General features: G+C 71.5%; 105 protein-coding genes and 1 riboswitch (1 of these 106 running past the window's edge). Of the genes, 54 read left to right on the top strand and 51 right to left on the bottom strand.

Annotated elements, in window-relative coordinates; translation table 11 throughout:
• Positions 1 to 1,341 carry the 3' portion of a DNA helicase PcrA gene (gene pcrA, locus ACFU95_RS00765; RefSeq protein ID WP_383819799.1) on the top strand. Its footprint begins 1,143 nt before the window's first position, so only the last 1,341 of its 2,484 coding nucleotides appear in the window; its start codon lies beyond the left edge, outside the window; the stop codon is at positions 1,339 to 1,341.
• A gap of 103 nt (positions 1,342 to 1,444) precedes the next feature.
• On the opposite strand, the gene ACFU95_RS00760 is transcribed toward pcrA, so the two are convergent.
• Positions 1,445 to 3,064: a M23 family metallopeptidase gene (locus tag ACFU95_RS00760; RefSeq protein WP_383819797.1), complete on the bottom strand. Its 1,620-nt coding sequence runs from the start codon at positions 3,062 to 3,064 to the stop codon at positions 1,445 to 1,447.
• A gap of 186 nt (positions 3,065 to 3,250) precedes the next feature.
• Positions 3,251 to 4,111: an esterase/lipase family protein gene (locus tag ACFU95_RS00755; RefSeq protein WP_383819794.1), complete on the bottom strand. Its 861-nt coding sequence runs from the start codon at positions 4,109 to 4,111 to the stop codon at positions 3,251 to 3,253.
• Between the two features lie 648 nt (positions 4,112 to 4,759).
• Between ACFU95_RS00755 and ACFU95_RS00750 the strand changes: the two genes are divergently transcribed.
• Complete coding sequence (locus tag ACFU95_RS00750; RefSeq protein ID WP_383819791.1) at positions 4,760 to 5,176, top strand: cobalamin B12-binding domain-containing protein; 417 nt, start codon at positions 4,760 to 4,762, stop codon at positions 5,174 to 5,176.
• A 195-nt stretch (positions 5,177 to 5,371) separates the two neighbouring features.
• Here the strand turns inward: ACFU95_RS00750 and ACFU95_RS00745 are convergent, their stop codons facing one another.
• Positions 5,372 to 7,006, bottom strand: coding sequence for a DUF5691 domain-containing protein (locus tag ACFU95_RS00745; RefSeq protein ID WP_383819788.1), 1,635 nt, complete (start codon positions 7,004 to 7,006; stop codon positions 5,372 to 5,374).
• A 105-nt stretch (positions 7,007 to 7,111) separates the two neighbouring features.
• Positions 7,112 to 8,467 (bottom strand): SWIM zinc finger family protein, encoded by a 1,356-nt coding sequence (locus ACFU95_RS00740; RefSeq protein ID WP_383819786.1) that lies wholly within the window; start codon positions 8,465 to 8,467, stop codon positions 7,112 to 7,114.
• 157 nt (positions 8,468 to 8,624) lie between these two features.
• Between ACFU95_RS00740 and ACFU95_RS00735 the strand changes: the two genes are divergently transcribed.
• From ACFU95_RS00735 to sucD, 8 genes are all read left to right on the top strand, one after another.
• Positions 8,625 to 9,755 (top strand): AAA family ATPase, encoded by a 1,131-nt coding sequence (locus ACFU95_RS00735; protein WP_383819784.1) that lies wholly within the window; start codon positions 8,625 to 8,627, stop codon positions 9,753 to 9,755.
• A gap of 266 nt (positions 9,756 to 10,021) precedes the next feature.
• A complete protein-coding gene (locus ACFU95_RS00730) occupies positions 10,022 to 12,718 on the top strand; it encodes a DUF5682 family protein (RefSeq protein WP_383820433.1) in 2,697 nt (898 codons plus the stop codon).
• Positions 12,715 to 12,870, top strand: a complete 156-nt coding sequence (locus tag ACFU95_RS00725) for a hypothetical protein (protein WP_383819782.1) — start codon at positions 12,715 to 12,717, stop codon at positions 12,868 to 12,870. The genes ACFU95_RS00730 and ACFU95_RS00725 overlap by 4 nt, the downstream gene beginning before the upstream one ends.
• A gap of 50 nt (positions 12,871 to 12,920) precedes the next feature.
• Positions 12,921 to 14,069: a VWA domain-containing protein gene (locus tag ACFU95_RS00720; RefSeq protein ID WP_383820431.1), complete on the top strand. Its 1,149-nt coding sequence runs from the start codon at positions 12,921 to 12,923 to the stop codon at positions 14,067 to 14,069.
• Between the two features lie 245 nt (positions 14,070 to 14,314).
• Positions 14,315 to 15,292, top strand: coding sequence for a hypothetical protein (locus tag ACFU95_RS00715; protein ID WP_383819779.1), 978 nt, complete (start codon positions 14,315 to 14,317; stop codon positions 15,290 to 15,292).
• Positions 15,293 to 15,497: 205 nt separating this feature from the next.
• On the top strand, positions 15,498 to 17,585 hold the full coding sequence (locus tag ACFU95_RS00710; RefSeq protein WP_383819776.1) for a hypothetical protein: 2,088 nt from the start codon (positions 15,498 to 15,500) through the stop codon (positions 17,583 to 17,585).
• 588 nt (positions 17,586 to 18,173) lie between these two features.
• Positions 18,174 to 19,352 (top strand): ADP-forming succinate--CoA ligase subunit beta, encoded by a 1,179-nt coding sequence (sucC, locus tag ACFU95_RS00705; RefSeq protein ID WP_370263431.1) that lies wholly within the window; start codon positions 18,174 to 18,176, stop codon positions 19,350 to 19,352.
• A 27-nt stretch (positions 19,353 to 19,379) separates the two neighbouring features.
• The gene (gene sucD, locus ACFU95_RS00700) at positions 19,380 to 20,264 is read left to right on the top strand and encodes a succinate--CoA ligase subunit alpha (protein WP_383819772.1); all 885 of its coding nucleotides are present in this window, start codon (positions 19,380 to 19,382) and stop codon (positions 20,262 to 20,264) included.
• Positions 20,265 to 20,358: 94 nt separating this feature from the next.
• Here sucD and ACFU95_RS00695 read toward each other — a convergent pair whose 3' ends face one another.
• Positions 20,359 to 21,549 (bottom strand): helix-turn-helix domain-containing protein, encoded by a 1,191-nt coding sequence (locus tag ACFU95_RS00695; protein ID WP_383819770.1) that lies wholly within the window; start codon positions 21,547 to 21,549, stop codon positions 20,359 to 20,361.
• A gap of 96 nt (positions 21,550 to 21,645) precedes the next feature.
• Here ACFU95_RS00695 and ACFU95_RS00690 point away from each other — a divergent pair, with 96 nt between their 5' ends.
• Positions 21,646 to 23,562 carry a DUF6350 family protein gene (locus tag ACFU95_RS00690; RefSeq protein WP_383819767.1) on the top strand — a complete coding sequence of 639 codons (1,917 nt, stop codon included), beginning with the start codon at positions 21,646 to 21,648 and terminating at the stop codon, positions 23,560 to 23,562.
• Between the two features lie 39 nt (positions 23,563 to 23,601).
• On the opposite strand, the gene ACFU95_RS00685 is transcribed toward ACFU95_RS00690, so the two are convergent.
• Positions 23,602 to 24,387, bottom strand: coding sequence for a hypothetical protein (locus ACFU95_RS00685; protein WP_383819765.1), 786 nt, complete (start codon positions 24,385 to 24,387; stop codon positions 23,602 to 23,604).
• A gap of 272 nt (positions 24,388 to 24,659) precedes the next feature.
• On the opposite strand from ACFU95_RS00685, the gene purN reads away from it, so the two are divergent.
• Entirely contained in the window at positions 24,660 to 25,298 is a 639-nt protein-coding gene (purN, locus tag ACFU95_RS00680; protein ID WP_383820428.1) for a phosphoribosylglycinamide formyltransferase, read from the top strand.
• Entirely contained in the window at positions 25,295 to 26,878 is a 1,584-nt protein-coding gene (purH, locus tag ACFU95_RS00675) for a bifunctional phosphoribosylaminoimidazolecarboxamide formyltransferase/IMP cyclohydrolase (protein ID WP_383819764.1), read from the top strand. The genes purN and purH overlap by 4 nt, the downstream gene beginning before the upstream one ends.
• Before the next feature lie 84 nt (positions 26,879 to 26,962).
• Here the strand turns inward: purH and ACFU95_RS00670 are convergent, their stop codons facing one another.
• The 5 genes from ACFU95_RS00670 to ACFU95_RS00650 all read right to left on the bottom strand — a co-directional run bounded on the left by ACFU95_RS00670 (position 26,963) and on the right by ACFU95_RS00650 (position 30,869).
• Positions 26,963 to 27,532, bottom strand: coding sequence for a L,D-transpeptidase family protein (locus tag ACFU95_RS00670; RefSeq protein ID WP_383819761.1), 570 nt, complete (start codon positions 27,530 to 27,532; stop codon positions 26,963 to 26,965).
• A gap of 118 nt (positions 27,533 to 27,650) precedes the next feature.
• The gene (locus tag ACFU95_RS00665; protein ID WP_383819758.1) at positions 27,651 to 29,480 is read right to left on the bottom strand and encodes a protein kinase; all 1,830 of its coding nucleotides are present in this window, start codon (positions 29,478 to 29,480) and stop codon (positions 27,651 to 27,653) included.
• Positions 29,481 to 29,614: 134 nt separating this feature from the next.
• Positions 29,615 to 30,010 (bottom strand): peptidase inhibitor family I36 protein, encoded by a 396-nt coding sequence (locus ACFU95_RS00660; protein ID WP_383819755.1) that lies wholly within the window; start codon positions 30,008 to 30,010, stop codon positions 29,615 to 29,617.
• Between the two features lie 272 nt (positions 30,011 to 30,282).
• A complete protein-coding gene (locus ACFU95_RS00655; protein WP_383819752.1) occupies positions 30,283 to 30,654 on the bottom strand; it encodes an ATP-binding protein in 372 nt (123 codons plus the stop codon).
• A complete protein-coding gene (locus ACFU95_RS00650; RefSeq protein WP_383819749.1) occupies positions 30,651 to 30,869 on the bottom strand; it encodes a hypothetical protein in 219 nt (72 codons plus the stop codon). Before ACFU95_RS00650 ends, ACFU95_RS00655 begins: the two co-directional genes overlap by 4 nt.
• 115 nt (positions 30,870 to 30,984) lie before the next feature.
• Between ACFU95_RS00650 and ACFU95_RS00645 the strand changes: the two genes are divergently transcribed.
• Both ACFU95_RS00645 and ACFU95_RS00640 read left to right on the top strand, forming a co-directional pair.
• A complete protein-coding gene (locus ACFU95_RS00645) occupies positions 30,985 to 31,839 on the top strand; it encodes a helix-turn-helix domain-containing protein (RefSeq protein ID WP_383819746.1) in 855 nt (284 codons plus the stop codon).
• Positions 31,817 to 32,014, top strand: a complete 198-nt coding sequence (locus ACFU95_RS00640) for a DUF397 domain-containing protein (RefSeq protein ID WP_383819744.1) — start codon at positions 31,817 to 31,819, stop codon at positions 32,012 to 32,014. The genes ACFU95_RS00645 and ACFU95_RS00640 overlap by 23 nt, the downstream gene beginning before the upstream one ends.
• Before the next feature lie 17 nt (positions 32,015 to 32,031).
• Here ACFU95_RS00640 and ACFU95_RS00635 read toward each other — a convergent pair whose 3' ends face one another.
• Both ACFU95_RS00635 and ACFU95_RS00630 read right to left on the bottom strand, forming a co-directional pair.
• A complete protein-coding gene (locus ACFU95_RS00635; RefSeq protein WP_383819742.1) occupies positions 32,032 to 33,519 on the bottom strand; it encodes a protein kinase in 1,488 nt (495 codons plus the stop codon).
• Positions 33,520 to 33,599: 80 nt separating this feature from the next.
• A complete protein-coding gene (locus ACFU95_RS00630) occupies positions 33,600 to 34,214 on the bottom strand; it encodes an ALF repeat-containing protein (RefSeq protein WP_383819739.1) in 615 nt (204 codons plus the stop codon).
• Positions 34,215 to 34,414: 200 nt separating this feature from the next.
• Here ACFU95_RS00630 and ACFU95_RS00625 point away from each other — a divergent pair, with 200 nt between their 5' ends.
• Positions 34,415 to 34,978 (top strand): peptidoglycan-binding protein, encoded by a 564-nt coding sequence (locus ACFU95_RS00625; protein WP_383819736.1) that lies wholly within the window; start codon positions 34,415 to 34,417, stop codon positions 34,976 to 34,978.
• A 22-nt stretch (positions 34,979 to 35,000) separates the two neighbouring features.
• On the opposite strand, the gene ACFU95_RS00620 is transcribed toward ACFU95_RS00625, so the two are convergent.
• The 6 genes from ACFU95_RS00620 to ACFU95_RS00595 all read right to left on the bottom strand — a co-directional run bounded on the left by ACFU95_RS00620 (position 35,001) and on the right by ACFU95_RS00595 (position 40,901).
• Entirely contained in the window at positions 35,001 to 36,356 is a 1,356-nt protein-coding gene (locus ACFU95_RS00620; protein WP_383819733.1) for a protein kinase, read from the bottom strand.
• Positions 36,353 to 37,093 carry an FHA domain-containing protein gene (locus ACFU95_RS00615; RefSeq protein ID WP_383819731.1) on the bottom strand — a complete coding sequence of 247 codons (741 nt, stop codon included), beginning with the start codon at positions 37,091 to 37,093 and terminating at the stop codon, positions 36,353 to 36,355. The genes ACFU95_RS00620 and ACFU95_RS00615 overlap by 4 nt, the downstream gene beginning before the upstream one ends.
• A gap of 156 nt (positions 37,094 to 37,249) precedes the next feature.
• A complete protein-coding gene (locus tag ACFU95_RS00610; RefSeq protein WP_383819728.1) occupies positions 37,250 to 37,636 on the bottom strand; it encodes a hypothetical protein in 387 nt (128 codons plus the stop codon).
• 91 nt (positions 37,637 to 37,727) lie between these two features.
• Positions 37,728 to 39,338 carry a protein kinase gene (locus ACFU95_RS00605; protein ID WP_383819726.1) on the bottom strand — a complete coding sequence of 537 codons (1,611 nt, stop codon included), beginning with the start codon at positions 39,336 to 39,338 and terminating at the stop codon, positions 37,728 to 37,730.
• Complete coding sequence (locus ACFU95_RS00600; RefSeq protein WP_383819724.1) at positions 39,335 to 40,096, bottom strand: FHA domain-containing protein; 762 nt, start codon at positions 40,094 to 40,096, stop codon at positions 39,335 to 39,337. The genes ACFU95_RS00605 and ACFU95_RS00600 overlap by 4 nt, the downstream gene beginning before the upstream one ends.
• Positions 40,097 to 40,265: 169 nt before the next feature.
• A complete protein-coding gene (locus ACFU95_RS00595) occupies positions 40,266 to 40,901 on the bottom strand; it encodes a hypothetical protein (RefSeq protein ID WP_383819722.1) in 636 nt (211 codons plus the stop codon).
• 277 nt (positions 40,902 to 41,178) lie between these two features.
• On the opposite strand from ACFU95_RS00595, the gene ACFU95_RS00590 reads away from it, so the two are divergent.
• From ACFU95_RS00590 to ACFU95_RS00565, 6 genes are all read left to right on the top strand, one after another.
• On the top strand, positions 41,179 to 42,033 hold the full coding sequence (locus tag ACFU95_RS00590; RefSeq protein WP_383819720.1) for a bifunctional methylenetetrahydrofolate dehydrogenase/methenyltetrahydrofolate cyclohydrolase: 855 nt from the start codon (positions 41,179 to 41,181) through the stop codon (positions 42,031 to 42,033).
• Complete coding sequence (locus ACFU95_RS00585; RefSeq protein ID WP_383819717.1) at positions 42,023 to 42,523, top strand: DUF3017 domain-containing protein; 501 nt, start codon at positions 42,023 to 42,025, stop codon at positions 42,521 to 42,523. Before ACFU95_RS00590 ends, ACFU95_RS00585 begins: the two co-directional genes overlap by 11 nt.
• Positions 42,524 to 42,763: 240 nt before the next feature.
• Complete coding sequence (locus ACFU95_RS00580) at positions 42,764 to 43,264, top strand: helix-turn-helix domain-containing protein (RefSeq protein ID WP_383819714.1); 501 nt, start codon at positions 42,764 to 42,766, stop codon at positions 43,262 to 43,264.
• A gap of 413 nt (positions 43,265 to 43,677) precedes the next feature.
• On the top strand, positions 43,678 to 44,934 hold the full coding sequence (locus tag ACFU95_RS00575) for a DUF2690 domain-containing protein (protein ID WP_383819712.1): 1,257 nt from the start codon (positions 43,678 to 43,680) through the stop codon (positions 44,932 to 44,934).
• A 353-nt stretch (positions 44,935 to 45,287) separates the two neighbouring features.
• Complete coding sequence (locus ACFU95_RS00570; protein ID WP_383819710.1) at positions 45,288 to 46,277, top strand: malate dehydrogenase; 990 nt, start codon at positions 45,288 to 45,290, stop codon at positions 46,275 to 46,277.
• 131 nt (positions 46,278 to 46,408) lie between these two features.
• Complete coding sequence (locus tag ACFU95_RS00565; protein ID WP_383819708.1) at positions 46,409 to 47,269, top strand: hypothetical protein; 861 nt, start codon at positions 46,409 to 46,411, stop codon at positions 47,267 to 47,269.
• 3 nt (positions 47,270 to 47,272) lie between these two features.
• Here the strand turns inward: ACFU95_RS00565 and ACFU95_RS00560 are convergent, their stop codons facing one another.
• Positions 47,273 to 48,160: a GNAT family N-acetyltransferase gene (locus ACFU95_RS00560; protein WP_383819705.1), complete on the bottom strand. Its 888-nt coding sequence runs from the start codon at positions 48,158 to 48,160 to the stop codon at positions 47,273 to 47,275.
• Between the two features lie 11 nt (positions 48,161 to 48,171).
• Positions 48,172 to 49,152 carry a helix-turn-helix transcriptional regulator gene (locus ACFU95_RS00555; RefSeq protein WP_383819703.1) on the bottom strand — a complete coding sequence of 327 codons (981 nt, stop codon included), beginning with the start codon at positions 49,150 to 49,152 and terminating at the stop codon, positions 48,172 to 48,174.
• Positions 49,153 to 49,217: 65 nt separating this feature from the next.
• Between ACFU95_RS00555 and ACFU95_RS00550 the strand changes: the two genes are divergently transcribed.
• The 6 genes from ACFU95_RS00550 to ACFU95_RS00525 all read left to right on the top strand — a co-directional run bounded on the left by ACFU95_RS00550 (position 49,218) and on the right by ACFU95_RS00525 (position 57,060).
• Positions 49,218 to 49,778, top strand: a complete 561-nt coding sequence (locus tag ACFU95_RS00550; protein ID WP_383819701.1) for a DinB family protein — start codon at positions 49,218 to 49,220, stop codon at positions 49,776 to 49,778.
• Between the two features lie 184 nt (positions 49,779 to 49,962).
• Positions 49,963 to 51,480, top strand: coding sequence for an aldehyde dehydrogenase family protein (locus ACFU95_RS00545; protein WP_383819698.1), 1,518 nt, complete (start codon positions 49,963 to 49,965; stop codon positions 51,478 to 51,480).
• A 55-nt stretch (positions 51,481 to 51,535) separates the two neighbouring features.
• Positions 51,536 to 53,065: a GMC family oxidoreductase gene (locus ACFU95_RS00540; RefSeq protein WP_383819696.1), complete on the top strand. Its 1,530-nt coding sequence runs from the start codon at positions 51,536 to 51,538 to the stop codon at positions 53,063 to 53,065.
• Positions 53,065 to 54,153, top strand: a complete 1,089-nt coding sequence (locus ACFU95_RS00535) for a glycine betaine/L-proline ABC transporter ATP-binding protein (protein WP_383819694.1) — start codon at positions 53,065 to 53,067, stop codon at positions 54,151 to 54,153. Before ACFU95_RS00540 ends, ACFU95_RS00535 begins: the two co-directional genes overlap by 1 nt.
• Positions 54,153 to 56,102 (top strand): ABC transporter permease, encoded by a 1,950-nt coding sequence (locus tag ACFU95_RS00530; protein ID WP_383819692.1) that lies wholly within the window; start codon positions 54,153 to 54,155, stop codon positions 56,100 to 56,102. The genes ACFU95_RS00535 and ACFU95_RS00530 overlap by 1 nt, the downstream gene beginning before the upstream one ends.
• 1 nt (position 56,103) lies before the next feature.
• Positions 56,104 to 57,060: an ABC transporter substrate-binding protein gene (locus ACFU95_RS00525; RefSeq protein ID WP_383819689.1), complete on the top strand. Its 957-nt coding sequence runs from the start codon at positions 56,104 to 56,106 to the stop codon at positions 57,058 to 57,060.
• A gap of 6 nt (positions 57,061 to 57,066) precedes the next feature.
• On the opposite strand, the gene ACFU95_RS00520 is transcribed toward ACFU95_RS00525, so the two are convergent.
• From ACFU95_RS00520 to ACFU95_RS00510, 3 genes are read right to left on the bottom strand one after another with little or no spacing between them, the layout of a single operon-like run.
• Positions 57,067 to 57,789, bottom strand: coding sequence for an isocitrate lyase/phosphoenolpyruvate mutase family protein (locus tag ACFU95_RS00520; RefSeq protein ID WP_383820425.1), 723 nt, complete (start codon positions 57,787 to 57,789; stop codon positions 57,067 to 57,069).
• Positions 57,790 to 57,797: 8 nt separating this feature from the next.
• Positions 57,798 to 58,244 carry a carboxymuconolactone decarboxylase family protein gene (locus ACFU95_RS00515; RefSeq protein ID WP_383819686.1) on the bottom strand — a complete coding sequence of 149 codons (447 nt, stop codon included), beginning with the start codon at positions 58,242 to 58,244 and terminating at the stop codon, positions 57,798 to 57,800.
• On the bottom strand, positions 58,241 to 58,762 hold the full coding sequence (locus ACFU95_RS00510) for a carboxymuconolactone decarboxylase family protein (RefSeq protein ID WP_383819684.1): 522 nt from the start codon (positions 58,760 to 58,762) through the stop codon (positions 58,241 to 58,243). Before ACFU95_RS00510 ends, ACFU95_RS00515 begins: the two co-directional genes overlap by 4 nt.
• A 47-nt stretch (positions 58,763 to 58,809) precedes the next feature.
• On the opposite strand from ACFU95_RS00510, the gene ACFU95_RS00505 reads away from it, so the two are divergent.
• Complete coding sequence (locus ACFU95_RS00505) at positions 58,810 to 60,201, top strand: PLP-dependent aminotransferase family protein (protein ID WP_383819681.1); 1,392 nt, start codon at positions 58,810 to 58,812, stop codon at positions 60,199 to 60,201.
• A 226-nt stretch (positions 60,202 to 60,427) separates the two neighbouring features.
• Here ACFU95_RS00505 and ACFU95_RS00500 read toward each other — a convergent pair whose 3' ends face one another.
• Complete coding sequence (locus tag ACFU95_RS00500) at positions 60,428 to 61,273, bottom strand: hypothetical protein (RefSeq protein WP_383820422.1); 846 nt, start codon at positions 61,271 to 61,273, stop codon at positions 60,428 to 60,430.
• Between the two features lie 121 nt (positions 61,274 to 61,394).
• Between ACFU95_RS00500 and ACFU95_RS00495 the strand changes: the two genes are divergently transcribed.
• The 3 genes from ACFU95_RS00495 to ACFU95_RS00485 all read left to right on the top strand — a co-directional run bounded on the left by ACFU95_RS00495 (position 61,395) and on the right by ACFU95_RS00485 (position 64,264).
• Entirely contained in the window at positions 61,395 to 61,748 is a 354-nt protein-coding gene (locus tag ACFU95_RS00495; protein WP_383819678.1) for a hypothetical protein, read from the top strand.
• A gap of 61 nt (positions 61,749 to 61,809) precedes the next feature.
• Positions 61,810 to 62,994, top strand: a complete 1,185-nt coding sequence (locus ACFU95_RS00490; protein WP_383819675.1) for a glutathionylspermidine synthase family protein — start codon at positions 61,810 to 61,812, stop codon at positions 62,992 to 62,994.
• Positions 62,995 to 63,391: 397 nt separating this feature from the next.
• Positions 63,392 to 64,264, top strand: coding sequence for an alpha/beta fold hydrolase (locus ACFU95_RS00485; RefSeq protein WP_383819673.1), 873 nt, complete (start codon positions 63,392 to 63,394; stop codon positions 64,262 to 64,264).
• 24 nt (positions 64,265 to 64,288) lie between these two features.
• Here ACFU95_RS00485 and rocD read toward each other — a convergent pair whose 3' ends face one another.
• Complete coding sequence (gene rocD, locus ACFU95_RS00480) at positions 64,289 to 65,503, bottom strand: ornithine--oxo-acid transaminase (RefSeq protein ID WP_383819670.1); 1,215 nt, start codon at positions 65,501 to 65,503, stop codon at positions 64,289 to 64,291.
• Between the two features lie 162 nt (positions 65,504 to 65,665).
• A riboswitch (ZMP/ZTP riboswitch) is annotated at positions 65,666 to 65,762 on the top strand.
• 31 nt (positions 65,763 to 65,793) lie between these two features.
• On the opposite strand from rocD, the gene ACFU95_RS00475 reads away from it, so the two are divergent.
• The 3 genes from ACFU95_RS00475 to ACFU95_RS00465 all read left to right on the top strand — a co-directional run bounded on the left by ACFU95_RS00475 (position 65,794) and on the right by ACFU95_RS00465 (position 69,288).
• The gene (locus ACFU95_RS00475) at positions 65,794 to 67,242 is read left to right on the top strand and encodes a glycine hydroxymethyltransferase (protein WP_383819667.1); all 1,449 of its coding nucleotides are present in this window, start codon (positions 65,794 to 65,796) and stop codon (positions 67,240 to 67,242) included.
• 239 nt (positions 67,243 to 67,481) lie between these two features.
• A complete protein-coding gene (gene trpS / locus ACFU95_RS00470; RefSeq protein WP_383819665.1) occupies positions 67,482 to 68,495 on the top strand; it encodes a tryptophan--tRNA ligase in 1,014 nt (337 codons plus the stop codon).
• Positions 68,496 to 68,709: 214 nt separating this feature from the next.
• Positions 68,710 to 69,288 (top strand): 2'-5' RNA ligase family protein, encoded by a 579-nt coding sequence (locus tag ACFU95_RS00465; protein ID WP_383819662.1) that lies wholly within the window; start codon positions 68,710 to 68,712, stop codon positions 69,286 to 69,288.
• A 162-nt stretch (positions 69,289 to 69,450) separates the two neighbouring features.
• On the opposite strand, the gene ACFU95_RS00460 is transcribed toward ACFU95_RS00465, so the two are convergent.
• On the bottom strand, positions 69,451 to 70,206 hold the full coding sequence (locus tag ACFU95_RS00460; protein ID WP_383819659.1) for a decaprenylphospho-beta-D-erythro-pentofuranosid-2-ulose 2-reductase: 756 nt from the start codon (positions 70,204 to 70,206) through the stop codon (positions 69,451 to 69,453).
• 28 nt (positions 70,207 to 70,234) lie between these two features.
• Entirely contained in the window at positions 70,235 to 71,590 is a 1,356-nt protein-coding gene (locus tag ACFU95_RS00455) for an FAD-binding protein (RefSeq protein ID WP_383819656.1), read from the bottom strand.
• Between the two features lie 133 nt (positions 71,591 to 71,723).
• On the opposite strand from ACFU95_RS00455, the gene ACFU95_RS00450 reads away from it, so the two are divergent.
• Genes ACFU95_RS00450 through ACFU95_RS00435 form a run of 4 tightly spaced genes read left to right on the top strand, consistent with a single transcriptional unit; the run spans position 71,724 to position 74,692 of the window.
• On the top strand, positions 71,724 to 72,260 hold the full coding sequence (locus ACFU95_RS00450; protein ID WP_383819653.1) for a phosphatase PAP2 family protein: 537 nt from the start codon (positions 71,724 to 71,726) through the stop codon (positions 72,258 to 72,260).
• Positions 72,253 to 73,245, top strand: coding sequence for a decaprenyl-phosphate phosphoribosyltransferase (locus ACFU95_RS00445; protein WP_383819651.1), 993 nt, complete (start codon positions 72,253 to 72,255; stop codon positions 73,243 to 73,245). The genes ACFU95_RS00450 and ACFU95_RS00445 overlap by 8 nt, the downstream gene beginning before the upstream one ends.
• A gap of 44 nt (positions 73,246 to 73,289) precedes the next feature.
• Positions 73,290 to 73,715: a GtrA family protein gene (locus tag ACFU95_RS00440; RefSeq protein ID WP_383820420.1), complete on the top strand. Its 426-nt coding sequence runs from the start codon at positions 73,290 to 73,292 to the stop codon at positions 73,713 to 73,715.
• Positions 73,703 to 74,692 (top strand): YihY/virulence factor BrkB family protein, encoded by a 990-nt coding sequence (locus tag ACFU95_RS00435; RefSeq protein WP_383819648.1) that lies wholly within the window; start codon positions 73,703 to 73,705, stop codon positions 74,690 to 74,692. Before ACFU95_RS00440 ends, ACFU95_RS00435 begins: the two co-directional genes overlap by 13 nt.
• Here ACFU95_RS00435 and ACFU95_RS00430 read toward each other — a convergent pair.
• Positions 74,640 to 75,926 (bottom strand): D-alanyl-D-alanine carboxypeptidase family protein, encoded by a 1,287-nt coding sequence (locus ACFU95_RS00430; RefSeq protein WP_383819645.1) that lies wholly within the window; start codon positions 75,924 to 75,926, stop codon positions 74,640 to 74,642. The two genes, ACFU95_RS00435 and ACFU95_RS00430, sit on opposite strands and share 53 nt — an antisense overlap.
• Before the next feature lie 172 nt (positions 75,927 to 76,098).
• Here ACFU95_RS00430 and ACFU95_RS00425 point away from each other — a divergent pair, with 172 nt between their 5' ends.
• The 4 genes from ACFU95_RS00425 to ACFU95_RS00410 all read left to right on the top strand — a co-directional run bounded on the left by ACFU95_RS00425 (position 76,099) and on the right by ACFU95_RS00410 (position 80,078).
• A complete protein-coding gene (locus tag ACFU95_RS00425) occupies positions 76,099 to 76,338 on the top strand; it encodes an SCO4848 family membrane protein (RefSeq protein ID WP_383819643.1) in 240 nt (79 codons plus the stop codon).
• A 57-nt stretch (positions 76,339 to 76,395) separates the two neighbouring features.
• The gene (locus ACFU95_RS00420; RefSeq protein WP_383819640.1) at positions 76,396 to 77,829 is read left to right on the top strand and encodes a metallophosphoesterase; all 1,434 of its coding nucleotides are present in this window, start codon (positions 76,396 to 76,398) and stop codon (positions 77,827 to 77,829) included.
• A 188-nt stretch (positions 77,830 to 78,017) separates the two neighbouring features.
• On the top strand, positions 78,018 to 79,574 hold the full coding sequence (locus ACFU95_RS00415; protein ID WP_383819637.1) for an ABC transporter substrate-binding protein: 1,557 nt from the start codon (positions 78,018 to 78,020) through the stop codon (positions 79,572 to 79,574).
• A 96-nt stretch (positions 79,575 to 79,670) separates the two neighbouring features.
• Positions 79,671 to 80,078, top strand: a complete 408-nt coding sequence (locus ACFU95_RS00410) for an ATP-binding protein (protein ID WP_383819634.1) — start codon at positions 79,671 to 79,673, stop codon at positions 80,076 to 80,078.
• 105 nt (positions 80,079 to 80,183) lie between these two features.
• On the opposite strand, the gene ACFU95_RS00405 is transcribed toward ACFU95_RS00410, so the two are convergent.
• From ACFU95_RS00405 to ACFU95_RS00350, 12 genes are all read right to left on the bottom strand, one after another.
• Complete coding sequence (locus tag ACFU95_RS00405; protein WP_383819631.1) at positions 80,184 to 81,017, bottom strand: TetR/AcrR family transcriptional regulator; 834 nt, start codon at positions 81,015 to 81,017, stop codon at positions 80,184 to 80,186.
• A gap of 37 nt (positions 81,018 to 81,054) precedes the next feature.
• Positions 81,055 to 82,080, bottom strand: a complete 1,026-nt coding sequence (locus ACFU95_RS00400; RefSeq protein ID WP_383819628.1) for a trypsin-like serine peptidase — start codon at positions 82,078 to 82,080, stop codon at positions 81,055 to 81,057.
• A 160-nt stretch (positions 82,081 to 82,240) separates the two neighbouring features.
• Entirely contained in the window at positions 82,241 to 82,783 is a 543-nt protein-coding gene (locus tag ACFU95_RS00395) for a thiol-disulfide oxidoreductase DCC family protein (protein WP_383819625.1), read from the bottom strand.
• Between the two features lie 2 nt (positions 82,784 to 82,785).
• The gene (locus ACFU95_RS00390; protein WP_383819622.1) at positions 82,786 to 83,193 is read right to left on the bottom strand and encodes a hypothetical protein; all 408 of its coding nucleotides are present in this window, start codon (positions 83,191 to 83,193) and stop codon (positions 82,786 to 82,788) included.
• Positions 83,194 to 83,321: 128 nt separating this feature from the next.
• The gene (locus ACFU95_RS00385) at positions 83,322 to 83,732 is read right to left on the bottom strand and encodes a VOC family protein (protein WP_383819619.1); all 411 of its coding nucleotides are present in this window, start codon (positions 83,730 to 83,732) and stop codon (positions 83,322 to 83,324) included.
• A 41-nt stretch (positions 83,733 to 83,773) separates the two neighbouring features.
• Entirely contained in the window at positions 83,774 to 84,052 is a 279-nt protein-coding gene (locus ACFU95_RS00380) for a hypothetical protein (RefSeq protein WP_383819616.1), read from the bottom strand.
• A 95-nt stretch (positions 84,053 to 84,147) separates the two neighbouring features.
• On the bottom strand, positions 84,148 to 84,930 hold the full coding sequence (locus ACFU95_RS00375) for a hypothetical protein (RefSeq protein ID WP_383819613.1): 783 nt from the start codon (positions 84,928 to 84,930) through the stop codon (positions 84,148 to 84,150).
• 155 nt (positions 84,931 to 85,085) lie between these two features.
• On the bottom strand, positions 85,086 to 85,847 hold the full coding sequence (locus ACFU95_RS00370; protein ID WP_383819610.1) for a succinate dehydrogenase iron-sulfur subunit: 762 nt from the start codon (positions 85,845 to 85,847) through the stop codon (positions 85,086 to 85,088).
• Positions 85,847 to 87,601 (bottom strand): succinate dehydrogenase flavoprotein subunit, encoded by a 1,755-nt coding sequence (gene sdhA / locus ACFU95_RS00365; RefSeq protein ID WP_383819608.1) that lies wholly within the window; start codon positions 87,599 to 87,601, stop codon positions 85,847 to 85,849. The genes ACFU95_RS00370 and sdhA overlap by 1 nt, the downstream gene beginning before the upstream one ends.
• Positions 87,602 to 87,623: 22 nt before the next feature.
• Complete coding sequence (locus ACFU95_RS00360; RefSeq protein WP_383819605.1) at positions 87,624 to 88,118, bottom strand: succinate dehydrogenase hydrophobic membrane anchor subunit; 495 nt, start codon at positions 88,116 to 88,118, stop codon at positions 87,624 to 87,626.
• 9 nt (positions 88,119 to 88,127) lie between these two features.
• A complete protein-coding gene (sdhC, locus tag ACFU95_RS00355) occupies positions 88,128 to 88,508 on the bottom strand; it encodes a succinate dehydrogenase, cytochrome b556 subunit (protein WP_079056196.1) in 381 nt (126 codons plus the stop codon).
• A gap of 187 nt (positions 88,509 to 88,695) precedes the next feature.
• Positions 88,696 to 89,271 (bottom strand): 2-oxo-4-hydroxy-4-carboxy-5-ureidoimidazoline decarboxylase, encoded by a 576-nt coding sequence (locus ACFU95_RS00350; protein WP_383819602.1) that lies wholly within the window; start codon positions 89,269 to 89,271, stop codon positions 88,696 to 88,698.
• A gap of 215 nt (positions 89,272 to 89,486) precedes the next feature.
• Between ACFU95_RS00350 and ACFU95_RS00345 the strand changes: the two genes are divergently transcribed.
• The 3 genes from ACFU95_RS00345 (at position 89,487) to ACFU95_RS00335 (ending at position 92,485) form a co-directional block, all read left to right on the top strand.
• Positions 89,487 to 91,094 (top strand): glycoside hydrolase family 20 protein, encoded by a 1,608-nt coding sequence (locus tag ACFU95_RS00345; protein WP_383820417.1) that lies wholly within the window; start codon positions 89,487 to 89,489, stop codon positions 91,092 to 91,094.
• Between the two features lie 155 nt (positions 91,095 to 91,249).
• On the top strand, positions 91,250 to 91,753 hold the full coding sequence (locus ACFU95_RS00340; RefSeq protein ID WP_383819600.1) for a hypothetical protein: 504 nt from the start codon (positions 91,250 to 91,252) through the stop codon (positions 91,751 to 91,753).
• 117 nt (positions 91,754 to 91,870) lie between these two features.
• The gene (locus ACFU95_RS00335; protein ID WP_383819597.1) at positions 91,871 to 92,485 is read left to right on the top strand and encodes a hypothetical protein; all 615 of its coding nucleotides are present in this window, start codon (positions 91,871 to 91,873) and stop codon (positions 92,483 to 92,485) included.
• 40 nt (positions 92,486 to 92,525) lie between these two features.
• Here the strand turns inward: ACFU95_RS00335 and ACFU95_RS00330 are convergent, their stop codons facing one another.
• Entirely contained in the window at positions 92,526 to 93,014 is a 489-nt protein-coding gene (locus ACFU95_RS00330; protein ID WP_383819595.1) for a DUF1877 family protein, read from the bottom strand.
• A gap of 172 nt (positions 93,015 to 93,186) precedes the next feature.
• Here ACFU95_RS00330 and ACFU95_RS00325 point away from each other — a divergent pair, with 172 nt between their 5' ends.
• Entirely contained in the window at positions 93,187 to 93,582 is a 396-nt protein-coding gene (locus ACFU95_RS00325) for a hypothetical protein (protein WP_383819592.1), read from the top strand.
• Positions 93,583 to 93,801: 219 nt separating this feature from the next.
• Here the strand turns inward: ACFU95_RS00325 and ACFU95_RS00320 are convergent, their stop codons facing one another.
• A complete protein-coding gene (locus ACFU95_RS00320; RefSeq protein WP_383819590.1) occupies positions 93,802 to 94,692 on the bottom strand; it encodes a septum formation family protein in 891 nt (296 codons plus the stop codon).
• 301 nt (positions 94,693 to 94,993) lie between these two features.
• Here ACFU95_RS00320 and ACFU95_RS00315 point away from each other — a divergent pair, with 301 nt between their 5' ends.
• The 4 genes from ACFU95_RS00315 (at position 94,994) to ACFU95_RS00300 (ending at position 99,134) form a co-directional block, all read left to right on the top strand.
• Positions 94,994 to 95,611 (top strand): RNA polymerase sigma factor, encoded by a 618-nt coding sequence (locus ACFU95_RS00315; protein ID WP_383819587.1) that lies wholly within the window; start codon positions 94,994 to 94,996, stop codon positions 95,609 to 95,611.
• A gap of 211 nt (positions 95,612 to 95,822) precedes the next feature.
• Complete coding sequence (locus tag ACFU95_RS00310; RefSeq protein ID WP_383819584.1) at positions 95,823 to 96,617, top strand: hypothetical protein; 795 nt, start codon at positions 95,823 to 95,825, stop codon at positions 96,615 to 96,617.
• A 202-nt stretch (positions 96,618 to 96,819) separates the two neighbouring features.
• On the top strand, positions 96,820 to 98,325 hold the full coding sequence (locus ACFU95_RS00305) for an ATP-binding protein (protein WP_383819582.1): 1,506 nt from the start codon (positions 96,820 to 96,822) through the stop codon (positions 98,323 to 98,325).
• Positions 98,326 to 98,699: 374 nt separating this feature from the next.
• Positions 98,700 to 99,134: an S-4TM family putative pore-forming effector gene (locus tag ACFU95_RS00300; protein ID WP_383819579.1), complete on the top strand. Its 435-nt coding sequence runs from the start codon at positions 98,700 to 98,702 to the stop codon at positions 99,132 to 99,134.
• On the opposite strand, the gene ACFU95_RS00295 is transcribed toward ACFU95_RS00300, so the two are convergent.
• The 8 genes from ACFU95_RS00295 to ACFU95_RS00260 all read right to left on the bottom strand — a co-directional run bounded on the left by ACFU95_RS00295 (position 99,031) and on the right by ACFU95_RS00260 (position 108,042).
• Positions 99,031 to 99,300, bottom strand: coding sequence for a hypothetical protein (locus tag ACFU95_RS00295; protein ID WP_383819576.1), 270 nt, complete (start codon positions 99,298 to 99,300; stop codon positions 99,031 to 99,033). The genes ACFU95_RS00300 and ACFU95_RS00295 overlap by 104 nt on opposite strands.
• A 272-nt stretch (positions 99,301 to 99,572) precedes the next feature.
• The gene (locus ACFU95_RS00290) at positions 99,573 to 100,658 is read right to left on the bottom strand and encodes a hypothetical protein (RefSeq protein ID WP_383819574.1); all 1,086 of its coding nucleotides are present in this window, start codon (positions 100,656 to 100,658) and stop codon (positions 99,573 to 99,575) included.
• 190 nt (positions 100,659 to 100,848) lie between these two features.
• Positions 100,849 to 102,405, bottom strand: coding sequence for a prenyltransferase/squalene oxidase repeat-containing protein (locus tag ACFU95_RS00285; RefSeq protein ID WP_383819572.1), 1,557 nt, complete (start codon positions 102,403 to 102,405; stop codon positions 100,849 to 100,851).
• 192 nt (positions 102,406 to 102,597) lie between these two features.
• Positions 102,598 to 103,734 carry a flavodoxin-dependent (E)-4-hydroxy-3-methylbut-2-enyl-diphosphate synthase gene (ispG, locus tag ACFU95_RS00280; protein ID WP_383819569.1) on the bottom strand — a complete coding sequence of 379 codons (1,137 nt, stop codon included), beginning with the start codon at positions 103,732 to 103,734 and terminating at the stop codon, positions 102,598 to 102,600.
• A complete protein-coding gene (locus ACFU95_RS00275) occupies positions 103,731 to 105,620 on the bottom strand; it encodes a 1-deoxy-D-xylulose-5-phosphate synthase (RefSeq protein ID WP_383819566.1) in 1,890 nt (629 codons plus the stop codon). Before ACFU95_RS00275 ends, ispG begins: the two co-directional genes overlap by 4 nt.
• Positions 105,617 to 106,852, bottom strand: a complete 1,236-nt coding sequence (gene ispH, locus ACFU95_RS00270; RefSeq protein ID WP_383819564.1) for a 4-hydroxy-3-methylbut-2-enyl diphosphate reductase — start codon at positions 106,850 to 106,852, stop codon at positions 105,617 to 105,619. Before ispH ends, ACFU95_RS00275 begins: the two co-directional genes overlap by 4 nt.
• Positions 106,853 to 106,990: 138 nt before the next feature.
• Positions 106,991 to 107,782: a polyprenyl synthetase family protein gene (locus tag ACFU95_RS00265; protein WP_383819561.1), complete on the bottom strand. Its 792-nt coding sequence runs from the start codon at positions 107,780 to 107,782 to the stop codon at positions 106,991 to 106,993.
• Positions 107,779 to 108,042, bottom strand: a complete 264-nt coding sequence (locus tag ACFU95_RS00260) for a hypothetical protein (protein ID WP_383819559.1) — start codon at positions 108,040 to 108,042, stop codon at positions 107,779 to 107,781. The genes ACFU95_RS00265 and ACFU95_RS00260 overlap by 4 nt, the downstream gene beginning before the upstream one ends.
• A gap of 377 nt (positions 108,043 to 108,419) precedes the next feature.
• Between ACFU95_RS00260 and ACFU95_RS00255 the strand changes: the two genes are divergently transcribed.
• From ACFU95_RS00255 to ACFU95_RS00245, 3 genes are all read left to right on the top strand, one after another.
• Positions 108,420 to 109,775, top strand: a complete 1,356-nt coding sequence (locus ACFU95_RS00255; RefSeq protein ID WP_383819556.1) for a hypothetical protein — start codon at positions 108,420 to 108,422, stop codon at positions 109,773 to 109,775.
• A 754-nt stretch (positions 109,776 to 110,529) separates the two neighbouring features.
• On the top strand, positions 110,530 to 111,192 hold the full coding sequence (locus ACFU95_RS00250; RefSeq protein WP_383819554.1) for an RNA polymerase sigma factor: 663 nt from the start codon (positions 110,530 to 110,532) through the stop codon (positions 111,190 to 111,192).
• Entirely contained in the window at positions 111,192 to 112,223 is a 1,032-nt protein-coding gene (locus ACFU95_RS00245) for a hypothetical protein (RefSeq protein ID WP_383819551.1), read from the top strand. Before ACFU95_RS00250 ends, ACFU95_RS00245 begins: the two co-directional genes overlap by 1 nt.
• Positions 112,224 to 112,478 lie beyond the last annotated feature (255 nt).

Below are 112,478 nucleotides of genomic sequence, written 5' to 3'. Positions count from 1 at the left end.
CGCCCCAAGAACCTGTGGACCAACGCGGGCGCGGGCGCGCGCATCACCGGGTATGTCGCGGACACCGAGCACGACGAGGCGCAGTTCGTCTCCGACGAGATAGACCGACTGACGGACGCGGGGGACGCGAAGGCCGGCGACGTCGCCGTCTTCTACCGGACGAACGCCCAGTCCCGTGTCTTCGAAGAGGTCTTCATCCGGGTCGGCCTGCCCTACAAGGTCGTCGGCGGGGTTCGGTTCTACGAGCGCAAGGAGGTCCGGGATGTGCTGGCCTACCTGCGGGTGCTGGCCAATCCCGAGGACTCCGTGCCGCTGCGACGGATCCTGAACGTGCCCAAGCGGGGCATCGGTGACCGCGCCGAGGCGATGATCGACGCCCTTTCGCAGAGGGAGAAGATCAGTTTTCCGCAGGCCCTGCGCCGGGTGGACGAGGCGTACGGCATGGCCGCGCGGTCGACCAACGCCGTCAAGCGGTTCAACACGCTGATGGAGGAGCTCCGTACGGTCGTCGAGTCCGGGGCGGGGCCGGCCACCATCCTGGAGGCCGTGCTGGAACGGACCGGCTACCTCGCCGAGTTGCAGGCTTCCACGGACCCTCAGGACGAGACCCGTATCGAGAACCTTCAGGAACTCGCGGCCGTTGCCCTGGAGTTCGAGCAGGAGTCGGGTGAGGGTGAGTCCTCCGGCGGGCTCGCGGCGTTCCTGGAGCGGGTCGCGCTCGTCGCCGACTCCGACCAGATCCCCGACGAGGACGAGGACGGCTCCGGTGTCATCACCCTGATGACCCTGCACACCGCCAAGGGCCTGGAGTTCCCGGTCGTCTTCCTCACCGGCATGGAGGACGGCGTCTTCCCGCACATGCGCGCCCTCGGCCAGGCCAAGGAGCTGGAGGAGGAGCGGCGGCTGGCCTACGTCGGCATCACACGTGCGCGTGAGCGGCTGTATCTGACGCGCTCGTCGATGCGCAGCGCGTGGGGGCAGCCGTCGTACAACCCGCCCTCCCGCTTCCTGGAGGAGATCCCGGCACAGCACGTGGACTGGAAGCGCACGGGGGCGACCTCGCCGGTGTCCTCCGGTCCCGCGTCCGGAGTCGCCGCCTCGCTGTCCTCGTCCCGCTCGCGTTCCTCGGCGTCGGGCGCGTCCGGGTTCGCCACGCGCCGCACCTCCGAGAAGCCGGTCGTGCAGCTCGCCGTCGGGGACCGGGTCACTCACGACCAGTTCGGGCTCGGCACCGTCATGGCCGTGAAGGGCACGGGCGGGAACGCAGAGGCGACGATCGACTTCGGGGACGTCAAGCCGAAGCGGTTGCTGCTGCGGTACGCGCCGGTGGAGAAGCTGTAGGGCTGACAAGGGTGGGCCCCCGCTGAAGGGCGGGGGCGCCACGAAGTCGTCCGGTCGTCCAGCGGCCGGCGTCGCCGGCTCAGGGCGGTCAACCGAGGGTCGGCTACGACGGGTCGAGGCCGTGACTGCGCAGCCACGGCAGCGGGTCTATGGCCGAACCGCCGCCCGGCCGGACCTCGAAGTGCAGGTGCGGGCCGGTCGAGTTGCCGGAGTTGCCGGAGTACGCGATCGGGTCGCCGGCCTTCACCGCCGTACCGGAGGCGACGCGGTAGCTGGAGAGGTGGCAGTACCACGTCTCCGTGCCGTCCTTCGCGGTCACGATCATCATGTTGCCGTAGGCGCTGTTCCACTGCGTCCGGACGGTGCCGTCGGTCGCCGCCATCACCGTCGTGCCGTACGACACGGGGAAGTCGATGCCGGTGTGCACGGACATCCAGTTGATGCCGGACTGGCCGTAGTAGGCGCTGAGGCCGTGCTGTGCGACCGGGACCGCGAACTTCGGGCGCAGCCGCTCCTTGCGGGCGGCCTCCTCGGCGGCCTTGCGCTTCTCGGCCGCCTGCTGGGCCTTGAGGTCGATGCGCTCCTGCGTACGGCTGGCCCGGTCGGCGAAGTCGTCGGCGCCGGCGGAGAGGCTGTCGAGCTGGGTGTCCAGCTTGTTGTTCGCGGTGGACGGCTGCACGGCCTCGCCGCCCGACGCCAGCGTGGTCGCGTCCTTGTCGTCGGTCAGGCTGCCGACGGAGGCGGCGGCGATCCCGGCGACGCCCATCACACACGCGGACGGTACGGCGATCGTCAGCAGCGCGGAGCGCTTGGGGGGCGTACGGCGGCGGGAGCGCGACCCGCTGCGGGAGGCGGCGCGCGGGGAGGGGGCCGGAGCGGACTCCTCCTGGTCGTCGAGGAGAGGGGCCGCGGCGGGGAGTCCGCCGGGGCCGGTCAGCTCGGCGTCGGGCTGGGCGGGATCGTCGTAGGCCGTGGGGTCGACGTGCTCGATCTGCTCGAAGTGGGCGGTCGCCTGCTGATCGAAGGATTCTGCTGACTGCTGGTACTCGTCGGCCGCCTGCGTGGTCGTGCCGTCGATTCCGCCGTCGGAGTTCCACTGCGTGGCGTCGTAGGTCCCGGTGTCGAAGGTCTGCGTGCCCCATTCCCACTGCTGGGTCTGGTCGGCCGGGGCGCCGGACTGGTCGGGCTGGGCCCAGGCGGTCGCGTCCCACTGACCGGAGGTGTCGTGGCCGTTGGCCTGCTGCGGGACGAAGTTCAGCCGCTCGTGCTCGGCGGTCCACGCGGTGGTGTCGTACGCGCCGGTGTCGTAGGCGGCGTGGTGCTGGGCCGCATAGGCGTCATAGTTCACGGTCTGGTGGCTGCCCGTGGACCACTGGGTGGTGTCGTACGCGCCCGTGTTCTCACCGGGAAGGCTGCCGAACAGGGGGTCCGCGTCGAAGGAGGTGGTGGCGTGAGCGGCGGCGCCGAATCCGGTGGCGTCGTAGGTGCCGTACGTGGTGGAGTCACCGTACTGGGCTTCCTGGGCGCCGTACGACACGTAGTGCGCCGAGGTGGCATCGGAAGCCGTGGTCGGGGAGGACATGGTCCCCGACGGGTGACGATCGTTCACCAACTTCTCTCTCGCCTCGACAACAGGGGCTGCCAGAGCAGTGCGGCGACTGTACCCGGCGGTATGCGGGCACGACAATCTTCGGCAGGTTTCGCGTGCGAAGGAAACGGGCATTCGGCCGTGTTTTGGCGGACTGTGGGCGCGAGTTTGGCCTTGCGTTCGAAGATTGTTCGATGTCGGCGGACTGTTCCGCGGCTGTGTGCCGGGTGCGATCCGGGTGTGATCCCGGTGTGATCCGCGTATGGGGCGGCTTGCGGAGAGGCCGGCGGGGGCGGTTGCCGGAGGTGGTCGCCGGATGCTTTACGCCACGGTCAGGCCGCCGGACTGCGGGGCGGCTTCTTCTCCTGTCCGTGCGGTGTCGAGGGCCTGCCGTATCCCGGTCGCCACGGCGGGGTGCACCGGCAGGGCGAGGTGGCCGATGCCGGTCACGCGGACGTTCTGCGCCATCAGGTCCGGGTGGTCGATGCAGGCCGTCTCCAGCGGGTCCATCAGATGGTCCAGATCGCTCCAGAAGCTCACGAAGTAGGTGCGGCAGCCGGGCGCGGGCCGGGCCAGTTCATCGAGGACCGGTGAGCCGGGGCGCATCTGACGCACGATCGGATGCGCGTTCGCCAGCGGGACGACGTGGGTGCCGGAGTGTGGCGTGCCGAGTGTGACCAGCGTGCGGACCCTGAGGTCGCCACCGAGGCGCTGCACGTAGTAGCGCGCTATCAGCCCGCCGAGGCTGTGTCCGACTATGTCCACCTGCCTGCTGCCGGTGCGCTCGCAGATCCCCTCTATGTGCCGGCCGAGCAGTTCGGCAGCGGCGCGGATGTCGCAGGTCAGCGGGGAGTAGTTGAGCGACTCGATCTGGTGCCTGCCGTGCTGGGCGAGGCTGCGGCGCAGCAGGACGAAGACCGAGCGGTTGTCGATGAAGCCGTGCAGCAGGACGACGGGTGGCTGGGTCCCCGTCGGCAGCGGGGCGGTGTCCCGGGCGGGAAGCGCGGGGGCGGTGCGGCGTTCCTGGGTGATGCCCGACGGATACAGGAGCACATGTCCGGCGAGGATCGCGATCTCCAGGGCGGTCGCCTTCAGCAGGGCAAGGGAGAGGCCGGCGAGTCTGCTCGGGAGCAGGCGTCGGCAGAGCGGAAGAAAGGGGAGTGCTGCCCCGGTGACCTTCATGGCCGACCTCCTTGCGGCACGCAGGAGGACGACTCCGGCCCCCGTGTGCCCTCGTGGGAAACCGCGGTGGAGGTGGCCGGCGAGGGCATGAAGAGGGCGCGTGGGGTGAGCGAGGCGCGTGATGTGCGTAGGTCGGATCGGCGATCGCGCACCGATGACCTGACGGGGCTCCCTGCCGGTGTGGCGACGAGGCTCCCCGCTGTCGTGCCTTACCTGCCCTACGTGCCCTTCGTGCCACCGTCGATGCGCCGTACCGCCACGGCGCGCGGTCCGCGGCGCGGTGGTGCGGCGACCTCGTTGCGGCTCCCGTTGCGCGTGGTTCCGCTGCGACGCGTGCACCGCAGACTGCTGCGGCCCGTGTGCCGCAGAGATATGGAACGGTGCGCGGCGAACGTGTCCCACCGTGTGATTTCCCCCTCGGTCCGCACCGCGAAACTGCCGGTTGCGGGATGCTGGCGATAACGTTCGTTCACTTCCTCGGGTGATGTGGCCTGAGGCGTCCGTGCCGTGAGGGCACGTCCGGCGAGCTGGGCGACGGAGAAGTGCGATAGGCGCACCATGTATGACATGTGCGGCGAGTGCGGCATAACTCAGACATGAGCGGTGCCTGTCGGTACGGATGGATGTAGTCGCTTCATGGAGGCAGTGATGGGTGTGGCAGCCGGTCCGATCCGCGTGGTGGTGGCCAAGCCTGGGCTCGACGGCCATGATCGGGGGGCCAAGGTGATCGCGCGGGCGCTGCGCGACGCCGGTATGGAGGTCATCTACACCGGGCTTCACCAGACGCCCGAGCAGATCGTCGGCACCGCGATCCAGGAGGACGCCGACGCGATCGGCCTGTCCATCCTCTCCGGTGCCCACAACACCCTCTTCGCCGCCGTGATCGAGCTGCTCAAGGAGCGGGATGCGCAGGACATCCTGGTCTTCGGCGGCGGGATCATCCCCGAGGCGGACATTCCCCCGCTGAAGGAGAAGGGCGTCGCGGAGATCTTCACGCCCGGGGCGACGACTCAGTCGATCGTGGACTGGGTGCGGGCGAATGTGCATCAGCCGGCGGGAGCTTAGGTCTCTGCTTGGGCCGGGTCCGGGTCCGGGTCCGGGTCCGGGTTTTGGGTCCGGGGCCGGGTTTGGGTGCGGGGTCGTACGGGTCGGTGTGCGGGTGCGGGTGCGGGTGCGGGTGCGGTGCGGGTGGGGCGGGGTGGCCATCCCCGGGGGCTGCCGCCCGCAGAACCCCGCTTCGGCTCTGAGCGGGCTTCGTCCTCAAACGCCGGACGGGCTGGGTATCTCCAGTTCATCGAGCATGGTCGCCCGCAGGCGCAACGTCGTGACGAGTCGCTGGAACGCCTCCGCCCAGTAGCCCCCGGCCCCCGGCGACGCGTCCTCCGGCTCGTCAGGGACCGCCAGCAGGCCGTTGAGGCGGCTTGCCTCGGCCGGGTCGAGACAGCGCTCGGCCAAGCCCATCACACCACTGAAACTCCATGGATAACTCCCCGCGTCCCGCGCGATGTTGAGCGCGTCGACCACCGCCCGCCCCAGGGGCCCGCTCCACGGCACCGCACACACCCCGAGTAGCTGAAACGCCTCGGAGAGACCGTGCGTCGCGATGAATCCGGCGACCCACTCGGCCCGTTCGGCGGAGCCCAGTGTGCCGAGGAGCTTGGCGCGCTCGGCCAGGGACACCGCCCCCGGACCGCCGGCCTCCGGAGCGGCGGGCGACCCGAGCAGCGCCCTCGCCCACTCACCGTCCCGCTGCCGTACCGCCGCCCGGCACCACGCCGCGTGCAGCTCGCCCTGCCAGCCGTCCGTCACCGGCAGCGCCACGAGCTCCCCAGGCGTACGCCCCCCGAGCCGCCCCGGCCAGGTGCCGAGCGGCGCCGCCTCCACCAACTGGCCGAACCACCAGGACCGTTCACCGCGCCCCGTCGGAGCCTTGGCCACGACCCCGTCGCGTTCCATGCCGGCGTCGCACTCATGTGGCGCTTCGACGGTGATCGTCGGAGTGTCCCGGGTGTGATCCAACGCCACGCTTGCGCTCGCCCGCACCGCCATCCGTGCCGCGAGAGCCGAACCCGGCAGCGCCGACAGCAGCTCCGCGGCCGTCGCCCGGACATTGCGGCTCCGGTCGGCCAGCGCCTGCTCCAGAAACGCCTCGTCCGGCGGCGCCAGCCCGGTCCGCAGCGAGTCCAGGAACATCAACCGGTCCTCGGCCCGCTCCGTCGCCCAGGTCGTGCTCAGCAGGTCGCGTGCCGCAGCGGGCTCCCGCGAGTGGATCGCGGAGAGCAGGGCGACCCGCTCGGCGAACAGCCCCTCCTGCCACAGCTGCCGGACTTCGGCCGAGTCATCGAGGTGCGGAAGCGACGCGCCCCCGCCCGGGGTCGAACGCAGGGCGAAACGCCAGTCCGGGTTCAGCCGGGCCAGCCACACCGCCCGCGGGCCGGCGAAGGCCAGCGCCGCCGGCCGCAGATCCGTACGGCCCCGCGCCGCGTCCAGCAGCGCGGGCAGCGTTTCCGGGGGCGGCGCGAAACCGTGGTCGTTCACTGTCGCGAGCCACTGGGGGAGCAGCTCCATGAGGTCCGGTGCCGTGCCTCTGCGGCCGCCGCTCCCGCCGGGACGGTCGGCCAACAGCATCGCCAGCCTGCGGGCCGCCGCCGGAGGCAGCGCCGGGCGGGCGTCCTCGGGCGCAGGTAGCGGCGGCCGTGCCGCCCGCGCCGGCTTCAGCCCGGCCCGCCGCCGTACGGTCTCCACGGCCGCCGTGTCCAGCAACGCCGCCGGAGCCTCCCGACCCGGCGCGCAGCCCGGAGGCGTGCGCCGGTCCGTTCCGAGGAGGGCCGCCGTGACGAGTTCCTCCCAGGCGCCCGGCGTCGGCGAATCCGCCGGAGCGGAGGGAGTGTTCATGAGGTTCATTCCCCTGTGCCTTCCTTTCTGCCGTCGTCTCTGCTGCCATGTCCGCTGTCGTGCCGGCTGTCCTGACTGCCGCGCGGGCGCCGGGCGAGGCGCCGCTCAGCACAGCCGCACCGCCTCCCCCTCGCCCTCCGGCCAGGCCGTCAGCGGAGTGAAGCCACGGTGGCCGCACTCGCCGAACACCTTGACCGGCCTGCCGCCCGACAACGCGACCAAGCGCCATAGGCCCGGCCGGGCGCGGGCGGCGGGTGTCAGCGGCAGGGCCGTGTCCGAGTCGGCGTCCGCCAGCTGCCACGAATCGCCGTCCGGCGTCGGTAGGACCCGGTCCAGGGTGACCGGGACGGAGTCCAGCCACGGATCGTCACGGAGCGCCTCTCCGTAACGAGCGGTCGCCTCGGCCGTCGTCACGCCGGGCGGCTGTATCGCCGCGGGCGCGGGCGGCGCGAACTGTTCGCCCAGGGCCGCCCGCAGCTGCCCGGTGCCCGGGTACGCCGCCACCTCCGCCTCCAGGGCCAGTCCGACCGGCAGCGCCAGCTCGGGCGCGCGGCCGGCGGCACCGTAGGAGAGGAGCAGTGCGGTACGGCCCGAGTCGGCGCCGTACAGCCATATCCGGCGCGTCGTCAGCTTCACGTCCGCCGTGTCGTACTGGGCGAGGACCAGCCAGCGGTCGCGCACCGGCGGGCCGTCCGCGGAGACGGGCAGGCCGACGCGGGAGCGCACCGTGTCCGACAGGGCGCCGGGCAGCCGCTCGCGGCGCAGCCAGCCCTGGTCGAGGAGGTGGAGGAGGGCGCACTCCTCCAGCAGACGCACCGGCCAGCCGGGACCGGACGCCGGGATCGCCCCCAGCTCCCGTACTCGCGCGGCCAGTCCGGGGGCCTGGGCGTCGACCATGCGGGCCGCGGTCTCCTCCCACATGCCGTACCCCGCCTGTTCCGCACCGGCCAGGCCGCCGCGCAGCAGGTCCGTCAGACGCTGCTCCAGCTCCGTCGCCCCCGCGGTGACCCGTACCGCGCGGCGCTCCGCCCGACGCCGCGCCGCCTCCGGATCACCGGACGCCGTCGAGGAAGCGGACGCTCCCGCCGCCCGTTTCTCCTCCGAGCGCTGCCTTCTCCCCCTTGCCCACTGCTCCGCCCAGTCCGGCGGCTGCGCCGGCGGCACCGCACCGTCCCCGCCCGCCCAGAGCAGCAGCAGCCCGAGGGCGTGCTTGCACGGGAACTTCCGGCTCGGGCAACTGCACTTGTACGCGGGCCCGGCGGCGTCCGCGATGTCGATGACCGTCTGATACGGCTTGCTGCCACTGCCTTTGCACAGCCCCCACACCGTCCCCTCGTCCGTACTTCCCGCCTCGGACCACGGCCCTGCCGCGCCGAGTTTGCTTCCCGCTTTGCGTGACGCGGCGTCAGGCGCCAGTGCCAGCACCTGGTCCGCGGTCCAGCGCACCCCCTGCTGAGTCATGCCACCGAAGGTAGATCCCACCACTGACAATCGGCCGGGGCGAAAGTGCCGCGAGCGGCCTCGCGGACGCGTTTGCGCAGGTCGGAACGCGTTGTCAGTGGCGTGGTGCAACGTTGGTGCCAGATCCGAACCGGCCGAGCTGGAGGGGGACTTTGCCATGACTGTGTCCGTTGAGCCGATGTCCGTCGAAGCGGGGGAGACGGAGTCGAGCCAGGCGTTGCGACCGCACGCCGAGAACGCCTTCGCCCATGAACTCGCCGCGTTGGCCGCGCAGGACGACCGCCCGCGCCCGGACCGCTGGAAGCTGTCGCCGTGGGCGGTGGCCACGTATCTGCTCGGCGGCACGCTGCCGGACGGCACGGTGATCACACCGAAATACGTGGGCCCGCGCCGCCTCGTCGAGGTCGCCGTCACCACGCTCGCCACCGATCGCGCCCTGCTCCTGCTCGGTGTGCCCGGCACCGCGAAGACCTGGGTCTCCGAGCACCTGGCGGCGGCGGTCAGCGGTGACTCGACGTTGCTGGTACAGGGCACGGCGGGCACACCGGAGGAGGCGATCCGGTACGGCTGGAACTACGCACAGCTGCTCGCGCACGGGCCGAGCCGTGACGCCCTCGTGCCGAGCCCCGTCATGCGGGCCATGGCGGAGGGGATGACCGCGCGCGTCGAGGAGCTGACCCGGATCCCGGCCGACGTGCAGGACACGCTGATCACGATCCTGTCGGAGAAGACGCTGCCGATACCGGAGTTGGGGCAGGAGGTGCAGGCGGTCCGCGGCTTCAACCTGATCGCCACGGCCAACGACCGCGACCGCGGGGTCAACGACCTCTCCAGCGCTCTGCGCCGCCGCTTCAACACGGTCGTGCTGCCGCTGCCGGAGAGCGTCGAGGCCGAGGTGGACATCGTCTCGCGCCGCGTCGACCAGATCGGCCGCTCCCTCGATCTCCCGGCCGCGCCCGACGGCGTCGACGAGATCCGCCGCGTCGTCACCGTCTTCCGGGAGCTGCGCGACGGGGTCACCTCCGACGGCCGCACGAAGGTGAAGTCGCCGAGCGGGACGCTGTCGACGGCGGAGGCCATCTCCGTCGTCACCAACGGCCTCGCCCTGGCCGCCCACTTCGGCGACGGAGTGCTGCGACCCGGCGACGTCGCCGCGGGGATTCTCGGCGCAGTCGTCCGCGATCCGGCGGCCGACCGGGTCGTCTGGCAGGAGTACCTGGAGGCGGTCGTGCGCGAGCGGGACGGCTGGACGGACTTCTACCGGGCATGCCGGGAGGTGAGCGCGTGAACGACGACCTGGGGTGGGGGCGCCCGAGCGGTGGGTCGACGAAGGGCGGATCTGTGACGGCGAGGGCGCGCTGGGCGTGGTCGTCCGGTGGCTGCGGAGGGGGAGGGCGCTGTGAGGAGTGACGAGGCGCGCGGGCCGCGGCCGGGAGCGCGGCGGTGTGCGGGGCGGAGGCGGGGGCGGGTCCGCCCGGCAGCCGGGGAGCGAGGCTGGGCGGTGGGGGAGCGAGGCCGGGCGGTCGGGGATCGAGGGGGGACGGCGTGACTGGTGTGGACAGGCTCGGGAGCGGGGGTCAGGGCGGCGGCGGGCCGCTGCTGCTCGGCGTACGGCACCACGGTCCCGGGTCGGCGCGGGCTGTGCGGGCGGCGTTGGAAGCGGCCCGGCCCCGCACCGTGCTGATCGAGGGGCCGCCCGAGGCCGATGAACTGATCCCGCTCGCCGCCGACGAGGCCATGCGGCCGCCGGTCGCCCTCCTTGCGCATGCCGTGGACGAGCCCGGCCGCTCGGCCTTCTGGCCGCTGGCCGAGTTCTCCCCGGAGTGGGTGGCGATCCGCTGGGCCCTGGAGCACCAGGTCCCGGCCCGCTTCATCGACCTGCCGGCCACGCATACGCTGGCGTGGGGCAAGGACACGGAGCCGGTGCCCGCCGAGACGGAAGCCGGCCAGCCCGAGGGCGAGCGGGGCGACGGGAACGGCCAGGACGCCACCTCGGCCGCCGATGTCAGGATCGACCCCCTCGCCGTTCTCGCCGAGGCCGGTGGTTACGACGACCCCGAGCGGTGGTGGGAGGACGTCGTCGAGCACCGGGGGATGGGGGACGGGGACGCGTTCGCGCCGTTTCTCGGGCTCGAGGAGGCCATGGAGGCGTTGCGCGAGACGTACGGGAGCGGCGGACATGAGCGGGATCTCGTGCGGGAGGCGTATATGCGGCTCCAAGTACGGGCGGCGCAGCGCGAGTTCGGGGGCGAGGTGGCGGTGGTGTGCGGGGCGTGGCATGTGCCCGCGCTGCGAGAGAAGACCACCGTGGCCGCCGACAAGGCCCTGCTGAAGGGGCTGCCCAAGGTCAAGGCCGACATGACCTGGGTGCCGTGGACCTATCGACGGCTCGCCCGGGCCGGCGGGTACGGGGCGGGGATCGACTCGCCGGGGTGGTACGGGCACCTCTTCGGCGCGCGGGACCGGCCGGTCGAGCGCTGGATGACCAAGGTGGCCGGGCTGCTGCGGGACGAGGACCGGATCGTGTCCTCGGCGCATGTCATCGAGGCGGTGCGGCTGGCTGAGACACTCGCGGCGATGCGCGGGCGTCCGTTGCCGGGGCTGAGCGAGACCACGGACGCGGTACGGGCGGTGATGTGCGAGGGCTCGGACGTGCCGTTGGCCCTGGTGCGGGATCGGCTGGTCGTGGGCGACATGCTGGGGGAAGTGCCGCGGTCGGCGCCGGCGGTGCCGTTGCAGCGGGATCTCGACCGGATTCAGCGTCGTCTGCGGATCAGACCGGAGGCGCTGGAGCGGGAGTTGGAACTCGACCTGCGCAAGGAGAACGACGCCGAGCGCAGCAGGCTGCTGCACCGGCTGCGACTGCTGGGCGTCGAGTGGGGCGAGCCGGTCGCGTCGCGGGGCAGTACGGGGACGTTCCGGGAGACATGGCGGCTGCGGTGGGAGCCGGAGCTGTCCGTGCGGGTCGCCGAGGCCGGGGTGTGGGGGACCACCGTGTTCGGCGCGGCGACCGCCAAGGCGGAGGCGGACGCCGTCGCCGCGCAGGGCCTCGCCGACGTCACCGCGCTCGCCGAGCGCTGCCTGCTGGCCGAACTGCCGGACGCGTTGCCCACGGTGATGCGGATCCTCGCCGACCGGGCCGCCCTCGACGCCGATGTCGGTCATCTGGCCCAGGCCCTGCCCGCGCTGGTCCGCTCCTTGCGGTACGGCGATGTGCGCGGCACGGACACCGGAGCGCTCACCGAGGTCGCCGCGGGGCTCGCCGAGCGCATCTTCGTGGGCCTTCCCCCGGCCTGCGTCGCCCTGGACGCGGACGCGGCCGACGAGATGCGGCGCCATGTGGACGCGGTGCACGGAGCGGTGGGGCTGCTGGGCGATGCGGTGGCCTCGGCGCAGGGCGCGCGGGTCGAGGTGTCTGTGTCGGCGCAGGGTGCGCGGGGCGTGGTGCCCGCGTCTGGGCAGGGCGCGCCGGGCCAGGTATCGGCTTCGGAGGAAGGCACCGAGGGCTGCGCTTCGGGGCAGAAAGTGGAGGGGCCCCCTTCGGCCCATGGCGCTGAGGGGTCTGCATCGGACCAGGGCGCCCACGGCCGGGCCGCCGCCGCGGGGCACGGCAGTCGGGGCGGGGGCACCCCGGGGCGCGGTGCACCGAGCAGGCGGCCCGCCCTCGGGCAGGGCGACCTCCGCGCCCGCTGGCACAGGGTGCTTCGGGTGCTGGCCGGGCGGGACACCGTGCCCGGCATCATCGGGGGGCGTGCCGTACGACTGCTGTTGGACGACGGGGAGTTGGGGCAGGACGAGGCGGCACGGCTGATGGGCCTCGCTCTGTCGCCGGGGACGCCGCCCGCGGACGCGGCCGCGTGGATCGAGGGGTTCGTCGGCGGTGGCTCCGGCGGCGGGATGCTGCTCGTGCACGACGAGCGGCTGCTCGGGCTGGTCGACGCGTGGCTGACGGGGGTGTCGGCGGAGGCGTTCACCGACGTGTTGCCCCTGCTGAGGCGGACCTTCTCGGCGTATGAACCCGGGGTGCGGCGGACCTTGGGCGAGTTGGTCCGGCGCGGGCCCGGGGTGCGGAGCAGTACCGGGGGTGCCGGATCCGGCATACCCGGATTCGCCGCCGAGCTCGACCTCCGGCGGGCGGATGCGGTGCTGCCGGTGGTGCGGTCGCTGCTGGGGCTGGACCAGGTGGACGAGGACTTCGAGAACGGCCGGAGAGGCATCGGCGAGAGCGACCTTGTGGGGGCGGCGGGATGACGACTGACGGAGTGATGGAACCGGGGGAGCGGGCCGGGATGGCCGACGCGGCCGGGCAACCGCACGGGCTCACGGCGCAGAGCCGGCCCACGACGACGACCGTGCCGGTGATCCCGCTGTGGGAGCGGACTCGCGAGGGAGTACGCCGATGACGACCGCCGACCGGCGCGCGCAGACGCCCGCCGACCACCGCGCACAGACGATGGATCTGGCCCAGGAGCGGCTACGGCGGTGGCGGATGGTGCTGGGCGGGGACAGCGCCGACGGCACCGGATGCGCGTTGTCCGGGCGGGACGCCGCGATGGACGGGGCGCTCTCCGCTCTCTACGGCAAGGGGGACAAGGCGCAGTCGGGCAGGGACCGTTCGGCGGGGCTCGGAGCGTCGGCGCCCTCCGTGGCGCGGTGGCTCGGAGACATCCGGACGTACTTCCCGTCGTCCGTCGTCCAGGTCATGCAGCGGGACGCCATCGACCGGCTCGGGCTGTCCACGCTGCTGCTGGAGCCGGAGATGCTGGAGGCCGTGGAGGCGGACGTGCATCTCGTCGGCACGCTGCTCTCGCTCAACAGGGCGATGCCGGAGACCACGAAGGAGACGGCACGCGCCGTCGTCCGCAAGGTCGTCGAGGACATCGAGAAGCGGCTCGCCACCCGTACCCGGGCCACCCTCACCGGTGCCCTCGACCGCAGCGCCCGTATCAACCGGCCACGCCACCACGACATCGACTGGAACCGTACGATCGCGGCCAACCTCAAGCACTACCTCCCGGAGTACCGGACGATCGTGCCGGAGCGGCTCATCGGGTACGGGCGGGCGTCGCGGTCCGTGAAGAAGGAAGTGGTCCTCTGCATCGACCAGTCGGGGTCGATGGCGGCGTCCGTGGTGTACGCGTCGGTGTTCGGAGCGGTGCTGGCGTCCATGCGGTCCATCAGTACGCGGCTCGTCGTCTTCGACACCTCCGTCGTCGACCTCACCGACCAGCTCGACGACCCGGTCGACGTCCTCTTCGGCACCCAGCTCGGCGGCGGCACGGACATCAACCGGGCGCTCGCGTACTGCCAGTCGCAGATCACCCGCCCCGCGGAGACGGTCGTCGTGCTGATCAGCGACCTCTACGAGGGAGGCATACGCAACGAGATGCTCAAGCGGGTCGCCGCGATGAAGGCGTCCGGGGTGCAGTTCGTGGCGTTGCTGGCGCTGTCGGACGAGGGGGCGCCCGCGTACGACCGGGACCACGCGGCCGCGCTCGCCGCGCTGGGCGCACCGGCCTTCGCGTGCACACCCGACCTGTTCCCGGAGGTGATGGCGGCGGCCATCGAGAAGCGGCCGATTCCGGTCCCGGACGCGGTGTGAGGAGGTGGACGGGGAGGAATTACCGGTGATTTGTCGACCTGGTGACTACCGACTTCGGCCAGCAAAACGGACATGAGTGCCCATCGGTAGCGGGGGGCTTGCGCGACCGCCGGAGGGGCGTGCGAGGATCGACGCCTCGTCAGCGGCGCGCCGCGCGCCGCACGTCCGTACCGTGTCCGGCTGACTCGTCGCCCGGCATGTGTACCTCTTACTCTGTTCCGCCGCACGGGAGGACCTGCCCCGTCTTGACCTGGCCAGCCACCTCGCCCGGTGCCGCTCTGCGCGTTCTGCGCATCGCGGCCGGGCGGCGTGCGCTGCAACTGGGCCTGTTGCTGGGTGGTCTGTTCGCCATCGGGTTCCTCTGCGGGGGGCAGGCGTGCGCGGCGGACGGGGTGTCGGCAGCCGGGGTCTCGGTGAACACGCCGTCCGCGTCGTCCGCCGGTCTGCGGTCGTCGACGGAAGACGCGGCGCGTCGGCTGGTCGGCGTTCCGGCCGAGCCCGACGCGCACGAGGAGTCGATGGCGCCCACCAAGCCTGCAGCTTCCCGGGACAGCCAAGGCCAGGTGCTCCGCCCCGAGACCGAGCACGTCACCGAGCACGTCACCCGGGCCGTCGGCACGCAGGTGGTTCAGCCGGTCGTTGACGTGGTCGAGTCGGTGACCGAGGGACTGGCCGAGGCACAGCCGGAGGCGCCGCCCACGTGGCCGAGCTGGCCGGGGCTGGAACTCCCCGAGTTCCCGGGCGTTCCCGGCAATGGCTTTCCGGCCTTTCCCGATCTGCCTGCCGTGCCTGCCATGCCTGCCGTGCCCGGGGAGACGTTGCCCGCGCCCGTCACCTCGACTCCGCAGCCGGGGTCCGAGGTGCCCGAAGCCGGTGCCGGACGGGACGACGAGGGGCGTACCGGCAAGGAAACGGCCGTCGCGTACGGCCCACGGTTCGTCGTCGGTACCGATGGCACCGCGTCCCGCGTCCCGGCAGCCCGGGGCGCGCACGGCAGTGAGCCGTCCGGTTACGCCCCCGTCCAGCAGGCGCCGGTCGAGCATCCGGGCGGTGTGCAGGGCAACCGTTCGGCGGGCGACAGCAGCACGCCGAGGCACGGGGACGCGCATGCCGTCTCGCTGAACCCGAGGGCGCCGCTGCGGCTGGTGCCTGGCGCCGCCGCCCGCGTCGAGGCGGACGAGATCCAGGACAGGCACCGGGACATTCCGGTTTCCCCCGCCTAGGCCAGAGGCCGGCCTTCCCCGCCGTGGACCTGCCGCGCGGGGGCGGAAACAGGTCTGCCCGTCCGTCCGGACACCCGCAGTTCCCGGATGTCCCCCGACATCCCCCGGACGGAAGCCTCCCCAACCGTCCGAAGTCCCGGAGCTCATCGCCGCTGCGATCCTCCGGGGACCTTCGGAGCCCAAGATCTAGGGATCCGACGCACGCATGAACAAGAACATCCGCCGTTCGATCGTCATAGCCGCCGGCGTCACCGGCGCCTGGGCGCTCGGTTCGGCCGCCGCCAGCGCGGACGAGCTGCCCGCCTCCACCCTCTCCGTACCGGACACGACCACCGACGCGGCTGACGCCGCCGACAGCGCCGACGCGCCCGGCCTGCTCGGCGGGGTCACCGGCACCGTTAACGGCGTCGTCTCCGACGTGACCGACACCGTCTCCGGAGCCACCGACGGCACCGGCGACACGGTCATCGGCACGGTCACCAACACGGCCACCGACACCGCCGACCAGACCCGCCGCTACGTCGACGCCAAGGTCAAGGTCCCGTCCGCCGCCCAGCCCACCACCTCCGCCTCCACCTCCACCAAGGCGAAGGGCGCCGCCCAGGCCATCCAGGGCGCCAAGGCCGCCCGCGCCGACAAGGCGGTGGCGCAGGCCGCGGACCAGGCCGGGGCCGACGTCCACGCGGGCGTCGCCGCCGCCGGCACCGACGCCAGGAGCGCCCCCGGCAACGACGCCCCACAGCTCCCCGGCACCGTCGACTACCTCTTCGGCCCCCTGGCCGCCTTCGCCCCCGAGCTGGAGCAGGCGCTCGCCGCCGCGCAGACGAAGGTGCAGGGCACGCAGGCGGCGGCCCGTTCACAGGCGCAGGGTGTCGAGGGCGTCGTACGGACGAAGGGGCAGTACGCCGTCGCGGGCGCGGGCCGTACCGCGGCGGGCGTGCGGTCCGCCGGGCAGGCCGCCGTCGCTTACGCCGACGCCAGGACCGCGGGCGCGGTGACGGCCGCCGGGTCCACCGCCACCGACCGGGCCACGGCCGTCACGGCGGCCGCCGAGGGCTCCGTCTCCGCCGTCCCGGGCCATGTCACCGGCACGGTCGGCGGCGTCGAGCAGCGTGTCGTCGGGACGGTCAGCGCGGTTCCCGGCACGGTCACCCCGGTCGTCGAGCAGACCGCCGACGCGGTCGTCCCGCCGATCGCGACCCAGGCCGTGAACGGTGTCCTGCCGGTCGCGGGGCACGCCGTCGAGGGTGTCGTACCGGCGGCCGGGCACGCCGTGGCCGGGGTCGTTCCCACCGCGGGCCACGCGCTCGCAGGGGCGACCCCGGTCGCCGTGAGCGCGGTCGACAGCGTCCAGTCGGTCGCCGGCGGCGCGGTGACCGGCGTGCGGCCGGTCGTCGGCCAGGCGGTGGACGGCGTCGTTCCGGTCGCCGGCGGTGCGGTGGCCGGGGTCGCCCGGACCGCCGGTCACACGGTCGATGCCGCGACCGCGCTGGCGTACGGCGTGGTCGCCGACGTCCAGCCGGTCGTCGGCGGGGTCGCCCAGGGCGTGCGGCCGGTGGCTCACGGTGCGGTCGGCGACGTCCAGTACCTCGTCCACGGCACCGTCTCCGAGGTCCGGCCCGTCGCTTCCGGCGCCGTCGCCGACGTGCGGCCCATCGCCTCCGGCGCCGTCGCCGACGTGCGGCCGGTCGTGAACGGCGTCGCCACCGACATACCCCCGTACGCCACCGGCCTGGTCGGCCACGTCGCCGGAGACGTCACCGGTACCGTCCTGCCGCCCGTCGCCGACACCGCGGTGCACGGCGTCGTGCCGGTCGCGGGGCAGGCCGTCGCCGACTCCGGTCCGCTGGCGTACGGCGTGGTCGGTGACGTCCAGCCGTTCGCGGGCGGGGTCGTCGGCGAGGTGGACCCGCTCGTGTACGGGGTGGCCGGGCAGGCAGTGCCGTTCGCGGAAGGCGTCACCGGCGCCGTGCGGCCCGTCGTCGACACCGTCGTGGACACGGTCCGCCCGGTCGTGCGGGGCGTCGGCGGCAGTGCCACGACGCTGGCGTACGGCGTGGTCGGCGAGGTCGACCCCTTCGTGTACGGGGTGGCCGGCCAGGCCGTGCCGTTCGCCGAGGACCTGACCCGGACCGTCGAGGGCTCGGCCGGCCCGCTGGCCGGCAACGCCGTCGGCGGCGTGCAGCGGGTCGCCCGCTCCGTCACGCCGGGTTACGCGCAGGACCTCCACCGGAACCTCCACCAGCACCTCCGGCAGGACCTCCACGGCGACAGCGGCGCGTACGGCATCTGACGCACCGCCCCCAGGTGTCGTACGACGGCCCGCCCCGGCGGAGCCCGTACGACGCACCCGCCGCCCCGGCGAGCGTGACCACCGCGTTCCCGGGGCGACCGACCGACTCCGCGGGGCGGACGGACCTGGACGGCCGAAAACCGTCGGCTGATCCGACCGGAGCACCGCGGACGGGTCGGGGTGCTCCCCATTGGGGTGGGGAGCACCCTGGCCGGAGCCCACAGGGGCGGCCCATTCGTGCCCCTTCGGGCTGTTCAAGGGACCCCACCGGGTCAACCCCAACCCGGTGGGGTCCTGCCTCCGCCGGCTGCCCTTGTGTGCCCGGCAGGTTCCCGTTCGCTCACAGTCGGCACGCCGTGCCAGAGATCTTTGCTGATCGCGGCATCATGTGACAGGTATCACCGCTCAGGTGTGACCCTCGATTTAGGGGCCCTCCGCAACCAGCGATAACCTGCGAGACGGACATGCCGCGCGCTCGGACACCGTGTGCGCCTCCCTTGTGACAGACAGCGGTCGGACGTCACGTTGCCCTCGCGGCACGCCCACGCAGACAACGAACCGCGAGATCACTGATAGGGACGGAAGCGCGTGGACCTGTTCGAGTACCAGGCGAGGGACCTCTTCGCCAAGCACGATGTACCGGTGCTGGCCGGTGAAGTCATCGACACGCCTGAGGCGGCCCGCGCAGCCACTGAGCGTCTCGGTGGCAAGTCCGTCGTCAAGGCCCAGGTGAAGGTCGGCGGCCGTGGCAAGGCCGGTGGCGTCAAGCTCGCCGCGAACGCGGACGAGGCCGTCGCCCGCGCGACGGACATCCTCGGCATGGACATCAAGGGCCACACGGTCCACAAGGTGATGATCGCCGAGACGGCCCCGGAGATCCTGGAGGAGTACTACGTCTCCTTCCTCCTCGACCGTGCCAACCGCACCTTCCTCTCCATCGCGTCCGTCGAGGGCGGCATGGAGATCGAGGAGGTGGCGGCCACCCGCCCGGAGGCCGTCGCCAAGATCGCGATCGACGCCATCGACGGCGTGGACGAGGCCAAGGCCCGCGAGATCGTCGAGGCCGCCAAGTTCCCGGCCGAGGTCGCGGACAAGGTCGTGAACGTCCTCGTCACGCTGTGGGACACCTTCATCAAGTCGGACGCCCTCCTCGTCGAGGTCAACCCGCTCGCGAAGGTCGCCTCCGGTGACGTCATCGCCCTGGACGGCAAGGTGTCGCTCGACGACAACGCCGAGTTCCGTCACGACTGGGACGAGCTGCACGACAAGGCCGCGGCCAACCCGCTCGAGGCCGCCGCCAAGGAGAAGAACCTCAACTACGTCAAGCTCGACGGTGAGGTCGGCATCATCGGCAACGGCGCGGGTCTCGTCATGAGCACCCTGGACGTCGTCGCGTACGCCGGTGAGAACCACGGCAACGTCAAGCCGGCCAACTTCCTGGACATCGGCGGTGGCGCCTCCGCCCAGGTCATGGCCAACGGCCTGGAGATCATCCTCGGCGACCCGGACGTCAAGTCCGTGTTCGTCAACGTCTTCGGTGGCATCACCGCCTGTGACGAGGTCGCCAACGGCATCGTCCAGGCTCTGAAGCTCCTGGAGGACCGCGGCGAGAACGTCAGCAAGCCGCTCGTCGTCCGCCTCGACGGCAACAACGCCGAGCTCGGCCGGCAGATCCTCACCGACGCCAACCACCCGCTGGTCCAGCGCGTCGACACCATGGACGGCGCGGCCGACAAGGCCGCCGAACTGGCTCACGCCGCCAAGTAAGCACTCAGGACGAGGACACAACACACCATGGCTATCTGGCTCAACAAGGACAGCAAGGTCATCGTCCAGGGCATGACCGGCGCCACGGGCATGAAGCACACCAAGCTCATGCTCGCTGACGGCACCGAGGTCGTGGGCGGCGTGAACCCGCGCAAGGCGGGTCAGACCGTGGACTTCGACGGCACCGAGGTACCCGTCTTCGGGACCGTCAAGGAGGCCATCGAGAAGACCGGCGCCAACGTCTCCGTCATCTTCGTGCCGGAGAAGTTCACCAAGGACGCGGTCATCGAGGCCATCGACGCCGAGATCGCGCTCGCCGTCGTGATCACCGAGGGCATCGCGGTGCACGACTCCGCGAACTTCTGGGCGTACGCGGGCAAGAAGGGCAACAAGACCCGGATCATCGGCCCGAACTGCCCCGGCATCATCACCCCGGGTCAGTCGAACGTCGGCATCATCCCGGGCGACATCACCAAGCCGGGCCGTATCGGCCTGGTCTCGAAGTCCGGCACGCTGACGTACCAGATGATGTACGAGCTGCGTGACATCGGCTTCTCGACCGCCGTCGGCATCGGTGGCGACCCGATCATCGGCACCACGCACATCGACGCGCTCGCCGCGTTCGAGGCCGACCCCGACACCGACCTGATCGTCATGATCGGCGAGATCGGTGGCGACGCCGAGGAGCGGGCCGCGGACTTCATCGCGAAGAACGTGACCAAGCCGGTCGTCGGCTACGTCGCGGGCTTCACCGCGCCCGAGGGCAAGACCATGGGCCACGCCGGCGCCATCGTCTCCGGTTCGTCCGGCACCGCCCAGGCGAAGAAGGAGGCCCTGGAGGCCGCGGGCGTCAAGGTCGGCAAGACGCCGACGGAGACCGCGAAGCTCGCGCGCGAGATCCTGGGCGGCTGAGCTCAGTAACGGCAGTCACCTGAACGCCGGTGGGCCCGTTCCCCGAGTGGGGGGCGGGCCCACCGGCGTTCACGCGCGCTCGCGACAAGCCGGCTCACCACCCCTGCGGCAGCACCCGTTCCGGGCCGCCCGGCATCTCCTCGCGCAGCTTCGTCCGCAGCTCCCGCTCCCTCTCCGACAACGGCCCCGGCGCCACCCTCGGGGGCACGCCGAGCACCGTCTCCCCCGGCGGAACCGGTGGTTCGTACTGGGTCGGAGCCGTCCGCAGGGTGAGGGCCGTCGTGCCGATGAGGGCCACCGTGAACGCGATCGCCGCCCGGGTCCAGAACCGTGCCCGGCGCTCGCTGCCGTCGCGCACCGTCGCCGGCCTGGCCGCGCGCAGGCGCTCCGTGGCGGCCAGTTCGGCCAGGCGGTGGTGGAGTTCGGTGGGGTCGGACAGGCCCGGCAGACGGGCGGCCACCGCGGCGCGGGCGTGCAGGAGGCGTTTCGCCGTCGCCGGTGTGGTCGCCTCCGCCTCCGCCGCCGTCTCAGGCAGGTCGAGGCCCACCCCGTCGTAGAGGAGCAGCGTGCGGCGCTGGGGCGGCGGGAGTTTGAGCAGCACCTCCAGCAGGGCACGGTCGGACGCGTCGGAGGGCGGGGGCTCGGGGTGCCGGTAGCGGGGGCGGAACCGGTGCCAGGGGGAGAGGACGAAGTCGTACGCCGTCGCCCGCACCCAGCCCGCCGGGTCCCGGTCGCAGGCCACCTCGGGCCAACGCTGCCAGGCGAGTTGGAAGGCCCGCTCGACCGATTCGCGGGCGAGTTCGCGGCGCCCGCTGAGCAGATAGGTCTGCCGCACGAGGGCGGGGGCGCAGAAGGCGTAGAGCGCGTCGAAGGCCTGAGCGGGGGTGAGGGGGCGTTCGGGCCGGGGCTCGGGGGCGGGGGCCGGTGCGTCGGCACGTGCCGCGTCCTCGGTGGCGACGGTTGCGGGGCCGTCCATGGTGGCGATCGCCGTTACGACGGGCTGGGCGCCCTCAGCCGCACCCTGAGGCCCCGTCATCTCAAGCTCCAGCGCGGCTTCCTGAGCCTCCGTCCTCTCCCGCGCCCGCTCCGCGAGCAACGTGAGCAGTCGTGCGTACGCCTCCCTCCTGCCGCCGCGCGGAGTCGTGCGACCGCTCTCCCACGCGCGTACCGTCTCGCGGCTGACGCCCACCCGTGCCGCGACCTGAGCCTGCGTCAATGAACAGACCTCGCGCAGGCGTCGGCGTTCCTTGGGCGGGGGAAGCGGGCTTCCAGGGCTCTGCGTCACCGTACGCCCCTTCGGTGGAAAAGGTACATAAACATATATTGGGCGACACATCGGAGGTTCGCCTGTTACGACGGGAAAGCGCGTGTCGTTGGGACCATGGCGTGCGTGATCGAGATGACCGCCCGCCGAATGCCCCTGTCGTCCCTGCTCACTCGGATCCGCTATCGGACGCCCGGGCTGGGCGCCAGCCTGCTGAGCGGCGCGGTGGCGGCGGGGTTGGGGCTCGGCGCGCTCGCCGTGCTGGTGATCGTGCTGTGGATCAGTTCGCCCTATCCGGACAGCGGGCCGGGCGGCGCGCTCCAGGTCGCCGCCGTGCTGTGGCTGTTGGCGCACGGCGCGGAACTGGTCCGCGCCGACACCCTCTCCGGTGTCCCCGTGCCGGTCGGGGTCACACCGCTGCTGCTGCTCATGCTGCCGGTGTGGCTCGTGCACCGGGCGGCGCGGGACGCGGCGGCGGACGGCGGTGACGGGGCGCCCGTGGTGTCGGGCCGTACGGCGTGGGCGGGCGTCGTGCTCGGGTACCTCGCGGTCGGGGTGGGTGCCGCGGTGTACGCGGCCGGCGGTGAGCTGCGGCCGGAGTGGTTCTGGACCGCGCTGTGTGTCCCCCTGGTCGTGATGGGGGCGGCGGGCGTCGGCGTGTGGACGGCGTGCGAGCTGCGGCCGGAAGCGGCGGACGGTCTGCTGGGCGCGCTGCCGAAGCCGGGGCGGCGACTGGTGTCCGAGGCCGAGGCGCCCGCCCGTCTCGCGGCTGCCGCTCGGGCGGCGGGAGCGGGAGCGGCCGCGCTCGTCGGGGGCGGTGCGGTGCTGGTGGGCGGGTCGCTGGTGTGGCACGGCGGGGCGGCGCGGGCGTCCTTTCTGGAACTGACGGACGGCTGGTCGGGGCGGTTCGCGGTGCTGCTGCTGTGCGCGGCGCTCGTGCCGAACGCGGCGGTGTGGGCGGCGTCGTACGCCCTCGGGCCGGGGTTCGTGCTCGGCGTGGGGCATGTGGTGGGGCCGCTGTCCTCGACACCGGCGCCCCTGCTGCCGCCGCTTCCGTTGCTGGAGGCGGTGCCCGGGGCGGGGGTCGGCGGGCCGTTGCAGTGGGGGGTCGGGGCGGTGCCGGTGGTGGCGGGCTTGGTGGTGGGTTGGTTCGCTGCGGCGTGGGGCCGGGGGGCCGAGGCTCCGGGTGGGCCGGCGACCGAGGGCGGCGGAATGTGGAGCGGGCGGAACTCCGCGACGGCGCGGTCACAGGCCGGGCAGGTGTCCGCCGTGGCCTGGGCACCCGGCCGGACCGCCGGGGTCGCCCTGCTGGCGTCCCTGCTCTGCGCGGTCGCGGTCGCTCTGCTGGCCGCGCTGTCGGGCGGGCCGCTGGGCCGTGGGGTGCTGGCGGAGTTCGGGCCGGTGTGGTGGCAGGTGGGGGCGGCGACGCTGGCGTGGGTCGCGGTGCTGGCCGTTCCCGTGGCGGTGGTGGTGCGGGGGTGGCGGTGCCGGACGGGGTGGGTGCCGCGGGAAGCTCGGGTGGGCGGGACGCAGGACGCCCGGATCGGCAAGCCCCGGGGTGAGGCGGCGGAGCCGGGGGCGGGCGACGCGGCGCCGACGGACTCGAAGACGCGGCACTCGGCCTACGGTGAGGAAGGTCCCTTCACGGCGTTGGCCCAGGACCAGGCCGCTCCACGGCAGGGCAAGGACCAGGAAGCCGGGCCCGCGGCATACGCCGAGGACGGGCCCTACGAGGCCGCCGGCCAGGGCGTGCCGTACGGGGCGTACGACCACGACACGACTTTCGAGCCGGACGACTTCCCGCCCGCCGAACCGACCGAGCCGGACGACTCCCGGTCCGCCGAGCCGTCACCGGAATCGCCGTCCTCGTCCTCGCCCTCGCTCTTGCCCTCGCCCTGGTACGACGATGCCTCGCGCGCTGCGCGCTGGGCGGCGATGAAGGAGGCGTCGGCTCCGGTGGCACCGTCGGATCCACCGGCGGCCCCTGAGCCTGCTGAGCCCGCTGACGTCCCTGAGCCGCCGTCATCGCAGTGAACCACCGGGTGCGGCGTTGCGGCGTTGCGGCGCAACCCCTCAGGTCTCCGCGCCCAGGACTCCCCGCAACTTCTCCGGCAGAAGCTCGTTGCACGACTGCTTCGCCTCGTTGGTCAGCGCGTCGTTCGTGCACGTGTAGTAGTCGCTGTAGACCACCTGCGCCGTGAACCCGGCGGCGACCACCGCGATGGCGAGGGACGCCGTGACCAGCCCGCTGATCGCCGCTGTCGTCTGCGGCCGGCCGGGGGGCCGGGGGGCGGCCGGGGTGTTCGGGTCGGGGGTGCGGGGCTTGGCGCGCAGGCTGCCGATGCCCCAGTAGAGGGCCAGCGCGCCCAGCAGCAGGGCCACGTACGGCCAGCTGAACAGGGCGAAGAAGAAGGCCCACATGCCGGAGAGCAGGGCGTAGCGAGCGCGGCGCTGGGCGGGGTCGGTGGGGTCCCAGCGCATGCCGGTGCCGGGGGTGCCGTTCCCGGGGCCGTCCTGGCCGCCGCGGGGGTGGTCGCCGAAGCTGCCGGGGGAGCGGCCCGGCTGGCGGTCGCTCCACTGGTTGCCCCACGGTGACTGGCCGTCGCCCTGGTCGGACCCCTGCGAACCGTCCTCGCCCGCCGGGCGCCGCGGCTGCCACGGGCGGTCCGGCGTGCCCTCCGGCGGCGGGGCGAAGGGGTTGTCGTCCTGGGCGCCACCGCTCTGTTCGTCGCCGGACTTCTTGTCCGAGGGCGCGTCGGGAGGCGAGGCGGGCCGCTCTCTCAGCAGGACGGCGCCACGCTTCCCTCCCTGCGCGGACTGCGGAGGGAGTGTGAGGAGTCGCAGGCTGCGGTCCGACATCAAGTGAGCGTCTTCCCCTTGGTGAACGACTGATCCGACATGAGCTGTCGCTTCGTGAACGCACCGCACCACAAGCGCGTTCCCGGTCCAGCTTCCCCAGACGCTACCTTCCGGCCACGCCCCCGTCCCGTGGGGGCTGTCCGGAGTGCCGGTATCGTTGCTGACGGTCGGCTGCTTCGTAGACTTCCCCGTATCCCGGGGCGCGATGCATTCGTACGAATATACAAAGCGTCGGCCGCATGAAGAACGCACCCCCGAGAAAGGGCCCCACCGTGGCCGCCAAGCCCGTGGCCGAGCGTGCCAAGCGCCTTGTCGTGCTGGTCTCCGGATCCGGCACCAACCTTCAGGCGCTGCTCGACGAGATCGCCGCAGTCGGCCCCGAGGCGTACGGCGCACAGATCGTGGCCGTCGGCGCGGACCGCGAGAACATCGAGGGGCTCGCCCGGGCCGAGCGCGCCGGCCTGCCCACCTTCGTGCGGAAGGTCAAGGACCACGGCAGCCGCGAGGAGTGGGACAGGGCGCTCGCCGACGCGGTGTCCGACCACGAGCCCGACCTCGTGATCTCCGCCGGGTTCATGAAGATCGTGGGGAAGGAGTTCCTCGCGCGCTTCGGCGGCCGGTTCGTCAACACGCACCCGGCCCTTCTCCCCAGTTTTCCCGGCGCCCACGGCGTCCGCGACGCCCTCGCGTACGGCGCCAGGGTCACCGGCTGCACCGTCCACTTCGTCGACGACGGCGTCGACACCGGACCGATCATCGCCCAGGGCGTGGTGGAGATCCGGGACGAGGACGACGAGAGCGCTCTGCACGAGCGCATCAAGGAAGTCGAGCGAAGGCTGCTCGTCGAGGTCGTGGGGCGGCTCGCCCGCAACGGCTATCGCATTGAGGGACGAAAGGTAGTTATCCAGTGACCGCCGACAGCACTGTCACGGCAGAGAGCACCAAGCGGGTCATCCGTCGCGCGCTCGTCAGCGTCTACGACAAGACGGGCCTCGAAGACCTCGCGCGCGGTCTGCACGAGGCGGGCGTCGAACTCGTCTCCACCGGGTCCACCGCCGGGCGCATCGCCGCCGCCGGTGTCCCGGTCACCAAGGTCGAGGAGCTCACCGGCTTCCCCGAGTGCCTGGACGGCCGCGTCAAGACGCTGCACCCGCGCGTGCACGCCGGCATCCTCGCCGACCTGCGCCTGGAGGACCACCAGCGGCAGCTGGCCGAGCTGGGCGTCGAGCCGTTCGACCTGGTCGTCGTCAACCTCTACCCGTTCCGCGAGACCGTCGCGTCCGGGGCCTCCCCCGACGAGTGCGTCGAGCAGATCGACATCGGCGGTCCGTCGATGGTGCGCGCCGCCGCCAAGAACCACCCGTCCGTCGCGGTCGTCACCAGCCCTGCCCGCTACGCCGACGTACTGTCCGCCGTGCAGAACGGCGGCTTCGACCTCACCACCCGCAAGCGGCTCGCGGCGGAGGCGTTCCAGCACACGGCGGCGTACGACGTGGCGGTGGCCTCCTGGTTCGCCTCCTCCTACGCCCCCGTCGACGACTCGCAGTTCCCCGACTTCCTCGGCGCCACCTGGGAGCGCGAGAACACGCTCCGGTACGGCGAGAACCCGCACCAGCCGGCCGCCCTCTACGTCGACGGCAATGGCGGCGGCCTGGCCAAGGCCGAGCAGCTGCACGGCAAGGAGATGTCGTACAACAACTACACGGACACGGACGCCGCCCGCCGTGCCGCGTACGACCACGCCGAGCCCTGTGTCGCGATCATCAAGCACGCCAACCCCTGCGGCATCGCGATCGGCGCGGACGTCGCCGAGGCGCACCGCAAGGCGCACGCCTGTGACCCGCTGTCGGCGTTCGGCGGCGTGATCGCCGTCAACCGGCCGGTCAGCAAGGAGATGGCCGAGCAGGTCGCCGAGATCTTCACCGAGGTCATCGTCGCGCCCGACTACGAGGACGGCGCGCTGGAGGCCCTCACCAAGAAGAAGAACATCCGGGTGCTGCGCTCCGCCGACGGCCCCGGCAACCCCGTCGAGGTCAAGCCCATCGACGGCGGCGTCCTCCTCCAGGTCACCGACCGCCTCCAGGCCGACGGCGACGACCCCGCCAACTGGACCCTGGCCACGGGCGATGCGCTGTCCGCCGGGGAGCTGGCGGAACTCTCCTTCGCCTGGAAGGCCTGTCGCGCCGTCAAGTCCAACGCCATCCTGCTCGCCAAGGACGGCGCGTCGGTCGGCGTGGGCATGGGCCAGGTCAACCGCGTCGACTCCTGCAAGCTGGCCGTCGAGCGGGCCGGGACCGAGCGGGCCCGGGGTTCGTACGTCGCCTCGGACGCGTTCTTCCCGTTCCCGGACAACATCGACGTCCTGAGCGCGGCCGGGGTCAAGGCCATCGTCCAGCCCGGCGGTTCGGTCCGTGACGAGCTGGTGGTCGAGGCCGCGCAGAAGGCCGGCATCACGATGTACTTCACGGGGACGCGGCACTTCTTCCACTGATCGCCGGGTCAGCACGCTTCGGCAACGCCGCCGTTCCAGGCTTCTCCCGTGGGTCTGGAGCGGCGGCGTTCCCGCGCGTGTGCGTCAGCTGACCTTGAGCGTCTTCGGGAAGCCGACCTTCTTGGCCTGCTTGTAGAGGTCCTTGATGTCGGCGGGCTTCAGCTTGATGCAGCCTTCGGACTTGTAGTTGTTGTCACCGGTCCACTGGGACGTGCCGTCCTTCTTCATCTTGCTGTGGATGAACAGCTCGGTCCGCTTGGTCACGCCGTTCTTGCATGTCTTGTCGTTCAGCGAGAAGGCGTAGCCCTTGATCACGGATCCGTCGTACTGGGTGTGGTACTTCCCGATCGTGTAGGTGCCGTTGGGCAGCCAGCCCTTGTTCTTCTCGCACTCGTTCGTCGTGTGGCCCGACCCGGCCCGGTACTGGGCGAGCGTCACGCGGCTGGTCCCCTGCTCGGTCACCCTCTGCTTGATCAGGCGGAGGGTCGAGTTGGTGTTCGTGTTCTTCTTGAACGTGAGGTAGTAGGACGTCGTGCCGTCGGACGCCCTGACCTCGGCCGGCTCGCCCGCCGCCTGAGCCGGCGTCAGCCCGGCGACGAATCCGCCGAGGGCGAGAACACTTCCGGCGATGGCCGCGCGCCTGTTCACTCGCATGGTGGTACACCCTTTCGTCGTCTTGATCGGACACGCTCACTGTGGCGGGCGTGGACGCAAGGGGGTACCTGCATAGTTTCAGGGGGCGCACCGGCTGGTTGCGTCAGGACGACGGGAGCTACGACGAACGACGCAGCGCGGCCCAGGTGTTGGGTCCGACCTCGCCGTCGACAACGAGCCCCTTGTCGCTCTGGAACAGCCGGACCGCGGACTCCGTGTCCGCGCCGAACTGTCCGTCCACGCCCGAGCCGCCGACGCTGTAGCCGCGCTTGGTGAGCATGCACTGCACCTGGACGACGCGTTGGCCTTCGTCGCCCCGGACGGTGAGTTCGGTGCCGGAGTAGGAGGTGCAGTCGGAGAGCCAGGGCGGGGTGGCGGGTGTGGTGGCCGTCTTGGTGGGGGTGGCGGTCGGGGCGGTGCCGCCAGTACCGCTGCCGCCTTCGCCGCCGTCGGACGGGGCGGAGGTCTCGTCGTCGGCGGGGGTGGCCTGCGTACCGCCGCTCGTGCCGCCCACGGACGCCTCCGGGGTCGCGGACTCGCCGGTCTCCGAGCCGGTGCCCTTCTCGTCCCCCTTCTCCTTCGTCCTGTCGTCGGAGGGCGAGGCGGAGGAGGTGGGGCGAGGGGAGGCCGGTGCGTCGCCGGGGGCGGTGCTTTCGACTGCCGTCGCGGCCGCGGCTGCGGCCGTGTCGGGGGAGGCCGGGCGGGTGAGGAAGAAGGCGCTCGCGGCGACGGCGCACACGGCGAGACCGGCGGCGACGGCGAGGAGGGCCTTCCGCTTCCCGCGCCTGCCGCCGCCCTCGGGGGCCGGGGCCTGCGCGGAGGTGGTGGGCTCGGTGGCGTACGGCTCGGGTGGCGTGGGCGTTCCGACCACGGGGCCGCGGGCGGGGAACGTCATGCCCTGCGAGGGCGTACGCAACTGGACGGTCTCGTGCGCGGACTGCCCGTCGGCTTCCTCGACGGCGACACGTTCCAGCACGTCGCAGGCCTGCCGTCGGGCCAGCAGCCGGCCGTTCAACGGCTCATGCCAGGAGGCGAGGCGGTCGTGACCGTGGCCGGCGGCCGTGGCGGCGTCGATGAGCTGCCGCGGGGTGGGCCGCCCGGCGGGGTCCTTCGCGAGGCAGGCGGCCAGAAGGCCGGCCAACGCGGGGTCCACGGCCGCGAGTTGCCCCATGACCTCCGACTTGGGCTCCTCGAACGCGACCCGGTGCATCACGTCGACGCCCGTGCCGTCCCCGAACGGGGCGTGCCCGGTGGCGGCGTAGATCAGGCTCCCGGCGAGCGAGAAGATGTCGGAGGCGGTGTCGCAGCGGCCCTCGCGCAGATACTCGGGCGCCATGAAGGCGGGCGTGCCGACCCTGCTCCCGGTCGAGGTGATCGCGCTGCTGTCGGCGGCCTGGGCGATGCCGAAGTCGATGACGTGCGCGCCCTGTGGGGACAGGATCACGTTGGACGGCTTGAGGTCCCGGTGGACGACATCGGCGGCGGCCATCGCCGACAGCGCCTGTCCGAGGTCCGCCACCAGCCGCCACATGCCGGCCGGCACCAGCGTGCCGCAGTCACGGACGGCGTCGGCGAGGTTGAAGCCGGGCACGTACTGCGTGGCCATCCACAGCAGCGTGTCGTCGAACCCGGTGCCGAGCAGCTGGGGCGCACGCGGGCTGTGGACCCGGGAGTGCACGGCGGCCTCCCGCTCGAAACGCCGACGGAAGCGGGGGTCCTCGGCGTACTCGGGACGGATCACCTTGACGGCGGCGAGGCCGGGGGTGTTGTCGACGGGCCGGGCCAGATACACCCTGCCCATGCCGCCACTGCCGAGGCGCCCGAGGGGGACGTAGGGGCCGATACGCCCGGGATCGGCGGGCTGAAGCGGGGTGGTGCCCGCCTGCTTCAGGGTGCCGTGGTCGAACGCCGGAGCGTCGGACGGCCCGGGTTGCCGATGGTCTGTCATGGATCCCCCGACTGGTTCCTTCCTCAACGCGCCTTCACATCGCGTGAGTTGCTGCGAGGCTATCGCGGTCGGGGCGGGCGCGTGGGGCGGGACGCTCACCGTGGCCGCGCCCGTGGCCACGGTGAGCGGCTACCTCAACTGCCGCACGATCCCTTGATCCACTGGTGCGAGCGCACCTTGTACGTGCCGGCGAGGTTTCCGCCCTTGCCCTGCTTGGTGCAGCCGACGCGATCCTCGTAGTCGTCCTCAAGGTAGTAGGCGACACCGGACCAGTTGCTGCTCGTGCCGTTGTTGTAGATCGACTTCACGACCGAGTCCTTGGCCCAGGAGCACTTGATCGCGCCTTCTTGCCAGTCCGGGTCGGCAGCGCTCCACATGCACACCTTGCCGGAGTAGTCCTTGCCCGTGTAGAAGCAGACGTGCTTCTCCGAACAGCCTGAGGGTGCCGCCGCGCTTGCGGTGCCCGGCAGGGCGAGCGTGGCGGCAACCGCCGCACCGGCGGCGAGGAGGGCGAGCGTCGAGCGTCCCATGTGTATGAGTTCCCTTCGGTGGGTTGTCCTGATGGTTGCGATGGCGTTTACGGCGATGCCGCTGGTCAGCGGCATTTGACCCACTTGTGGTCCGTGCCCGCCCAGACGCGGAGCCAGCCCGGTGGGCAGTCCGAGGCGGCCTTGGGGGAGTTGATGGTCATGTGTGCCGGCTCCCCCGTGTTGCGGCGCTTGGCCGAGGCCGTTGTCCGCCGGCGTCAGTCTGGGGACGCCGCAAGCCGGGGGGGAACCTGAAACATTTCAGGCATGCCGCTTCACGGCGTGCCGAGAACCTCGCACCACACGGTCTTGCCGGCAGGCGTCAGCCACACGCCCCAGCGCCGTGCGATCGCGTCGAGCAGCAGGAGACCGCGGCCCGTCTCGTCGTCCTCGGCAGGGCAGCGTGCGATGAGCCAGGCATGCGGGTCGGGGTCGGTGACCTCCACCCGCGTACGGCCGTCCTGGCCGGGCACCAGCCGGACGGTCACCGGGGTGCCCTCGCCGACGTGGTTGATCACGTTGGTCAGCAACTCGCTGACACAGAGCTGGACTTCGGGGCAGGGGAAGGCCATGTGCTCGCGTACGGCATGCCGGACCTCGGGTACGGCCTTGGGGAGCGCCAGCAGGTTGAGTACGAGGGGTTTCACCTGGCCGCCGCCTTGCGCAGGGCACTGATCAGCGCGCGGGCGGTGGCCTGGTTGCAGTTGCCGAGTGCGATGAGGGGGCGGGTGGGGAGCGTCCCGGCGAAGGTCGGCAGGTCGACGCCGAGGGAGGGCAGCGTGATGCCGTTCTCCGCGAGGGCGGCGCGGAGGTCTTCGACGCAGGTGTCGGTCTCGTGCCGGGTGTGGGGGTGGGGGTGCATGGGGACGCCTCCATGTGCGTTCTGTGATGAATCGCTCACAGACTGGCGCCGAGTTGCGTACCGTGAAAGGGGTTTCAGCTGTGCACGAGCAAGTGAGAAACGGCGGTGGTGGGTTGTGCCCGCGAAGAAGGACCCTGATGCTTCGGTGAGCGTTCCCTGCTTCTACGGCGCCGAGTTGCGCTATCGGAGGGAGCAAGCGGGCCTGACGCTGGAGCAGTTGGTGGAGGGGAGCTTCCGGGGGATCTCGTTCCTCAGCCAGATCGAGCGCGGCGAGCGGGGGATGCCGATGGACTTCGCCCGGCACGTGGATGAGCGGCTGGGAACCGACGGCTTTTTCCAGCGACGGTGTGAAGATGCGGCCAAGGCTCGGCGGGCGGGGCACCAGTCGTACTCCGCGGATATCCCGGACCTGGAGAAGCAAGCGCTGACGCTGGAGGAGTGGGCGCCGAACGTCGTCCCAGGGCTGCTCCAGACCGGAGGATACTTTCGGGGGCGAGCTAAGTATGCGGACCCAGAGGCGCCACCGGAGGTGGTCGAGGAACGTGTCCATGCACGGTTGGCTCGTGCGGAGTTGTGGAAACGCCAGTACCGGCCCACCTACTGGGGGATCCTGCGCGAGTCGGTAGTCCGAAGCTCACCGCTTCCCCCAGCAGTGATGGCGGAGCAGGTGGAGCACATCATCGACGTGATCCGATCCACCCAGAGCGTTCTTCAGATTGTTCCGGAAACGACCCCTTGGCACCCGCTGGAACACGGCATGGCCAAGATCATGACCTTCGCCGACGCACCACCGCTGGTGTACACGGAGGGGGATTTCAACGGACACATCGTCGACTATCCGGCCCGTGTGAAGGAGTACCGTCGTAGATACGATCTGCTCCGGGCCGCCGCACTGCCACCCGAGGCGTCCCTGGCCTTGATGGAAGAAGCAGTGAGGACCTATAGAAATGAAGCGCAGCAACGGGATTGACACGAGCTCCGTAGCTTGGCGCAAGAGCAGCTACAGCAACGACGAGGGCGGCGAGTGCCTCGAAGTAGCCGACAACCTCCCCGGCATCATCCCCGTCCGCGACTCCAAGAACCCAGAGGGCCCCGCCCTCGTGTTCCCCGCCCCCGCCTGGGACGCCTTCATCCAGTCCCTGTAGGCGGCGGCGTACGGGCGTCAGCCGAACAGGGAAAGGATCGTCCACAGCACCGACTTGGTCGAGCAGCTGTCCACCAGCCGGTGTGACCGCGGGGCGGCTCTGCCCGCCACGTTGCCCATGGAGTTCACGGTCGAGCAGCCGCTGCGTTGGGCCATGCGGCGGCGGTCGGCGCCGGCGGGCTCGAAGTCCGTCCCGCGGAAGTAGGTCAGATCGTGCTTCTTCCGCTCGTCCGCGATGTTGTTGAAGATCGAGCGGACCGGAGCACTCGCCGCCCAGGTGCAGGTCTCGTCGCCCGATGACCAGTCGGCGTCGTCGCCGCGCCAACTGCACATACGGCCGTTGCCGTTGTACTCGCTGAAGAAGCAGGCGCTGTCCTCGGGGCAGCGGTGGTAGCCGTAGACCAGCTCGCCGTCGGGCCCCCTGGACGCCGACTCCGTGGGCAGGGCCCTGTACACCGGCACTCCGTCGTCCTGGTTCACGTACAGGTAAGCCGCCCCCATCGTCCCCGTCGTCGCCAGGAGCACTGTCGCCAGGGCCGCCGTCAGTACGGGGTGCCGCCGCCAGAAGCCAGGGCGCAGGCGTGGCAGGCGGGCCGAGCGGGCGACGCCGGCCGCCGCCTCCACGCGGCGCAGGAGCGTGGCCGTGTCGTGTACGGCGCGGTCCCGGTGTCTGGGGGCCAGACAGTCCCGTACGATCTCCCGCCACGCGTCGGGCAGTTCGGGGGACAGCCGCAGCTCCTCCGCGCCCCGCGCGTACCGCATCGCCGAGTCGGTGCGCGCCTCCGTGCTGCCGCCCGGCAAGGGGAAGGAGCCGGTGAGTACCACGTGCGCGAGGACGCCGAAGGCCCAGACGTCGCCGGAGGGACGGATACGTGCGCCCCGTTCGTCGATCTCGGCCCAGAACAGTTCCGGTGGGGTGTAGTCGGGCGTGGCGAAGACGGGAGCGTACGCGTGTGTGCCGTCCAGTTCGGAAGCCATGTTGAAGTCGCCCAGTCGCGCCGAACCGTCCTTCATCAGCAGGACGTTGGCGGGCTTCAGATCGCCGTGCACCCAGCCCGCGTGGTGCAGTTGGTGCAGGCCTTCGCAGATCTGGGCCAGCAGCGCCGGGCCGGACTCGGGCTCAGGGCCGTGTTCCAGTACGGAGTCCAGGGAGCCCTCTGCGCGTTCCAGAACGATGACCGTGGCGCCGTCGAGTTCGGGATGGCCCGGGTCGTCCACGGTCAGCGTCTCGTACATGCGGATCAGGCGCGGTGCGCGGAGCCGCTGCAGCAACTCCACCTCACGCTTGGCCAGTTCGCGCAGATGGCGCAGTTGGCGCGGAGTACGGGTGCCGGTCGGCAGGAACTTCAGGGCCGCCCGGCGGGGCAGAGCGGGATCCGCGTCGCTGGTCGGCCGGCCCGCGTACACGGTCGCGAAGGCACCCGACGCGAGCGGCTCCCGTACCTCCCAGTGGCCCACGCGGTAGCCCTGCGGTACGGGGACCGCGTGCGTCTGCTGTCCGGTCATCCGGTCACCCTCCCCCTGCCCGTGAGGACAACCCTCGCCCTGCCGACGAGAGGCAGAGCAAGGGCGTATCCAGTCGGGCCCTAGCCGTCCACCTCGTACTGCCCCACCTCGATGAAGTACCGCAACTCCTCCGGCGTCCCGTCGATGGCCTCCTCCGCCGCGGCCCGCAGCGCGTCGCTGATCGTCGGGTCGGCGAGGATGCGGGCCACGCGGACGCGGTCGTCCTCGGCGACGGCCAGGCGGTGGCCGGTCTCCAGGAAGGCACGCAGCGCTTCCGGGGTGTTGGCGTCGAGGGCCTCGTTGGCCTCCCTGATGACCGCCCTGTCGGTCTTCGGGTCGGCGGAGGCGAGGATGCGCGCGATGGCGACGCGGTCGTCCTCGGCCTGGGCGATCCAGCGGCCCGTCTCCAGGAAGTACCGCTGGTCCTCGATGGTGCCGTCCAGGGCCTTCTGCGCGGCGGCGTGGACGGCCCTGCCCGTGGAGGGGTCGGCGATGATGCGCGCGATCGCGACCCGGACGTCGTCGTCGGACAGGTCGTCGACGCTCGTCGAGCCGGCCGCGTCGGAGGTGGCCACCACGGTGGTGGCGGAGGACGGCGGGGCCGACTCGGCGGCGAGGGCCGGGCCTGCCAGCAGGAGCGCCGGGGCCAGAGCGGCGGCTATCGCGAGGGTCAGGGCGGTACGGGTCCGTCTCACGTGTGAACCTTCCTCGGTGGGTCAATCGGCGCAGGTGAAGCGCCGACGTGTTCATCATCCTTGCAAGCGCGCCCGAACTCACGGCAATAACTCCCCCTGGCGGCCTGCTCTTTCGGCACCCACCCTGAAACCTTCGAGGGTGACCCGGTGCCCCCTCCGTGTGACTCTGCACCTGGCAAACACGACCCGAGGGGGAGCACATGAGTTTTCTCAAGAAGCGTTCACGGGTGGTAGCGGCGGTCCTGGGTGCCGCCATGGTGACCACACTGGGGCTGGCGGCATCACCGGCCTCGGCGAAGGTGTCCGACGGCTGGATACGGGGATACGGCAAGTTCTCCGACGACTGGGACGACGAGGGCGAGCTGTCCCGCACGTCGCCCTGGCGAAGCTCCAACGCGACGTGCCTGTGGCAGCGCATCCTGTGGGCTGAGGGGGCCTACGCCACGAACTACGACAACAAGATCTTCGAAGAGGGCCACATCGACGGGGACTTCGGGTGGCGCACCCTCTATTCGACCATTGACCTGCAGAAGAAGCTGGGGGAATCCGCGGACGGCATCGTGGGCGAGAAGACCCTCAGCCGGGTCAACAAGCACATGTACAAGATCGGGGGGTCGACCGACAGCGAGAGGACCCTGTACCTGCGGTACGAGGGCAAGAAGCACACCTTCGATCTGCGCCGCAACACCGAGGGGAAGTACGTCTTCCCCGACCGCAAGGGCGACGCGCGCCAGGCGGGGTACAAGTACCACTCCTGCGGCTGACGGACCGCCCCGCGGCTGCGGGTCAGACCTCTCCGGCCTTGCGCAGCGCGCTCCATGTCCGCGCCTCCACCACCCCGTCCGCGTCCAGCCCCGCCCGCTTCTGGAAGGTCACCACCGCCGCGTGCGTCAGGGGGCCGAAATCGCTGTCGGTCTCACCGACTTCGGCGATGCCGTGCAGGTAGCGGAGCAGGCACTGGGCCTCGCGGACCTGGCTGCCGCCGTCGCCCTGTTTGATCGTGAAGTCCCAGGAGTCGCTCTGGCCGGCGGTGTAGCCGCGGCCGTACTTCTCGTCCTCGTACACCACGGGCTTCTGGCACCCGGCCGGCGCCGCCGTGGCGGCCGGGGGCTCGTCGCGGAGTGCGTACGTCACCGCCGTCCCGCCCAGCATCGCCACCGTCACGAGTGCCGCGATCAGTACCGGACGCCGCCACCGCCGGGGTCGTAGCCTCGGAAGGCGGGCCGAGGGAGAGGCGCCCGCTGCCTCTTCCACCCGGCGCAGGAGGGCCCCCGCGTCAGGCACCCGGGCGACGCGCTCCGGGTGCGTGGGGGCCAGACAGTCCCGGACGATCTCCCGCCACGCCTCGGGGAGTCCGGGGGAGAGGCGCAGCTCCTCGGTGCCGCGCGCGTAGCGCGTCGCCGCGTCGGTGCGGGCTTCCGTGCTGCCGCCCGGCAGTGGGAAGGAGCCGGTGAGGACGACATGGGCGAGGACGCCGAAGGCCCAGATGTCGGCGGTGGGCCGGACGCGGGTGCCGCGTTCGTCGATCTCGGGCCACAGGAGTTCCGGCGGGGTGTAGTCGGGTGTGGCGAAGGCGGGGGCGTAGGCGTGGGTGCCCTGCAACTCGGCGGCCATGTTGAAGTCGGCCAGCCGTACCGAGCCGTCCTTCATCAGTAGTACGTTGGCCGGCTTCAGGTCGCCGTGGACCCAGCCGGCGTGGTGCAGTTGGTGCAGGCCCTCGCAGATCTGGGCGAGCAGGGCGGGGCCCGATTCCGGCTTGGGGTCGTGGTCCAGTACGGCGTCCAGGGAGCCCTCGGCCCGCTCCAGGACGATGACGGTGGCGCCGTCCAGCTCGGGGTGGTCCGGGTCGTCGACCGTCAGGGTGTCGTACATGCGGATCAGGCGGGGTGCGCGGAGCCTTGCCAGTAACTCCACCTCGCGCTCGGCCAGTTCACGCAGGTGCCGTAGCTGGCGCGGGGTGCGGGTGCCGGTGGGCAGGAACTTCAGGGCCGCCCGGCGGGGCGGCTCCGGGTCGTGCTCCTCCGCGAGCCGGGCCGCGTACACCGTGGCGAACGCGCCGGAGCCGAGGGGCTCGCGCACCTCCCAGGGACCGAGCCGGTAGCCCTTGGGGACGGGGACGGCGTAGGACGACCGTCCGGTCACCGGACGGCCTCGCGCGCCGGGGCGGCCAGCACCGCCAGGTCGTCCTCGCGGACCAGGTCGAAGCGGAGTGCGAGGGAGACCAGCGACTCCTTCTTGCCGTTGACGCGCTGTCCGGGCTCGGCGGTGTCGGGACCGGGGCGCAGCCGGAGTTTGAGGGCCAGGTAGTCGATGTTCCAGTACACGGCGGACCGACTGGCCGTCGGCCAGACGCCCCGCAGCCGCTCCACCAACTGCTCCACCGCCGGCAGCGATGCGTGCGGCTCCCCGCGCAGCCGGGGCTCGCACAGGGCGGCCAGCACCGCGAAGTACCGGCTGGTGCGGTCCAGGGCGAACGCCGGGGCCGTGACGGGGCCGGGGAGTCCCTGGCGGTCGGCACTGCGGAAGGCGTGGCGCGGAGCCCAGACGTCGAAGGTGAGCAGGTCTCCCGCGGCGGGCAGCACCACCCGCGCGAACTCGAACGGTACGGGGGCTTCGAGACGGCCCGGCGCGATCTTGAGGTGCTCTCCCGCGCCCTCCGGGTTCTCCACCACGTAGGTCTGGTGCTCGCTGAGATTGCTGAGCAGCCAGAAGGAGCGGTGGGCCGTGATCTCCCCGGCGACCCGGGGCACCCCTTCGTGCGCGATGGTCAGGCCGCCGTCCGGCGCGGCCCTGCCGAACGAGAGCCGCTCACCGGCGGCGATCCGCAACTGGTCGTCCACCCTGCCGCAGGTCGGCGGCACGACGATGACGCTGTACATGGACCCGTCCCCCTCAAGATCCCCAGTTCAACGTTCAACATGGGAAAGGGTAAGGGATACCTAATTGCGGAAGCGAAGCTTTGGCACGGCATGGCGCGTCGCGGCCTCCGACCCTCCCCCGAGGGAGCCGGAAGCCACGACGCGGGCCGTCATCGCTCAGCAGTTGCGCAGGCCCGGGACCGCCCCGTAGTTCACGCCCCCGGACACCTTGTTGGCCGGGAACCAGCCCCAGCCGCCGTTGCTGACGTTGGTGTCGGCCTGGGTCCACAGCCACCAGTCGTTACGGGCGTCGCCGACCGGCGGGTTCTCCTGGCCCGGGAACTTCTTCTGGCAGACGAACCAGTTGTCGCCCGCGTTCAGCCAGCCCGCGACGGCGCCGTTGAACATGACGTTGCCGCCCTGGTAGTTGTGGCAGTAGCGGGAGTCGTTCGGTCCGCTTCCCCAGCACCCGTTCGGTGCGGCGGACGCACCCGTCGGCGTCAGGGCGACGGCGCCCGTGGCGAGTACGGCCGCCGCACCCAGCGAGGCGAGCATGCGCTTCATGGTCGAGGTCCCTCCGGTCCTGCCACCCCCGTGGTGGACAGGACCACGATGGAACCCGCCGCTCGCGCGCGGTACCTCAGAACTCTCAGGGTCACGCCTTACGGGGCGGGGTGTACTCCTCTATGTACTGAGCGACACGGGCGGTGTAGTCGCGGTCCTCAGGCGTGTACTCCTTGAGGAAGTGGGCGACACGGGTGGTGTAGGCGCTGGTGTTCGGGGGAGCACCGCCCGCGTCGTTCACCTTCTTGTACGACGTCCGGTAGGCGGCGGCGAGCAGCACCCGTCGGTCGCCGGACAGGTCGTCCCGGAGCCGGGGCTCGATGAAGCAGAGATAGCGGCCCACGGCCGGAATGGACTCGGAGGGGGTGATGGGCGGACTCGGGGTCTCCTTCGCGGGGACGCCGTCGTCACGGATCCACCAGCGCAGCACGGCCGGAGTCCAGCGGGCGATGCCGTACTCGTTCTTGGCGGGGTCGGAGAGATCCGGGTCGAAGTCGCTCTCGGCCTTCAGCAGCGCGGCGATCAGGGCGGGGGTGACCTCCCGCTGGACACAGTCGTGGGCGGAGTCGACGATCAGACGGCGGTACGCCGCCGGGATGCCCTTGTCGGTACGGAGCTCGTCGGCGCCGTACGTCGCGGGCGTCACCTTCTCGCTCCCGCCGCCCGGACCGCCGCCGTCGGCCCAGTCGCTGACGCCGTACCCGAGGACCGTGGCGGCGACGACGGCGACCGCCGTGGCCACGACCTTCGTACGGCGCGAACGGCGGCGCGGGAGCAGCCTGCGGGGCAGCCGGGGGGAGCGGCCGGTGCCCGCCGCCGCCTCGACCCGTCGCAGCAGGTCGTCGGTGGGGATGCGGTCGGCATGGGTGCGGGACAGGCAGTCCCGCACGATCTCCCGCCAGGCGTCCGGGAGTTCGGGCGACAGGCGCAGTTCGTCGGTGCCGCGGGCGTAGGCGGCGCCGGCGTCGCGGCGGGCCGTCGGGGTGGCGCCGGGCAGCGGGAAGGAGTCGGTGAGGACCAGATGGGCCAGCACGCCGAACGCCCACACGTCGGCCGACGGACGGATACGGCGGCCGCGCTCGCCGATCTCCGACCACAGCAGCTCCGGCGGCGTGTAGTCGGGGGTCGAGAAGGCGGGCGTGTACGCGTGCGTGCCCTCCAGCTCGGCCGCCATGTTGAAGTCGGCGAGCCGGGCCGAACCGTCCGGCATCAGCAGCACGTTGGCCGGTTTCAGATCCCCGTGCACCCAGCCCGCGTGGTGCAGCTGCGCCAGCCCCTCACAGATCTGCGCGAGCAGGACGGGACCGGCGGCGGGGCGGGGCTCCGCCGCGACCAGGGCCGACAGGGAGCCCTCCGCCCGCTCCAGCACGAGGACGGTGGCGCCGTCCAGGACTGGCCTGGCCGGGTCGTCGACGACGAGGGTGTCGTACATCCGGATCAGGCGCGGCTGCTTCAGCCGGCGGTACAACTCGACCTCACGCTCGATGAGTTCGCGCAGGTGGGTGAGTTGGCGCGGGGTGCCGGTGCCGGTGGGCAGGAACTTCAGGGCCGCCGTCTTCGGGAGGCCGGGCAGGTCCTCGCCGGACGCGACGCGCCTGCCCTCGTACACGCTCCCGAACGCCCCCGTGGCGATCGGCTCCCGCACCTCCCACGCCCCCAACCGGTACCCCTTCGGCACCGGCACGGCGTACGGCTCGGTCACCGGGCCGCCCGGCCGGACAACGGGGCGGACGAGGGCTCCCGCAGGACGACGAGGTCGTCCTCCCGCACCAGGTCGAACCGGAGCGCCAGGGAGACCAGCGACTCCTTCTTGCCGTTGAGCCGCGGACCCGTGTCCGCCGTCTCCGGACCGGGCTTGAGGCGCAGCTTCACGGCGAGGTAGTCGATGTTCCACTGCACGGAAGTGCGGGACGCGGCCGGCCAGTTGGGGCGCAGTCGGTCCACCACCTGGTCGACCGTGGGCGGCGGGGCGTGCGGTTCGCCGCGCAGGCGGGATTCGCACAGCGCGGCCAGGACCGCGAAGTAGCGCTTGGTGCGGTCCACCGAGAAGGCGGGAGCGGTGGTCGCACCGTCCAGGCCGCCCTCGGAGCTGAGGTAGTCATGGCGTGGCGCCCACACCTCGATCGGCAGCAGATCGCCGGCCGCCGGCAGCACGATCCGTGAGAACTCGAAGGGGACCGGCGCGTCCAGGCGCCCCGGCCCCACCTTGATGTGCTCGCCGGCCCCCTCCGGGTTCTCGACGACGTACGTCTGCTCCCGGCTCAGGTTGCTCAGTATCCAGAAGGCGCCCTGCGCGGTGATCTCACCGGCTCTGCGGGAGACCCCTTCGTGCGCGATGGTGAGGTCGTTGCCGTCGGCGGAACGGCCGAAGCCGAGGCGCTCGCCGGGTGCCAGCCGGAGCTGGGTGCGGTCGGTCTCGTCCTCCGTGGTCGGCGGAGGTACCACGATGATGCTGTACAAGGTGCGTCTCCCCGTGCCTGACGGCTACCCACGTCAGAGTAGAGGGGACGCAGCGGGGCCGTGCCCCCCTCGTAAGGGTGAGACACGGCCCCGGCTGGGAAATGGCGCGAACTCTTCAGTCACGCGTGAATGTTCGGTGCGTGAAGTGAAGCGTTCAGTGGTGCGGCGCTCAGTAGCGCGGGCGGTTGAACCAGGCCGACGCGGCGCTGTTCACCATCGAGGCGAGGATGATGCCGGCGATGGCGAGGGAGATGAGCCCGCCGAAGGTGGCGGAGCCGTTCGCCCCGTTCACGATGTTCACGATGCCGCCGAGGATCATCAGCGACGCGTACACGATCGTCGTGATGCGGATGCCGCTGCCACCGTTCTTGAACTTGACGCCCAGGAAGATGGAGAGGGCGCCCAGGCCCACCATGAGGGCCGCGATCAGGAAGCCGAGACCGGCCAGGGTGTCCGTGGAGTCACCGGAGCCGACACCGTTGGACAGGTCCTGGGCGGCACCCACGGCGATACCGGCGATGATGCCGAAGAGGATCTGGAAGCCGGAGAGGATGAAGAGGAAGACGCGCGCGGTCTTCATCAGACCGGGCATCTCCATCGGCATCCCGTTCCCGCCGGGGTAACCCGGGTATCCGGGGTAGCCCGGCTGGGCCGGCTGCCCCTGCGGGTAGCCGTAGGCGGGCGGCTGCTGGGGGGCGCCCTGCGGGTAGCCGTAACCGGGCTGGGCCGGGGGCTGCTGCGGCGGGTAGCCGGGCTGCTGGCCCTGGGGCGGGCCGTAAGGGTTGTTCGGGTCGCCGAAGCTCATCGAGCGGGTCCTTCCTCCGTTTTTGTTCCAGTGCGGGGACGACGCGTGGCACGGCTCGGAGGAAGTTCTACGGATGCGGTTCGTCCCCCCGGTACTGCCCGCGGCACTAGCGTCTCATCGTTCTTTAGACGCCTCTTACTTGTCCAGCCGCATTCCCTATGTGTTGTGCAAGTGCAACATCACCGATCATGAGCGGATACGTGAGGAGATGCCGCGGCGCGGGTGCGGGGAGACCCGGATTGGTACCGGGAGGGCGTCATCCGCGAGGATGGGAGGCATGACCGCCCAGATTCTCGATGGCAAGGCCACCGCAGCCGCGATCAAGTCCGATCTGACCGCCCGCGTGGCGGCGCTGAAGGAGAAGGGCGTCACGCCCGGCCTCGGCACGATCCTCGTCGGGAACGACCCCGGCAGCCAGAAGTACGTCGCCGGCAAGCACCGCGACTGCGCGCAGGTCGGCATCGCCTCCATCCAGCGCGAACTGCCCGACACCGCGACGCAGGAGGAGATCGAGCGGGCCGTCCGCGAGCTGAACGAGGACCCGGCCTGCACCGGTTACATCGTCCAGCTGCCGCTGCCCAAGGGCATCGACGAGAACCGCATCCTCGAGCTGATGGACCCGGACAAGGACGCCGACGGTCTGCACCCGATGAACCTCGGCCGCCTGGTCCTGAACGAGCCGGCCCCGCTGCCCTGCACCCCCAACGGCGTGCTCACCCTGCTGCGCCAGTACGGCGTGGAGATCAAGGGCGCCGAGGTCGTGGTCGTCGGCCGCGGTGTCACCATCGGCCGGCCGATGCCGCTGCTGCTGACCCGGCGCAGCGAGAACGCCACGGTGACCCAGTGCCACACCGGGACGCGTGACCTGTCCGCGCATCTGAAGCGCGCGGACATCATCGTCGCCGCCGCGGGCTCCGCCCACCTGATCCGCCCCGAGGACGTCAAGCCGGGCGCGGCCGTCCTCGACGTCGGTGTCTCGCGCAGCGCCGAGGGCAAGATCGTGGGCGATGTCCACCCCGGTGTCGCCGAGGTGGCCGGCTGGATCTCCCCGAACCCCGGTGGCGTGGGCCCGATGACGCGGGCGCAGCTGCTGGTCAACGTGGTCGAGGCGGCGGAGCGCAGTGTCGGCTGAGGGCCGCGCCGACAGCGCGGAGGAGAGCGTGGCGGAGACCGCGGAGGAGATCGAGGTCCGGGACCCGGTGAGCGCCCCGGACGCGGACGGTGTGCCGCGGCGGACCACCCGTCGCTTCCCGCTGTTCACCAGGGACACGGCCCGCCCCGAGGGCGGTGGCCGTGCCGCGGGCGGTGACGCCCCGGCGCCCGCCCGGCAGTGGCCGGTGCTGCTGGTGCTCGGACTGGTCGGGGTGGGCCTGCTGATCACCGCGCTCGACGTGTTCCGGGCCGGGACGCTGGTGATCGGCAGTGCCCTGCTGGCCGGTGCGGTGCTGCGCTGGCTCCTGCCGAGCGTCGGCATGCTCGCCGTGCGCTCCCGCTTCACGGACATGGTGACGTACGGCGTGCTGGGCCTCGTGATCGTGCTGCTGGCGTTGATGGCGCAGCCGGATCCGTTGCTGAGGGTCCCGTTCCTGAAGGACGCGCTGCATTTCACGGTGGACAGCTGAGGCGCTCGCGCCCGCCCGTCTTCCGCTCCACCGCTCTTCCGTATGACGGCGGCCCGTCCTCTCCCCCGAGGAAGGACGGCCCGCCGTCTGCGTCCACCCTCGGGCACGGCGCCGAGGCTGTTCAACGACTGTCAGTGCGCTGTGGCACGGAAGTGACCGTTCCGCCACGTCGGGGTCGGTCCGGGAACCAAGGCGCGCTCCCGCGTCGTCACCCGATCGGATCTGGTTCGGAGGTGAGCGATGGGTGCCTGGCAGCCGCTGCCCGACGATCTGCCGCCGGAGGTGCGGCACTTCGTGGAGCAGTTGCGGCAGCTCAAGGACCGTACGGGCCTGAGCCTGGTCGCGCTGGGCGCGCGTACCGCGTACAGCAAGTCCTCCTGGCAGCGTTACCTCAACGCCACGCAGCCCCCGCCGCGGCAGGCGGTCGTCGCGCTGTGCCGGGTGGCGGGCGTCGGGAAGGACGAGGCGGAGCGCTTCGGGGTGCGGTGGGAACTGGCGGTGCAGGTCTGGCCGAAGCCCGTGACGGTCCCGGCGAAGCCCGACGGCACGGGGGGTGCCGGGGACGGCGAGGAGCGCGGGGACGAGGACTGCGAGGCGTACGAGGACGACCCCACCCTTCCCTGGTGGGACGCGCCGCGGAAGGAGCCGGAGCCGCCGTCACGTCGGCTGCTGGTCGTGGCCGGGGTGCTGGTCGCGGCCCTGATGCTGCTGATGGTGGTCGGGATGATCGCGTCGGGATGACGCTCAGGGGTCGGACTTGTCCGGATGCGGTGCATGTGACGTGAGTGATCGTTTATGTGCTTTCTGTGTGTCGATGTGTTGACAAGTTCGCGGATTTGCAAGGAAGTCGTCCGTCGGGCGGGCTAGCGTGGTCGATCGGGACCGTCCGGGGTGTCCCATGTGTTGGCAAGGGCTTACTGCCAGGGTTGCGTCGGCGGGGGAGGGAAGCCGGTGGAACACTGGACGGGGTCCGACGGGCGTGCAACGGTGCATGCCCACGGTCCCAATGCTCCCGTGCGCCCCCTCCCCGGGAACTGAGATCCTTACTGGGCGCATCCCTGTGGGTAGCCAGAACGGGGACTCGGCAGAGGGCACCACGCGCGGGGGAAACGCGAGAAACACCAGCACGAACCGGGGGGAAGAGGGGGGAAGCAATGCCTCGTTGGAGGGCCTTGCCGGATGAACTCGATCCGCAGGTCAGGGAGTTCGCGAGCCAGCTGCGCCGGCTTGTGGACCGCAGCGGTCTGAGCATCGCGGCGTTGGCCGACCGCACGGGATACAGCAAGACGTCCTGGGAGCGGTATCTGAACGGGCGGCTGCTCGCGCCCAAGGGCGCGATCGTGGCGCTCGCCGAGGTCACGGGCACCAATCCCGTTCACCTGACGACGATGTGGGAGCTCGCCGAACGGGCGTGGAGCCGTTCGGAGATGCGCCACGACATGACCATGGAGGCGATCCGGATCTCTCAGGCCCGCGCGGCGCTGAGCGAGTTCGGGGCGCCCCCGGCGAACGCCAAGGGGGGCGCGAAGGCGGCCAAGACCGCCCGCAAGGGCGGGAGCGCGACGGCGACGCCCGGAGTGGCGGGGCCCGCGGGTGTCGCACCGACCATCCCCCCGGTGCCGGCGCAGCCCACGGCGCCGGAGGTACGCGACTCGGCGGTGCGGGACTCACCGGTCCGGGATGCTCCGGTACCGGGTTCCACTGGGGGTGACGTCCGGGAGGGCGGCTCCTCCGGGGGCAACTCGTGGGGAATGGCGGGATATCGGGGGCCGGCGCCGACGGGCGGTGGTCGTGCGTCGGGTGCGGCGCCGGCCGGAGTGTCCGGCATGTCCGGTGCCTCCGGTTCGGGGACGCCCAGTCCGTACGGCGAGCCCCCGCAGGGGCCTCGTCCGGGACACGGCGCCTCCTCCGGCGGGGGCGGTGGGAAGCGGCGGCTGACGATGTTCCTCGCGGGGGTCGTCGGTGTCCTGGTCGTGATCGCCGCGGTGTTCTTCCTGACCGACGGCGGCGGGAAGAAGAACGAGGACGCGGTGCGGTCGCCCTCGCCGTCCGTGTCGACCGACCCCGACCTGCCGGCCGGCGTGCAGTGCAGCGGTGATTCCTGCACCGGCAAGGACGCGGAGACCATGGGGTGCAGCGGTGACCTCGTGACGACCGCCAAGACCGCGACCGTCGGTACGGCCGTGGTCGAGGTCCGCTACAGCGAGACGTGCGGTGCGGCGTGGGGGCGTGTCACGCAGGCCGCGCAGGGGGACGAGGTGGTGGTGACGGTCGGCAAGACGAAGGAGACCGGCACGATCACCGCCGTCGGCGACACCATCGCGTACACGCCGATGGTGGCCGTGAAGGACGCGGGCGACGCAACGGCCTGCGTGACGCTGGCCGCTGGGCAGGAGGGGTGCACGCAGTAGCGGTGAGGGGGCGGGGGCGAAAACAATTCGGGCCGGGCAGGAATGGCCGTCGGCAAAGTGGGCACGCGCACCGTACCCCCACGGGAGTCCGGCAACCGGTACCCCCACCCGGCGGCCGCCCACGTCCCCCTCTCCCGGACAGGGCGGCCGCCTCTTTTTGCCGCACCGACTCGCCCTTTTTGCCGCGGTCATGGTCATTCTGTGGGGCGGGCCACACGGACCCGGCCGTGCGAGATCCCGGATGCGCGATAGCCTGACCGGTGGATCTCTCGACGCCAAGAGATCGATCATCTCTACACCCCGCACCCCGGGGCAGGGATGCCCTCACCGCCAGCTGTCATACGGAGAACGCCATGACCCGCACTCCCGTGAACGTCACCGTCACCGGCGCGGCCGGCCAGATCGGTTACGCCCTGCTCTTCCGCATCGCCTCCGGCCAGCTGCTCGGCGCGGACGTGCCGGTCAAGCTGCGCCTCCTGGAGATCACGCCCGCGCTCAAGGCCGCCGAGGGCACCGCCATGGAGCTCGACGACTGCGCGTTCCCGCTCCTCCAGGGCATCGACATCAGCGACGACCCGAACGTCGCCTTCGACGGCGCCAACGTCGCGCTGCTCGTCGGTGCCCGGCCCCGTACCAAGGGCATGGAGCGCGGTGACCTCCTGGAGGCCAACGGCGGCATCTTCAAGCCGCAGGGCCAGGCCATCAACGCCCACGCCGCGGACGACATCAAGGTCCTGGTCGTCGGCAACCCGGCCAACACCAACGCGCTCATCGCGCAGGCCGCCGCGCCCGACGTACCGGCCGAGCGCTTCACCGCGATGACCCGCCTCGACCACAACCGCGCGCTGACGCAGCTCGCGAAGAAGACGGGCTCGACGGTCGCCGACATCAAGCGCCTGACGATCTGGGGCAACCACTCCGCCACCCAGTACCCGGACATCTTCCACGCCTCCATCGCGGGCAAGAACGCCGCCGAGGTCGTGAACGACGAGAAGTGGCTGGCCGAGGACTTCATCCCGACCGTCGCCAAGCGCGGTGCGGCGATCATCGAGGCCCGCGGCGCCTCCTCCGCGGCCTCCGCCGCCAACGCCGCCATCGACCACGTCCACACGTGGGTCAACGGCACCGCCGACGGCGACTGGGTCTCCATGGGTATCCCGTCCGACGGTTCGTACGGCGTGCCGGAGGGCCTCATCTCCTCCTTCCCCGTCACCACCAAGGACGGCCAGTACGAGATCGTCCAGGGCCTGGAGATCAACGAGTTCTCCCGCGCCCGGATCGACGCCTCCGTCCAGGAGCTCGCCGAGGAGCGCGAGGCGGTCCGCTCCCTCGGTCTGATCTGAGCCCGTCTCCGCGGCAGTTCTGTCACGAACCTGCGCAGGCCCCGTTCCGGTTCCTTCCGGAACGGGGCCTGCGGCCGTTTTCGCCGCTAACGTCGAAAGCGGTACGCAAGGGGTGATTCGGGGGACCTGCCATGAGCGGATGGGACGGCAACGGCAGCGGCCACAGCTCCGGTTCCTTCTCGGAGCACGAGCCGAGCGAGGAGAGAGGCCAGGCGGCCTGGGCGGCGCAGGAGCCGGTCGTTCCGCCACCGTGGGCGTCGGCCCGGACGCAGACCTCCTCGTCCCTGCCGCCGCGCCTCCCGGCCCCGCCTCCTCCCACGCCCGTGCCGCCGCCCGTCCCACCCCCATCTCCCCGTGCCCGCCGCCTCCTTCTCGTCCTCGTCGCCGCGGCCGTCCTCGGCGCGGGCGTCGGCGCCGGAGTCTGGTTCCTCCTCCGCGAGGGCTCGCCCCTCACCGGAGCCGGGTCGACCCCGTTGCCCGGCGTCGTCGCCACCACCCCGCCCACCCCCAACTCCCCGTCCCCGCCCGCCTCGTCGCTCCCCGGCTACCGCCGCGCCCAGGACCCCGTCGGCTACAGCCTGCACATCCCGCAGGGCTGGATCCGCAGCCAACGGCAGGGCGAGAAGGCCCCGGTCGTCTTCTACGACGCCCCGGACGACGGCCGCAGCCTGCAGATCTTCGCGCTCGCGGAGGGCACCCCGGCCGAGTCCCTCGACCTCGCCGAGAACGACCCCGGCTACGGCTACGCGAACCAGCCCGGCTACCGGGCCCTGGACCGCGCCGCAGCCGCCGGCTGGTCCGAGCTCACGTACCGCTACGACGACGAGGACAAGGGCCCGCGCCAGGTCATCGACCACCGCTTCGAGGCCACCGACGGCACGCTCTACGCGATCCGCGCCGCCGGCCCGGCGGAACTGGCCCCCGGTCTGGTCCGCGAACCGCTCACCACCGCGCTGGAGTCCTTCTGCCCCGCGGGCGGGCAGTGCCGTTGAGGGTCAGCCGTCCAGGCGCTTCTCGAACCAGTGGCTGGCGTAGACGTTGTCCTCGTACGCCGGGATGTCCTTGTACCCGCACGCCCGGTACATCGCCTGCGCCTCGGTGAGCGCGGCGTGCGTGTCGAGGCGTACGACGGTCAGGTGCCGTGCGGCGGCCTCCTGTTCGAGGGCGTCGAGCAGCCGGCGGGCGAGGCCGAGGCGGCGGGCGTCGGGGTGCACCCAGACATGGCGGATCTCGCCGACGCCGGGCTCCAGGCGCCGTAGCGCCCCGCAGCCCACGGGGCGGCGCTCCTCGTAGGCGACGAAGAACGCGCCGGCGTCGCCGGACACCTCCCGCGGCCGTACGAGGTCGTCCTTGTCGAACCCCTCGGGGAACCGCTCGTCGATCTCGGCCGCGTAGGCGTCCAGACAGGCCAGGGCGTCCGGTGCGGCGCCGTCGACGAGGCCGACCGTGATGCCCGCGAGGCGCAGCAGCCGCCGGGTGGTGGCCATCGCCCGGGTCAGTTCGGCGCGCTGGGTCTCGTCGAGGCCGTCCAGGAGCGCGGCCGTGGCCCTGCCCGCCCGCCGGTCCTGCTCGGCCACCTCCACCCGCCCGGCCGGGGTCAGCTCGATCATGCGCAGCCGGTTGTCCTGCGGGTGCGCGCTGAGCCGGACCATGCCCTGCGCCTGAAGCGCCTTGGCCATCCGGCTCAGATACCCGGCGTCCAGGCCGAGCCGGCTTCTGAGTTCCCGCAGGGACGCTCCGTCCCCGATCTCGAAGAGCAGCCGGGCCTCGCCCAGCGGGCGGTCCTGGCCGAGGTAGTGGTCGTCCAGGACGCCGATGCGGCGGGTGAAGTAACGGTTGAAGCGCCGGAAGGCCGTCACGTGGTCCGTCGGTACTGGCTCCATATTCTTTGACTTTAGTCAAAGACCTGGTCCGGGTCGACCCCTTCCGCCGCCTGTGTGAGGCGCCGTCCGAGCGCCAGTGCGGCCTCCCGCAGCTCACGCGGTCCGACGATCCGGAACGGTGCCCGCAGCGCCGTGAGCTGCTCGGCGTACCAGTCCGGTTCGTCGGTGGTGGCGAGGAGGCGTGTGGTGTGGTCGTCGATCGGTTCGGGGCGGCCGAGGCTGCGGGGGAGCCACTCGGCGACGTGTGCGGCGGGGGCCTCGACCACGATCTCCACCTCGTGGGTCCAGCCCTCGGAGAGGTGCTCCTCGACGGTCTCGACGGGGTCCAGGCCGGCGGGCGGTTCGAACGTGCCGGGCAGGACCGTCAGGCTCGTCACCCGGTCCACGCGCAGGACGCGTCGCGCGTCACGGGTGTGCGACCAGCACAGCAGATACCAGCGGCCGTGGTGCACGACGACCGCCCACGGGTCGACCTCCATGGTGCGCTCGCCGCGCGGCCCCAGCCGGTAGCCGAGGCGCAGCCGCCGGTGTGCGGCGGCGGCCTCGACGAGCGCGGCGGTGGTGCCGGGGTCGGGGCGCGCGGGCGGGCCGGGGGTGCCCCGGGCGCTGACCCTGCGGACCGCCTCGGCCGGGTGCGCGACCGGTTCGGGCAGGGCCCGCAGCAGCTTGCCCAGCGCGCTGCCCACCGGGCCGGACGGGTCGGCCGCGTCGTGATGGCCCTCCAGGACGGCCATGACCAGGCCGAGCGCCTCGGTCGCGGTGAACATCAGCGGCGGCAGCCGCATGCCCCGGCCGAGGCGGTAGCCGCCGTACGGACCCCGGGTGGACTCGACGGGGATGCCGGCCTCGCGCAGGATGCCGACATAGCGGCGGGCGGCGCGCTCGGAGACGCCGAGGCGGGCGGCCAGGCGGTCGGCGGTGATGCCGGGGTTGTTCTGCAGGAGTTCGAGCAGCAGGAGGGCGCGGGCGGTGGGGCTTTCGTCGTGGCTCATCCTCGCCCCAGGGGAGTTTCCGTTCCGGAAGTGGATCGACCGGAATGGACCCTAGCCTGCCGGTCATGACCTACGACACCGAACAGCCGGTCCTCGTCGAGCCGCCCGTCGCCGGTTCCGAGGCCGACACCCTGATCGGCTCCCTGGAGCGGCAGCGCCGGACCTTCGCCTGGAAATGCGAAGGGCTGGACGCCGCGGGCCTGAACCGTCGGCTCGCGCCCTCCGCCCTCACGCTGGGCGGGCTGCTCAAGCACCTGGCCCTGGTCGAGGACGAGTACCTCACCAGGCGCCTGCTCGGAGTGGAGCTGCCCCCGCCGTGGGACGCGGTGGACTGGGACGCGGACCCCGACTGGGAGTGGCGCTCGGCGGCGGAGGACGAGCCGGAGCAGGTGTACGCGCTGTGGGGGCAGGCGGTGGCGCGCTCCCGGGTGAACCTGCGGCGGGTGCTGTCCGAGGGGGGTGTGGATCAGTTGGTCCGCCACTCCTGGCCCGACGGCCGGGCCCCCAGCGTCCGGCGCACCCTGATCGACCTCGTCGAGGAGTACGCCCGCCACCTCGGCCAGGCCGACCTGATCCGTGAGTCGATCGACGGCCGGGTGGGGGAGGATCCGCCGGCCGGCTTCTGAGCCACCCGTACCAGCCTTTGCTGCCCCCTTTCGTTCCTGTTTGTCCGGATGTTCAGTGATGCACCGCACTTTCGGCCACCGATTGCGCATGCAACCCGAGGGCCGGGGCAGGCGGTCACGGTCCTCGTGGGTGACACCTGTGTGACTCAGGGGCACTGAACAGGAACGGAAGGCAACACCGATCATGACCGGACAGCAGGCGCAGCAGACGATTCACGCGGGCGGCGAGTGGCGCGAGGCCGTCTCCGGCGCGACCCGCGAAATCCTCGACCCCGCGGACGCGACGCCGTTCGCCGTGGTCGCCGAGGGCGACGAGAAGGACACCGACCTGGCGGTGGCGGCCGCCCACCGCGCCTTCGACGGCGGTCAGGGGCCGTGGCCGCGCACACCCGTCGCCGAACGCGCCGCCCTGCTGCGCCGCGTCGCCGACCTCCTGGTGCGCGACCGCGAGACGCTCGGCCTGCTGGAGAGCCGCGACGCCGGCAAGACCCTCGAAGAGGGCCGGGTCGACATCGACTGCGTCGCCGACGCCTTCCGTTACTTCGCCGACCTCGTCGCCGCCGAGGCCCCGGGCCGGGTCGTCGACGCGGGCTCGCCCGACCTGCACAGCGTCGTCGTCCACGAACCGGTGGGCGTGTGCGCGCTGATCACTCCCTGGAACTACCCCCTCCTCCAGGCCAGTTGGAAGATCGCGCCCGCGCTCGCCGCCGGGAACACCTTCGTCGTCAAGCCCAGCGAGATCACCCCGCTGACGACCGTCGCCCTGGTCGAGCTGCTGGTCGAGGCGGGCCTCCCGGCCGGCGTCGCCAACATCGTCACCGGGCCCGGCCATTCGGTCGGCGCCCGCCTCGCCGAGCACCCCGACGTCGACCTCGTCTCCTTCACCGGCGGCCTGGTCAGCGGCACCAAGGTGGCCCAGGCCGCGGCGCCCTCCGTGAAGAAGGTCGCCCTCGAACTCGGCGGCAAGAACCCCAACGTCGTCTTCGCCGACGCCTGCGCCACCGACGAGGGCTTCGACACCGCCGTCGACCAGGCCCTCAACGCCGCCTTCATCCACAGCGGCCAGGTCTGCTCGGCGGGCGGCCGCCTCATCGTCGAGGAGTCCGTCCGGGACCGCTTCGTCACCGAACTCGCCCGCAGGGCGGGCAGGATCCGGCTCGGCCGCGGCACCGCCGACGGCGTCGAGTGCGGACCGCTCGTCTCCGAGCAGCAGCGCGCGAAGGTCGAGGCGTACGTCGACTCCGCGCTCAAGGAGGGCGCGGTGCTGCGCTCCGGCGGCAGGCGGCCCGAGCCGTCCCCGGAGCGGCCGGAGAACGGCTACTTCTACGAGCCGACCGTCCTCGACCACTGCCACCGCGAGATGAAGGTCGTACGCGAAGAGGTCTTCGGCCCGGTCCTCACCGTCGAGACCTTCCGCACCGAGGACGAGGCGATCGCGCTGGCCAACGACACCGAGTACGGCCTCGCGGGCGCCGTCTGGACCGCCGACGCGGGGCGGGCGCGCCGGGTCGCGGGCCGGCTGCGGCACGGCACCGTCTGGATCAACGACTTCCACCCCTACCTTCCGCAGGCGGAGTGGGGCGGGTTCGGCAAGAGCGGAGTGGGGCGCGAACTCGGCCCCGCCGGGCTCGCCGAGTACCGCGAGAGCAAGCACGTGTACCAGAACCTGGCGCCCAAGCCGGTCCGCTGGTTCGCGGGCTGACTCCGGCCCCCTCCGACCCCGTAAGACTTCGCAAGTCCCCTGGAGCTGCCCCCACATGTCCCAGAACACCCCTGTGTACGACTACGTCGTGATCGGCGGCGGCACGGCCGGATCGGTCATCGCCTCCCGGCTCACCGAGAACCCCGACGTCACCGTCGCCGTCATCGAGGGCGGCCCCAGTGACGTCGACCGCGACGACGTCCTCACCCTGCGCCGCTGGATGGGCCTCCTCGGCGGCGAGCTGGACTACGACTACCCGACCACCGAGCAGCCCCGCGGCAACTCGCACATCCGGCACAGCCGGGCCCGCGTGCTGGGCGGATGTTCCTCGCACAACACGCTCATCGCCTTCAAGCCGCTGCCGTCCGACTGGGACGAGTGGGAGGAGGCCGGCGCCACCGGCTGGGGCGCGGTGCCGATGGAGGCGTACTACGCGCGCCTGAAGAACAACATCGTCCCGGTCGACGAGAAGGACCGCAACGCCATCGCCCGCGACTTCGTCGACGCGGCGCAGGGCGCACTCGGCGTCCCGCGCGTCGAGGGCTTCAACAAGCAGCCCTTCACCGAGGGCGCCGGCTTCTTCGACCTCGCCTACCACCCCGAGAACAACAAGCGCTCGTCGGCGTCTGTGGCGTATCTGCACCCGGTGATGGACGAGCGCGAGAACCTGACGATCCTGCTGGAGACCTGGGCGTACAGGCTGGAACTCGACGGCACGCGTGCCGAGGGCGTCCACGTGCGCACCAAGGACGGCGAGGAAGTCCTGATCCGCGCTCGCCGCGAGGTCGTCCTGTGTGCCGGCGCCGTCGACTCGCCCCGGCTGCTGATGCACTCCGGTATCGGTCCGAAGGAGGACCTCACCCGGCTGGGCATACCGGTGGTCCACGACCTGCCGGGTGTCGGCGAGAACCTGCTCGACCACCCCGAGTCGGTGATCGTCTGGGAGACCGACGGCCCGATCCCGGACAACTCCGCGATGGACTCCGACGCGGGCCTCTTCGTCCGCCGGGACCTCGGACACGCGGGCCCCGACCTGATGTTCCACTTCTACCAGATCCCGTTCACGGACAACCCGGAGCGACTGGGCTACGAGCGGCCGGAGTTCGGGGTGTCCATGACCCCGAACATCCCCAAGCCCAAGAGCCGCGGCCGGCTGTACCTGACCAGCGCCGACCCGTCCGTGAAGCCCGCGCTCGACTTCCGCTACTTCACCGACGAGGACGACTACGACGGCCGCACCCTGGTCGACGGCATCCGCATCGCCCGCGAGATCGCCAGGACCGAACCGCTGGCGGGCTGGCTCAAGCGGGAGGTGTGCCCCGGCCCCGACGTCACCGGCGACGAGGAGCTGAGCGAGTACGCCCGCAAGGTCGCGCACACCGTGTACCACCCGGCCGGCACCTGTCGTATGGGTGCCGCCGACGACGAACAGGCCGTGGTCGACCCGCAGTTGAGGATCCGCGGCCTGGACGGAATCCGTATCGCTGACGCCTCCGTGTTCCCCACGATGACCGCCGTGAACCCGATGATCGGGGTGCTCATGGTCGGGGAGAAGGCCGTCGACCTGCTTGGAGGTGAGGCGTGATGAGTACTACTGCCCCTGCTACCCCTGCCGTCCCTGGTACCCCTGCTGTCCCTGGTACCCCTGTCTTCTCTGTCGAAGGTCTCTGGAAGGTCTTCGGCCCGAAGGCGCACCGTGTCCCCGCCGACCCGGAGCTGGCCGCGCTCGGCGCCGCCGAACTGCGCACCCGCACCGGCTGCACGGCGGCGGTCCAGGACGTGTCCTTCGACGTCCGCAAGGGCGAGGTCTTCGTCGTCATGGGCCTGTCCGGCTCCGGCAAGTCCACGCTGGTGCGCTGTCTGACCCGGCTCATCGAGCCGACGGCGGGCACCATCGCCATCGACGGCGAGGACGTCCGCGCCATGGACAGGACCCGCCTGCGCGAACTGCGCCGCCACCGCGCCGCCATGGTCTTCCAGCACTTCGGCCTGCTCCCGCACCGCACGGTCCTGGACAACGTGGCGTACGGCCTGGAGATCCAGGGCATGGGCAAGGCCGAGCGCCGTGAGAGGGCCGCGCAGGTGGTCGCCAAGGTCGGCCTGGAGGGCATGGAGCACCGCAGGCCGGGCCAGCTGTCCGGCGGTCAGCGCCAGCGCGTCGGACTGGCCCGGGCGTTGGCGGTGGACCCGCAGGTCCTGCTCTTCGACGAGCCGTTCAGCGCGCTCGACCCGCTGATCCGGCGGGACATGCAGGAGGAGGTCGTCCGGCTGCACCGCGAGGAGGGCCGCACGATGGTCTTCATCACCCATGACCTCAGCGAGGCCCTCAAGCTCGGCGACCGCATCGCCCTCATGCGCGACGGCCGCGTCGTCCAGCTGGGCACCCCGGAGGAGATCGTGGGCTCCCCGGCCGACGACTACGTCCGCGAGTTCGTCCGCGACGTCCCGCGCGAGCAGGTCATGACCGTGCGTTCGGCCATGCGTGCCGCGTCGGCGGACGAGGGCGGCAACGGGCCGGCGGTCGCGCCGGACGCGACGGTGTCGGAGGCGATCGAGGCCGTTGCGCGCACCGGTGCCCCGGCCCGGGTCATGGAAGGGGGACGCTGTCTGGGGGTGGTCGACCACGAACGGCTGATCGACGTCGTGGCGGGGAAGAGCAAGGAGGTGGCTTGATGGCCACCGCCACAGCCACCGCCCCGCGCGCCGCCCTGCCCGGCATCCTCAAACAGCCCGTCGTCCGCAAGCTCCTGCTGCTGGCCCTCGCCGCCGCGATCGTCGTGCCGCTGGCGAACGCCCGCTGGGCGAGCGGCAGCTGGCCGGCCGCGCTCACCGTCGACTTCTCCGACCAGCTCACCAGGGCCAGCGTCTGGATCATCGACAACCGGGACAGCCACCCGCTGTTCGTCTACTTCTTCGGGCACATCAGCAACGCGGTCGTGATCTGCGTACGCGCCGTGTACCTGGTACTGCTCGCGGCCGGGTGGGCCGGCGTCACCGCCGCCGCGGCCCTGACCGCCTGGCGGGTCGCCGGCTGGAGACTCGCCGCCGGCACCGGCGCCGCGTTCCTGGCCTGCGGGTTCCTCGGCATGTGGATCCCCACCATGCAGACCCTCGCGCTCATGGTCGTGGCGGTCCTCGCCTCGGTCGCCGTGGGCGCGCTGCTGGGCCTGGCCGCCGGGCTCTCCGACCGGATGGACAGGATCCTGCGCCCCGTCCTGGACACCATGCAGGTGCTCCCGGCCTACGCCTACCTGCTCCCCGTCGTCCTGGTCTTCGGCATGGGCGTCCCCGCCGCCGTCCTGGCCACCGTCGTCTACGCCGCCCCGCCGATGGCCCGTCTCACCGCCCTCGGCCTGCGCGGCGCCGACAAGGAGGTGCTGGAGGCGGTCGAGTCGCTCGGCGCCACCGCACGGCAGCGCCTGCTGACCGCCCGTATCCCGCTGGCCAGCAAGGAACTCCTGCTCGGCCTCAACCAGACGATCATGATGGCGCTGTCGATGGCGGTCATCGCGTCGGTCATCGGCGCGGGCGGCCTCGGTGACCGCGTCTACCAGGCGCTGGGCTCCGTCGACGTCGGCGCCGCGCTCGCGGCCGGCATCCCGATCGTGCTGCTCGCCGTCGTCCTGGACCGGGTCACGGGCGCGGCGGGCGAGGGGCTCGGCGAGGAGCCCCGGCCGAACGGCCGGACACGCTGGCTGTTCGCCCTGGCCGCCGCCGTGGCCGTGGCCGTCGCCGGGCGTCTCATGGGCCGCCTCGACTGGCCCGACGCCTGGACCCTGAACATCGCCCAGCCGGTCAACCGCGCCGTCGACTGGATGACCGACCACCTCTACTCGGGCGTCCCCGTCGTCGGCGGCACCGCCGACTGGGCGGCCCACTTCACCACCTGGGTCCTCGACCCCGTGCGCGACACCCTGCAGTGGCTGCCCTGGTGGTCGGTCCTGCTGATCGTCGCCGCCCTCGCCTGGCTGATCGGCACCTGGCGCACCGCGCTCACCGCCGTGCTCGCCATGGCCACGATCGGCGTCCTGGGCGTGTGGACCCCGTCGCTCGACACCCTCTCCCAGGTCCTGGCGGCCGTCGCCGTCACCCTGGTCCTGGGCTTCGCGACCGGTATCGCGGCGGCCCGCAGCGACCGCGTCGAGCGGCTGCTGCGGCCCGTCCTGGACGTCTTCCAGACGATGCCGCAGTTCGTGTACCTGATCCCGGTGGTGGCGCTGTTCGGCGTGGGCCGTGCCCCGGCCGTCGCGGCAGCGGTCGTCTACGCCCTGCCCGCAGTCGTCCGCATCACCACCCAGGGCCTGCGCCAGGTCGACCCGGCCGCCCTGGAGTCGGCCCGCTCGCTCGGCGCGACCCCCCTCCAGCAGCTGCGGCAGGTCCAACTGCCGCTCGCCCGCCCGGCGTTGCTGCTCGCCGTCAACCAGGGCGTGGTCCTGGTCCTCGCCGTCGTCATCATCGGCGGCCTGGTCGGCGGTGGCGCGCTCGGCTACGAGGTCGTCGCCGGTCTCGCGCAGGGCGACCTCGCGACCGGGCTGGTGGCCGGCGCGGCGATCGTCTGCCTGGGCCTGATGCTCGACCGGGTGACCCAGCCGACGGAACGCCGCGCGAAGAAGGGAGCGTGACATGCGACTTCGTACGACCGCTGTAGTGGCCGGCGTGTCCTCGCTGGCGCTGCTGACCGGCTGTGGCGCCGCCGACATGACCAAGCAGGCATCGCCGTTCGCCAACGCGCAGGGCGCCAGGAGCGTGACCCTGTCCGTCCAGTCCTGGGTGGGCGCGCAGGCCAACGTGGCCGTGGCCCAGTACCTGCTGGAGCACGAGCTCGGCTACCGCGTCGACACCGTCCAGATCGACGAGGTCCCCGCCTGGGACGCGCTCAGCCAGGGCCGCGTCGACGCGCTCATGGAGGACTGGGGGCACCCGGAGGAGGAGCAGCGGTACGTCAAGGACAAGAAGACGATCGTGCCCGGCGGCGGCCTCGGGGTCACCGGGCACATCGGCTGGTACGTCCCGACGTACTTCGCCAAGCAGCACCCGGACGTCACCGACTGGAAGAACCTCGACAAGTACGCCGAGCAGATGCGCACCGCGGAGAGCGGCGGCAAGGGCCAGCTGATGGACGGCTCGCCCTCCTACGTCACCAACGACAAGGCGCTGGTGAAGAACCTGGACCTGGACTACCAGGTGGTGTTCGCCGGTTCGGAGGCCGCGCAGATCACGCAGATCAAGCAGTTCGCCAAGGAGAAGAAGCCCTTCCTGACGTACTGGTACTCCCCGCAGTGGCTGTTCAAGAAGGTCCCCATGACCGAGGTGAAGCTGCCGGCGTACAAGGAGGGCTGCGACGCCGACCCGGAGAAGGTCGCCTGCGCCTATCCGCACACCCCGCTGCAGAAGTACCTCAACGCCGACTTCGCGAAGGAGGGCGGCGAGGCGGCGGCCCTGCTGAAGAGGTTCAAGTGGACGACCGAGGACCAGAACGAGGTCTCCCTGATGATCGCCGAGCAGAAGCTGTCCCCCGAGGAGGCGGCGAAGAAGTGGGTGGACAGCCACGAGTCCACGTGGAAGGCGTGGCTGTCCTGAGCCCGCCTATGCCCTGAGGCCGTCGGCGATGTCACGCAGCGCCTGCGCCGCGCTGTGCAGCAGTCCCGGCCCGAACGTGACGCGAGTGGCCCCGAGTTCACCGAGTTCGGTGGGCGAGGGGCCCTCGCCGTCCGGACGGCCGTGCGCGTTGACCGGCCCCTGGATCCCGGACCGCAGAAGCGGCAGGTGGGCTTCCGGGGCGCCGATCGGATAGACGCAGTCGGCGCCCGCGGCGACGTACAGCGCGGCTCGCTCGATGGCGCGTTCGGGATCGGCGTCGCCGTACGCGTAGGTGTCGACGCGCGCGTTGACGAAAAGCCGGTCACCGGCCGCGTACCGCACCTCGGCGAGCCATTCGGCGTGCTCGCGCGGGTCCTTGAGGACACCCCGGTTCGAGTCCTCGAGGTTGCAGCCCACGGCCCCGGTCTCCAGCAGCCGCTCCACCAGCTCCCGCGGCGCCAGCCCGTACCCGTCCTCCACGTCCGCCGACACCGGTACGTCCACGGACCGCACGATGCGCGCCACCGCGGCGAACATCTCCTCGGCCGGAACCGCCCCGTCCTCGTACCCGAGCGAGAGCGCCACCCCCGCGCTGGGCGTGGCGAGCGCGGGAAACCCGGCCTTCTCGAACACCCGGGCGCTCATCGCGTCCCAGGGGCCGGGCAGCACCAGCGGGTCGTCGGCGGAGCGGCGGCGGTGCAGGGCGCGGAAGGCGTCGGCCTTGGTCATGGTCCCGGTCACGGTGTGTATCCCCCTGGTGGAATGCGGCGGCCGACCATCACGCGGTTCCAGTTGTTGATGGCGACGACGAGAGCGATGAGATGGGCGAGCCGGACGTCGTCGAAGTGGGCGGCGGCCCGCTCGTACACCGTGTCGGGTACGAAGCCGTCCGTCAGGACGGTCACGGCCTCCGTCAGCGCGAGCGCGGCACGCTCCCGCTCGTCGAAGACGCCCTCGGCCTCCTCCCAGGAGGCCAGCAGGTCGAGCTGTCGCTCGCTCACCCCGTACTCGCGGGCGAGGGCGAGGTGCATGTCCAGGCAGAAGGCGCAGTGGTTGAGCTGCGAGGCCCGCAGCACGACGAGTTCGGCTAGCGCGGGGTCACCCAGGCCCCGCTTCGCGGCGGCGCTGAGCGAGGACATGGCCTGGCCGACGGCCCGGTCGAGGAGCGTGGTGCGGACCGTCACGCGTGCTGCCCCGGCTGGTAGTGCCCCGGGACCCGACGGCAGGTCACCCCGAACCGGTTCCAGGCGTTGATCACCGTGATCGCGGCGATCAGCTGGGCCAGTTCGGCCTCCTCGAAGTGCTTCGCGGCCTTCTCGTACACCGCGTCGGGCACGAAGCCGTCCGTCAGGACGGTCACCGCCTCCGTCAGCTCCAGCGCCGCGAGTTCCCTCTCCGTGTAGAAGTGCTCGGATTCCTCCCATGCGCTGAGCTGGATGATCCGCTCGACGCTCTCCCCGGCGGCGAGCGCGTCCTTGCTGTGCATGTCGAGGCAGAGCGCGCAGTGGTTGATCTGCGAGGCGCGGATCTTCACCAGCTCCAGCAGCTTCGGCTCGACGCCCTTCCGGGCCGCCGCGTCCAGCCGGACCATGGCCTTGAAGACGTCGGGGGCGAGCGTGGCCCAGTCCAGGCGCTGGGTGTGTTCGGGGGCGTACCGGATGGTCTCGTCAGGGGCGTACCCGATGGTCTCGTCAGTGGTCATGGCATCGACACTATGGACAATGCAGCCCACGGGTATGGTCCATTCTCATGGCGAAATCCTGGGCCACTTTCGGCGTCGACCTGCACCTGGAGCCGACCGGCGCGGGTCTGCGCCGGGGGCTGACCGACGCCCTGCGCGACGCGGTCCGCACCGGCCGCCTGGACCCCGGCACCCGGCTGCCCTCCTCCCGCTCCCTCGCCGCCGACCTCGGTGTCGCCCGCAACACCGTCGCCGACACCTACGCCGATCTCGTCGCCGAGGGCTGGCTCACCGCTCGGCAGGGTTCGGGCACCCGGGTCGCCGAGCGGAGGGTCGTCCCGCCGGCCGGCACGGTTCTCCGGCCCCGCGAGCGCGGCCGACCGCAGTACGACCTGCGCCCCGGCTTCCCCGACCTCGCCTCGTTCCCGCGCACGCAGTGGCTCCGGGCAGCCCGCCGCGCCCTGGCCTCGGCCCCGAACGAAGCCCTCGGCTACGGCGACCCGCACGGCCGCCCCGAACTGCGCACCGCCCTCGCCGGCTACCTCTCGCGCGTACGGGGCGTCCGCGCCGACCCCGACCGGATCCTGGTGTGCGGCGGGATCTCGCACGGCCTGCGGATCCTCGGCGAGGTGCTGCGGGCACGCGGGGTCAGCACGGTCGCGGTCGAGTCGTACGGCCTGAGGGCCCACGGGGATCTGCTCCACGCGGCGGGCCTGCGCACGGCCGCACTTCCCTTCGACCGACTCGGCACCGACCCGGGTGACCTGCGGCCGCGCCGCGCGGGCGCGGTCCTGCTCACTCCCGCGCACCAGTTCCCGATGGGCGTGCCCCTGCACCATGACCGGCGGGCGGCCGTCGTGGACTGGGCGCGGCGCACCGGCGGCCTGGTCCTGGAGGACGACTACGACGGCGAGTTCCGCTACGACCGCCAGCCCGTCGGCGCGCTCCAGGGCCTCGACCCCGACCGGGTCGTCTACCTCGGCACCGCGAGCAAGTCCCTCGCCCCCGGCCTGCGGCTGGCCTGGATGGTGCTGCCGCCCACGCTGGTGGAGGAGGCCACGGCGGTGAAGGGCCAGGTCGACACGTGCGGCGCGCTGGACCAGCTGACGCTGGCGGAGTTCCTCACGTCCGGCGCCTACGACCGCCACGTACGCGCGGTCCGGCTGCGCTACCGGCGGCGGCGCGACGCCCTGGTCGCGGCCCTCGCCGAGCGCGCTCCGCAGGTCGGCGTCACCGGCATCGCGGCCGGACTGCACGCCGTCCTGCGACTCCCGCCGGGCACCGAGCAGTCGGTCGTGCAGGCGGCCCACTGGCAGGGCCTGGCCGTGGACGGCCTCACCCGGTACCGCCGCTCCGACGCGCTCGCCGAGCCGCTGGACGCGCTGGTCGTGGGCTACGGGACACCACCGGACCACGGGTGGTCGGGGGCGCTGGACGCGCTGTGCGCGACGCTGCCCTGATCGAGCAGCGTCTCCCCACGCCTTGGACGCCTGGCGCGAGACCTCCTTGCTCACCTGAAGGAAGTCGGCCATGCAGTGAGCCTATATCGGGGGTCGGAGCTTGACCGTGTTCGAGACCGTGCGGGACTACCGCCGGGCCATGTTCTGGTGCACGGAACGCTGCCGGATCACGCGCGGGCGGGGGCGTCGGAGGCGTTGGGGAGGGGGTTGCCCTGAGGTGGCTGCCCTACGACGGTTTCACCGGCGTGGCCGTCGGTGCCGGTGCCTCCCCGAACCGTGCCAACGCCAGCGCCCCCGCCACGGCGACCGCGAACCCCAGCACCGCCAGCCAGGCCAGCCCCTCCCGCGTACGGTCCCCGAGCCACACCACTCCCACCAGCGCGGGCCCGATCGTCTCCCCGATCACCATCGCCGCGGTGGCCGTGGTCACCGAGCCGCGCTGCAACGCCGAGGTCAGCGCCAGAAACGCCGCCCCACCCCCCAGCAGCAGCGCGTACGTCGCCGGATTCACCAGCAGCTCCGGCACCGCGACCGAGTCGATCAGCCGTACCGCCACCTCCACCACCCCGAACCCGAACCCGGCCGCCAGCCCGAGCACCAGGCCCCGTCCCCGCTCCGGCAGCCGCCCGCCCGCGAGCCCCACCCCCAGCACTCCCAGGGCCACCCCGAGCATCGCGAACCGGAGCGCGTCCGAACCGTCCTTGTCCCCCTCCGCCCCCGAGGCGAGCCCGAGCATCGCCAGCCCGGCGCACACCACCCCCACCGCGGCCCACTCGGTCCGCCGCAACCGCACCCGGAGCAACCGCGCCGCGACGACCGCGGTCACCGCGAGACTGGACGCCAGCGCCGCCGAGACGGCGTAGATGGGCAGCGACCGCAGAGCGACGACCTGCAAGACGAAACCCATCCCGTCCAGGCCCAGACCGGCCAGATACCGCCACTGCCGAAGCGCCCGCAGCAGGACCCCGGCCTCGCCGCCCCGGCCCCCCTGCGCACTCGCCGCCCGCGCGGCCACCGCCTGAAGCACGGTCGCCGCACCGAAACAGACCGCCGCACCCAGCGCACACACCATCCCAAACAGCACAAAGTGACTGTAGGCGAGCAGGAGAAACGGCGGCCCCCCGACAGCCGCACTCTTAACGATCTCTAGGCTGTCCGCCTGACGCACGAGATCACCATCGGGGGAGACACACATGGCTGAAACACGACGCCGACTGCGCTCGAGCACGGTCGTCCTGGGCGGCATGGGAGTCATAGCCGCGGCTCTGACCTCGTGCGGATCCGACCCCGACCGGCGCTGCGTGGACCGCGACAGCTACACCTACGAGGGCTACAAGGTCATCGCGGACAAGAACTGCAACTCCGGCAGCGGCTCCAGCTCCTCGTACGGCAAGAGCGGCCGGAAGAAGACCGGAAGCTCCGACGCCGCCTGGTACTACGACGCCGACACCGACGACGGCCGCGCCGACTACGGCACCTTCAGCCGCAGCGATGCCGTCGACCGCGGCGGCTTCGGCTGCTCGGGCTCCGGCAGCGGCGGCGGCTGAACGGGCACAAAGGCAGAGCAGGCAGAGCAGGCAGAGCAGGCAGAGCAGAGAACCGTACGAGATGGAACGCCGCACGACACAGCCCCGCCCCGACTGGCAGCAGACCGTCGAGGAGCAGGGGCTCGTCTACCCTCTCACCCGCCACCCCGACGACTCCCTGCGCCCGTACTGGGACGAGAGCGCGTACTACGTCTTCTCGCTCCCGGAGGTCGAGGCGCTGGAGGAGGTCGTCGAGGAACTCCACGGCATGTGCCTGGCGGCGGCCGAGCACATCGTCGCCGAGCACCGCTTCGCCGACCTCGGCATCACCGACCCGCGCGTCGCGAAAGCGGTCGCCGAGGCATGGCGTCGCCGCGCCGAACTCCCGTCCGTCTACGGCCGCTTCGACCTCCGCTACGACGGCAATGGCCCGGCGAAACTCCTGGAGTACAACGCCGACACCCCCACCTCCCTCGTCGAGGCCGCCTCGCCCCAGTGGTTCTGGATGGAGGAGCGCTTCCCCGGCGCCGACCAGTGGAACTCCCTCCATGAACGCCTCGTCGCGGCCTGGACGAAGCAGTCCGCCCTGCTCCCGCCCGGCAGCCCCCTCTACTTCGCGTACTCCTCGGCCGACGAACTCGGCGAGGACCTGATGACGGTGGCCTACCTCAAGGAGACCGCGGAACAGGCCGGCCTGGACACCGGCTGGATCTCCGTGGAGGAGATCGGCTGGGACCGTCTCTCCGGCCGCTTCGTCGACACCCGGCTCCGCTTCATCCGCAGCTGCTTCAAGCTCTACCCCTGGGAGTGGCTCACCACGGACCGCTTCGCCGACCACGTCCTGGACACCCTCGACAACGGCGGCGGCACGGGCACGACCCTCTGGATCGAACCGGCCTGGAAGATGCTCCTCAGCAACAAGGCCCTCCTCGCCGTCCTCTGGGAGCTCTACCCGGACCACCCGAACCTCCTCCCCGCCTACCTCGACGGGCCGCGGGAGCTGGCGGGCACGACGGGCTATGTCACCAAGCCCCTGCTGGGCCGGGAGGGCGCGGGCGTGACGATCCACGAACCCGGCGCAAAGGCGGTCGTGCGGGAAGAGTCCTGCTGCTACCAGCAGTTGGCTCCGCTGCCCTCCTTCGACGGCAACCGCGTCGTCCTCGGCGCGTGGGTCGTCGAGGACGAGTCGGCGGGCCTCGGTATCCGCGAGTCGTCCGGCCTGATCACGGACGAGTACGCCCGCTTCCTGCCGCACGTGATCCTGTAGCGGCCGTACGCCGGACAGCTGTCGCACGTCGAAGACGGGTGGCACCGGCCCGGCCGATACCCCTGCCCGGTTCGGTTCCCCCGACTCACCGTCCGCGACCCGGGCGGCCGGCCCGTCCGCGATGGCCGACGGATTGCGCCCGCGCCCGATCCAGCCCAACCCGCCGCAGGTACGCCGGCGCAGCCATCGCCGGATGAACCCGGAGCCCGGTCTCGCGGAGCCCGCCCGTGACGGCCATGCCTGTCCGTCACGCGTCCTGTGCGCGGAACCTACCGCCCCTGCCTTCCGGCGCCCCGAATCCCGTGGCGCCTCCCGCCAGTATTCGATACGATACGTCTCGTCTCGCAAAACGGAGGTGGCCCGGCAGCCGGCCACCGCGCACCACAGGGAGCCCCGCATGGAACACTCCGTCGACGCAGCGCCCGGCATCCGCCTCTGGGCGGAAGAGCGCGGCGCCCCCGACGCACCCCCACTCCTGCTGATCATGGGCGCGCAGGCCTCCGGCCTCGGCTGGCCGGACGAACTGGTCGGCCTCCTCGCCGCCCACCACCGCGTCATCCGCTACGACCACCGCGACACCGGCCGCTCCACCTGGGCCTACGACGACCAGCCCTACCCCCTCACCGCCCTCGCCGACGACGCCCTCACGGTCCTGGACGGACTCGGCGCCGCCCGCGCCCATGTCGTCGGGATGTCGCTGGGCGGCATGCTCACCCAGCTCCTGATCGCCGACCACCCCGACCGTCTGCTGAGCGCGACCCTGATCGGCACGAGTGCCCTCAGCGACACTCCGTACCTCCACCCGGACGGCACCCGCACCCCGGTGGAGGAACTCCCCGGCATCGACCCCCGGATCATGGAGCTGTGGTCCCAGCCGTGGACCGACGAGGGCCGGGAGGCGGAACTGGACCGACGCGTCGCCCACTGGCGGCTTCTGTCCGGCGGCCACATCCCCTTCGACGCCGACTACTTCCGCGCCCTCGACCGCGAGGTCATCGCCCACACCGGCCACCACCGGCCCGGCGACGCCCATGGCCGCGCCGACTACTCGGGCATGCTCCGTACCGAACAACTCGCCCGGACCACGGTCCCCACCCTCGTGGTCTCGGCCCCCGCCGAACCGGTCTTCCCCCTCCCGCACGCCCAGCACCTCGCCCAGACGATCCGCGGCGCCCACGTCGTCGAGATCCCCGGCATGGGCCACGCACTGCCGCCCGAGATCCACAAGCCCCTCGCAGGCGCGATCCTCGACCACACCGCACCCCGCTGACCGGGCGGGCGGACGACCGCCGGCTCACACCCCGAGCACGCCCCGCAACTGGGCGAGCCCCCAGTCCAGATCCTCCTTCCCGATCACCAGCGGCGGCGCGATACGGATCGTCGCCCCCTGGGTGTCCTTCACCAGCACACCCCGGTCCATCAGCTTCTCGGACACCTCCCGCCCGGTACCGAACGCCCGGGCGATGTCGACCCCCGCCCACAGCCCACGCCCCCGCACCGCCGTCACCCGCCCCGTCCCGGCCAGCAGGCCCAGCTCCTGGTGCAGATGCGCGCCGAGCTGCGCGGACCGCTCCTGGAACTCGCCCGTGCGCAGCATCGCGATCACCTCCAGCGCCACAGCGCACGCCAGCGGATTCCCGCCGAACGTCGACCCGTGCTCCCCGGGCCGGAACACCCCCAGCACCTCGGCCGACGACACCACCGCCGACACCGGCACGACCCCGCCCCCGAGCGCCTTCCCCAGCACATACGCGTCCGGCACCACATCCTCGTGCTCGCACGCGAACGTACGACCCGTGCGCCCCAGCCCCGACTGGATCTCGTCCGCGACGAACAGCACGTTCCGCTCCCGCGTCAGCTCCCGCACCGCCGGCAGATAGCCGGCCGGGGGAACGAGCACCCCCGCCTCGCCCTGGATCGGCTCCAGCAGCACGGCCACCGTGTTCTCCGTCAGCGCCTCCCGCATCGCCGTCAGATCCCCGTACGGCACGATCTCGAAGCCCGGTGTGTACGGCCCGTAGTCCGCCCGCGCCTCCGGGTCGGTGGAGAAGCTGATGATCGTCGTCGTACGGCCGTGGAAGTTGTTGCCCGCGACGACGATCTTCGCCATCTCCGCCGGCACCCCCTTGACCCGGTAGCCCCACTTGCGGGCCGTCTTCACGGCCGTCTCCACCGCCTCCGCCCCCGTGTTCATCGGCAGCACCATCTCCATCCCGCACAGCTCGGCGAGCTGCTCGCAGAACGCCGCGAACCGGTCGTGATGAAACGCCCGCGACGTCAGCGTCACCCGCTCCAGCTGCGCCTTCGCCGCGTCCACGATCCGCCGGTTGCCGTGCCCGAAGTTGAGCGCCGAATACCCGGCCAGCAGATCCAGATACCGCCGCCCCTCCACATCCGTCATCCACGCCCCGTCCGCCGTCGCCACCACGACCGGCAACGGGTGGTAGTTGTGGGCGCTGTGCGCGTCCACCGCGGCGATCAGGGACTCGGTGGTGCTCGACGTGCTCACGGGGCTCTCCGTTTCCGCCACCGCGAGGGCTCGTGTCCGGACCGTCACGAGGCTCGCGGCCACTGTCCATTTCTGGCCTTACGAGTGCTTTGCGGCCCCTTCCTATCGTTGCTCGCATGGTGGACGCGGGACCAGGCCGCGTCGGCGCGCCCGGTAGGCTGATCGACGGGTCGTGACTGGCGCGCTGGGATGGACGAACCATCGGGGAGCGGCCCCTGGACCGAGTCCAGACCGAGTGCCGTGCGCCTGGGCCGTACCGTGAACGCTGCACACGACGTCCGGAGGTCCCCATGTCAGCCGAGCCCCGCTCCACCGAGTCCACCGCCTTCCGTGCCGCCCTCGACGTGATCCGCGCAGTCGAGCCGCGCGTGGCCGACGCCATCGGCCAGGAGGTCGCCGACCAGCGCGAGATGCTCAAACTGATCGCCTCCGAGAACTACGCCTCCCCGGCCACCCTCCTGGCGATGGGCAACTGGTTCAGCGACAAGTACGCCGAGGGCACCGTCGGCCGCCGCTTCTACGCCGGCTGTCGCAACGTCGACACCGTCGAGTCCCTGGCCGCCGAGCACGCCAAGGAGCTCTTCGGCGCCCGGCACGCCTACGTCCAGCCCCACTCCGGCATCGACGCCAACCTCGTCGCCTTCTGGTCCGTCCTCGCCCAGCGCGTCGAGACCCCCGCCCTGGAGAAGGCCGGCGTCCGCCAGGTCAACGACCTCACCGAGGCCGACTGGGCCGAGCTCCGCCGGGCCTTCGGCAACCAGCGCATGCTCGGCATGTCCCTGGACGCCGGCGGTCACCTCACCCACGGCTTCCGCCCGAACATCTCCGGCAAGATGTTCGACCAGCGCTCCTACGGCACCGACCCCGCCACCGGCCTCATCGACTACGAGGCCCTGCGCGTCTCCGCCCGCGAGTTCAAGCCGCTCATCATCGTCGCCGGCTACTCCGCCTACCCCCGTCTCGTGAACTTCCGGATCATGCGCGAGATCGCCGACGAGGTCGGCGCCACGCTCATGGTCGACATGGCCCACTTCGCGGGTCTCGTCGCCGGCAAGGTCCTCACCGGCGACTTCGACCCGGTCCCGCACGCCCAGATCGTCACCACCACCACCCACAAGTCGCTGCGCGGCCCGCGCGGCGGCATGGTCCTGTGCGACGACTCCCTCAAGGACCAGGTCGACCGCGGCTGCCCGATGGTCCTCGGCGGCCCGCTCCCGCACGTCATGGCCGCCAAGGCCGTCGCCCTTGCCGAGGCGCGGCAGCCCGCCTTCCAGGACTACGCCCAGCGCATCGTCGACAACTCCCGCGCCCTGGCCGAGGGCCTGATGCGCCGCGGCGCCACCCTGGTCACCGGCGGCACCGACAACCACCTCAACCTGATCGACGTCGCCTCCTCCTACGGCCTCACCGGCCGCCAGGCCGAGGCCGCGCTCCTCGAGTCCGGCATCGTCACCAACCGCAACTCCATCCCGGCCGACCCCAACGGCGCCTGGTACACCTCCGGCATCCGCATCGGCACCCCCGCCCTGACCACGCGTGGCCTGGGCACCGCCGAGATGGACGAGGTCGCCGCCCTCATCGACCGGGTCCTCACCACCACCGAGCCCGGCACGACCAAGTCGGGCGCCCCCTCCAAGGCCGCTCACGTCCTCGACGCGAAGATCGCCGACGAGATCTCCCACCGCGCCACCGACCTCGTGGCCGGGTTCCCGCTGTACCCGGAGATCGACCTGGGCTGACGCCCGCGCCGATCCACCGAGGGCCTCACCGGTCCAGGTCGATCAACTCCTGACGTGGCTCCTCCCGCGGCGGTCCGGCTCCAGACCGGGCCGCCGCGCGGCCGCTCGGGGCACTACCGCGGAGCCCTGCGGCCGGCGGGGAGCAGCCGAACCTTTGTTACACCGCCGACGACGGATCGGGTCCCGCCTGTTTCCGACTGGTTCCCGAGCGGTCCCCGCGACCTGAGAGAATGGGGGACATGGCCTCTGACCGACCCCGCGTGCTCTCCGGAATCCAGCCCACCGCAGGCTCGTTCCACCTCGGCAACTACCTCGGCGCCGTCCGCCAGTGGGTTGCCCTCCAGGAGTCCCACGACGCGTTCTACATGGTCGTCGACCTGCACGCGATCACGCTCCCGCAGGACCCCGCCGACCTGCGCGCCAACACCCGCCTGGCCGCCGCCCAGCTCCTCGCGGCCGGACTCGACCCGGAGCGCTGCACGCTCTTCGTCCAGAGCCATGTCCCCGAGCACGCCCAGCTCGCCTGGGTCATGAACTGCCTCACCGGCTTCGGCGAGGCGTCCCGCATGACCCAGTTCAAGGACAAGTCCGCCAAGCAGGGCGCGGACCGGGCCTCCGTCGGCCTGTTCACGTACCCGATCCTCCAGGTCGCGGACATCCTGCTGTACCAGGCCAACGAGGTCCCGGTCGGCGAGGACCAGCGCCAGCACATCGAGCTCACCCGCGATCTCGCCGAGCGCTTCAACGGCCGCTTCGGCCCGACCTTCACCGTCCCGAAGCCGTACATCCTCAAGGAGACGGCGAAGATCTACGACCTTCAGGACCCGTCGATCAAGATGAGCAAGTCGGCTTCCACGCCGAAGGGCCTCATCAACCTGCTCGACGAGCCCAAGGCCACCGCCAAGAAGGTCAAGAGCGCGGTCACCGACACCGACACCGTCATCCGCTACGACGCCGCGGACAAGCCGGGCGTCAGCAACCTGCTCACCATCTACTCGACCCTCACGGGGGCGGGAATCGCGGAACTGGAGCAGAAGTACGACGGCAAGGGCTACGGTGCGCTCAAGACGGACCTCGCCGAGGTCATGGTCGAGTTCGTGACGCCCTTCCGGGAGCGCACCCAGCAGTACCTGGACGACCCGGAGACGCTGGACTCGATCCTGGCCAAGGGCGCGGAGAAGGCGCGTGCCGTCGCCGCGGAGACGCTCTCCCAGGCGTACGACAAGGTGGGCTTCCTGCCCGCCAAGCACTGAGCCCGCACCACGGCACGCGGCCGCGACACGGCCGTACCACCGCAAGCGCTGCACATCACTACGGTTGCGCCTGCCCGCGGCACGGCCGTGGCCGTACAGTCGATAGCCGAGTGGCCGTATCAGCGGCCACTCACGCTCACCAACAGGGCATGAGCTCACAACAGGACGAGCTTCTCGCGACGGGCGAGCTCACCGACAGACGACAGGAGACGACGTGGGGACCGTAACGATCGGCGTGTCGATCGCGGCCCCGGAGCCTCACGGCAGCCTGCTCCAGGAGCGGCGCGCGGGCTTCGGCGACGCCGCTGCTCACGGCATCCCCACGCACGTCACACTGCTGCCGCCGACGGAGGTCGACGGCGCGCTGCTCCCGGCGATCGAGGCACACCTCGTCGAGGTCGCGACCGCGGGCCGCCCCTTCCCGATGCGGCTGTCCGGCACCGGCACCTTCCGGCCCCTCTCGCCGGTCGTCTTCGTCCAGGTCGTCGAGGGCGCCGAAGCCTGCACCTGGCTCCAGAAGCAGGTTCGCGACGCCTCCGGGCCCGTCGCACGCGAGCTCCAGTTCCCGTACCACCCGCACGTCACCGTCGCGCACGGCATCGACGAGGAGTCGATGGACCGCGCGTTCGAGGAACTGGCCGACTACCGGGCCGAGTGGCCCTGCACCGGCTTCGCCCTCTACGAACAGGGCGCCGACGGTGTGTGGCGCAAGCTGAGGGACTTCGTCTTCGGGGGGCCGGTGGTTCCGCCGCAGCCGGGGTCCGTGGAGCGCGGGTCGATCCCGGCGGGGTAGCTCCGCCGGTCGGGCCGGGGGGTCGTGCCGGGTTGGGTTTGGGTTTCGTCTGCGGGTGATTCGTGGCTGGTCGCGCCCGCGCGGCGGAGCCGCATATCGATACAGTCCCGCGCCCCCTTGAGGCGCTGCCGCGCCTCGTTGGGGTGCTTGTCGGACTGCGGTCTAGATGGGCAGGCAGCGGAACAGTGCTCGTGGTGCGTGGCGTAGGGCCGACATCACCAGGCGGAGGGCGCCCGGCACCCAGACCGTCTCCGAGCGGCGCCGCAGGCCCACTTCGATCGCCGTCGCCACCGCCTCCGGGGTGGTCGTCAGGGGCGGCTCCTCCAGGCCGGTCGTCATCTTCGAGCGTACGAAGCCGGGGCGTACGACCATGACGTGGACGCCGGTGCCGTGCAGGGCGTCGCCCAGGCCCTGGGTGAAGGCGTCGAGTCCGGCCTTGCTCGAGCCGTAGATGAAGTTGGCGCGGCGGGCCCGCTCGCCGGCGACGGAGGACAGGACGACGAGCGAGCCGTGGCCCTGGGCCTGGAGCGCGCCCGCGCTGACCAGGGTCGCCGACACGGCGCCCGTGTAGTTGGTCTGGGCGACCCGCACCGCGCTCAGCGGCTCACGCTCGTCCTGCGCCTGGTCGCCGAGGATCCCGAAGGCGAGCAGCACCATGTCGATGTCGCCCTCCGCGAAGACCTTCCCGAGCACCGTCTCGTGGGATTCGGGGTCGAGCGCGTCGAAGGCCACCGTGTGCACGGCGGCGCCCAGTGCGCGCAGCTCGGCCGCGGACTGCTCCAGGGCGGGCGACGGGCGGCCCGCCAGCCACACCGTGCGGGTGCGGCGCGCGATCATGCGGCGTGCGGTGGCCAGCGCGATCTCGGACGTACCGCCGAGGACGAGCAGGGACTGGGGGAGACCGAAGGCGTCCTTCACGACAGCTCCTAGAGATCTGATGGGGGTTCTACAGGGCGAGACGACGGGCCAGGTCCGACACGAACACGCCGCGCGGGTCCAGCTCCGCGCGCAGCGAGCGGAAGGCGTCCAGGCGCGGGTACATCGCGGCGAGCGACTCGGGCCGCAGCCGGGAGTCCTTGGCGAGGTAGACCCGCCCGCCCGCCGTGGCCACCTCCTCGTCCAGCGCGTCGAGCAGCGTGCCGAGGCCGGGCAGGGCGGCCGGGATGTCCAGGGCCAGCGTCCAGCCGGGCAAGGGGAAGGACAGCCAGCCGGGGTCGGCGTCCCCGAAGCGTTTGAGGACGGCCAGGAACGACGGGCAGCGGTGCTGGGAGATGCGCCGCACGATGCGGCGCAGCGTCTCCTCCCGGCCGTGCCCGACGACGAACTGGTACTGCACGAAGCCGCCCCGGCCGTAGATCCGGTTCCAGTGCGGCACGCCGTCCAAGGGGTGGAAGAACGTGGAGAGCCTCTGCAGTTCGCCGGTACGCGCGCGTGGCGCCTTGCGGTACCAGAGTTCGTTGAAGCAGGCCACGGTACGGCGGTTGAGCAGGCCCTCCGGCAGGTGGGCGGGCGCGCCCGGAAGGCGGGAGGGGCGGAAGGCGAGCGGGTCCCTACGCGCGCGCGTGCCCTCACGCAGGGCGTCCAGGGGGGCGTGGTCGCCGTGGGTCAGCACCGCGCGTCCGGTCGCGGCGCCGCGCGCCAGCAGGTCGATCCAGGCCACCGAGTAGCGGTAGTGGTCGTCGGTGGCGGCCAGTCGGGCCATGAGGTCGTCGAGGTCCCGCGCGCGCTCGGTGTCGACCGACATCAGCGAGGTCTGCACCGGCTGGAGTTGGACCGTGGCGGTGAGGATCACGCCGGTCAGGCCCATGCCGCCGGTGGTCGCGTCGAACAGGGGCGTGCCGCGGCGGACGGTGCGGATCTCGCCGTCGGCGGTGAGGAGTTCCAGCGACAGCACATGGCGGGAGAAGGCGCCCGAGACATGGTGGTTCTTGCCGTGGATGTCGGCGCCGATCGCGCCGCCGACCGTCACATGGCGGGTGCCGGGCGTCACCGGCACGAACCAGCCAAGCGGGAGCAGGACCTGCATCAGCCGGTGCAGCGAGACACCCGCGTCGCACGAGAGGGTGCCGCCGTCGGCGTCGATCGCGTGGATGCGGTCCAGACCGGTCATGTCGAACACCGCACCCCCGGCGTTCTGCGCCGCGTCCCCGTACGCCCGCCCCAGGCCCCTCGGAATGCCCCCGCGCGCTCCGCAGCCCCGGACGGCGGCCGCGGCCTCCTCGTACGTCCTGGGGCGGATCAGACGGGCGACGGTGGGGGCGGTGCGGCCCCATCCCGTGACGGAGACGGTGTCGGCAGGCATGTCGGCGACCGTAGCGCCCGTATGTGAGCGATCAGTTATGAAACATCCATGCTCTCCCCGAAATGGGTGATTAATGGGATGTCGCCCAATATTGCCGTAATTCTGGCTCTGTCGACGTGAACAGTGAGTCCACATGGACCACCTCGACGACATCGACCGACGAAGCCTCAGAGGGGCGGACCGCAGAATCCTTTCGGCGTTGTATGCCGGTGACCGCGACCCGAACGTCGCCACCGCCGCGCGCGCCCTCTCCCGGGTGGGTGAACACGGCACCCTGTGGCTGGCGGCGGGACTCGCGGGGGCCGCCGTGGACGGTGGGCGGCGCAGCGCCTGGCTGCGCGGCACGGCGCTCACCGCGGGTGCGCACGTCGTCAGCATGGGCGTGAAGTGGGTGGTGCGCCGCCCTCGCCCGGTGCACGTCAAGCCCCTGGTGCGCACCCTCGGCCGGCACTCCTTCCCCAGCTCCCACGCGGCCTCCGCCGCGGCTGCCGCCGTCGCCTTCGGCGCGCTCGGCGCGTACGCGGTCCCGCCGCTCGCCGCCGCGATGTGTGTGTCGCGCCTGGTCGTCGGCGTCCACTACCCCTCCGACGTGGCGGCGGGCGCGGTGCTGGGGGCACTCACCGCGCGCGTCGGGGCGCGCTGGATGAGGAAGGGGGACGCCCATGGCTGAGACCGCCTCCCTGGCGAGTGCCGCGCGCATCAGGGAAGCGGCGCTGCACGCGCAGCGCACGCCCCCGCGGCGGGCCGTACCGCCACCCCGAAGAGGCGGCCTGGCCGCGCTGTCGAAAGGCATCGTCAAGACCGCGCGTCCCAAGCAGTGGGTCAAGAACATCCTGGTCATCGCCGCCCCGGCCGCCGCCGGCCGGCTCTTCTCGGCCCACGCCCTGACCCAACTCGCCCTGGTCTTCGCCCTCTTCACCGCCAGTGCCGCCGCCGTCTACCTGATCAACGACGCCCGGGACGCCGAGGCGGACCGCGCACACCCCACCAAACGCCGCCGCCCGGTCGCGGCCGGACAGGTCCCCGTACCGGTCGCGTACGCCGTCGGAGGCGCCCTCGCCGTCCTCGCGCCGACCGCCGCGGCCTGGCTGTCCCCGCCCGCCGTCGCGGCCCTGCTCACGGCGTACATCGGCATGCAACTCGCGTACTGCGTCAGCCTCAAGCACGTCCTGGTCGTCGACCTCGCCGTCGTCACGACCGGGTTCCTGATGCGTGCGATGGCCGGCGGGCTCGCGCTGGGCATCCCGCTCTCGCGCTGGTTCCTGATCACGACCGGGTTCGGAGCGCTGTTCATGGTGTCGGCCAAGCGCTACTCCGAGGCCGTGCAGATGGCCGGGAAAGCGGGCGCCACGCGCGCGTTGCTCACCGAGTACACCACCGGCTACCTGCGCTTCGTCTGGCAGTTGGCGGCCGGGGTCGCCGTCCTCGGGTACTGCCTGTGGGCGCTGGAGGAGGGCGGAGCCCCGCACATCGGCGTGCTGCCCTGGCGCCAGCTGTCCGTGGTCGCCTTCATCCTGGCGATCCTGCGGTACGCCGTCTTCGCCGACCGCGGCACCGCGGGCGAACCCGAGGACGTCGTCCTGCACGACCGCGCGCTCGCCGTCATCGGGGTGGTGTGGCTGGCGATGTACGGGTTGGCGGTGGCCAATTGGTAGGTACGCGCGCGTGGCGGAGCCGACCGGAAGTCCTCGGCACACGCGTGTGGGGCGACCGGCGCGAGCTCCTCGGCTTCGCCACCGCCGGTCTCCTCGCCTACACCGCCGACCTCGCCCTCTTCACCTGGCTCCGCGGCCCCGCGACCCTCGACCCCCTCACGGCCAAGGCCCTCTCCTTCGTAGCCGGCTGCACGGTCGCCTACGCCGGCAACGCCCTCGGCACCTACCGGCACACCCAGCCGAGGGGCCTGCGCCCCTGTGCCGTCTTCTTCGGGGTGAACGTCGCCGGAGCGGTCGTACAGCTCCTGTGCCTCACCGTCAGCCACTACGGCCTCGGCCTCACCTCCCAGCGCGCGGACACCGTCTCCGGAGCGGGAATCGGCATGGCGTTGGCGACTGTCCTGCGGTTTTGGGGCACTCGGACATTGGTCTTCCGCGCGGAGGGCAGAGTCGGACCATGGACTGGCTGAAAAAACTTCCCGTCGTCGGGTCCACGGTGACCCGGCTGATGACCACGCACGCGTGGCGGTCGTACGAGCGCATGGACCGGGTGAAGTGGACACGGCTGGCCGCCGCGATGACGTTCACCAGTTTTGTCGCGCTGTTCCCGCTGCTCACGGTCGCCGCGGCCATCGCCGCCGCGACGCTCGGCAAGGAGCAGCAGGACAAGCTGGAGGACAAGCTCACCGACCAGGTGCCCGGCATCTCCGACCAGCTCGACATCGACGCGCTGGTCCAGAACGCCGGCACCGTCGGCCTCATCGCCGGCGCCGTCCTGCTGTTCACCGGCATCGGCTGGGTCGGCTCCATGCGCGAGTGCCTGCGCGCGGTGTGGGAGCTGCCCGACGACGAGGAGAACCCCGTCCTGCGCAAGGCCAAGGACGCGGGCGTCCTGGTCGGATTCGGCGGCGCCGTGCTCGTCACGCTCGCCACCTCCACCGTCGCCTCCGCCATGGTCGGCTGGATCACCCGGCAGACGGGCATCGACGAGGACGGCTGGGGCGGGGTCCTGCTACGGATCGCCGCCTTCCTGGTCGCCGTACTCGCCGACTTCCTGCTCCTGCTGTACGTCCTGACCCTGCTGCCCGGCGTCGAACCGCCGCGCCACCGGCTGATGATGGCCGCGCTGATCGGCGCGGTCGGGTTCGAACTGCTGAAGCTGCTGCTCAGCGGCTATATGCAGGGCGTGGCCACAAAGAGCATGTACGGCGCGTTCGGCGTGCCGGTCGCACTGCTGCTGTGGATCAACTTCACCGCGAAGCTGGTGGTGTTCTGCGCCGCCTGGACGGCGACGCAGGGCAAGGAGACGGAACCGGCCGAGGAGCCCGAGGAGCCGCGCGAGCCCGAGGAGCCGCGCAAGTCAGAAGAGCCCGGCCGGCCCGGGACACCCGGACTCAGGAACGGCTCCGACGGCGCACCAGGTCGGGCAGCGGCCACCGGCGGTTGATCAGGAACGCGCCCGCCGCGAGCAGCACCAGCAGCCCGCCGGCGATCCCGAGCGCGGTCCCCATACCGCTCGAACCGTTCGCGGCCGAGGCACCCACCGCCGGCTTCGAGGACGTGTCCGTGTCCCCGGAGCCGCCGGCCTCCCCGGCGTCGTTCGCACCCGGCTGGGCGCCGGACTGCGTCGCGCTCCTCGGAGCCACCAGCTCACCCACCGGCTGCACCTTGCCGGCCGCCTGGAAGCCCCAGTCGAAGAGCCGCGCGGTCTCCTTGTAGACCTCGTTGTGCTCGCCCTTCTCCGGGTTCATGACCGTGACGAGCAGCACCTTGCCGCCCCGCTCGGCGACTCCCGTGAAGGTGGCGCCGGCGTTGGTGGTGTTGCCGTTCTTGACGCCCGCGATGCCCTGGTAGACGGGGATGTCGCTGTCGCCCGCCAGCAGCCGGTTGGTGTTCTGGATCTCGAAGGTGTCGCGGACCGACTTGCCCTTCTTGTTCTTCGTCGTCTGGCCCGGGAACTTGGCGGTGACGGTCGAGCAGTACTCGCGGAAGTCCTTCTTCTGGAGCCCGGAACGGGCGATCAGCGTCAGGTCGTACGCCGACGACACCTGGCGGGGCGCGTCGTAGCCGTCGGGCGACACCGCGTTCGTGTCGAGGGCCTGGAGCTCCTCGGCGTGCTCGTTCATCTCCTTGACGGTCTTGTCGATGCCGCCGTTCATCTTCGACAGCACGTGCACGGCGTCGTTGCCCGAGCGCAGGAAGACCCCCAGCCACAGGTCGTGGACGGAGTAGGTCTCGCCCTCCTTTATCCCGACGAGGCTGGAGCCGGACCCGATGTCCGCCAGGTCGGACGGGACGACCTCGTGCTTCGTGGTCTTGGGGAACCTGGGCAGCACGGTGTCGGCGAACAGCATCTTCATGGTGCTCGCGGGCGGCAGCCGCCAGTGCGCGTTGTGCGCGGCGAGCACATCGCCGGACTCGGCGTCGGCGACGACCCAGGAGCGGGCCGTCAGGTCCTTGGGCAGTACGGGGACGCCGCCCGCGAGGTTCACCTGGGTGCCGGGCCGCCCCAGCCGCTCGCCGCCGACGGTCGACATGTCCGCCGGGGGTGTGGCGGACGGGGTCGTACTCGGTGACGGCTTGGGGGCCGCGTAGGAGACGGGCGCGGTCAGCGCGAGGGACGACACGACGGCGGAAGTGACCAGCAGGGCGCGCCTGGCGGTCTTCTTGGGTGCGGGCACGACCGAGAACGTACATGCCGTTCCCATGGAAGTCCCGCTTCTGCCCCCACCCCGCCCGGAGGGGCGGACGCCGGACGGTGATACTGAACGCATGCTGTGCCCATCCGGGTGACACTCTCCGGACCCCCGGCCGACCGCGGGTGCCCAGCGCTGCGATGAAAGGTCAGTTCTTGTGAAGCTCAGCCGCCCCGTCTCCTGGTTCCTGCTCGCCTTCGGGGTGTGGAGCTGGGTCATCTGGGTCACTTTCGTCAAAAATTTGATCAAGGACGGCAGCGGGCTCGCGTTCGACGACGGTCACCCGACGGCGTACTTCTGGGTGCACCTGGTGCTCGCCGTCGTCTCCTTCGTATTGGGGACGGTCGTCGGGGTCATCGGGTTGCGTGGAGTGCGCGCACTGCGCCGGACGCCATAGGAACTCGGCCAGGTCCCGGGACGTTCACTCGTCACGCAAGGGAAAGGGAACGTCGGCGTGGTCATCGTCTTCGCGCTTGTCGCACTGCTCGTGGTGTCCGTTCTGGTGGCGGGCAACTGGTGGCTGTGGCGCCGTCTGTTCCGCGACACGACCCGAGGCCCCGGGTTCGTGCGCCGCGCCGGCGTGGTGGTGATCGCCGGCGGCTGGGCCCTGACGGTGGGCGCCCTCGTCGCCGAGCGCTCGGGCGCGCCCTTCTGGCTCCAGCAGGTCCTGGCCTGGCCGGGCTTCATGTGGCTGGCCCTGTCGATGTACCTGATGCTGGGCGTGCTGGCGGGCGAGGTCGTACGGCCACTGCTGAGACGGTGGCTGGAGCGGCGTGCCCGCGCCAGGGAGGTCGTACAGCAGCCGGAGGCGGCACCGCAGGCGGCACCGGCGGACGTGACGGCGACGCCTACGACCGTTCCCGCCTCGGCGCCCAAGGCGGGCTCGATCTCGTCGTCCACGGCCGGCGCGGCGGCGGTGTCCTCCACCGGCTCGGCCGCGGCGCTCACCGCCGACCCCCTCCCGGCCCCAGCCCCAGGCACCGACGCGCCCTCCACGTCCGCGACCGGCCCCTCCCCGGCATCCGCCCCTGATCCCGCCGAGCCCTCGCGCTCCCTCGCCACCCCCACCCGCCGCCTCTTCGTCTCCCGGGTCGTCGCCGGTGCCGCCGCCGCGGCCGCCGTGGGGACCGTCGGCTACGGCACGTACGGCGTCGTGAGAGGTCCGAAGGTGAAGCGGGTCACCGTCCCGCTGGCCAAGCTCCCGCGCGCGGCGCACGGTTACCGGATCGCGGTCGTCAGCGACGTCCATCTGGGCCCGGTCCTGGGCCGCGGGTTCGCGCAGAAGGTCGTCGACACCATCAACGGCACCCAGCCCGACCTCATCGCGGTGGTCGGCGACCTGGTCGACGGCAGCGTGAAGGACCTCGGTCCGGCGGCGGCTCCGCTCGCCGGGCTCCGGGCGAGACACGGCGCGTTCTTCGTCACCGGCAACCACGAGTACTTCTCGGGCGCCGAGCAGTGGGTCGAGGAGGTACGCCGCCTGGGCCTGAGCCCGCTGGAGAACGCCCGGACCGAACTGCCCCACTTCGACCTGGCCGGCGTCAACGACATCGCGGGTGAGAGCGAGGGTCAGGGCCCCGACTTCGCCAAGGCGCTCGGCGACCGGGACAGGGCACGCGCGTGCGTGCTCCTCGCCCACCAGCCGGTGCAGATCCACGACGCGGTCGACCACGGCGTCGACCTCCAGCTCTCCGGCCACACCCACGGTGGTCAGCTCTGGCCGGGCAACCTCGTCGCGGGCATGGCGAACCCGACGCTGGCCGGCCTGGACCGCTACGGCGACACCCAGTTGTACGTCAGCCGGGGCGCGGGCGCCTGGGGCCCGCCCACGCGCGTGGGCGCCCCGTCGGACATCACGGTGATCGAGCTGGCGTCCCGTCAGGCCTGAGGCTGTGAACAGTCTGTGAAACCTGCTGGAAACGCCCGTAGGTAAGTTCTTTCCCATGTCGTCAGAAAGCCCTTCCCCCTGGTGAAACACGTGTGATTAGGTGTGCGCGCCGCTTGGGGGAGTGGCGCGTATTCACCAGTTCACCGCTCATGTGGGGGCCCGCAGAGGGCCGGGGAGAGGGCACACCCATGCGTTCGATTCGCATGCGGATTCTCGCGACGCTGCTCGTGCTGGCGGCCGTGGGAGTAGGCGGCTGGCAGTTGTTGCCGTCGCAGCAGGACGAGAACAGGACCATCACGGTCGGCACGACGGACGCCGTCACCTCGCTCGATCCGGCCGGCGCCTATGACGCCGGATCCTGGGCGCTGTTCAACAACGTCTTCCAGTCACTGCTGACCTTCGAGCCGGGCGGTGTCGCACCCGTGCCGGACGCGGCCGAGAGCTGCGGCTTCGTCGGCACCGACCTGAAGACCTACCGCTGCGAACTGCGCGAGGGCCTCACCTTCCCGAGCGGGCGCGCCATGACCGCGCAGGACGTCAAGTACTCCTTCGACCGGGTCAGGCGGATCAAGTCGGACGTCGGCCCGTCCTCGCTGCTGGACACGCTCGGCTCGGTGAGCGCCAGCGGTCGTACGGTCACCTTCAGACTGGCGTCGCCCGACGCCACGTTCCCGCTCAAGGTGGCCACCGGAGCGGGCTCGATCGTCGACAGCGAGAAGTATCCGGCCGACGCGCTGCGCAAGGACAACGCTGTCGACGGCAGCGGCCCGTACACGCTGACCTCGTACACGAAGGACAAGGACGCCGTCCTCGCCCCCAACGAGGACTACAAGGGCGCCCTCAAGGGAACCGGCCGCGCCGTCGAACTGCGCTACTACACCGACGCGGACGCCCTCGACAGCGCCTGGAAGGCGAAGCGGATCGACGTCGCCACCCGCACGCTGCCGCCCGAGGTGCTGGCCGGGCTGAACGCCGCCGACCCGGGCCAGCGTGTCTCCGAGGCCGACAGCTCCGAGATCCGCAACCTCTACTTCAACACCCGCGAGGGCTCGCCCCTGCACGACGTCCGGGTCCGGCAGGCCGTGGCCTGGCTGGTCGACCGCGAGCGGCTGGCGGCGACGGTGTACAAGGGGACCGTCGACCCGCTGTTCTCGCTCATCCCGACGGGCATCACCGGCCACACGACGTCGTTCTTCGACATCTACCCCAAGCTGAACCCCGCCAAGGCGCGCGTCCTGCTCAGCGAGGCCGGCGTGCGCCTGCCCGTCCGCTTCACCTACGGCTACGCCACGGGGCGCGGCTCCGGAGCCGAGGAGGCCGCGGAGATCAAGCGGCAACTGGAGGCGAGCGGCCTGTTCAAGGTGACGCTCAAGGGCTACGAGTGGACCGACTTCCAGAAGCGCTGGGCGAGCGGCGAGCTCGACGCGTACGCCGTCGGCTGGGTCGCCGACTTCCCCGACCCGGACACCTACGGCGGCCCGCTCGTCGGCACCAAGGGCACCATGAACACCGGGTACAGCGACAAGACCGTGGACCGACTGATCACGGCCAGCCAGCAGTACGCCGACCGCAGCGAGGCCACGAAGGACTTCCGCCTGCTCCAGGAGGCCGTCGCCCGCGACGTCCCGGTGATCCCGCTGTGGCAGGCCAAGGAGTACGTCGTCGCCAGCGAGGAGGTCGGCGGCGGCCAGTACCTCTCGGACGGCACCGGTGTCTTCCGGCTCTGGCGCCTCACCTGGATCTGACGCGATCTCGCCATCCTGGCAATTCCCCTGGTGATACAAGGGGACCACTCGGCGCTGCACCATGTGTGGAAGGTGTGCGTGGGGTGAGGAGCCAACGTGTTGAGACGCAACGCCTTCCGGCTGCCCCGGCATCCGGCGTCGGTCGGTCTCGCCCGGCGCCGGGTCCGCGACCATCTGACCGACTGGGGGCACGGTCCACGGGATCCGGCGCTGGAGGACGCGGTACTGCTCGTCTCCGAGCTGGCCACCAATGTCGTACGCCACGGCCCGCTGCTGGAGCGTGAGTTCGAGGTCGCCGTGACCGCGCTCGCCGACGGCTCCTGCCTGATCGAGGTGTCGGACGAGGGCCGGCTGGAGCCGCGATTACGTGTGGTGGGGGACCGGGAGGAGACCGGACGTGGCCTGCACCTGGTGGAGAACGTGGCCGCGGCGTGGGGTGTGTGGGGCCGGGGGCGGCACGGCAAGACGGTCTGGGCGCTGATCCTCGCGCACGCCGGCCCATGAGACGCGGCCACCCTTGTCACCGTGCCGGCAGCGTCACCGTCACTGGCGGCGACCGCCGCGTCGCAGGGGAGGTCGACGCCGTCAACTGACGCTCACCGAAGACGGTCAGGGGCGCTCGTCCTCGGCGGGCGCCCCTGAACTGTCGCCCTGCGCGCCCGCCTCGTCGCCCGTCTTCCCGCCCGCTTTCCTGCCCGTCTCCTTGCTCGCCCTCCCCTTCGCCGGATCCGGGATCGCGTTCGTCATCCCGGGCAGGAAGTCCGTGAACAGCTCGTGCACCTCGCGCACCAGCGGCCGCAGCACCCGGAACCGTGCCAGTGAGACGCCCCGCGCGGTCAGCCGGGCGCCCCGCTCGGCGAGCCGGTAGCTGCGCTCGCGCCCCTCGGTCCGGTCGAAGATCCAGTACAGGACGAGCCCCATCTGGGAGAGCCACATCAGCTCGGGCAGGACGTCCCGGAGCTCCTCGGGCACCTTGGTCTTCGTCGCCCCCGCCAGCACCTGCCGATGGATGCTGATGGCCTCCACGCGCGCGTGCTCCGACTCGGCGGAGAAGGGGCTGAGCGGGCTGTCGGGATCGGCGGCGTTCTTGAAGAACTGCACGGCGAACTCGTGGTACGGCGTCGCGATGTCCAGCCACACCTTCAGAACTCCGGCGAGCCGCGCCTCCAGGCCGGTCTCCCGGGCCAGGACGTCCCGGATCGCCACCTTGTGCTCGGTGGCGATCCGGTCGTAGAAGCCCTGGATCAGGTGTTCCTTGCCCTCGAAGTAGTAATACGCGTTGCCGACGGAGACACCGGCCTCCTGGGCGATCGCCCGCATCGTCGTCTTGTCGTAGCCGCGCTCCTGGAAGAGCCGCATGGCGGTCTCCAGGATGAGCGCGCGGGTCTGCTCGGACTTGCTGGGCGCATCGCCCTGTTCAGGGCTGTCGTTCTTCGAGGGCACGGAACGAGAGCCTAACGAGTGGTGTTTCGGCCGGCTGTCAGGAGGCCTGTGCCGCCTGGTACAGGTTCTGGGCGTCGGCACCGAAGTACGGGCCGTACATCCGGTTCGGCAGGAAGTTGTACTTGAAGCTGTTCACCGAGGACAGCAGGCCCGCGCCCGTGGACTCGTTGAACTGAGTGAACCAGGGGCCGCCGCTGGCGCCGCCGGTCATGTCGCAGTTCATGCCGTGGTCGTCGGACAGCAGGAAGTCCCGGTTGGTGGTGCCGCTGCAGTAGATGAACTTCTCGCCGTCGTACGGGGCGGCGGCCGGGAAGCCGAAGGAGTACATGCGCAGGTTGTAGCCGGTGTTGAAGGCCAGCCCCTGCCCGCCGACGACGTCCGTCAGCAGCTTGCCGTCCAGCGGGGCGACGACCGCCGCGCCGACGTCGTAGTTGATGTCCTCGCTCGCCGTCCACTGCGGGGTGGACAGGGTCTTCGACGCGGTCCAGCGGCCGTAGGGGGCCTGTCCGTCGTGGTAGCCGGGCACGAAGACCCAGTCGGTGTGCCAGGCGCCCTCCAGCTTCACGCAGTGGCCGGCCGTGATGACGGTGCTCTTGTTGTTGCTGGTGACGGCGTTGCCGGAGCAGGACGCCGTACGCCCCTGGTAGCTGAAGAACACCCGGCCCGCCGTGGACACGACCGAACCGCCGCCGCTCCACTGACCGCCGCTGCTGGGGAAGGCCAGCAGGCCGATGTCGGAGACCGCCTTGCCGGCGGCCGCGGCGGGGGCGCTGGGGGCGACCGTGGCAGTCGTGCCCTTGAGAGGTGCCGAACCGCCGTCCAGGTTGCCGTCGACGCTCAACAGGTCCAGCGGGGCCGCCGCCCGCATCCGTTCCGGTGTCCAGAACGCACGGGCCCGCTGCTGCGCGTCGGCCGAGACCGAGCTGACGCCGGTCGAGGTGTCGGGCCTCGGCGCGGCGCCCGCGGGTGTGGCGAGGGCGCCCGCCGTGAGCAGCGCGGTGACGCCGACCAGGGCGCCGAGGAGGGGGCGGGGTATGCGGGTGACGCGGGGTATGCCTCTCACGCGTACTCCTTCTGCGATGGGGGGACCGGGCGGCCGGGTGGGCCGCCCGGCTGACAGACAGTCGGTGCGAGTGCGGAGTGGAGAACCGGGAGGCAGCGTGCCAACCCCAGCACCGTTTTGGAAGGGCGCATGCCAAAACGGAGTCCGAAAAGCGAACCGTTCAGGACGGTTGGGAACAGGTACCGCTGTCGCAACCGGGTGGGTTGTACGTCCAGCCCCAACTCGGGTCGTACGACCATCCCTCCGCGCTCCGATAGGCCTGCCCGCCCCAGTGAGGCTCGCCGTTCCACGCGCCATGAGCCCGCTGCGGCCACGGTGCCCCGCGCCACTTGGCGGCGGCGAGCACGGCCCCCTTGGCCAGCCGTGCCCCGGCCGGGGTGCTGAGGCGATGTGAGAGTCCCCGGTGCTCGCGCAGCGCCCACAGCGTGACGATCCAGGCGGCGCCGCCCCGGTAGACCTGACCCGCGTCCCCGACGACGGTGATCTCGTCGAGGGTGGCCGCGTGGTCGAGGCCGGGGTAGCGCCGCCGGGCCTCGTCCGACCCGGCCGGCACCAGCTCCAGTGGCACCAGCTGCGGCTGCTTCACGAGCCAGTCGCGCAGGAAGGCGCAGAGCGAGCACTGGGCGTCATAGAGGACCGTGAGCCCTCGGACCGGCGTACCGCCCGCCACCGCGCCCACTCCCTCGGCTGCCGTGCCGGGCACGCTCACGCCCCGGCCGACGGAGTGACCCACCCCTGCGGCGCGACCGGCGGCACCTGCTCGCGCTCCTGCACGCCGCGCCGCCGGATCTTGTTGAGCACGTAGACGTTGCCCAGGTGCATCACGCCGAGCACGAGCAGCACCACGCCGAGCTTGGTCGACAGGGCATCGAATATGCCGCGCGTGTCGAGGACGGTCCCGTCGTCGCTCAAGTACAGCGCGACGAAGCCGAGGTTGACGAGGTAGAACCCGACCACGAGCAGGTGGTTCACGGCGTCGGCGAGCTTCTCGTTCCCGCGCAGCACGTCGGCGAGGAAGATCCGCCCGTTGCGGCTGAGCGTGCGGGCCACCCAGACGGTCAGGGCGATGCTGACAACCAGGTAGATGACGTAGGCGATGACCGTGCGGTCCATGACGCCGCCCCCTTCTTGAACGCGTTCAAAACGCTGACAGGGGAGACTGTAGCCCCGCTCTTGAACGTGTTCAACTCATGGAGGTGAGGCCTCCGTCACGCCTCGTCAGGGATTCCTCCCGGCTTCGCTCAGGGTCTGCGCCCGAGCTCCGGCCGCTTGGAGTAGTCCGTGAACCCGGTGACGTTCCCCCAGGGGTCGGCGATCTCGACGGTCCAGCCGGTCGCCCCGGAGAAGGGCTCGTCGAGCGGCTCGACACCCGCGTCGCGCAACGTCCGTGCCGCCGCCCGCGCGTCCGGCACCTCCAGCCACAGGCGGGGGGAGGGCCAGGGGGGCTCCCGGTGCCCCAGGGCGTCCTCGGCGCGCAGCAGGATCCCGGGCGTCTCACCCCCGACCTTCAGCTGCGCGATCCCGGCCTCGTCGAGCCGGAACCCGACCGTGAACCCGGCGCGCTCGTAGAAGCGGACGGCCTCGCCGAGGTCACCGACCGGCAGCAGCACGTTGTCGAACCCGAGCAGTTCGTACGACTCGTCATCTGACATGCCGTCAGAGTAAGGCGATGATCGGCCGGAACCCGTGATTGTCAGTGGTGGCTCGCACTGTCGTTGTCATGGGAACCGTGGACGTTCGTCGACGAGGCGACGAGCGGGAGCCGCGGCGACGGCCGGGGGCCGGAGAACGCCGAGGAGCGGCTCACCGTGCGCGAACTGATCCGGCGCCGGTTGTTCCAGGAGGTCGCCGCGTGCAACGCGCGTACGCCGGAGGTGTTCCAGGGGCTCGTGCGGCACGGGGACGCCGAGCGCGTGTCCGGGCCGTCACCCACCGCGAGGTGGAGCCCGGCGCCCCCGTCGCGCCGCGGCATCCTGGTCCTGTTCACCCACCTCGACAGGACGCGGCCGACCGTCGAGGGTTGCCGGCCCTACGAGGGCGACCGGATGCCGGTGGACTCGTCCGACGTCAGCCCCCGCAACCCCCCACCCGCCGAGTGCTCACCGCGATGTCGTCCATCCGGACGTCGTACGACGACGGCGTCGGCCCGGCCTGGTAGAGCTGCCAGCCCAGCTTCAGCTTGTCGAAGGTCGGGAAGGTGAAGGGATCCGACGTGCCGCCGTGCTGGTTCGTGGAGACCGTGAGGTCGGACTGCTCGACGCCGTCGAAGTAGACCGTGACGCGGTTGTCGCGGGCGTCGAGGTGGAACTCCACGCACTGCCACCGGGCGGCGGTGGCCGGCGCCGAGGTCTTCCAGGACGTCCAGTCGCCCGTCGGGCCGAGGTCGGAGCCGACGCCCCAGAAGTTGCCCTTGTCGGTGGGGGCGTACTGGCCGCCCAAGGGGCGCACAAGGGTGGGGGAGTCCGAGCCGGACGCCTCGGCGAGGGTCCAGTGCGCCCAGTCGGGCGCCGTGGGGAAGGCGTCCACGCGCAGCCGCAGGCGGGCCCAATAGCTGTTGCCGGGCGCGGTCAGGCCGGGGAAGACCAGGAAGGCCCGGCCGTTGCCCTCGGTGTGGAGGCGGAGTTCACGGCCGGGGCGGCCCGTGGTGCTCGGGGTGACGGTCAGCGTGCCGTCGGCGGCGTCGGTCGTCCAGCCGCGCCCCTCGGACACCGGCCCCAGGGGGAGGCGGTCGAAGTTCTCGTGGGCGAGCGTCGGACGGGAGAGGGGGGCTGCGGAGGCAGTGGGGGGTATCGCGAGCAGGATGGCGGCCGTGGCCGACAGGGCGGCGGCCGCCTTTCTCAGGAGTGCCATGAGCGCAGTCTGTCTTGAAGTCTCAACTACCTCAACTGCCCTTCCAGCCACAGCTGTTGGCCATCCCCGGGAAAGGCGAGGGCCCCGCCCCGGCGCGAACCGGGAAACGGGGCCCTCACAGCCGTAGTACGGAAAAGCCCGTACCTGAGACAGCCTCAGAAGCGGCGTGTGATCAGTGCCTTCTTGACCTCGGCGATCGCCTTGGTGACCTCGATACCGCGCGGGCAGGCGTCCGTGCAGTTGAAGGTCGTGCGGCAGCGCCAGACGCCGTCCTTCTCGTTGAGGATCTCCAGGCGCTGCTCGCCGGCCTCGTCACGCGAGTCGAAGATGAAGCGGTGCGCGTTGACGATGGCCGCCGGGCCGAAGTACTGGCCGTCGTTCCAGAAGACCGGGCACGAGGACGTGCAGGCGGCGCAGAGGATGCACTTCGTCGTGTCGTCGAAGCGCTCGCGGTCCTCGGCCGTCTGGAAACGCTCGCGCGTGGGCTCGTTCGTGTCCTTCGTGATGAGGAAGGGCATGACGTCCCGGTACGCCTGGAAGAACGGCTCCATGTCGACCACGAGGTCCTTCAGGACCGTGAGGCCCTTGATGGGCTCGACCGTGATCGGCTTCTCGGGGTTGATGTCCTTGATGAGGGTCTTGCAGGCAAGACGGTTCTTGCCGTTGATCCTCATCGCGTCCGAGCCACAGATGCCGTGGGCGCAGGAACGGCGGAAGGTCAGCGTGCCGTCCAGGTCCCACTTGATCTTGTGGAGGCCGTCGAGGACGCGCTCCTTCGGGTCGATCTCCAGCTGGAAGTCTTCCCACACAGCCTCTGCGGAGATCTCCGGGTTGAAGCGGCGGACCCGGAACGTGACCGTGATGTACGGGGAGGCCGAGGACTCCGCCTCGACCTTGTCCATGACGGGGGTTGCCATCAGTACTTACGCTCCATCGGCTGGTAGCGGGTCTGGACGACCGGCTTGTAGTCGAGACGAATGGACTCCGTGCCGTCGTCGCCGACCTCGCGGTACGCCATGGTGTGGCGCATGAAGTTGACGTCGTCGCGGTTCGGGTAGTCCTCGCGGTAGTGACCTCCGCGGGACTCCTTGCGGGCCAGGGCGGACACGGCCATGACCTCGGCCAGGTCGAGCAGGTTGCCCAGCTCGATGGCCTCCAGCAGGTCCGTGTTGAACCGCTTGCCCTTGTCCTGGATCGAGACGTTCCGGTAGCGCTCGCGCAGCTCCGCGATCTTCTCGACCGCCGTCTTGATCGTCTGCTCCGTGCGGAACACCATGACGTTGGCGTCCATGGTCTCCTGGAGCTCCTTGCGCAGGGTCGCCACGCGCTCGGTGCCGGTGGACGTGCGCAGCTTCTCCACCTGGTCGATCACCAGCTCCGCCGGGTTCTCCGGCAGTTCCACGTAGTCCGCCTTCTGGCTGTACTCCGCGGCCGCGATGCCGGCCCGACGGCCGAAGACGTTGATGTCGAGGAGGCTGTTGGTGCCCAGACGGTTGGCGCCGTGCACGGACACACAGGCGACCTCGCCGGCCGCGTACAGGCCCGGGACGACCGTCGTGTTGTCGATGAGGACCTCACCCTCGACGTTCGTCGGGATGCCGCCCATCGCGTAGTGCGCGGTGGGCTGGATCGGGATCGGGTCCGTGTACGGCTCGATGCCCAGGTACGTCCGCGCGAACTCCGTGATGTCGGGCAGCTTGGCGTCCAGCTGCTCCGGCGGGAGGTGCGTGAGGTCCAGGTAGACGTGGTCGCCCTCGGGACCGCAGCCGCGGCCCTCGCGGATCTCCGTGTAGATGGAGCGCGAGACGACGTCACGGGACGCGAGGTCCTTCATGACCGGCGCGTACTTCTCCATGAAGCGCTCGCCGTCCTTGTTGCGGAGGATGCCGCCCTCACCGCGGGCACCCTCCGTCAGCAGGATGCCCATGCGCCAGATGCCGGTCGGGTGGAACTGGAAGAACTCCATGTCCTCCAGCGGCAGACCCCGGCGGTACACGGCCGCCTGGCCGTCACCGGTCAGGGTGTGCGCGTTGGACGTCACCTTGAAGAACTTGCCGGTGCCGCCGGAGGCGTAGATCACGGCCTTCGCCTGGAAGACGTGGATCTCGCCGGTCGCCAGCTCGTACGCCACGACGCCGGCCGACTTCTTGACGCCGTCGACCTCGGTGATCAGCTGGTCGAGCACGTAGAACTCGTTGAAGAACTCCACGCCGTGCTTGACGCAGTTCTGGTACAGCGTCTGGAGGATCATGTGGCCGGTGCGGTCCGCGGCGTAGCAGGACCGGCGGACCGGGGCCTCGCCGTGGTTGCGCGAGTGACCGCCGAAGCGGCGCTGGTCGATCGTGCCGTTCGGGGTGCGGTTGAACGGCAGGCCCATCTTCTCCAGGTCGAGGACGGAGTCGATGGCCTCCTTCGCCAGGATCTCGGCGGCGTCCTGGTCGACCAGGTAGTCACCGCCCTTGACCGTGTCGAAGGTGTGCCACTCCCAGTTGTCCTCCTCCACGTTGGCCAGCGCGGCGGCCATGCCGCCCTGCGCGGCGCCCGTGTGGGAGCGGGTGGGGTACAGCTTCGTCAGCACGGCGGTACGGCTGCGCTGCGTGGACTCGATGGCCGCGCGCATACCGGCGCCACCGGCGCCGACGATGACGGTGTCGTACTTGTGGATCTTCATGGTGGTTGCCTCAGCCCCGTGCCTAGCGGATGTTCGGGTCGAAGGTGAAGATCACCAGCGTGCCCAGCAGGATGGTGAACACCGTGGCGGTGTAGAGCAGGCCCTTCAGCCACAGGCGGGTGTTCGCGCGCTCCGCGTAGTCGTTGATGACCGTGCGCAGGCCGTTGGCGCCGTGCAGCATCGCGAGCCACAGCATCAGCAGGTCCCAGACCTGCCAGAACGGCGACGCCCAGCGGCCGGCCACGAAGGCGAAGCCGATCTTGGAGACACCGCCGTCCAGCACGAGCTGGATCAGCAGGTGGCCGATGACGAGGACGACCAGCACGATGCCGGACAGGCGCATGAACAGCCAGGCGGCCATCTCGAAGTTGCCCCGGGTGGACCGGGGGGTCTTCTTGGTGCGCTTGCGCGGCGCCTCGATGTACGGGGCCGGGTTGTCGACGTTGTAGAGGGACTCGCCCTCGACCGGGCCGATACCGGTGGCGGCCTTCTCGGTGGCGACTGTGTTGTTTGACATGAGTGCGCGTCAGCTCCCGAACAGTTCCTGAGCGGCGTGGCCGAGGACGGGGTAGATCGCCCCGAGCATCAGCACCAGCCAGAGGCCGACGACGGACCAGAGCATCTGCTTCTGGTAGCGCGGGCCCTTCGACCAGAAGTCGACGGCGATGACGCGCAGGCCGTTGAGCGCGTGGAAGAGGATGGCCGCGACGAGGCCGTACTCCAGCAGCGCGACGATCGGCGTCTTGTACGTGGCTACGACCTTGTCGTAGTCCTCGGGGGAGACACGGACGAGAGCGGTGTCCAGCACGTGAACGAACAGGAAGAAGAAAATGAGGACGCCGGTGACTCGATGAGCCACCCAGGACCACATTCCTTCCCGGCCGCGGTACAGCGTTCCAGCCGGCACGGAAGTTCCTCCGGGAGCGGGGATTGGGGCCAGCCGGCTTGTGCTGTCGGTCGGGCCCGGCCGGGTACGGTCCACCGGCCCTCAGCATCGTATCCACGGTTGCCTGCGGCGCTTAGCGGGGGGCTGGGTATGTGATCAAAGTGGCACGCGGATGGGGGATTGGCGGCTAATGGCGTGGAGTGTCCGGCTATTTGCCGGATGCCGGTTCGTTGTGGCTGGTCGCGCAGTTCCCCGCGCCCCTGAGCAGCTCCAGCAGCCGTGCCCTTGCCAGGTGGCGGAGTTCCTCTGCTGCTACAACGCGTTCCTCTTCCGGATCGTTTGCCAATCGTGACCGGATTCCGGCCAGGGCCTGGTCGAGGGCCTCGTTCGGTGGTAGCCCGTCCACGCAGATGACGAACGCGTGTCCGAACCTGGCCTCGTACGCGGCGCTCGCGGCGCTCAGGGCCGTGTGGGCCGCGCCGTACACGTCCGGCGGGAGCACCGGCAACGTTTCTCCTGCCAGAGCCTGTGTCAGGTCTCCCGGGCTCAGGTCGTAGGCCGCCTCGTCGGACGCGGCCAGCAGGGAGTCGATGTCGGGGTACGGGCGGTGGTCGGCGATGCGGTCGGCCCAGCGGGGGCTGTGCAGACAGGCGAGGAGGGCCGGTCGGACCTCGTCGGCGGGGGCCGTGTTGAAGGACTCCAGCGCGGTGAGGGACGGTGGAGTGCGGGTCTGCTCGGGCAGCGACGGTATGGCGACTCGGCCAGGAAGGTGTATGGGCGTCACGTGGGTTTCGACAGTGGATTCTGGGGCAGCAGTGGCGCCACGTTACCGAGTGTGGACGTGACGTGTACGACGGATGCCCGAATTTCAGTCGAACGGGAGAGTTTCGGAACGTTCCCTGGACGGCGAGCTGAGCTCACAGGGCCTAGGTTGGCGATGTGAGCCAGCACAAGCACAGGCGCCGGGCACCGGCCGGACGGGCGCTGAAGCAGACGTGGGTGCTGATCGTCGCGGTGGTCGTGGTGACGGTCGCGGCCGGAGTGAGCCTCGGGCTCCTGGCCACCGGCGACGACGGAGAGTCGGCCGGCTCGGAGCAGCGGCGGTCCGCCCCGGGTGTGTCCGAGGCCGCCTCGCCCGCCGCCCCGGAGAAGGCGCCGACTCCGTCACCCACCCGGTCGTATCCGCTCTCGAAGGCCCCGCGCACCATCCCGGCCGTCACCTCCCACACCGCCGCCCGCGGGCCCGGCTGGCGCCCGGCGAAGGAGGAGCGGGTCGTCGTGAACGACGCGGAGCTCGCCGACGAGGGGCGGCTCGTCGCCGGTGAGCTGGGGCTGACGTACGCCGGTGAGAAGGACGATGTGCGCGCCGGGGACGTGCGGCTGGCCCTGAACGACGACGAGGGCGCGGATCCGGAGTCGTACTCCATGACCGTGCGCGGTGGGCGTGTGACCATCACCGGGCCGGGGGAGGCGGGGGTCTTCTACGGGACCCGGACGCTCAAGCAGGAGGTCCACGACGGGGGTACGGCGCCCGAGGGCGTCGTGCGGGACGACCCGGCCAAGCCGGTGCGCGGGTTCATGCTCGACATCGCGCGCAAGCACTTCACCGCGGACTGGATCGAGGACCGGGTGTGGGAGCTGGGGGACCTGAAGTTCAACCAGCTGGGCCTGCACTTCTCCGACGACCAGGGCTTCCGGATCGAGTCCACCTCGCATCCCGAGGTCGTGTCCCAGCAGCATCTGACCAAGGCCCAGGTCCGGAAGATCGTCGAGCTGGCCGCGAGCAGGCACATCCAGATCGTGCCCGAGATCGACTCGCCGGGGCATCTGGGAGCCGTCATCGCCGCGCACCCCGATCTCCAGTTGCGCAATGTCAACGGGGTGGCGACCCGGGGCGCCATCGACATCTCCAAGCCCGCGTCCGCCGAGATCGTCGACGACCTGCTGAACGAGTTCGCCGGGCTCTTCCCGGGGAACCAGTGGCACCTCGGCGCCGACGAGTACCAGGCGCTGGTCGTAGCCAACCCCGAGGCGTCCTACCCGCAGCTCGCCACCGCCGCCCGGGCGGCCTACGGCTCCGGCGGCACCGTCGCCGACCTCACCACCGGATGGCTCAACGGCCGCGCCGCCACCGTCCGCGCCCACGACCGCACGCCGCGGGCGTGGAACGACGGGTTCTTCCGGGACACCTCCGTCCAGCCGGACAAGGACATCCAGGTGGCGTACTGGACGGGCAAGGAGATCGGCGCCCGGCTGCCCCTGGAGTACCTGAGGGAGGGGCGGAAGGTCATCAACTACAACGACGAGTTCCTCTACTACGTGCTCGGCGAGCCGCAGACCTTCGTCTATCCCACCGGCGAGCGCATCTACGAACAGTGGACGCCGCGGGTCCTGCGGGGGACGACGGCCGTGCCGGCCACCTACGACGACCAGATCCTGGGCGGGTCCTTCGCGGTGTGGTGCGATCTGGCGAACTCGCAGACGCAGGCCCAGGTCGCGGCCGGGATCCGGATGCCGCTGCGGGCGACGGTGCAGAAGCTGTGGGACGCGGATGAGCCGGAGCTCTCCTGGACCGAGTTCCGGGTGCTCGCGGACCGGCTGGACTGAGCTGTGGATTGGCCGATACGGCTGCGAACCCCCGTGCGAATGTGGTGTATTCGGGCCTAGGGCCTGTCCGGCGGATGGGCGTGCCAGGCCCCGCGCCGCCGGCATGATCCGCCGGACAGGCCCTGGCCGTACCGAACAGCCAGGGGGAATCGGAAATGGGCTACTGGGGGTACTTCGTCGTGGGCCGCGGGGAGCGGCCGCTGACGGAGCTGGACGCGCTGGCGGGCGCCGAGGGGATGACCCTGCGCGAGGAGGCCCCCGGCGGCTGGCAGGTGTGGGAGTACCCGAGCGGCGACGGCGACATCGGCAGCATGAACGCCCTGTCCGGTGAGACCGGGGCACCCGCGCTCTTCGGATACGTCATGGACAGCGCCTCCGTGGTGGTGGAGGCGGCGGCGCCGGAGAGCGGGGCGTGGACGACCTGCCTGGCGCGGGCCGCCATGGGCGGGTACCTCGGCGCCGGCAACGAGGGGCTCACGCTGGAGGACTACTTCCTCGAACCCGGTGACGCCGCCGAGCGTGCCGTCGCCTGGGCCGCCGAGGCCGGCCACGAGGTGAACGCCGAGTCAGTGATCGACGTACTCACCTCTGCAGCGGATCCTTTGGCCGAAAACCTCTTCTTTCGGCTGCTCGACCGGCTCGGCGTCGTACCCCTGTGACACTCACGGGCCGTTGCACGCAGTAAGGGGAGGTGTGGGCTCCGTTAAGGACGGGGCCTTCCAGGGGCCTGTGCGGGGACCCCGACCCTCATGACTGACCCGCTTAGGGAGGCGTGGATGAGCCTGGTGGAACTGATCGCTCAGGCCGACGAACGCGGACTGGCCGCCAGCGGGTTGGCTTGTTTGGATCGGTGCGTGCCCCTGCTCGGGGGTGACGACGAGGTCCTGCGGCCGCTGTGGGCGAACCTCGCGGTGGGCGGGGAGCCGGCCGCGTGGGGCGAACTGCTGGAGCAGGTACGCGCGAAGCTGGGCGTCGCCGAGATCGTGGACGACGAGGACGTAGAGGACGAGGCCGCGCTGCTCGCCCGGCGGATGCTGGCCGCCGCGCCGGCCGTACGGTCCGCCGCCGAGGCGCGGATCTGGGCCGACGCCTGCTCCGTCGCCTCGCTCCAGATACACCGGCTCCTGGACCCCGCGGAGGACGACGCGTCCGCGGCCGGAGCCCTGCCCGAGGCGATCGGCTCGGCGCGCGCGGCGGGGGCCGCCCCCGTGGAGGGCCGTACGGCGGGCATGTCCCCGCTCGTCGCCGCCGAGCTGCGCCGCCAGATCGGCGTGCTGGAGATCCTCGCCGGGCATGGCGCGGGCGGCCTGCGCCGGGCGCTGGAGGTGTCGACGGAAGGGCGGCGGGTGCTGCGGGCGGTCGTGTCGCGGCGGGCTCGGGGGAGGGGCTGACGCCCGGGCCGTCCGGCGTTCCCGTGTCCTCCCGCGGCTGTCAGGTCATCAGCCACTTCACCACCGCGTCGCCGTACCGGGCCGTCTGGGCGTAGAAGGCGGACAGGTCGCGGTGTGTCGCCGCGAAGAGACCGCGGACTTCGGGTTCCGCGTCCGTCGCGCCGTACGGCCGCAGCAGCTTCAGGCGCGCGTGGCGCCACAGGTCGTCGAAGTCGGCCGTCCTGAGGTACTCGGCGACCCCGATCACCTGGGCCGCGGTGAGCAGCAGGAACGGCGGCAGGGGCGGGTCCGGGTGGAAGACCGGGCGGCCGCCGAGGACCACATGGGTGCGCGGGCCGTCCGGCGCCTGGTTCGGGGGGATGCCGCAGTAGAGGAGTTCGACCTCGCCGTACTGCTTGTCGAGCACCTCCTCGCGGTGCCGGCCGATCCGCTCCCGCACGATGTCCCAGTCGTCCTCGAACTGACGCCGGAACCAGGTCGGGCTGTTGCGCAGTGCCGAGGGCGGCACCGCTCGGAGATGGAAGTACATGCTCATCAGTGACTGGAGCGCATGGGAGCGGCGAAGCGTCACTCCCGCGTAAACCTGGCGTCTGAGGGAGTCCTGTGACTGTCATGGGGTGGACGTGGGGCGGTCCTGCACCGGTCCCGGGCAACCCCCGAATCCGGGTGACGAAACGTAGTTCGGCCACGCTCTCCAGGATGTGACGACTCAGCAGGAAACCAGGCCCCCAGCTGCGACCAAGCCGGTTCGTTGGGCGGCGGACGCGGTGGCGACGATGCGCGAGGGGGCGAGACTGCGACTCGACTACTCGGCGCAGAGCCTGTGGCGGGTCGACCGGATGATCGAGGAACTGCGCCGCGAGCGGACGCCGTATGCCGCCGTGGAGCACACACTGCGCGGTCTCGGCGCGTACGCCGGTGAGGTGATCGCCCGTCAGACCGGTGCCGAGTGGTGGGCGTCGGGCGGCGACCACTGGATCCGCACGCCCGACGGACGGCTGTGGGACCCGATCGACGAGGCGCGGCGGTGCTTCGGGGGCGACGGGTCGCTGCGGTTGCTGTGCCGGGACGCGACCAGCGGTTGGTCGCGGGGGTAGGGCGACCTTCGTGGACATGACTCGGCCGGGACCCCGTGAATGGGCGGGGTCCCGGCCGGGTCAGCTGCGCTCGGCGGATGTCTCGGCGGCCATGGCGTCAGCGTCTGGCCCAGGTGGGCGCCGGCCCGGCCGCTCTCCCCGGTGCCGGCCGCGAAAGAAGCCGGACGCGCGAGCGGGGCCGGGTCCTTGGCGGCCCGCCCCCGCAGGCCCGCGAGGGCGTCAGCTCGCCCAGACCTCGGCGTCGTCGGCCGGGACGGTGGTGGCCAGGCCCAGTTCCTTGCGGGCGGCGACCGTCTTGTTCGGGTCGATGCCGGTGAACGCCGGGTCGTAGGCGATGTAGAACGCGTCGGCGTCGGCGGCGTTCGCGGCCGTCTTCCAGTGCGCGGCCGTCTTCGTCAGCTGCTCGCGGAGCTTGCCGACCTCCGTGCCCTCGATGCCCTTCAGGCCCTTGAGGTGTGCGTCGAGGGCGGCCGCGACGGCCTTGGCCTGCGCCTTGTAGCCGGCCAGGTCCGCCTCGACGCTGTCCTTCTCGGACTGGTTCGCCCACAGAGCGTCGTACACGGCGTTGGAACCCGTCAGGTACGTGCTCTGCGCGGGCTTCAGGGTCTTCGCGTCGGCCTTCAGCGTGCCGGTGAAGTTGCCCGATTCCTTGTTGTAGGTGCAGGTGACGGCACGGTCACCCGTCGCCCAGCTCTCCTTGGTCGGGGTGTAGTAGAAGATGCTGACGCCCTTGGGGAGCGCCCAGGTGTCCGGGGCGAACTTCCCCGCCTCGGCCGGGCATCGCTTGTCGGCGATGGCCGAGATCGCGTCGTCGCCGGGGTACGAGGACCCTTCGTCGATCTTGAAGTCGGCGACGACCTGACCTGTGTGCGCCTCGGTGCACGGCACGATCTCGACGAGGACCTCCTCGCCCTCGCCCTTGTTGTTGGGGTTGTAGCAGTCCCCGACGGCCAGCGAGAACACCGAGCGCTGGCGGGCCACCTTCTTCGCACCGTCCGCGGCGCTGTCGACGGCGTCCGAGACACCCGAGCACCCGGTCGCGCCGATCGCGAGCAGGGCGACGGCGGCGGTTATGCCACGAAGGGAACGGGAAGATCGAACGATCGACATGACGTGTACATCCTCTTATGTGATCTTTATGAGGGCCGCATCGTATGCCATTCCCGGGGCTTGGCTGTGCGAAGGTCCGCGAAGCTCAGCGACGGCCTGCGACGGCCCGGGAAGGCCCCTGCCTCGGCACGGCGTCAATGTGACTCGCGATGAGCCGCAAGGGTTGTATCCCGGCCACATCTCGGCCGTCCTGTGACACTTCTGTGAGGCCGGGCGCTGTTGACCGTGGAGGGGCGTGGGCAAGGGTGGCCGCATCGCGAGGTGCGGATTCGCCGCGAACCGGTACGGACGAGGACAGTTCTTGGGCCAGGGAGGGGAATCCCGCCGCGTGCACGCGCACGACGGGGAGTTGAGCGTGGCCGTGGCGCGGGCTCAGGAAGGTGACGAGGCCGCCTTCGCGGTGGCGTACCGGCTGGTGCAGCCGGGACTGCTCGGGTACCTGCGCGGGCTGGTCGGGGGCGACGCGGAGGACGTGGCGTCCGACGCCTGGCTGGAGATAGCCCGCGACCTGGGCCGCTTCAAGGGCGACGGAGCCGGGTTCCGGGGCTGGACCGCGACCATCGCCCGGCACCGGGCCCTGGACCATCTGCGCCGGCAGAAGGTACGGCCCCGGCCGTCGGCGCTGGAGAGCGACGTACTGGACCTGCCCGGCCCGCACAGCACGCACGACCAGGCGCTGGAGTCGATCTCCACGCAGAGCGCCCTGGAGCTGATCGGCGGGCTGCCGAGGGACCAGGCCGAGGCGGTGCTGCTGCGGGTGGTCGTCGGCCTCGACGGCCCCGCCGCCGCACGCGTCCTGGGCAAGCGCCCGGGTGCGGTACGGACCGCGGCGCACCGGGGGCTGAAGCGCCTCGCCCAGCAGCTGGGCGGCGCGGGTGTGACGGATGACGGCCCCCGGACGCTGGGGGAATCGAAATGAACAGTGAGCGTGACGGCGGCGGCAAGGGCGGCACCTCAGCGTCTCGATGAGGCGAAGCGGGGTGTGCGCGGTGAGTCGTACGGGGCGTGAGAGACGTACTGGCTCTACGAGCTTGTGTGTCACAGCTGTCACGAAGGTCACGTAGAGCACGTACGACACGTGCATCACGGAGGCCGCATCGGGCCAGGTCGGACAGGAGCAGGAAACGGACATGGGTGAACAGCAGAACGGCGGTGGGACCCCCGGCCGTCGGCGTGCGCACCCTGACGGCCTCGCCTTCGGGCACGCGTCCGGACGCGCCGCCGGCCCGGACGTGGTGCGCGACGACGCCGCCCTGGAGGCGCTGCTCTCCGCCGCCGTACTGCGCGGACACCGGGCGGACGTCGAGGGCGAGCAGCGTGCTGTGGCCGCGTTCCGGGCCGCCCGCGCGGCGGGGGCGCACCGGGCGCGCACCCGGCGCCGGGACGACTGGCGGCCCCGCGAGCCGCGGCGCCTGGCACTGTCCGTGAAGACCACGCTCTCCCTGTTCGTCGCGAGCCTCGCGCTCGGCGGCGTGGCGGTCGCCGCGATCGGCTCGTCCGGCACCTCGGACGCCCCCGACGGCGACAGGACCAGCCGGCCCACCCCGTCGACCAGCACGCCCGGCCGGCCGCCCGTCGACCCGTCCGCCGCGTCGTCCGGCGCCACCGCCGGGCAGCACGGCCATCCCGCCACCGCCCAGGACACCGAGGCCAAGTGCCGTGCCTACGACCAGGTCGAGGGCAGCGGCAAGGCCCTGGACTCGACGGCCTGGCAGCGGCTCGTCACGGCGGCGGGCGGCGCGGACAAGGTGGCCGCGTACTGCGCCGAGCAGCTGGCGCGGGCGGCGGGGCCCGAACCGACGAAGAAGGCCGACACGGGCGGTGCCACCGGCAACGGCCAGGGTTCGAGCGGGAAGGACGCGTCCGGCGAGAACGCGTCCGGCGAGAGCGCCGAGAAGCCCGACAGGGCTGAGAAGAAGGACTGAGATCCTCGACCGAGGCAACGGCCGGGGCCGCCACCCCTGGCCCCGACAGAAACACAGCAGGGCTCTGAGCAGGCATTTTGTTGCCAGGATGGGTGTCCTCGTTTGTTGACTGGTCCAGTCGCCGGGATAATGATCAGTTCGAACGCATCTCGTCGAAGTAGACTTAGACGGAATACGTCGCAGTCGAGATGCGGGAGAGTGAGTGGAGAAGGGCCTGCCGGTCAAGCCGGACGATGTGGTCGACCGGGACCGGGAGTGGGGTCTGCTCGCGGAGTTCCTCACCGATGCGGACCCGGCGATGCGGCTCGGCATTGTGTCGGGGCGGCGGCGGCACGGGAAGTCGTACCTTCTGCAGGCCCTGTCCGAGCAGGTCGGCGGTCTGTACGTCACGGCGGTCCGGGAAGAGGGGCGGCTGCCCGCGATCCAGCGGTTCAGTGACGCGGTCGCTACGCATGCCGGTCTGAGGCCGGGCAGTCTGCGCCTGACCGACTGGCGTGACGTGTTGTCCAATGCCCTTGAGGTGACGGCCCGCTCGGCGCATCCGCTCCTGGTGATCGACGAGTTGCCGTATCTGCTTCAGCATTCGCCCGAGATCCCGGGACTGCTCCAGCAGCTTTACGACGAACGCCAGCGCGGCGCCCGGCGTGGTGCCGGGCCGGGGCCGCGGCTGATCCTGTGCGGCTCCGCGATGAGCGTCATGCACGAACTGCTCTCGGGAACCAAGCCGCTGCGGGGCCGGGCCGTGGTCGATCTACGGCTGGGCGCCTTCGACTACCGCGACAGCCGGGACTTCTGGCAGATCACCGATCCGCTGACCGCGCTGAAGGTGCATGCGGTGCTCGGTGGGGCTCCGGGATACCGGCCGGTGGCCGGCCGTCCGCATCCGGACGACGGCTTCGACACGTGGCTCACCCGCACACTGCTCGATCCGGGCCGGGCGGTGTATTCGCGTACCGAGACCGAGTATCTGCTGCGCGAGGATCCCAGGATCACTCAGCACACCCTGTACTACGACATCCTCACCGCGATCGCGAACGGCGCCACCACCCCCAGCAAGATCGGGGCCGCCCTGGAGCGCCCGCGCAATGCCGTCGCTCACCCCCTGGGCGTGCTGGAGTCCACCGGCTACATCCGCAGGGAGCAGGACATCCTCCGCTCCAAACACCCTGTGATCACCCTTGCCGACCCCGTCATCCGCTTCAACCAACTCATCACCCTCCCGCAGGCGACCGCCGTGGAGCAGGGCTTCGCCGAGCAGGTCTGGCAGCAGGCCGCCCCGACCTTCAACTCCAAGATCCTCGGACCGCACTTCGAGGACCTGGCCCGCGACTTCACCCGCCGCTACGCCCACACCCTGCTGCCCGGTGGGCTGCCCGGCCCGGTCGGCACCACCGAGGTCGCCGACCGGGCAGCCCGGACCAAGCACGAGGTCGATGTCATCGCGCTGGCAGCCGGCGAGCGCCCCCAGGCACCCCGAGCGAGGATCGCGCTGCTGGGCGAAGCCAAGGCGACCGCCGCCCGTCGTGGGACCGGTGACCTGGAGCGCCTCGAACGTATCCGTGGCCTGCTCGCTGACCAGGGGTACGACACCGCTGCCACCACTCTGGCCCTGTACTCCCTGCACGGCTTCTATCCCGACCTGGTCGACCTGGCCAATCGTCGTGACGACCTCCTTCTGGTCGACCTGCCCGCCCTCTACGGCAGTTGACCCAGCCGGCCAGGGCTCGTGCTGAAGCTTGCTGAGCCATGGGCGGAACAGCGCGATGCGTGCCTACGTGCAACGGCTGTTGGCGTGCCCCTGGTCCGCCTTTCGGCCCACCGGCCCTTGCTTCTTGAGCTGTCCTGTCCCGCCGCGCGAAGATGGGGCCGGATTGGGCGCCTCTGCGTCCGGGCGGCGGTGTCCTCCCATGCGGCGTGAATCATGCCCCCCCCGGCGACTGCCGCTCCGCGTTCTTCTCTGCCCAGGACCGACCGGTCCGGAAGGGATTTCGTCCTCGCGCATGTAGATGTTGCCGAGGCGGCCGGGGCGGGTGCACGGTCAGTTACCGGGGGCGACTGACTGCACCGCCAGGGCTGCCAGACATGTGGAACTCGCTACGTAGATCTGCACACGGGGGAGACGTCGCCCTGTCTCACCTCCGCAACCAGTGGGCACAGACGCCGAGTTCGGGAGTCTCGGTCGCCCTGGCCGTCGCCGGCCTGCTGACCGGCTCGGGTTCGCGATACGGCACCGCCATCACCCGCGGCGGCACGCTTTGGGCCGCGTTCTTCATGGGAGTGATGGCACCCTGGGCTGAACGGTACCTGCGGATCGCCGCGACTCTTCAGGTGATGTTCGACGCCGACGTCCTCGGCCTGCCGTGGAACAGCGTGGCAGTCGGGAACCGGATCGGAGACGACGAGGTGAGCCGACTCAGTCGGCGCTATCACGGCGGCGAGGACCGGCTGCGGGGCTACCACCTCGTGGTGGACGTACTTCCTCAACCAGGATTTCCGGAGCGGAGGCTCCCGAGGTGAGACCGACCGTGGTGGCTTCTCGGAGCCAGGCGGGATCGACGTTCTCGGCGTTTCGACCAGATGCGCGGGTCTCGGTGCCGGCATTGAGGGCGAATTCCATCAGGCGCTGGGAGTTGGGCGAGTTGCGTGAGCCCACCACGAGCACCAAGTCGGCGTCGGTGGCCATTCGCAGATGTTGTCGGAGGGCACGAGACGGCTGAGTGGGCATGGATTCTCCAGGCGGAAAGGGGTGAAGAGGTCCTCTCCGGCGTGGGCCTTGGCGACCACGGGCGCCACCGTCTGCGGCCGGAGCAGCCGTTGTGGCTCCTGGTGGGCATCGAGGCTCGGGGTGCATTCGGGCGGCAGCCCCTGGAGCGGCGGCATCGTGGGCGGTTGGGCCGACTGGCTTGGCTCGTTCAACTGGCCGATGTTTCAAGCCGACTTCCAGCAGGCGGGGCGCTACACGCGCCACCACCAGCTGACCGAGTCGATGTCGAGCGGTTGATGGGAGGTCGCACCGCACTGGTCGGTGAACCCGGGCGGGGTGAACATCTCGGCGCTTGCGGGGCTTCCGTCCTGGTAGCGGTAGCGGTGGCTCTCCTGGCTGAACTGCATGCAGCCACGGATGTACGCGCCGAGCGCGCTCAGGTACGTGTCGACGATCGGGGGATGGTCGTCGCGCAGGACCTGTTCGCGTAGGTCCAGGAACCGGTTCACGATGCGTTCGTAGATGACGACCGCCTCAGCGACCGCGTCGGCGATCGTGCCGCTGTGTTCGTGGCGCAGTACGTCGATCAGGTTGTGCAGGTCACTGGAGCGGGCGGCTTCCTTGCCGTGGGAGAAGGCTTCGTGGCCGACGGTCGCGGCCAAGGCGGCCATCTCGGTGAGGGCCCGCAGCCTTGAGTCCGCGAAATGCTCCGGCCCCATCCCGTGGGTGCCCACCAGGGCTGGGAAGAGAATGAATGGCGGGCTGCCGCCGGTGTAGATGCGTGAGTGCAGCGCGTCGCTCAGAGTGGGCGGGATCCCCCGCTCGTTGGCGGCGATCCGCCAGAGTTCGCTTACCGCCTGGGCGTGCAGGGCCGCTTCGAGCCGCTCGCACAGATAGGGCGGGCAGGAGGCGCGGAAGTCACGCAGGATCTCCGCCAGCGCGTGGGCATAGGGTCCGTCCCTTTCGCTTGCCGGCTCCGGGGCGGCCGCCGTACGGACCGTGCGGGCCAGGAATGCCGCCGCACCGGCCGTGTCCAGGCGGACCGGCCCTTCGTCGAGGAAGTCGTCCACCGCGACAACCCACATGGACATGTTCGCGGCCACCTGCAACAACTCCGCCGGACCGGCCGGAACGATATAGCCGACCAGGGCCCCGATCAGCTGGCCTGAGATGCGCTCCTGCTCCTGCGGCGGGTAGAGACCGTGGCGTCGCATGAACTCGTTCGCGCCGAGATCGACGGTGTGGGTGGCCGGGTGCTGCTGGAACGGGATCGGGCAGTACACGGGTGGCACATCGATCTTTTGGATGTCTGGCACGGAGGTCTTCGGCAGGGTCATCGGCTCTCCTGTACGGGGCAAGTGCGGGCGGTCGTGTCCGGCACTTGGTCGGGCGGGGCGGTGAAGGCACTGTCGGGGTGCTGTTGGGCAAGGTCGAAGGCGTGGGCTGAGTAGGGGAAGGACCGGTCTGCTCCCTTGCGGCCTGGCGGGGGTGGCCCCGGTTTCGGTGAGCGGCCTTGCCGTGCGCGGGTCATACCGCCGCCGACTGGGGTCGTCCGTTGGCCGGGTGTGCCTCGACGGCCGTGTTGAGCGCTGCCAGGGCGTGGACGCCAGTCAGGACCGGGAAGTCGAAGGGGAGAGGTCGTGGGCCCACTTGGTCGGGCGGGGCCGTAAAGCCGCCCTCGGGTTCCTGCTGGTCGAGGAGGTGGGCAAGAGCGCGGCCGGCTGTGGTCGCGGTGCCGTGCCGGACGATGACGGGTACAGCCTGTGCGGTGGACAGGGCGTCGCTCGTGTCGCCGTTGCGCTGGCCCCAGCCGCCGTCGGGGTTCTGTGTCTGTTCCAGGCGCCGCACAGCCTTGGCGGTGGCCGCGGCGATGCGAGTGCGGGCCGTAGGGGAGACGTGGGCCGTGGTGCGGCCGAGGGCCTCCACCACGTAGACGATGACGCTGGACTCGCTGAGTGTCCAGCTTCGCTGCCATGTTCCGTCACCGCCCTGGACATCGAGGAGGAAGTCGACGGCCTGGTCGAGGATGCCGGAGTGGCGTCGCCAGTCGGGGGCCAGCGCGATGACGGCCCCGGCGGTCATGTCGGGCTCGGGGGCGTGTCCGCGGACATAGGTGGGCCAGCCTCCGGCAGCGTCGGCCATGCGGCGCAGGTAGTTGTCGGCCCGGCCGAGCCTGTGCTCGTAGGTGTTCGGGCCGGCCAGGCGGAGCAGCCTGGCGCACCGACTGGTGTCGTCGACATCGCTTTGAGTGGTGGTCTCGTCGTAGCCCCAGCCACCGTCCGCGAGCTGCCGGTCCGCGACGTAGGCGGCCATCCGTGGGACCACGTCTCGCCGGTCTCCGGCGCCCGCCAGAACGGTCCCGGCCAGTGCGGTCACGAACACCTCCTGTCCGGCGATGAACGGGATCCCGCGGTCGGCGTTCTGGACCCGGATGAGTACGCACAGGCCGTCGCGCAGCAGCGCGCCGCCGGGCTGATAGGTGTGCAGGGCGTGCAGAGCGATCAGGTGTGCCAGCGCGTTCCCCTGCCATACCTTTCCCGCGTCGAAAGAGCTAAGGGACGCGGCCATCCGGACCCGGTCGGTGTCCAGGCCCGGGGATTCCTCGTCGCGGTGTGCGGCGTGGAGGATCCGGACCGCGCGGAGGGTCACGTCGGTCCAGACCGCCTGTTCCTCGTCCGGGACGCGCCCGGGATCCGTGCGGCCGTCGAAGGGCAGGGCACCCAGCACTGCAAGGAGTGTTTCGAGAAGGAGTTGTTTCCGGGCGCCGGTGAAGTGCCGGAAGCCATCCAGATGGGCCCGTACCTCCGCGCTCGCCACCGGCCGGCCCGTGACGGCTGCTGCCGCGGCGGCGTCCAGGAACCCTGCCGGGCGCGCCCGGCCCAGGAAGCCGGTCAGGGCTTCTTGCGTGTCGGGGCCGGCTCTTTCCTTGCGCAGCAGACTGAGTAAGAGGGCTGATTCCAGGATCCGGCTGGCGCATCGGTCCCGGATCGCACCGTCCGCTTCTACGCGGCGGACCAGGTGGTCATACAGGCGCTCGCGGGCGGAGAGGATGTGAGCGTAGGGCCAACTGACGGTCGTGGTCATCAAGTTCTCCCTCATGTGGCATAGGGAAGTCCCGCAGTGGCGTGGGTACGTCCAGGGGCAGGGGCAGGGGCAGGGGCAGGGGCCGGTCCTCGGCCGTGCGTGTCTTGGCGTCGAGGAAGCTGCGCAGCGCATGGTCGATCCGGCTCTGCCCGTGCGTGAGGTTGCTGGGTTCGGTGTTCGGTGTCGGGGCGGTCATGGGGTCTCCCCTGTCGGCTCGGTGGGTGTTTCGTTGGTCAGGCGCAGGGCTTCGTCGAGGAGGGCCTCGACCACGCGGGACTCGGGCACGGTCTTGATGACTTGGCCGCGGACGAAGATCTGGCCTTTGCCGTTGCCGCAGGAGACGCCGAGGTCGGCTTCGCGGGATTCGCCGGGGCCGTTGACGACGCAGCCCATGACGGCGATGCGCAGGGGGTGAGGGAAGCCGTCGAAGGCGGCCTCGACCTGGGCGGCGAGGCGGTGGATGTCGACCTGGAGTCGGCCGCAGCCGGGGCAGGAGACGATCTCCAGTTTGCGGGGGCGCAGGCCGAGTGAGGCGAGGATGTGGTGGCCGGCTTTGACCTGCTCGACGGGGTCGGTGGACAGGGAGACGCGGATGGTGTCGCCGATGCCGTCGGCCAGCAGGATGCCGAAGGCGACGGCGGATTTGATGGCGCCCTGGAAGGCGGGGCCAGCCTCGGTCACACCGAGGTGGAGGGGGTAGTCGCAGCGTTCGGCGAGCAGCCGGTTCGCGGTGATCATCGTGAGCGGGTCGTGGTGCTTGACGGCGATCTTCAGGTCCCTGAAGCCGTGCTCCTCGAACAGGGAGCACTCCCACAGAGCCGATTCCACCAGCGCTTCGGGGGTGGCCTTGCCGTACTTGGCCAGGAGCCGGGGGTCCAGTGACCCGGCGTTGACGCCGATGCGGATCGGCACGCCCGCGTCGGTAGCGGCGCGGGCGATCTCGCCCACCTTGTCGTCGAACCTCTTGATGTTGCCGGGGTTGACGCGTACGGCCGCGCAGCCGGCGTCGATGGCGGCGAAGACGTAGCGGGGCTGGAAGTGGATGTCGGCGATCACGGGGATGGGGGACTTGGCGGTGATGGCGGGCAGGGCGTCGGCGTCGTCGGCGGAGGGGACGGCGACGCGGACGATGTCGCAGCCGGCGGCGGTGACTTCGGCGATCTGCCGCAGGGTTGCGTCGATGTCGGCGGTGTTGGTGGTGGTCATGGTCTGCACGCTGATGGGCGCGCCGCCGCCGACGGGCACGGTGCCGACACGCAGTTGGCGGGTGCGGCGCCGTGCTGGAGTGGTTGGCACGGCGGGCAGGCCGAGGTCGGTGGTGGGGCTCACGGTCGTAGCTCCTGGGGCTGGTGCGCGAGGGCGGCCCGGGCGCGCAGGACGGCGTGGACGATGCCTGTGGTGGTGAGGCCCGCTGCCGTGAGGAGGTCGTTGCGGGTGCCGTGGGGCAGGAAGCTTCCGGGGAGGCCGAGGACGCGGACCGGGACGGGGCAGGCCGTGTCGGCGATGGCCTGGGCGATGCGGCTGCCGGCGCCTCCGGCCCGGGTGTTGTCCTCGATGGTGACCACGAGGCGGTGGCGGGCGGCGAGTTCGGTCAGGGCGGCGGGGACCGGCTGGACCCATCGGGGGTCGGCGACGGTCACGCCGATGCCCTGCCCGGCCAGATAGCGGGCCGCCTCCATGGCGGCGGAGGCGAGCGGGCCGACCGGGATGAGCAGGACGTCGCGGACACCGTGTGCGTGGAGGATGTCGAGGCCGTGTTCCTGGCGCAGGGTGGCGATGTCGGGTCCGGCGGTGGCTTTCGGGAAGCGCAGGGCGGTCGGGCCCGCGGTGTGGGTGACGGCTTCGGTGAGCAGTTCGCGCAGCCGGGTGGCGTCGCGGGGCACGGCGACGCGCAGGCCGGGGACGGCGCCGAGGATGGTGAGGTCCCACATGCCGTGGTGTGAGGGGCCGTCGGGGCCGGTGATGCCGGCCCGGTCCAGGACGAAGGTGACCGGGAGGCGGTGCAGGGCGACGTCCATCAGGACCTGGTCGAAGGCGCGGCCGAGGAAGGTGGCGTAGACGGCGACGACGGGGTGAAACCCGCCCAGGGCGAGGCCGGCGGCGGAGGTGACGGCGTGCTGTTCTGCGATACCGACGTCGTGGAAGCGGTGGGGGAAGCGGGCGGCGAAGCGGGACAGGCCGGTGGGGCCGGGCATGGCCGCCGTGATCGCCACCAGGTCCTCGTGCCGTTCGCCGAGGCGGCACAGTTCGTCGGCGAAGACACTGGTCCAGCTGGGGGCGCCGCCACTGCTGGTGGCGGGTCTGCCGGTGGCCGGGTCGAGAACGCCGACGGCGTGCATGCATTCTGCCTGGTCCTGCTCGGCGGGCGGGTAGCCCTGGCCCTTGACGGTCACCACGTGGACGACGACGGGCAGGCGGAGGTCGCGGGCCATGTGCAGGGCCTCTTCGAGCGAGGGCATGTGGTGGCCGTCGACGGGGCCGAGGTAGGCGAAGCCGAGGAGTTCGAAGAGATTGCGGGCCACCGGCAGTGGACCGGCGACCGGAGCGCCTGGCGGAGGGGAGGCGGTGAGCCAGTCGATGCTGTCGGTCGGTTCCTCGCGCAGCTGCCGCAGGTGCTCGGCCAGGGCGCCGATGGTGGGGGCGTAGGAGCGTTCGTTGTCGTTGAGGATGACGATCACGGGCCGGTCGGGAGCGGCGCCCAGGTTGTTGAGGGCCTCCCAGGCCATGCCGCCGGTCATCGCCCCGTCCCCGATGACCGCGACCACCGCCCGCTCGCTGTCCCCGGTCAGCTGCCGGGCCTTGGCGAGGCCGTCCGCGTAGGCGAGGGCGGTGGAGGCGTGCGAGTTCTCCACCAGGTCGTGCTCGGACTCGGCCTGGTTGGGGTATCCGGACAGACCGCCGGCCTGGCGCAGCCGGTCGAAGTCCCGGGCCCGGCCGGTGAGGAGCTTGTGGACGTATGCCTGGTGGCCGGTGTCGAACAGCAGCGTGTCGCGGGGCGATTCGAAGACGCGGTGCAGGGCGAGGGTGAGCTCGACCACGCCGAGGTTCGGGCCGAGGTGCCCGCCGGCCGCGGCGACCTTCTCGATGAGGAAGGCCCGGATCTGGGCGGCCAGCCGATCCAGCCGCTCCTCGGGCAGAGCGCGCAGGGCCTTGGGAGTGTCCGTCTCGTACAGCAGGGAGAAGTCCGTGGGCCGGGGTGTGGTGCGAGTGGTCATCGGTCGTCCTTGGCTGCCGGATCGGTGGTGGGCCTGCGCACGGCGGCGGGCAGGGCGAAGCTGACCTGCTCGGTCGTGGTGGTGTGCTCGCGAACGGTGAGGGGGCCGAGCCCGGCCAGGGCGGCGACGGTGTCGTGCACGAGGGCGGGTGGGGCGGACGCTCCCGCTGTCAGCCCGATCGTGCGGGCCTGCTCCAGCCAGCCGGGCCGGATGTGCGAGGCGTCCTCGATCAGCTGCGCCCGGCAACCGGAACGCCGGGCGAGCTCGACCAGGCGTACGGAGTTGGAGGAGTTTGCCGAGCCGATCACGAGGATCAGGTCGGCCTGTTCGGCGACCGCGCCCAGCGCGTGCTGGCGGTTGGTGGTGGCGTAGCAGATGTCGTCCGCGCCCGGGCCGGACGCGGCGGGGAAGCGTTCCAGAAGCGCGGTGATGGTCTCGGCGGTCTCGTCCACGGCGAGGGTGGTCTGCGTCAGGTAGGTGACCTTCTCCTCGTCCGGCACCTTCAGGGTGGCGATGTCGGCGGCGGTCTCCACCAGTACCGTCTGCTGTGGTGCCTCGCCGAGCGTGCCCTCGACCTCCTCGTGCCCGGCGTGCCCGATGAGCACCACCGTGCTGCCGCGCTCGGCGAACCGGCGTGCCTCGGCGTGCACCTTGGTCACAAGCGGGCAGGTTGAGTCCACCACGCGCAGCTGCTTGCGGGCCGCCTCGGCACGCACTCGCGGTGACACCCCGTGGGCGGAGAACGCCACGCGGGCACCGTCGGGCACCTCGTCCAGCTCGTCGACGAAGACCGCGCCCCGGGCGGCCAGTTCGGCGACGACATGCTGGTTGTGCACGATCTGCTTGCGCACATACACCGGACCGTCCGCGCCCCGGTCGTCGAGCAGGTGCTCGACCGTGTCGATGGCCCGCTCCACCCCGGCGCAGAACGACCGGGGGGAGGCGAGCAGCACCGTGCGCGGACCCGCGACCGCCGCCCAGGAATCCACCGCGGCACGCACGTCAGGGTGAGGCTCCGTGACCCGGGCACACACCGCGAGCCCCACCTGATCCCCGCCGCCCGCGGGCATCTCCACGACGGACGCGGCGTACGTGTACTGCGCGCCTTGGGGCAGCAGTTGTACCGGTCCGGTGCGCACCGTACGGCCGCCGCGGGCCAGCGTCCCGGCGAGCAGCGTCTGAGCCGGGCACGGCACCACCTGGCCATCGCCATGGCGCACCTCGGTAGCCACGAGTACCTCGCCGGGGCCGAGACCTGGAACGGGTGGCGCACACCCTCGTACGGCAGACAGAGCGGACGCCATGAGGAGCACCTCCTTCGGATTCCCTGAGATCACGAGCTTGTGGGCAGGCCGGTCCGGCGCGGGAGCTCAGGCAGACCGGTGGGTCATCAGATGGACCAGGGCGGTCAGATCGTGCACGGCGGCGGGGGCGGGGTCTGCCTCGTCGAGGGCGGTGAGAGCGTGCCGTAACTCCTGGGCCGCCGTGCGCTCGGCAGTGGCCCGACCGCCTGCCTCGTCGACCAGGTCCACGGCCTGTCGTACGGCCTTCTCGTCCAGCGGTCCGGGCCTGGCGTAGAGCTCGGTCAGGCGGTCGCCGGCCTCGGTGCCGGAGCCCATCGCGGCCAGTACGGGCAGCGTCTTCTTGCGCGAGGCGATGTCGCTGCCGACGGGCTTGCCAGTGGCGGCCCGGTCGCCGTACAGGCCGAGCAGGTCGTCCGTGATCTGGAAGGCCAGACCGACATGGCGTCCGAACCGCTGAAAGCGCTGCGCCCGCTCTTCCTCCGCCCCTCCCGCGAGCGCACCCAGCGCACACGCGGCACCCATCAGCGCGCCCGTCTTGCCCACGGCCATCGCCGTGTACTCGTCCGCGCTCACGTCGTCGCGCTGCTCGAAGGCCGTGTCCAGCGCCTCGCCCTCGACCAACTCGACGACAGCGGCGCAGAGCAGTCCCACCGACCGGGCCGCGACCTCGGCCCGGCGGGCCTCGGCGACGGCCTGCAAGGCCAGGGCCAGTAGCGCGTCCCCGCACAGCAGCGCGGCCGGCACTCCGAACACCGCCCACACCGTGGGCCGGTGACGGCGTAGTTCGTCCCGGTCGATCACATCGTCGTGCACGAGGGAGAAGTTGTGCACCAGTTCCACGGCCGCCGCCGCGCTCACGCGTCCTCGGCGCGGCCGCCCGCTGCCGTGCAGCAGCCGTACACCAGCGCGGGCCGCACCGACTTGCCGCTCACCGGCGCGGCCAGTGCCTCGCCCCGCTCATCCAGCCGGCCCAGGTGATAGCCGGTCAGTCTGCCCGTCAGCCCCGGCAGCCGGGAGACCCAGGCCCCCAGCGCAGGTTCCGTGAGCCCTCGCGCGTTTTCGAGGAGCCGGTGGGCCGTGGGTGGCGCGGGCGGATGCTGAACTACGGGCACAGTCATGGGGTTTGCCTCAGGTGTGGCAGGAGGGGCAGAGAGGGCGCCGGGGACGCGGCACCACTTCCATGGCACCCTCGGCGCGCGCACGCCGGTAGGGGACGCCGGCGGTCAACACGTTGAATGTGTTGAATGCAAAACCACCTGCGTCCGTGGCTCCGCCGCGTCGTCGCTCACGTGCTCGGCGCCCTTGCGCTCACCGTGCTCTGGGAGCCAGGAAACGGGCTGAGCAGGCCGTTGGTACTGCTGATTCGAGTCGGGGATCGGTGCTCTGGTAAGCGCTTCCATGCTCCTGGTGTGCGCCCTGCCAGGGATCCGGCGGTTCGCTCACGCTTGGTTCCCTGCGGACCCCTCACCCCCACGTCTGCAGGAATGGATCCGCCATGGCGCCGCCTCGGCGTGCCCCGAACCTTCGGCTGCGTGCGCTGCTCGCCGAGGCGGGCTGGAGCCAGGACGTGCTGGCCAGAAAGGTCAACAGCCTGGCGGCGCTGCGCGGTCTGCGTACGCGCTACGACCGGACCTCGGTGGCCCACTGGCTCACGGGCTCCCTTCCCCGCCCGCCCGTGCCGGAGCTGATCAGAGAAGCCTTCTCCGAGCGTCTGGGGCGCACTGTCACCGCGCTGGACACCGGGATGCCGGAAGCCGGGGGACTGTCCGAGTTCTGGGCCGTGCCGACCCTGGGCGATCCGGTGGCGCGGCTCGCCATGATGGCCGCCGCCGAACTCGACCCCGTCCACCGCGCGGAGGCCCGTGCGCTCGGGTACAACGCCGGGGCCGTTCTGCCGCCGGGACCGCGGGAGGATCCCGGGAAAGTGGTGGCCGAGGGCCCGCCGACCCTCCCGGCCCACGCGATCCGGCAACTGGCACGTTTGTACGTCTTCCACATCGAGGCGTTCGGCGGCGGGCACGCAAGCTCCGGACTTGCCGCGCATCTGGCGGGCAGCGTCCCGCAGTGGCTGCGCTGGGGCGGCAGCGACCGCCGCGTGCTCTTCCGCGGGGCGGCGCAACTGACCCACCTGCTGGCCCTGTCCGTCGCCGACATGGGCGCGGAGGGGCAGGCGCAGGGCTACCACCTGGCCGCGGCACGCCTGGCCGTGGAGGTGGAGGACCGGGCCATGTACGCGTTGAGCGTGCGCGCACTGAGCACGCAGGCCCTGCGCACGGGGCGCGTGGAACTGGCCGAGCGCCTGGCCCGGTCCGCGTTCGCCGCCGCACCGCCCGACGCCTCCCCCGCCCTGCACGCCTACCTGGAGGCACAGCTCGCGGTCACCCACGCCCGTACCCGACGCCGGGAGACCGCCCTGACCGCCCTGGCGGCAGCCGAGCAGAGCATAGGCCGGGCCGAGGACGCCGACGGCAAAGGTCCCTTCGACAGGTACCCGCTGGCCGACTTCAGCTACCAGCAGGCCATGGCCCTCAGCGCCCTGGGCGAGCGGCGCCCGGCCCTCAGAGCGCTGCACACCTCCCTGCGCCACCGCGGTCCCACCCGCCCCCGCTCACGGGCGCTGACCAGGGCCCGGATCGCCGAGGTCTACCTCGCGCAGGGCGACCTGGAGACCGCCGGCGCCCACTGGTACACCGTCGTGGAAGAGGCCGCGCGGCTCGATTCCCAACAGGTCCAAAGCCGGCTGGCCCACATGCGCCGGGAACTGCACCCCTACCGGCGAAGCCGCATCGTCAGCGCCCTGCTCGCCCGCGACGCCGAACTGGCGGCCACCCGGACGGAACCCCGCGGATAGCGGCCACCGGGACGGAGTGGTGGATTGGGTCACATGATGGATCCCTTCGTCACGGCCGAGCAGATGCTCGCCACGACGGCAACGACACACTCCGCGAACGCTGGGCGGAGACCGGTGCGCCCACCCCCGTCGGCTGAGGCGGGTGGCCTGGCGCCGGTTCGCGTCTCAGGGTTCGGCTCCCCCGCGCTCCACATGTCCACGGGAGGGCCCGCCTCAAGGCCGACGTTTCCTGCGTCTGTCCATCGATGCCAGTCACCAGCACGGCCGTGGCCCGGCGGATGCGAGGGCGGGAGAGCGTGTCACGGGGCACCCCATGAACAGCCCGATGCCGGGCACCGGGCAGTGGAAGAGCCGGCGTCCGGGACGGCTCAGCGCATCGGCCCGGGGAAGATCTGGCGAGATGTCCGATCGCGTTGGTCACGCGCTGGCCGCGTTGGTCACGAAAATCGCGCATCGACGCAGGTCAGGGCTGAAAACCGCGGAGACGACCGGGGCCGCCACCCCCCACAGGAGAGGCCCCGGCCGTCGCGCGGCACGGGCCGCGCGGCGGCCCGTACTCTCTACAGCGCCATGACTGCGTTTTCTGTCACACCTGGGCGGACACATTCGCGGATTCCCGGGTAGTTGCATGTTGTACGGACATGGACGAGCAGCGCTTTCAGGCCGTAACGTGCCTTTCGCGCCGGACGCGGAGGGTGTATGACCACCGCAACGACCTGCGGTCTCGGAACCGCAACCACCAATTGAGGTAGCAGTGCTGGGGGACGACGCGGAGTTGACCACCGCGGTGCTTGCCGCACAGGACGGGGACGAGAGTGCGTTCCGCACTGTGTACCGCTCCGTGCACCCGCGGCTGCTCGGGTACGTACGGACGCTGGTCGGCGACCCGGACGCCGAGGACGTCGCCTCGGAGGCGTGGCTCCAGATAGCGCGTGACCTGGAGCGGTTCAGCGGGGACGCGGACCGCTTCCGCGGCTGGGCCGCCCGGATAGCCCGCAACCGCGCACTGGACCACATACGCATGCGCGGCCGCCGCCCCGCGATCGGCGGCGACGAGACGGAGCTGACCGGGAAGGCCGCCGAGTCCGACACGGCGGGCGAGGCCATGGAGGCCCTGGCCACCGACGGCACCCTCTCCCTCATCGCGCGACTGCCGCAGGACCAGGCCGAGGCGGTCGTGCTGCGCGTGGTCGTGGGCCTCGACGCCAAGACGGCGGCGGAGACGCTGGGCAAGCGTCCGGGCGCCGTACGGACCGCCGCGCACCGGGGTCTGAAGCGGCTGGCCGAGCTGCTCGGCGACGATCCGGAATCGGCCGGGGTGCTCGACGCCCTGCCTCCCCAGCGAGGAACCCGCGACCGTGCGGTGACGTCTGCGAGTGTGACGCAAAGCGTCACGCGGACGCAGAAGGATGTGTGATGGCCGACGAGCAGTACAGGTGGCTGGACCGCGAAACGGCGGAGCGATTGCTGCGCGGAGAGTCACTGGAAGCTGTCGACCCGGCCGACCGGGACCAGGCCGAACGCCTCGCCAAGACGCTTGAGGCCCTGACCGCCGAACCCCTGCTGAGCAGTGCCGAACTCCCCGGAGAGGCCGCCGCGTTGGCGGCGTTCCGCGCGGCGCGCCCGGACCGGGACGCCGCCGCCGTGACCGTCGGCCCACGCTCCGGCACCGCCGCCACCCAGGTCACCGACGTCGGGCTGGTCCGCATCGGCGCCCCCGCCCGCGCCGCCCGTCGCCCCCGCCGGGGCCGTCCCGTACGGCTCGGTCTCGCGGCCGCGCTGGCCGTTTGCATGGTCGGCGGGGTCGCCGTCGCGGCCGGAACCGGAGTCCTGCCGACGCCGTTCGTCGGTGACGACGGGGGCCGCCCGGCCGCCTCGGTGTCGGCGCCCGCGCCGGAGCGTCCGTTCGTCTCGCCCTCCCCCGACAGGGGTGTGCGGGGCGGGCCCACGCCCGACGAAGGCGGCGAGAGCCCCGCCGGTCCGGGCACCACCGAGGAGGCGGCGCCCGGTGGCACCGCCACGGACCGCGGATCCGCCGCCGACGAAGGTGACGACGCCTCCGGCGGCGGGTGGAAGGCCCTCACCTCGTACTGCCGTGACCTGCGCGACGGCAAGCAGCTGTCCCACGACCGCCGCCGCGCCCTGGAGAACGCGGCGGGCGGCTCCGAGCACGTCCGGAAGTACTGCAAGAACGTCCTCAAGGCCCCGGGCGGCGCCGCCTGGGACAAGCCGGGCAAGGACAAGAGCAAGAGCAAGAAGAACAAGGACAAGAACAAGGACAAGAACAAGGACCGGGACCGGGACCGGGACGGAGACCGGGATCGGGACCGGGAGAAGCGCGACGAGGGGGCCCGCGACGGCCGCCGGGTGGACGCCGCCGCGGTCGCCCCGCTGCCCGTGGCCGACCTTCTGTCGGACCAGGTCCTCATTCCGCTCACAAGCCGCTGACCTGCGGTTTTGTGATTCGCGGAAAATTCTTCGCGGCAGGAGTGACGTTTTCGGCCGCCACGGCGCTGATCTGAGTGAGCCGACTGGTCATCGGCCGTCGCACAGAGCCGGGGTTCCCCCCGTACCTGCGGCTCGTGCATCGGCGGGGGGGGGGGGGGGGGGCCCCCCCCCCCCCCCCCCCCCCCCCCCCCCCCCCCCCCCCCCCCCCCCCAACCCCCCCCCCCCCCCCCCCACCCCCCCCCCCCCCCCCCCCCA

Origin of the sequence: Streptomyces sp. NPDC057623 (assembly GCF_042800355.1) — a bacterium.
Lineage (GTDB): Bacteria > Actinomycetota > Actinomycetes > Streptomycetales > Streptomycetaceae > Streptomyces.
The sequence above is the reverse complement of the archived record's forward strand: the minus strand, read 5'-3'. Positions and strand labels throughout refer to the sequence as shown.

Excerpts from the sequence above, each read along its gene's own strand:
- ACFU95_RS00745 (WP_383819788.1), bottom strand. The coding sequence starts at position 7,006 with ATGAACACTCCCTCCGCTCCGGCGGATTCGCCGACGCCGGGCGCCTGG.
- ACFU95_RS00550 (WP_383819701.1), top strand. The coding sequence starts at position 49,218 with ATGACCTACGACACCGAACAGCCGGTCCTCGTCGAGCCGCCCGTCGCC.
- ACFU95_RS00670 (WP_383819761.1), bottom strand. The coding sequence starts at position 27,532 with ATGCGAGTGAACAGGCGCGCGGCCATCGCCGGAAGTGTTCTCGCCCTC.
- sucD (WP_383819772.1), top strand. The coding sequence starts at position 19,380 with ATGGCTATCTGGCTCAACAAGGACAGCAAGGTCATCGTCCAGGGCATG.
- ACFU95_RS00725 (WP_383819782.1), top strand. The coding sequence starts at position 12,715 with ATGACGACTGACGGAGTGATGGAACCGGGGGAGCGGGCCGGGATGGCC.
- ACFU95_RS00635 (WP_383819742.1), bottom strand. The coding sequence starts at position 33,519 with ATGACCGGACAGCAGACGCACGCGGTCCCCGTACCGCAGGGCTACCGC.
- ACFU95_RS00540 (WP_383819696.1), top strand. The coding sequence starts at position 51,536 with ATGTCCCAGAACACCCCTGTGTACGACTACGTCGTGATCGGCGGCGGC.
- ACFU95_RS00560 (WP_383819705.1), bottom strand. The coding sequence starts at position 48,160 with ATGGAGCCAGTACCGACGGACCACGTGACGGCCTTCCGGCGCTTCAAC.
- ACFU95_RS00485 (WP_383819673.1), top strand. The coding sequence starts at position 63,392 with ATGGAACACTCCGTCGACGCAGCGCCCGGCATCCGCCTCTGGGCGGAA.
- ACFU95_RS00385 (WP_383819619.1), bottom strand. The coding sequence starts at position 83,732 with ATGTCAGATGACGAGTCGTACGAACTGCTCGGGTTCGACAACGTGCTG.
- ACFU95_RS00530 (WP_383819692.1), top strand. The coding sequence starts at position 54,153 with ATGGCCACCGCCACAGCCACCGCCCCGCGCGCCGCCCTGCCCGGCATC.
- ACFU95_RS00375 (WP_383819613.1), bottom strand. The coding sequence starts at position 84,930 with ATGGCACTCCTGAGAAAGGCGGCCGCCGCCCTGTCGGCCACGGCCGCC.
- ACFU95_RS00640 (WP_383819744.1), top strand. The coding sequence starts at position 31,817 with ATGAAGCGCAGCAACGGGATTGACACGAGCTCCGTAGCTTGGCGCAAG.
- ACFU95_RS00290 (WP_383819574.1), bottom strand. The coding sequence starts at position 100,658 with ATGACCCTGCCGAAGACCTCCGTGCCAGACATCCAAAAGATCGATGTG.
- ACFU95_RS00710 (WP_383819776.1), top strand. The coding sequence starts at position 15,498 with ATGAACAAGAACATCCGCCGTTCGATCGTCATAGCCGCCGGCGTCACC.
- ACFU95_RS00650 (WP_383819749.1), bottom strand. The coding sequence starts at position 30,869 with ATGCACCCCCACCCCCACACCCGGCACGAGACCGACACCTGCGTCGAA.
- ACFU95_RS00755 (WP_383819794.1), bottom strand. The coding sequence starts at position 4,111 with ATGAAGGTCACCGGGGCAGCACTCCCCTTTCTTCCGCTCTGCCGACGC.
- ACFU95_RS00535 (WP_383819694.1), top strand. The coding sequence starts at position 53,065 with ATGAGTACTACTGCCCCTGCTACCCCTGCCGTCCCTGGTACCCCTGCT.
- ACFU95_RS00310 (WP_383819584.1), top strand. The coding sequence starts at position 95,823 with ATGGGTGAACAGCAGAACGGCGGTGGGACCCCCGGCCGTCGGCGTGCG.
- ACFU95_RS00455 (WP_383819656.1), bottom strand. The coding sequence starts at position 71,590 with ATGCCTGCCGACACCGTCTCCGTCACGGGATGGGGCCGCACCGCCCCC.
- ACFU95_RS00685 (WP_383819765.1), bottom strand. The coding sequence starts at position 24,387 with ATGTCGGACCGCAGCCTGCGACTCCTCACACTCCCTCCGCAGTCCGCG.
- ACFU95_RS00285 (WP_383819572.1), bottom strand. The coding sequence starts at position 102,405 with ATGACCACGACCGTCAGTTGGCCCTACGCTCACATCCTCTCCGCCCGC.
- ACFU95_RS00510 (WP_383819684.1), bottom strand. The coding sequence starts at position 58,762 with ATGACCACTGACGAGACCATCGGGTACGCCCCTGACGAGACCATCCGG.
- ACFU95_RS00495 (WP_383819678.1), top strand. The coding sequence starts at position 61,395 with ATGGCTGAAACACGACGCCGACTGCGCTCGAGCACGGTCGTCCTGGGC.
- ACFU95_RS00565 (WP_383819708.1), top strand. The coding sequence starts at position 46,409 with ATGAGCGGATGGGACGGCAACGGCAGCGGCCACAGCTCCGGTTCCTTC.
- ACFU95_RS00735 (WP_383819784.1), top strand. The coding sequence starts at position 8,625 with ATGACTGTGTCCGTTGAGCCGATGTCCGTCGAAGCGGGGGAGACGGAG.
- ACFU95_RS00520 (WP_383820425.1), bottom strand. The coding sequence starts at position 57,789 with ATGACCAAGGCCGACGCCTTCCGCGCCCTGCACCGCCGCCGCTCCGCC.
- ACFU95_RS00610 (WP_383819728.1), bottom strand. The coding sequence starts at position 37,636 with ATGAAGCGCATGCTCGCCTCGCTGGGTGCGGCGGCCGTACTCGCCACG.
- ACFU95_RS00450 (WP_383819653.1), top strand. The coding sequence starts at position 71,724 with ATGGACCACCTCGACGACATCGACCGACGAAGCCTCAGAGGGGCGGAC.
- ACFU95_RS00330 (WP_383819595.1), bottom strand. The coding sequence starts at position 93,014 with ATGTACTTCCATCTCCGAGCGGTGCCGCCCTCGGCACTGCGCAACAGC.
- ACFU95_RS00445 (WP_383819651.1), top strand. The coding sequence starts at position 72,253 with ATGGCTGAGACCGCCTCCCTGGCGAGTGCCGCGCGCATCAGGGAAGCG.
- trpS (WP_383819665.1), top strand. The coding sequence starts at position 67,482 with ATGGCCTCTGACCGACCCCGCGTGCTCTCCGGAATCCAGCCCACCGCA.
- ACFU95_RS00665 (WP_383819758.1), bottom strand. The coding sequence starts at position 29,480 with ATGACAGACCATCGGCAACCCGGGCCGTCCGACGCTCCGGCGTTCGAC.
- ACFU95_RS00500 (WP_383820422.1), bottom strand. The coding sequence starts at position 61,273 with ATGGTGTGTGCGCTGGGTGCGGCGGTCTGTTTCGGTGCGGCGACCGTG.
- ACFU95_RS00580 (WP_383819714.1), top strand. The coding sequence starts at position 42,764 with ATGGGTGCCTGGCAGCCGCTGCCCGACGATCTGCCGCCGGAGGTGCGG.
- ACFU95_RS00435 (WP_383819648.1), top strand. The coding sequence starts at position 73,703 with ATGGACTGGCTGAAAAAACTTCCCGTCGTCGGGTCCACGGTGACCCGG.
- ACFU95_RS00505 (WP_383819681.1), top strand. The coding sequence starts at position 58,810 with ATGGCGAAATCCTGGGCCACTTTCGGCGTCGACCTGCACCTGGAGCCG.
- ACFU95_RS00335 (WP_383819597.1), top strand. The coding sequence starts at position 91,871 with ATGAGCCTGGTGGAACTGATCGCTCAGGCCGACGAACGCGGACTGGCC.
- ACFU95_RS00340 (WP_383819600.1), top strand. The coding sequence starts at position 91,250 with ATGGGCTACTGGGGGTACTTCGTCGTGGGCCGCGGGGAGCGGCCGCTG.
- ACFU95_RS00380 (WP_383819616.1), bottom strand. The coding sequence starts at position 84,052 with ATGCCGCGGCGCGACGGGGGCGCCGGGCTCCACCTCGCGGTGGGTGAC.
- ACFU95_RS00625 (WP_383819736.1), top strand. The coding sequence starts at position 34,415 with ATGAGTTTTCTCAAGAAGCGTTCACGGGTGGTAGCGGCGGTCCTGGGT.
- ACFU95_RS00490 (WP_383819675.1), top strand. The coding sequence starts at position 61,810 with ATGGAACGCCGCACGACACAGCCCCGCCCCGACTGGCAGCAGACCGTC.
- ACFU95_RS00750 (WP_383819791.1), top strand. The coding sequence starts at position 4,760 with ATGGGTGTGGCAGCCGGTCCGATCCGCGTGGTGGTGGCCAAGCCTGGG.
- ACFU95_RS00370 (WP_383819610.1), bottom strand. The coding sequence starts at position 85,847 with ATGGCAACCCCCGTCATGGACAAGGTCGAGGCGGAGTCCTCGGCCTCC.
- ACFU95_RS00320 (WP_383819590.1), bottom strand. The coding sequence starts at position 94,692 with ATGTCGATCGTTCGATCTTCCCGTTCCCTTCGTGGCATAACCGCCGCC.
- ACFU95_RS00545 (WP_383819698.1), top strand. The coding sequence starts at position 49,963 with ATGACCGGACAGCAGGCGCAGCAGACGATTCACGCGGGCGGCGAGTGG.
- ACFU95_RS00245 (WP_383819551.1), top strand. The coding sequence starts at position 111,192 with ATGGCCGACGAGCAGTACAGGTGGCTGGACCGCGAAACGGCGGAGCGA.
- ACFU95_RS00415 (WP_383819637.1), top strand. The coding sequence starts at position 78,018 with ATGCGTTCGATTCGCATGCGGATTCTCGCGACGCTGCTCGTGCTGGCG.
- ACFU95_RS00575 (WP_383819712.1), top strand. The coding sequence starts at position 43,678 with ATGCCTCGTTGGAGGGCCTTGCCGGATGAACTCGATCCGCAGGTCAGG.
- ACFU95_RS00475 (WP_383819667.1), top strand. The coding sequence starts at position 65,794 with ATGTCAGCCGAGCCCCGCTCCACCGAGTCCACCGCCTTCCGTGCCGCC.
- ACFU95_RS00590 (WP_383819720.1), top strand. The coding sequence starts at position 41,179 with ATGACCGCCCAGATTCTCGATGGCAAGGCCACCGCAGCCGCGATCAAG.
- ACFU95_RS00740 (WP_383819786.1), bottom strand. The coding sequence starts at position 8,467 with ATGACTCAGCAGGGGGTGCGCTGGACCGCGGACCAGGTGCTGGCACTG.
- ACFU95_RS00615 (WP_383819731.1), bottom strand. The coding sequence starts at position 37,093 with ATGTACAGCGTCATCGTCGTGCCGCCGACCTGCGGCAGGGTGGACGAC.
- ACFU95_RS00570 (WP_383819710.1), top strand. The coding sequence starts at position 45,288 with ATGACCCGCACTCCCGTGAACGTCACCGTCACCGGCGCGGCCGGCCAG.
- ACFU95_RS00360 (WP_383819605.1), bottom strand. The coding sequence starts at position 88,118 with ATGTCAAACAACACAGTCGCCACCGAGAAGGCCGCCACCGGTATCGGC.
- ACFU95_RS00595 (WP_383819722.1), bottom strand. The coding sequence starts at position 40,901 with ATGAGCTTCGGCGACCCGAACAACCCTTACGGCCCGCCCCAGGGCCAG.
- ACFU95_RS00300 (WP_383819579.1), top strand. The coding sequence starts at position 98,700 with ATGTGGAACTCGCTACGTAGATCTGCACACGGGGGAGACGTCGCCCTG.
- ACFU95_RS00525 (WP_383819689.1), top strand. The coding sequence starts at position 56,104 with ATGCGACTTCGTACGACCGCTGTAGTGGCCGGCGTGTCCTCGCTGGCG.
- ACFU95_RS00720 (WP_383820431.1), top strand. The coding sequence starts at position 12,921 with ATGGATCTGGCCCAGGAGCGGCTACGGCGGTGGCGGATGGTGCTGGGC.
- ACFU95_RS00295 (WP_383819576.1), bottom strand. The coding sequence starts at position 99,300 with ATGGCCACCGACGCCGACTTGGTGCTCGTGGTGGGCTCACGCAACTCG.
- ACFU95_RS00390 (WP_383819622.1), bottom strand. The coding sequence starts at position 83,193 with ATGGACCGCACGGTCATCGCCTACGTCATCTACCTGGTTGTCAGCATC.
- sdhA (WP_383819608.1), bottom strand. The coding sequence starts at position 87,601 with ATGAAGATCCACAAGTACGACACCGTCATCGTCGGCGCCGGTGGCGCC.
- ACFU95_RS00690 (WP_383819767.1), top strand. The coding sequence starts at position 21,646 with ATGGCGTGCGTGATCGAGATGACCGCCCGCCGAATGCCCCTGTCGTCC.
- ACFU95_RS00660 (WP_383819755.1), bottom strand. The coding sequence starts at position 30,010 with ATGGGACGCTCGACGCTCGCCCTCCTCGCCGCCGGTGCGGCGGTTGCC.
- ACFU95_RS00555 (WP_383819703.1), bottom strand. The coding sequence starts at position 49,152 with ATGAGCCACGACGAAAGCCCCACCGCCCGCGCCCTCCTGCTGCTCGAA.
- ACFU95_RS00255 (WP_383819556.1), top strand. The coding sequence starts at position 108,420 with ATGGCGCCGCCTCGGCGTGCCCCGAACCTTCGGCTGCGTGCGCTGCTC.
- ACFU95_RS00760 (WP_383819797.1), bottom strand. The coding sequence starts at position 3,064 with ATGCCCGTTTCCTTCGCACGCGAAACCTGCCGAAGATTGTCGTGCCCG.
- ACFU95_RS00275 (WP_383819566.1), bottom strand. The coding sequence starts at position 105,620 with ATGACCACTCGCACCACACCCCGGCCCACGGACTTCTCCCTGCTGTAC.
- ACFU95_RS00260 (WP_383819559.1), bottom strand. The coding sequence starts at position 108,042 with ATGACTGTGCCCGTAGTTCAGCATCCGCCCGCGCCACCCACGGCCCAC.